The sequence below is a fragment of the Desulfuromonas sp. TF genome, assembly GCF_000472285.1.
Lineage (GTDB): Bacteria > Desulfobacterota > Desulfuromonadia > Desulfuromonadales > ATBO01 > ATBO01.
Map to the genome: position 1 here is coordinate 238838 of NZ_KI421413.1, position 107004 is coordinate 345841.

99 protein-coding genes, 1 tRNA gene and 1 pseudogene (1 of these 101 running past the window's edge) are annotated in these 107004 nt (G+C 56.0%); 40 read left to right on the plus strand and 61 right to left on the minus strand.

The features are described 5' to 3' along the window. The 10 genes from glyA to DTF_RS0103700 form a co-directional block, all read right to left on the minus strand. On the minus strand, positions 1 to 379 hold the start of the coding sequence (gene glyA, locus DTF_RS0103655) for a serine hydroxymethyltransferase (RefSeq protein ID WP_027714215.1). Its footprint begins 872 nt before the window's first position; only the first 379 of its 1251 coding nucleotides appear in the window; the start codon lies at positions 377 to 379; its stop codon lies off the left edge, out of view. A 99-nt stretch (positions 380 to 478) separates the two neighbouring features. Then, complete coding sequence (gene rpiB / locus DTF_RS0103660; RefSeq protein ID WP_027714216.1) at positions 479 to 934, minus strand: ribose 5-phosphate isomerase B; 456 nt, start codon at positions 932 to 934, stop codon at positions 479 to 481. A gap of 4 nt (positions 935 to 938) precedes the next feature. Beyond that, positions 939 to 2171, minus strand: a complete 1233-nt coding sequence (gene fabF, locus DTF_RS0103665) for a beta-ketoacyl-ACP synthase II (RefSeq protein WP_027714217.1) — start codon at positions 2169 to 2171, stop codon at positions 939 to 941. Positions 2172 to 2330: 159 nt separating this feature from the next. Further along, positions 2331 to 2564: an acyl carrier protein gene (gene acpP, locus DTF_RS0103670; protein ID WP_027714218.1), complete on the minus strand. Its 234-nt coding sequence runs from the start codon at positions 2562 to 2564 to the stop codon at positions 2331 to 2333. 57 nt (positions 2565 to 2621) lie between these two features. After that, positions 2622 to 3356 (minus strand): 3-oxoacyl-[acyl-carrier-protein] reductase, encoded by a 735-nt coding sequence (fabG, locus tag DTF_RS0103675; RefSeq protein ID WP_027714219.1) that lies wholly within the window; start codon positions 3354 to 3356, stop codon positions 2622 to 2624. 47 nt (positions 3357 to 3403) lie between these two features. Beyond that, the gene (fabD, locus tag DTF_RS0103680) at positions 3404 to 4324 is read right to left on the minus strand and encodes an ACP S-malonyltransferase (RefSeq protein WP_027714220.1); all 921 of its coding nucleotides are present in this window, start codon (positions 4322 to 4324) and stop codon (positions 3404 to 3406) included. A gap of 27 nt (positions 4325 to 4351) precedes the next feature. Beyond that, positions 4352 to 5332, minus strand: a complete 981-nt coding sequence (locus DTF_RS0103685) for a beta-ketoacyl-ACP synthase III (RefSeq protein WP_027714221.1) — start codon at positions 5330 to 5332, stop codon at positions 4352 to 4354. 10 nt (positions 5333 to 5342) lie between these two features. Next, positions 5343 to 6401: a phosphate acyltransferase PlsX gene (plsX, locus tag DTF_RS0103690; RefSeq protein ID WP_027714222.1), complete on the minus strand. Its 1059-nt coding sequence runs from the start codon at positions 6399 to 6401 to the stop codon at positions 5343 to 5345. Positions 6402 to 6425: 24 nt separating this feature from the next. Further along, positions 6426 to 6605 carry a 50S ribosomal protein L32 gene (gene rpmF, locus DTF_RS0103695; RefSeq protein ID WP_027714223.1) on the minus strand — a complete coding sequence of 60 codons (180 nt, stop codon included), beginning with the start codon at positions 6603 to 6605 and terminating at the stop codon, positions 6426 to 6428. An 83-nt stretch (positions 6606 to 6688) separates the two neighbouring features. Further along, on the minus strand, positions 6689 to 7246 hold the full coding sequence (locus DTF_RS0103700) for a DUF177 domain-containing protein (protein WP_027714224.1): 558 nt from the start codon (positions 7244 to 7246) through the stop codon (positions 6689 to 6691). Between the two features lie 215 nt (positions 7247 to 7461). Between DTF_RS0103700 and mazG the strand changes: the two genes are divergently transcribed. Together mazG and DTF_RS0103710 are read left to right on the plus strand one after the other, a co-directional pair. After that, positions 7462 to 8145, plus strand: coding sequence for a nucleoside triphosphate pyrophosphohydrolase (gene mazG, locus DTF_RS21735; protein ID WP_051360840.1), 684 nt, complete (start codon positions 7462 to 7464; stop codon positions 8143 to 8145). 310 nt (positions 8146 to 8455) lie between these two features. Then, positions 8456 to 8848, plus strand: coding sequence for an FxsA family protein (locus DTF_RS0103710; RefSeq protein WP_027714225.1), 393 nt, complete (start codon positions 8456 to 8458; stop codon positions 8846 to 8848). 754 nt (positions 8849 to 9602) lie between these two features. Here DTF_RS0103710 and lnt read toward each other — a convergent pair. The 6 genes from lnt to DTF_RS21745 all read right to left on the minus strand — a co-directional run bounded on the left by lnt (position 9603) and on the right by DTF_RS21745 (position 16572). Continuing rightward, positions 9603 to 11129 (minus strand): apolipoprotein N-acyltransferase, encoded by a 1527-nt coding sequence (gene lnt / locus DTF_RS0103725; RefSeq protein WP_027714227.1) that lies wholly within the window; start codon positions 11127 to 11129, stop codon positions 9603 to 9605. Positions 11130 to 11133: 4 nt separating this feature from the next. Further along, a complete protein-coding gene (locus tag DTF_RS0103730) occupies positions 11134 to 12018 on the minus strand; it encodes a hemolysin family protein (RefSeq protein WP_051360842.1) in 885 nt (294 codons plus the stop codon). A gap of 104 nt (positions 12019 to 12122) precedes the next feature. After that, the gene (locus DTF_RS0103735) at positions 12123 to 12836 is read right to left on the minus strand and encodes a diacylglycerol kinase (protein WP_226989147.1); all 714 of its coding nucleotides are present in this window, start codon (positions 12834 to 12836) and stop codon (positions 12123 to 12125) included. Further along, positions 12833 to 13288: an rRNA maturation RNase YbeY gene (gene ybeY / locus DTF_RS0103740; protein WP_027714230.1), complete on the minus strand. Its 456-nt coding sequence runs from the start codon at positions 13286 to 13288 to the stop codon at positions 12833 to 12835. Before ybeY ends, DTF_RS0103735 begins: the two co-directional genes overlap by 4 nt. Beyond that, a complete protein-coding gene (locus tag DTF_RS21740; protein ID WP_051360844.1) occupies positions 13188 to 15569 on the minus strand; it encodes an HD family phosphohydrolase in 2382 nt (793 codons plus the stop codon). The genes ybeY and DTF_RS21740 overlap by 101 nt, the downstream gene beginning before the upstream one ends. Before the next feature lie 4 nt (positions 15570 to 15573). Continuing rightward, complete coding sequence (locus tag DTF_RS21745) at positions 15574 to 16572, minus strand: PhoH family protein (RefSeq protein ID WP_226989149.1); 999 nt, start codon at positions 16570 to 16572, stop codon at positions 15574 to 15576. A 294-nt stretch (positions 16573 to 16866) separates the two neighbouring features. Between DTF_RS21745 and eno the strand changes: the two genes are divergently transcribed. Then, positions 16867 to 18159, plus strand: coding sequence for a phosphopyruvate hydratase (gene eno, locus DTF_RS0103755; RefSeq protein WP_027714231.1), 1293 nt, complete (start codon positions 16867 to 16869; stop codon positions 18157 to 18159). Between the two features lie 198 nt (positions 18160 to 18357). On the opposite strand, the gene ftsH is transcribed toward eno, so the two are convergent. The 6 genes from ftsH to DTF_RS0103785 form a co-directional block, all read right to left on the minus strand. Then, positions 18358 to 20259, minus strand: a complete 1902-nt coding sequence (ftsH, locus tag DTF_RS21750; RefSeq protein ID WP_035055592.1) for an ATP-dependent zinc metalloprotease FtsH — start codon at positions 20257 to 20259, stop codon at positions 18358 to 18360. Between the two features lie 179 nt (positions 20260 to 20438). Next, on the minus strand, positions 20439 to 20738 hold the full coding sequence (locus tag DTF_RS0103765) for a zf-TFIIB domain-containing protein (protein ID WP_027714232.1): 300 nt from the start codon (positions 20736 to 20738) through the stop codon (positions 20439 to 20441). Between the two features lie 115 nt (positions 20739 to 20853). Further along, the gene (cas6, locus tag DTF_RS0103770; protein WP_027714233.1) at positions 20854 to 21813 is read right to left on the minus strand and encodes a CRISPR system precrRNA processing endoribonuclease RAMP protein Cas6; all 960 of its coding nucleotides are present in this window, start codon (positions 21811 to 21813) and stop codon (positions 20854 to 20856) included. Between the two features lie 146 nt (positions 21814 to 21959). Continuing rightward, positions 21960 to 22703, minus strand: coding sequence for a succinate dehydrogenase/fumarate reductase iron-sulfur subunit (locus tag DTF_RS0103775; protein WP_027714234.1), 744 nt, complete (start codon positions 22701 to 22703; stop codon positions 21960 to 21962). Further along, positions 22703 to 24619: a fumarate reductase/succinate dehydrogenase flavoprotein subunit gene (locus DTF_RS0103780; RefSeq protein WP_027714235.1), complete on the minus strand. Its 1917-nt coding sequence runs from the start codon at positions 24617 to 24619 to the stop codon at positions 22703 to 22705. The genes DTF_RS0103775 and DTF_RS0103780 overlap by 1 nt, the downstream gene beginning before the upstream one ends. A 4-nt stretch (positions 24620 to 24623) precedes the next feature. Continuing rightward, entirely contained in the window at positions 24624 to 25292 is a 669-nt protein-coding gene (locus DTF_RS0103785; RefSeq protein ID WP_027714236.1) for a succinate dehydrogenase cytochrome b subunit, read from the minus strand. A 482-nt stretch (positions 25293 to 25774) separates the two neighbouring features. On the opposite strand from DTF_RS0103785, the gene tgt reads away from it, so the two are divergent. The 3 genes from tgt to DTF_RS0103805 all read left to right on the plus strand — a co-directional run bounded on the left by tgt (position 25775) and on the right by DTF_RS0103805 (position 28369). After that, complete coding sequence (tgt, locus tag DTF_RS0103795) at positions 25775 to 26884, plus strand: tRNA guanosine(34) transglycosylase Tgt (protein ID WP_027714238.1); 1110 nt, start codon at positions 25775 to 25777, stop codon at positions 26882 to 26884. A 153-nt stretch (positions 26885 to 27037) separates the two neighbouring features. After that, on the plus strand, positions 27038 to 27826 hold the full coding sequence (locus DTF_RS0103800) for a hypothetical protein (protein WP_027714239.1): 789 nt from the start codon (positions 27038 to 27040) through the stop codon (positions 27824 to 27826). 147 nt (positions 27827 to 27973) lie between these two features. Then, a complete protein-coding gene (locus tag DTF_RS0103805) occupies positions 27974 to 28369 on the plus strand; it encodes a response regulator (protein WP_027714240.1) in 396 nt (131 codons plus the stop codon). Positions 28370 to 28479: 110 nt separating this feature from the next. Here the strand turns inward: DTF_RS0103805 and DTF_RS0103810 are convergent, their stop codons facing one another. The 6 genes from DTF_RS0103810 to DTF_RS27725 form a co-directional block, all read right to left on the minus strand. Further along, entirely contained in the window at positions 28480 to 29463 is a 984-nt protein-coding gene (locus DTF_RS0103810) for an ROK family protein (RefSeq protein WP_027714241.1), read from the minus strand. After that, positions 29460 to 29873: a biopolymer transporter ExbD gene (locus tag DTF_RS0103815; RefSeq protein ID WP_027714242.1), complete on the minus strand. Its 414-nt coding sequence runs from the start codon at positions 29871 to 29873 to the stop codon at positions 29460 to 29462. The genes DTF_RS0103810 and DTF_RS0103815 overlap by 4 nt, the downstream gene beginning before the upstream one ends. Positions 29874 to 29876: 3 nt before the next feature. Continuing rightward, positions 29877 to 30476 (minus strand): MotA/TolQ/ExbB proton channel family protein, encoded by a 600-nt coding sequence (locus tag DTF_RS0103820; protein WP_027714243.1) that lies wholly within the window; start codon positions 30474 to 30476, stop codon positions 29877 to 29879. A 77-nt stretch (positions 30477 to 30553) separates the two neighbouring features. Then, positions 30554 to 30844 carry a lipopolysaccharide assembly protein LapA domain-containing protein gene (locus tag DTF_RS0103825; protein WP_027714244.1) on the minus strand — a complete coding sequence of 97 codons (291 nt, stop codon included), beginning with the start codon at positions 30842 to 30844 and terminating at the stop codon, positions 30554 to 30556. Further along, positions 30841 to 31338: an HIT domain-containing protein gene (locus tag DTF_RS0103830; RefSeq protein WP_027714245.1), complete on the minus strand. Its 498-nt coding sequence runs from the start codon at positions 31336 to 31338 to the stop codon at positions 30841 to 30843. Before DTF_RS0103830 ends, DTF_RS0103825 begins: the two co-directional genes overlap by 4 nt. Before the next feature lie 68 nt (positions 31339 to 31406). Beyond that, the gene (locus DTF_RS27725; RefSeq protein ID WP_081702779.1) at positions 31407 to 32075 is read right to left on the minus strand and encodes a metallophosphoesterase; all 669 of its coding nucleotides are present in this window, start codon (positions 32073 to 32075) and stop codon (positions 31407 to 31409) included. A gap of 346 nt (positions 32076 to 32421) precedes the next feature. Between DTF_RS27725 and DTF_RS0103840 the strand changes: the two genes are divergently transcribed. Further along, positions 32422 to 34683 carry an NADP-dependent malic enzyme gene (locus DTF_RS0103840; protein ID WP_027714247.1) on the plus strand — a complete coding sequence of 754 codons (2262 nt, stop codon included), beginning with the start codon at positions 32422 to 32424 and terminating at the stop codon, positions 34681 to 34683. Positions 34684 to 34831: 148 nt separating this feature from the next. Beyond that, complete coding sequence (thrC, locus tag DTF_RS0103845; RefSeq protein ID WP_027714248.1) at positions 34832 to 36229, plus strand: threonine synthase; 1398 nt, start codon at positions 34832 to 34834, stop codon at positions 36227 to 36229. A 111-nt stretch (positions 36230 to 36340) separates the two neighbouring features. Here the strand turns inward: thrC and glnA are convergent, their stop codons facing one another. Both glnA and DTF_RS0103855 read right to left on the minus strand, forming a co-directional pair. After that, entirely contained in the window at positions 36341 to 37750 is a 1410-nt protein-coding gene (glnA, locus tag DTF_RS0103850) for a type I glutamate--ammonia ligase (RefSeq protein WP_027714249.1), read from the minus strand. 81 nt (positions 37751 to 37831) lie between these two features. Then, complete coding sequence (locus DTF_RS0103855; RefSeq protein WP_027714250.1) at positions 37832 to 38170, minus strand: P-II family nitrogen regulator; 339 nt, start codon at positions 38168 to 38170, stop codon at positions 37832 to 37834. Positions 38171 to 38559: 389 nt separating this feature from the next. Between DTF_RS0103855 and DTF_RS25135 the strand changes: the two genes are divergently transcribed. After that, complete coding sequence (locus DTF_RS25135; protein ID WP_027714251.1) at positions 38560 to 40227, plus strand: hybrid sensor histidine kinase/response regulator; 1668 nt, start codon at positions 38560 to 38562, stop codon at positions 40225 to 40227. Positions 40228 to 40236: 9 nt separating this feature from the next. On the opposite strand, the gene arcC is transcribed toward DTF_RS25135, so the two are convergent. From arcC to DTF_RS0103875, 3 genes are all read right to left on the minus strand, one after another. Then, positions 40237 to 41196 carry a carbamate kinase gene (gene arcC, locus DTF_RS0103865; protein ID WP_027714252.1) on the minus strand — a complete coding sequence of 320 codons (960 nt, stop codon included), beginning with the start codon at positions 41194 to 41196 and terminating at the stop codon, positions 40237 to 40239. Next, positions 41189 to 42544 carry a GTPase gene (locus DTF_RS0103870; protein WP_027714253.1) on the minus strand — a complete coding sequence of 452 codons (1356 nt, stop codon included), beginning with the start codon at positions 42542 to 42544 and terminating at the stop codon, positions 41189 to 41191. Before DTF_RS0103870 ends, arcC begins: the two co-directional genes overlap by 8 nt. Positions 42545 to 42821: 277 nt before the next feature. Then, positions 42822 to 44315, minus strand: coding sequence for an aldehyde dehydrogenase family protein (locus DTF_RS0103875; RefSeq protein ID WP_027714254.1), 1494 nt, complete (start codon positions 44313 to 44315; stop codon positions 42822 to 42824). Between the two features lie 277 nt (positions 44316 to 44592). Here DTF_RS0103875 and lpxA point away from each other — a divergent pair, with 277 nt between their 5' ends. Then, positions 44593 to 45384 (plus strand): acyl-ACP--UDP-N-acetylglucosamine O-acyltransferase, encoded by a 792-nt coding sequence (gene lpxA, locus DTF_RS0103880; protein ID WP_027714255.1) that lies wholly within the window; start codon positions 44593 to 44595, stop codon positions 45382 to 45384. A gap of 98 nt (positions 45385 to 45482) precedes the next feature. On the opposite strand, the gene DTF_RS0103885 is transcribed toward lpxA, so the two are convergent. After that, complete coding sequence (locus tag DTF_RS0103885) at positions 45483 to 46025, minus strand: GtrA family protein (RefSeq protein WP_155890702.1); 543 nt, start codon at positions 46023 to 46025, stop codon at positions 45483 to 45485. Between the two features lie 473 nt (positions 46026 to 46498). On the opposite strand from DTF_RS0103885, the gene DTF_RS0103890 reads away from it, so the two are divergent. The 14 genes from DTF_RS0103890 (at position 46499) to DTF_RS0103955 (ending at position 60472) form a co-directional block, all read left to right on the plus strand. After that, complete coding sequence (locus DTF_RS0103890) at positions 46499 to 46684, plus strand: Flp family type IVb pilin (RefSeq protein ID WP_027714257.1); 186 nt, start codon at positions 46499 to 46501, stop codon at positions 46682 to 46684. Between the two features lie 61 nt (positions 46685 to 46745). Beyond that, a complete protein-coding gene (locus DTF_RS25140; RefSeq protein WP_051360847.1) occupies positions 46746 to 47354 on the plus strand; it encodes a prepilin peptidase in 609 nt (202 codons plus the stop codon). Further along, positions 47351 to 47836 (plus strand): TadE family protein, encoded by a 486-nt coding sequence (locus tag DTF_RS21765; RefSeq protein ID WP_035055597.1) that lies wholly within the window; start codon positions 47351 to 47353, stop codon positions 47834 to 47836. Before DTF_RS25140 ends, DTF_RS21765 begins: the two co-directional genes overlap by 4 nt. 59 nt (positions 47837 to 47895) lie before the next feature. Next, entirely contained in the window at positions 47896 to 48405 is a 510-nt protein-coding gene (locus DTF_RS25145; protein ID WP_027714258.1) for a TadE family protein, read from the plus strand. 70 nt (positions 48406 to 48475) lie between these two features. Beyond that, entirely contained in the window at positions 48476 to 49315 is an 840-nt protein-coding gene (gene cpaB, locus DTF_RS21775; RefSeq protein WP_081702780.1) for a Flp pilus assembly protein CpaB, read from the plus strand. 18 nt (positions 49316 to 49333) lie between these two features. Next, the gene (locus DTF_RS21780) at positions 49334 to 50899 is read left to right on the plus strand and encodes a type II and III secretion system protein family protein (protein WP_051360851.1); all 1566 of its coding nucleotides are present in this window, start codon (positions 49334 to 49336) and stop codon (positions 50897 to 50899) included. Between the two features lie 13 nt (positions 50900 to 50912). Next, positions 50913 to 51182 (plus strand): hypothetical protein, encoded by a 270-nt coding sequence (locus DTF_RS0103920; protein ID WP_027714259.1) that lies wholly within the window; start codon positions 50913 to 50915, stop codon positions 51180 to 51182. Between the two features lie 80 nt (positions 51183 to 51262). Next, complete coding sequence (locus tag DTF_RS0103925) at positions 51263 to 53098, plus strand: TadG family pilus assembly protein (protein WP_027714260.1); 1836 nt, start codon at positions 51263 to 51265, stop codon at positions 53096 to 53098. Positions 53099 to 53275: 177 nt separating this feature from the next. Beyond that, positions 53276 to 54385, plus strand: coding sequence for an AAA family ATPase (locus DTF_RS0103930; RefSeq protein WP_162148586.1), 1110 nt, complete (start codon positions 53276 to 53278; stop codon positions 54383 to 54385). A gap of 57 nt (positions 54386 to 54442) precedes the next feature. Further along, entirely contained in the window at positions 54443 to 55765 is a 1323-nt protein-coding gene (locus tag DTF_RS0103935; RefSeq protein ID WP_035055748.1) for an ATPase, T2SS/T4P/T4SS family, read from the plus strand. 10 nt (positions 55766 to 55775) lie between these two features. Next, entirely contained in the window at positions 55776 to 56753 is a 978-nt protein-coding gene (locus DTF_RS25150) for a type II secretion system F family protein (protein WP_051360853.1), read from the plus strand. A gap of 404 nt (positions 56754 to 57157) precedes the next feature. Continuing rightward, positions 57158 to 57751, plus strand: coding sequence for a type II secretion system F family protein (locus tag DTF_RS26820; RefSeq protein ID WP_162148587.1), 594 nt, complete (start codon positions 57158 to 57160; stop codon positions 57749 to 57751). A 247-nt stretch (positions 57752 to 57998) separates the two neighbouring features. Next, positions 57999 to 58802 carry a lipopolysaccharide assembly protein LapB gene (locus DTF_RS0103950; RefSeq protein ID WP_162148588.1) on the plus strand — a complete coding sequence of 268 codons (804 nt, stop codon included), beginning with the start codon at positions 57999 to 58001 and terminating at the stop codon, positions 58800 to 58802. 194 nt (positions 58803 to 58996) lie between these two features. Then, positions 58997 to 60472: a hypothetical protein gene (locus DTF_RS0103955; protein ID WP_155890706.1), complete on the plus strand. Its 1476-nt coding sequence runs from the start codon at positions 58997 to 58999 to the stop codon at positions 60470 to 60472. Here DTF_RS0103955 and DTF_RS0103960 read toward each other — a convergent pair. Further along, positions 60430 to 61200, minus strand: coding sequence for a dolichyl-phosphate beta-glucosyltransferase (locus DTF_RS0103960; protein ID WP_027714266.1), 771 nt, complete (start codon positions 61198 to 61200; stop codon positions 60430 to 60432). The two genes, DTF_RS0103955 and DTF_RS0103960, sit on opposite strands and share 43 nt — an antisense overlap. An 88-nt stretch (positions 61201 to 61288) precedes the next feature. On the opposite strand from DTF_RS0103960, the gene DTF_RS25955 reads away from it, so the two are divergent. After that, positions 61289 to 61726 carry an SH3 domain-containing protein gene (locus DTF_RS25955; protein WP_081702783.1) on the plus strand — a complete coding sequence of 146 codons (438 nt, stop codon included), beginning with the start codon at positions 61289 to 61291 and terminating at the stop codon, positions 61724 to 61726. A gap of 12 nt (positions 61727 to 61738) precedes the next feature. On the opposite strand, the gene DTF_RS0103970 is transcribed toward DTF_RS25955, so the two are convergent. Beyond that, entirely contained in the window at positions 61739 to 62479 is a 741-nt protein-coding gene (locus DTF_RS0103970; RefSeq protein WP_027714267.1) for a bifunctional 2-polyprenyl-6-hydroxyphenol methylase/3-demethylubiquinol 3-O-methyltransferase UbiG, read from the minus strand. 74 nt (positions 62480 to 62553) lie between these two features. Between DTF_RS0103970 and DTF_RS0103975 the strand changes: the two genes are divergently transcribed. Genes DTF_RS0103975 through DTF_RS0103995 form a run of 5 tightly spaced genes read left to right on the plus strand, consistent with a single transcriptional unit; the run spans position 62554 to position 68885 of the window. Next, positions 62554 to 64260 carry a 6-pyruvoyl-tetrahydropterin synthase-related protein gene (locus DTF_RS0103975; protein ID WP_027714268.1) on the plus strand — a complete coding sequence of 569 codons (1707 nt, stop codon included), beginning with the start codon at positions 62554 to 62556 and terminating at the stop codon, positions 64258 to 64260. Then, complete coding sequence (locus DTF_RS25155) at positions 64250 to 65407, plus strand: mannosyltransferase family protein (protein ID WP_162148589.1); 1158 nt, start codon at positions 64250 to 64252, stop codon at positions 65405 to 65407. Before DTF_RS0103975 ends, DTF_RS25155 begins: the two co-directional genes overlap by 11 nt. A gap of 3 nt (positions 65408 to 65410) precedes the next feature. After that, a complete protein-coding gene (locus tag DTF_RS21800) occupies positions 65411 to 66301 on the plus strand; it encodes a prenyltransferase/squalene oxidase repeat-containing protein (protein WP_051360860.1) in 891 nt (296 codons plus the stop codon). Continuing rightward, positions 66298 to 67299, plus strand: coding sequence for a DUF362 domain-containing protein (locus DTF_RS0103990; RefSeq protein WP_027714270.1), 1002 nt, complete (start codon positions 66298 to 66300; stop codon positions 67297 to 67299). Before DTF_RS21800 ends, DTF_RS0103990 begins: the two co-directional genes overlap by 4 nt. A 59-nt stretch (positions 67300 to 67358) precedes the next feature. Then, on the plus strand, positions 67359 to 68885 hold the full coding sequence (locus DTF_RS0103995) for a hypothetical protein (protein ID WP_027714271.1): 1527 nt from the start codon (positions 67359 to 67361) through the stop codon (positions 68883 to 68885). Between the two features lie 183 nt (positions 68886 to 69068). On the opposite strand, the gene DTF_RS26385 is transcribed toward DTF_RS0103995, so the two are convergent. The 16 genes from DTF_RS26385 to DTF_RS0104075 all read right to left on the minus strand — a co-directional run bounded on the left by DTF_RS26385 (position 69069) and on the right by DTF_RS0104075 (position 83212). Then, a complete protein-coding gene (locus DTF_RS26385; RefSeq protein WP_155890710.1) occupies positions 69069 to 69236 on the minus strand; it encodes a hypothetical protein in 168 nt (55 codons plus the stop codon). 74 nt (positions 69237 to 69310) lie between these two features. Continuing rightward, positions 69311 to 71503: a bifunctional diguanylate cyclase/phosphodiesterase gene (locus tag DTF_RS21805; protein WP_051360862.1), complete on the minus strand. Its 2193-nt coding sequence runs from the start codon at positions 71501 to 71503 to the stop codon at positions 69311 to 69313. 91 nt (positions 71504 to 71594) lie between these two features. After that, entirely contained in the window at positions 71595 to 74210 is a 2616-nt protein-coding gene (locus DTF_RS27730) for a thrombospondin type 3 repeat-containing protein (RefSeq protein ID WP_081702784.1), read from the minus strand. Positions 74211 to 74539: 329 nt separating this feature from the next. Beyond that, a complete protein-coding gene (locus DTF_RS0104015) occupies positions 74540 to 75178 on the minus strand; it encodes a response regulator transcription factor (RefSeq protein ID WP_027714272.1) in 639 nt (212 codons plus the stop codon). A 218-nt stretch (positions 75179 to 75396) separates the two neighbouring features. Next, positions 75397 to 75471 (minus strand) — tRNA-Val (locus DTF_RS0104020). A gap of 96 nt (positions 75472 to 75567) precedes the next feature. Then, positions 75568 to 76086: an HD domain-containing protein gene (locus tag DTF_RS0104025; protein WP_051360866.1), complete on the minus strand. Its 519-nt coding sequence runs from the start codon at positions 76084 to 76086 to the stop codon at positions 75568 to 75570. 7 nt (positions 76087 to 76093) lie between these two features. Then, the gene (locus DTF_RS0104030; protein ID WP_027714274.1) at positions 76094 to 77887 is read right to left on the minus strand and encodes a chloride channel protein; all 1794 of its coding nucleotides are present in this window, start codon (positions 77885 to 77887) and stop codon (positions 76094 to 76096) included. Between the two features lie 188 nt (positions 77888 to 78075). Beyond that, the gene (locus DTF_RS0104035; RefSeq protein ID WP_027714275.1) at positions 78076 to 78411 is read right to left on the minus strand and encodes a type II toxin-antitoxin system RelE/ParE family toxin; all 336 of its coding nucleotides are present in this window, start codon (positions 78409 to 78411) and stop codon (positions 78076 to 78078) included. A gap of 8 nt (positions 78412 to 78419) precedes the next feature. Continuing rightward, entirely contained in the window at positions 78420 to 78635 is a 216-nt protein-coding gene (locus DTF_RS0104040; RefSeq protein ID WP_027714276.1) for a hypothetical protein, read from the minus strand. Positions 78636 to 78649: 14 nt separating this feature from the next. Further along, on the minus strand, positions 78650 to 79327 hold the full coding sequence (locus tag DTF_RS0104045) for a hemolysin III family protein (RefSeq protein ID WP_081702786.1): 678 nt from the start codon (positions 79325 to 79327) through the stop codon (positions 78650 to 78652). Next, positions 79324 to 79863: a nitroreductase family protein gene (locus DTF_RS0104050; protein ID WP_027714278.1), complete on the minus strand. Its 540-nt coding sequence runs from the start codon at positions 79861 to 79863 to the stop codon at positions 79324 to 79326. The genes DTF_RS0104045 and DTF_RS0104050 overlap by 4 nt, the downstream gene beginning before the upstream one ends. Positions 79864 to 79887: 24 nt before the next feature. Then, positions 79888 to 80112, minus strand: coding sequence for a hypothetical protein (locus tag DTF_RS0104055; protein WP_027714279.1), 225 nt, complete (start codon positions 80110 to 80112; stop codon positions 79888 to 79890). A gap of 122 nt (positions 80113 to 80234) precedes the next feature. Continuing rightward, on the minus strand, positions 80235 to 80807 hold the full coding sequence (locus DTF_RS0104060; protein ID WP_027714280.1) for an isochorismatase family protein: 573 nt from the start codon (positions 80805 to 80807) through the stop codon (positions 80235 to 80237). A gap of 158 nt (positions 80808 to 80965) precedes the next feature. Then, positions 80966 to 82060 (minus strand): AAA family ATPase, encoded by a 1095-nt coding sequence (locus DTF_RS0104065; RefSeq protein WP_027714281.1) that lies wholly within the window; start codon positions 82058 to 82060, stop codon positions 80966 to 80968. Between the two features lie 103 nt (positions 82061 to 82163). Further along, positions 82164 to 82697 carry a glycine cleavage system protein R gene (locus DTF_RS0104070; RefSeq protein ID WP_027714282.1) on the minus strand — a complete coding sequence of 178 codons (534 nt, stop codon included), beginning with the start codon at positions 82695 to 82697 and terminating at the stop codon, positions 82164 to 82166. 116 nt (positions 82698 to 82813) lie between these two features. After that, the gene (locus tag DTF_RS0104075) at positions 82814 to 83212 is read right to left on the minus strand and encodes a regulatory protein GemA (RefSeq protein ID WP_027714283.1); all 399 of its coding nucleotides are present in this window, start codon (positions 83210 to 83212) and stop codon (positions 82814 to 82816) included. A 172-nt stretch (positions 83213 to 83384) separates the two neighbouring features. On the opposite strand from DTF_RS0104075, the gene DTF_RS25165 reads away from it, so the two are divergent. Then, positions 83385 to 83897, plus strand: coding sequence for a cytochrome c5 family protein (locus tag DTF_RS25165; RefSeq protein WP_051360868.1), 513 nt, complete (start codon positions 83385 to 83387; stop codon positions 83895 to 83897). 23 nt (positions 83898 to 83920) lie between these two features. Further along, positions 83921 to 84244, plus strand: coding sequence for an outer membrane protein assembly factor BamE (bamE, locus tag DTF_RS0104085; protein ID WP_027714284.1), 324 nt, complete (start codon positions 83921 to 83923; stop codon positions 84242 to 84244). A 41-nt stretch (positions 84245 to 84285) separates the two neighbouring features. Here the strand turns inward: bamE and DTF_RS21820 are convergent, their stop codons facing one another. The 4 genes from DTF_RS21820 to DTF_RS0104110 form a co-directional block, all read right to left on the minus strand. After that, on the minus strand, positions 84286 to 85416 hold the full coding sequence (locus DTF_RS21820; protein ID WP_051360870.1) for an aminopeptidase: 1131 nt from the start codon (positions 85414 to 85416) through the stop codon (positions 84286 to 84288). Positions 85417 to 85733: 317 nt separating this feature from the next. Beyond that, positions 85734 to 86456, minus strand: a complete 723-nt coding sequence (locus DTF_RS0104095; RefSeq protein ID WP_027714285.1) for an ATP-binding protein — start codon at positions 86454 to 86456, stop codon at positions 85734 to 85736. Positions 86457 to 86729: 273 nt separating this feature from the next. Beyond that, complete coding sequence (locus DTF_RS25960) at positions 86730 to 87113, minus strand: nitrous oxide-stimulated promoter family protein (RefSeq protein WP_081702787.1); 384 nt, start codon at positions 87111 to 87113, stop codon at positions 86730 to 86732. A gap of 135 nt (positions 87114 to 87248) precedes the next feature. Next, complete coding sequence (locus DTF_RS0104110; protein WP_162148590.1) at positions 87249 to 87863, minus strand: Crp/Fnr family transcriptional regulator; 615 nt, start codon at positions 87861 to 87863, stop codon at positions 87249 to 87251. Between the two features lie 242 nt (positions 87864 to 88105). Here DTF_RS0104110 and DTF_RS0104115 point away from each other — a divergent pair, with 242 nt between their 5' ends. Continuing rightward, positions 88106 to 88738 (plus strand): dienelactone hydrolase family protein, encoded by a 633-nt coding sequence (locus DTF_RS0104115; protein WP_027714288.1) that lies wholly within the window; start codon positions 88106 to 88108, stop codon positions 88736 to 88738. 115 nt (positions 88739 to 88853) lie between these two features. On the opposite strand, the gene DTF_RS0104120 is transcribed toward DTF_RS0104115, so the two are convergent. The 3 genes from DTF_RS0104120 to DTF_RS0104130 form a co-directional block, all read right to left on the minus strand. Then, positions 88854 to 89330 (minus strand): rhodanese-like domain-containing protein, encoded by a 477-nt coding sequence (locus DTF_RS0104120; RefSeq protein WP_027714289.1) that lies wholly within the window; start codon positions 89328 to 89330, stop codon positions 88854 to 88856. A gap of 330 nt (positions 89331 to 89660) precedes the next feature. Next, entirely contained in the window at positions 89661 to 91316 is a 1656-nt protein-coding gene (locus DTF_RS0104125) for a sodium:solute symporter (protein ID WP_027714290.1), read from the minus strand. Between the two features lie 95 nt (positions 91317 to 91411). Beyond that, on the minus strand, positions 91412 to 93442 hold the full coding sequence (locus DTF_RS0104130; RefSeq protein WP_162148591.1) for a PAS domain-containing protein: 2031 nt from the start codon (positions 93440 to 93442) through the stop codon (positions 91412 to 91414). A gap of 327 nt (positions 93443 to 93769) precedes the next feature. On the opposite strand from DTF_RS0104130, the gene DTF_RS0104135 reads away from it, so the two are divergent. Next, the gene (locus DTF_RS0104135) at positions 93770 to 94591 is read left to right on the plus strand and encodes an epoxyqueuosine reductase (protein ID WP_027714292.1); all 822 of its coding nucleotides are present in this window, start codon (positions 93770 to 93772) and stop codon (positions 94589 to 94591) included. A 44-nt stretch (positions 94592 to 94635) separates the two neighbouring features. Here DTF_RS0104135 and DTF_RS25170 read toward each other — a convergent pair whose 3' ends face one another. After that, entirely contained in the window at positions 94636 to 98385 is a 3750-nt protein-coding gene (locus DTF_RS25170) for a PAS domain S-box protein (RefSeq protein WP_051360872.1), read from the minus strand. Between the two features lie 502 nt (positions 98386 to 98887). Between DTF_RS25170 and DTF_RS21830 the strand changes: the two genes are divergently transcribed. Next, positions 98888 to 101521 (plus strand): glycosyltransferase, encoded by a 2634-nt coding sequence (locus tag DTF_RS21830; protein ID WP_051360874.1) that lies wholly within the window; start codon positions 98888 to 98890, stop codon positions 101519 to 101521. Between the two features lie 81 nt (positions 101522 to 101602). Next, positions 101603 to 102130 (plus strand): acyloxyacyl hydrolase, encoded by a 528-nt coding sequence (locus DTF_RS0104155; protein ID WP_027714294.1) that lies wholly within the window; start codon positions 101603 to 101605, stop codon positions 102128 to 102130. A gap of 218 nt (positions 102131 to 102348) precedes the next feature. On the opposite strand, the gene DTF_RS0104160 is transcribed toward DTF_RS0104155, so the two are convergent. After that, positions 102349 to 102711: a hypothetical protein gene (locus tag DTF_RS0104160; RefSeq protein ID WP_027714295.1), complete on the minus strand. Its 363-nt coding sequence runs from the start codon at positions 102709 to 102711 to the stop codon at positions 102349 to 102351. A 489-nt stretch (positions 102712 to 103200) separates the two neighbouring features. On the opposite strand from DTF_RS0104160, the gene DTF_RS0104165 reads away from it, so the two are divergent. From DTF_RS0104165 to DTF_RS27040, 4 genes and pseudogenes are all read left to right on the plus strand, one after another. Continuing rightward, positions 103201 to 103698: a cytochrome P460 family protein gene (locus DTF_RS0104165; RefSeq protein ID WP_027714296.1), complete on the plus strand. Its 498-nt coding sequence runs from the start codon at positions 103201 to 103203 to the stop codon at positions 103696 to 103698. A gap of 133 nt (positions 103699 to 103831) precedes the next feature. Next, positions 103832 to 104446 carry a TetR/AcrR family transcriptional regulator gene (locus DTF_RS0104170; RefSeq protein WP_027714297.1) on the plus strand — a complete coding sequence of 205 codons (615 nt, stop codon included), beginning with the start codon at positions 103832 to 103834 and terminating at the stop codon, positions 104444 to 104446. A gap of 144 nt (positions 104447 to 104590) precedes the next feature. Then, positions 104591 to 106732 carry a dihydrolipoyl dehydrogenase gene (lpdA, locus tag DTF_RS0104175; RefSeq protein ID WP_027714298.1) on the plus strand — a complete coding sequence of 714 codons (2142 nt, stop codon included), beginning with the start codon at positions 104591 to 104593 and terminating at the stop codon, positions 106730 to 106732. Between the two features lie 74 nt (positions 106733 to 106806). Next, a pseudogene (locus DTF_RS27040) lies at positions 106807 to 107004 on the plus strand (serine/threonine-protein phosphatase); the annotation flags it as partial.

Consider the following 107004-nt stretch of genomic DNA (forward strand, 5'->3'; position numbering starts at 1 on the left):
CATGGGTGAGATGGCCGCCATGGGCCAGATTCATCCCGAGCACCGTATCACCGGGCTGACAGACGGAAAAATAGACCGCCATATTCGCCTGTGACCCGGAATGAGGCTGCACATTGACGTGTTCGGCGCCGAAGAGCTCTTTGGCACGATCAATGGCCAGCTGTTCGGCCACATCGACGAATTCACAGCCGCCGTAATAGCGTTTGCCGGGATACCCTTCGGCATACTTGTTGGTCAGTACCGACCCCTGCGCCTCGAGCACCCGTTCGCTGACAAAGTTTTCCGAAGCGATGAATTCCAGACTGTATTCCTGGCGTTCCGTCTCCCGACGGATAGCGGCGGCGATTTCAGGATCGAACTGCTTGAGGGTCTCGGACATCTTGTTCAAACCTCCTCAGGGAACGGGTCAGGTAATGGTATACGATTCTTTGGAAAAAGGAAAGGCAGGCACGAGGCCTGCCCTTCCGGAGCGGGAGGATCAGAGCTCTCCGTCCCGGATCTTCTGTTCGATCTGGGAGATCTTATCCAGTCGCCCCTGGTGTCGTCCCCCTTCAAAGGCCGTCTCCAGCCAGGTTTGAACCATGGCGCAGGCCTGTTCCGGTTTCAGCACCCTGCCGCCCATGACGATGACATTGGCGTTGTTGTGTTCCTTGGACATGCGGGCGGTGAACTCGTCGGTGATCAGGGCGGCGCGAATTCCGGGAAACTTGTTGGCGGCAATGGACATGCCGATGCCGGTGCCGCAGATCAGTATTCCATTTTCGGCTTCTCCCCGAGTCAGGGCGACAGCCAGCTTTTCGGCAAAATCGGGGTAGTCCACGGAATTACTGTTCATGGTCCCCAGATCACGGACTTCGATGCGTCTGTCTTCGAGAAAAGACTTGATCGCGTCCTTCAGTTCCAGGCCGCCGTGGTCACTGGCAATAATGAACATCGGATCAGACTTTCCTGAAGAGCAGGGTGGCGTTGGTGCCGCCAAAACCGAGCGAATTGGACATGGCCACCCGCACCTCGGTCTGGCGCGCCTCGTTGGGCACATAGTCGAGATCGCAGTCGGGATCCGGATCGACATAGTTGATGGTCGGCGGAACCGCGCCGCGATCCATCGCCAGGAGGCAGTAAACCGCCTCGAACCCACCAGCGGCCCCAAGCCCGTGCCCGGTCATGCCCTTGGTGGAGCTGACCATGACCTTCTTTGCGTGATTGCCCAGAACGGTCTTGATGGCCATCGTCTCGAACCGGTCGTTGAAAGGCGTGGAGGTGCCGTGGGCGTTGATATAGTCGACTTCGGCGGCGTCGATCCCCGCACCCGCGAGAGCCATCTTCATGCACCGGGCGGCGCCCTCCCCTTCGGGCGCAGGGGCCGTAAGGTGATAGGCATCTCCGGTCAGGCCGTATCCGACAACTTCGCCGTAGATTTTGGCGCCTCGCTTTTTGGCCGACTCGTATTCCTCGAGAATGACGATGCCAGCCCCCTCGGCCATGACGAATCCGTCCCGTCCCATATCGAAGGGGCGGCTGGCTGCGGTGGGGTCATCATTTCGGGTGGAGAGTGCCTTCATGACGTTGAAGCCGCCGATGGCCAGGGGCGTTATGGTCGATTCGGCGCCGCCGGCAATCATCGCATCGGCGTCGCCGCGCTGGATCATGCGGTAGGCGTCCCCGATGGAGTGCGTCCCGGTGGCACAGGCGGAGACGGATGATAGATTGGGGCCCTTGGCGCCGTGTTTGATCGAGATCTGGCCCGGCGCGAGATTGATGATCAGCATCGGAATGAAGAAAGGGGAGATTTTCTTGTATCCGCCTTCGAGCATCGCCTTATGATATTTCTCGATGGTCGGCAAACCGCCAAGCCCCGATCCGACCAGAACGCCTACCCGTTCGGCATTCTCATCAGTGATCTGCAGACCGGAATCCTTCATAGCCAGATCGGCCGCTCCCATGGCGTACTGAATAAAGAGGTCCATCTTCTTGAGCTCTTTTTTCTCGATGAACTCTTCCGCGTTGAAATCCTTGACCTCGGCGGCAATCTGAGTCGGCAGTTCCGAAGCATCAAAACGAGTAATCGGGCCAATACCCGATTGGCCTCGCATCAAGGCATCCCAGTTCTTTTGCACGCCGGTTCCAAGAGGTGAAACCACGCCGACGCCAGTTACGACGACTCTACGCATATATTTCCTCCGCAAGGGATCTGATCCGTTTCCAGCTATCTATGTCTAACTGTCGAGGCCGGTGAATCACTTCCGCCCGCCGGACATTGAGTTTGCAAATTCGGTAGTAAGACAAAATACGGGAGGAGGAAATAATTTCCTCCTCCCCATGGAAAAACTTCAGGAATTTTCAGTGATGTAGGTGATGGCGTCCTGAACGGTCTGGATCTTTTCCGCGTCTTCGTCGGAGATCTCGATATCGAACTCCTCTTCGAGCGCCATTACGAGTTCGACGGTGTCGAGAGAATCGGCGCCGAGATCGTCCATGAAAGCCGCCTCATTGGTCACCTGACCTTCGTCAACGCCAAGTTGTTCCGCCACAATCTGCTTAACTCTTTCTTCAATCGAAGCCATTTGCTTCACCTCCTGTGTATGATGTTACGGCCGATCGGAGATCGGACAGTGAGAAACCTACATGTACATGCCGCCGTTGACTGCCAGCACCTGCCCGGTGATGTAACCGGAGGCCTCGGTGGCAAGGAAAATGACGGCATTAGCGATATCTTCGGGTCCACCCAGGCGCTCCATGGGGATCTGGGAGGAGAGTTCCTGGCGGGCCTTCTCCGGAAGAGCGTCAGTCATGGCCGTGGCGATGAATCCGGGAGCCACGGCATTGACGGTCACGTTTCGGCGGGCCAGTTCACGGGCGTTCGATTTGGTCAGACCGATAAGGCCGGCCTTGCTGGCGCAGTAGTTTGCCTGCCCGGCGTTCCCCATCTGCCCGACGATGGAGGCGATATTGATAATCCGGCCGTAACGCTGCTTGCTCATGATCTTGGCAGCGGAACGGGTGCAGAGGAAGGCGCCTTTGAGATTGACGTTCAGAACCGCATCCCATTGCTCATCCTTCATCCGCAGCAGAAGGGCATCCTGGGTGATGCCGGCGTTGTTGACCAGAATGTCCACCTGAGAAAAGGCTTTGAGAGCTTCTTCGAAAATCCGCTCTACATCGGCGGAGTCCGTGACGTTCCCCTGGACGGCGATCGCCTCCGTGCCGCTGGCCTTGAGTTCGGCGACAAATTGCTCCGTGGCCTGCATATCGAGATCCACCGCAACGATTCGGGCTCCCCGGGCAGCCAGAGCTTCGGTGATGCTTCGACCGATGCCGCGGGAAGCCCCGGTTACAATAGCCACTCTATTTTCCATAGCAGACATCTCCTTTGATTCAGAAATCACGAGAAAAGTATAACGAACTACGCCTTAAGAGACCTCAGGCCGGCCACATCTGAAAAGCTCTGCGCCTCAACTTCTTTGTCGATGCGCTTGACGAGTCCAGCCAGGACTTTTCCGGGCCCGATTTCGATGAACCGCTTAACCCCCAACCCGACCATGGCACGAACCGATTCATCCCAGCGGACCGGCGAACTCACCTGAGTGACGAGAAGATCCTTGACCCTGGAGGCATCGGCGTTGGGAACGGCCTCGACATTGCTGATTACGGGGATGTTCAAGGGGTTTACCGCAATACTCTCGAGCACTTCCTTGAGCCGTTCTCCGGCCGGAACCATGAGGGAACAATGAAAGGGCGCGCTTACCGGGAGCGGAAGAGCCCTTTTGGCCCCCTTGGCCTTGGCCAGATCAATGGCCCTTTCGACGGCATCGGCATGGCCGGCGATCACCACCTGACCGGGGCTGTTGAAATTGGCGGGTGAAACCACCTTCCCCTGTGCGGCTTCTCGGCAGACATCCTCGAGAGGTGCACCGTCGAGACCGATAATAGCCGCCATGGCTCCCTCCCCGACCGGCACCGCCTCCTGCATGAAGGCGCCCCGCTTACGGACGACGCGCACGGCATCGGCAAAGGAGAGCGCGCCGGCTCCGACCAGGGCCGAGTATTCCCCGAGGGAATGACCGGCGGCAAAGGCGGGAGCAAAACCGGTTTCCTGCTCGATCACCCTGAGAGCGGCGATGCTGACCGTCAGTATCGCCGGTTGGGTGTTCGTGGTCAGTTTGAGATCCTCTTCGGGGCCATCGAAGCAGAGAGAAGCCAGATCGAAGCCCAGGCTGTCGTTCGCCTCTTCGAAGAGCTGTTTCGCCACGGAAAAGTTGTCCGCCAGATCCTTGCCCATGCCGGCATACTGAGAACCCTGGCCGGGAAAAACAAAACCGATCATGAAATCAAAAGCTCCTCAAAGTAATGATTACCAGCGAATAAGGGCTGAAGCCCAGGTGAAACCACCGCCAAAGGCATCAAAGAGAATGATGTCCCCTTCCTTGATCATGCCCTTGCGGTTGGCTTCGTCAAGAGCTATGGGGATGGAGGCTCCGGAAGTGTTCCCGAAACGGTCGACATTGATGTAGACCTGCTCATCGGAGAAACCCAGCCTTTTAGCCGTGGCCTCCAGTATGCGCCGGTTGGCCTGATGGGGAATGAACAGGTCGATGTCAGAAGTAGACATGCCGTTGGCTTCGATGGCTTCAACCGCCACTTCATGCAAGGAGCGAACCGCCACCTTGAAAACTTCGTTGCCCTGCATTTTCAGAAAGGGAAGACGATCCTTTATGCCTCCATCGGAAGCGGGAAATCGCGAGCCGAATCCAGGCTGGTGGAGAAGCTCCCAAAAGGAACCGTCGGCATGCAGATGTGTGGAAAGAACGCCGCTATCCCCCTCCTGCCCTTCCAGAACCACCGCCCCGGCTCCGTCGCCGAAAAGAACACAGGTGTTGCGATCCTGCCAGTCGACGATCCGCGAGAGAATCTCGGCGCCGATAACCAGGGCCTTCTTGCTCGCCCCCGTCTCGATACGCTTGACGGCGCAGTCGAGGGCATAGACGAACCCGCTGCAGGCAGCCGAAACGTCGAAAGCCGCACACCCTCTGATACCAAGGTTATTCTGAACAAGGCAGGCTGTGGCAGGCCAGGGGAAATCTCCGGTGATCGTCCCGACGACGATGAGATCGATTTCCTGCGGGTCGACGCCGGCCATGGCTAAAGCCTGGCGCGCCGCCGCGGTGGCCAGATCCGAGGTGAACTCGCCTTCGGCTGCCAGGTGACGCTCGCGAATGCCGGTCCGGGTGACTATCCATTCATCGGACGTATCGACCATCTCTTCCAGATCGGAATTGGTGAGGATTCTTTCAGGTATGCAGGATCCGGTCCCTATGATGCGTGCTCTTTTCAAAAGTACTCCTCTAAACGGGCATTTCGCCCTGCCGATTTCCGTCAGGCTTCTCGGGTAACGACTTCAAGGTCGGTTCACCGGTATCCTCCTGGAGCAGAACGGCAAGTTTTTCATTCACCTTTTTGGCAACGTTCTCGTGAGCCTGATGCACGGCATTCATAATGGCGCGAGAGTTGGAGCCACCGTGACAGATCATAGCGGTGCCTGCAATGCCGAGCAACGGAGCGCCGCCATATTCGGCGTAATCGACCTTTTTCTTGAAGGCTCGAAAGGCGGAACGAGCCAGGAAATACCCTAATTTGGCCATGAACCGTTGGCTGATCTCCCTGCGCAGCATGGTTCCAATACCATCTGCGAGACCTTCGGCGACCTTGAGAACGACATTACCGACAAAACCGTCACAGACCACCACGTCGGCAGATCCATTAAATACGTCCCGACCTTCGATGTACCCGACGTAATTGAAAGACGAGCCCTTGAGGAGACGGTGGGCTTCCCGGGTCAGATCGTTCCCCTTGCTTTCTTCCTCGCCATTGGACAGAAGTCCGACCCTGGGGCTCTTCTTGCCGAGGACATGACGGGCATAGACTGAGCCCATGAGTGCGAACTGAGCCAGATGGGAGGGTTTGCAATCCACATTGCCTCCCACATCGAGAACCAGCGTCTGATCCTTGAGGTTGGGCATGATGGTAGCAATTGCCGGACGGTCGATCCCCCGTATACGCTTCAGAACCACCATGCCCGCAGCCATGGTCGCTCCGGAGTTTCCGGCACTGACTACTGCCTGGGCCTCCCCTTTTGCGGCCAGTTCGAAAGCCACCCGAATCGAGGAGTCTTTTTTCTTCCGAACGGCATCGGATGGCGAATCGTGCATCCCCACCACTTCACTGGCGTGATGAATGGTGATCACCAATCCGTCGGTGCGGTGTTTGCAAAGCTCTTCTTCGATCCGTTTGCGGTCGCCGACCAGAATGACAGCAATGCCCCAACGCCGGGCTGCGGCCACCGCACCTTCTACTTCGACGGAAGGAGCATTATCTCCGCCCATAGCGTCGACGGCAACAGTAATGTACTGCTTCAACCGAGCGCCCTCTTATTCTTCAGTTCCGACGACTTCCTTGCCCTTGTAGGTGCCGCAGCTGGCACAAACGCGGTGAGGCTGCTTGGGCTCCTGGCACTGGGGACAGACGGAAATGCCGGGCGTCGCCAGGGCGTCATGGGACCGGCGCATATCACGTTTGGATTTGGAAGTCTTTTTCTTGGGTACTGCCATGGTCTGGTTCTCCTTGGATCCGGCTGAGGGCCGGTTTTTTAGTGAAAAGCGGGCCGCATCCGGAGCCTCCCGGACGCCAGCCGTTACTTGTTTTTCTCCTTGTCCACCTTGAAACCTTTGAGTGCTGCAAATTTGATACTGAAGTCGGGAGGCCCGCAACCACATTCACTCTCATTGAGATTGGCTCCGCACTGGGGGCATAGTCCTTTGCACTCCGGGCCGCACAGCGGCTGCAGCGGCAGGGCCATGATGACCTGCTCCTGAACCGCTTCCCTTAAATCGATCTCTTCCCCCTCAAAAAGGATAAGACCCATCTCTTCGGCGCTGATCTCGACCTCATCCCCGGAGTCTTCCTCCACCTCGGGCAACTCCCTGGTGTAGGTCAGCGCAAAAGACGCACTCAGAGTCTCTTCGTATTCCTCCAGGCAGCGGCCGCAGGACTGGCGAAGGGTGGTTTCCACCTGCCCCTCCACCTCGACCATGCCTCTAACCTGAAAGGCGCGCAGCCGCGTCTTCACGGGGGCGGGGAACTCACAGTCTCCAGCGGCAGAGACCTCGGCCAACTCCGGGAATGCCGTGGCGTCTTCGGCAAAATCCAGAGTCAGTCCTTCGTCCTTTATATCGTCGATGCGAATGCGCATGGGCGTCTCTGTGCCATCGGAAAGCGGTTAGTATAAAGACTGGCCCTTGTTTGTCAAGGGAAAACAACCCCGGGTTTCGGGACCGGCATAACAGTTTTTATTAGCCCATCCTAGGTGAATTTGCAAGCCCTTAATTACCATGGGGGTGAGCAATCCTTGCAATCAGGAGTGTCATAAGATAAAAAGGAGCAACTCATTTTCTTTTTGGGGAAGAGATGCCTGAAACCAGCAAAACGATCCAAGCCGTCGGCCGGCTCCTGGAAACGATGGCTCGATTGCGCTCTCCCGGCGGTTGTCCATGGGATGCCGAACAAACACCGCAGACCCTCAAGCCCTACCTTCTGGAGGAGGTCTACGAGGTGCTGGAAGCGATCGACCACGGTATTCCTGAGGCTATCCTTGACGAACTCGGGGACCTCCTGCTTCAGGTGGTTTTTCAGGCGCGCATCTTTGAGGAGCGAGGAGCATTCGACTTCGGTGATGTCGCCGCCGCCATAGCCGACAAGTTGGTGCGACGCCATCCGCACGTTTTTGGAGATCTGGAAAACGGCGACCGCGCGTCGCGGGATCTCCTCTGGAATCAGATCAAGGACCGGGAGAAAGCGGCGAAAGGGGAGAGAACTCCGGATATGGGCGATATCCCCCGGAATATGCCTTCCCTTATTCGCGCCCGTAAACTCGCAGAGAAAACGAATCGGAAGGGAGAGGAAACGATCCTGCCGACAGTGCGCGAGGCGCTTAACGTTTTCGAAAATGCGATGGAGAAAGAGGACCGGAACAGTCTGGAAGATTCATTCGGTAATCTTCTTTTCGCGCTGGTCAACATGGGATGGGTGATGGACCTCGATGCCGAAGAGGCTCTTCGTATGACCCTCAACCGCTTCAAGGACTCTGAATAATGTGCATCCGGCGGTCCAATAGTTCGGTCCGGTGGATCAGAAATCCCATGGTGTTCGGATCAAACAAAAACCCTGAGCAATCAACCGCCTCGGCGTTTTTTCCACATGACCTGTGAGCAAGGTGTGGAAAACCTTGTGTATAGCCGATCCGGCCACGGCGCATTTCACCGCCACACCAAATTGCCTATTTTTTATTCACATCTATTTGTTGTTGTTTTTCAATATGTTACACACGGCTTAGCCCCTATCGGTCTTTTTGAAACGTCAACAAGGTTTTATTCCTTAACCCCTACCAATTAATGAGCGGAATGTGTTTATAAGACTCCTTGCACTCTTCACCATCATCCCCCTGGTCGAACTCTATGTCCTCCTGAAGGTCGGAGGCCTCATCGGTATCGGACCCACGATAGCACTCATTCTCCTGACCGGTATCGCCGGTGCTTATCTGGCCCGCACCCAGGGTTTCGACCTGTTGCGCCGCATTCAGGCGGAGATGGCGGAGGGACGCCTTCCCGCTTCCGAACTGCTGGATGGCGCGATGGTCCTGGCGGGTGGTGTGCTGCTGCTGACCCCGGGTTTCTGTACCGACCTTCTGGGATTCTCCCTCCTGGCCCCCTTCACCCGCGTGCACATCAAGCAGTTCGCCAGGTACTGGCTGCAGAGGATGATCGAGAGCGGACGCATCGATATCCGTCGATTCTGATTCGGCCGCACCATTTCAGCAGACGGAGTAATCCTCCCTTGCCAGCAGCCTGCAGAAATCATCCATTTCGGCGCGGGCATGCCTGAAGATGTCCTGAATCGGCCCATTGATCGGCGACGGCGATATCTTCCAAGCCTCGTATGCGGTTTCTGTTCGTCGGGCCGGGATTTTGCCTGCGGCTTCCTTCGGATTCCACCTCGCGATGGACACCCTCGCCGTCCGGCTAGCGGTTCCCGTCATCAGGGTCCCGAGGGGACTTGCACCCCCAAGTCACCAATCAGGCACCATACCTGATTGGATGGCGCTTGCGCGCCACGCGCCATGCCTGGCGCACAATAAAAGGCCCCGGCTATACAACCGGGGCCTTATTCGTTATACGGATGCCGGTTCGACCTACATGAGGATGCCGGTCTGGGTATAGGCGAGGATGCCGGCTACAATGATCGCGAGGATCAGCAAGGCTATTGCGACGGGTTTGGACAACGTTCCTCCTTCGCTGGGATAAACTTTTGCTGTCAGGAAACTGGCCTCGCATGGTGCCTGCCCACAGGTTGTTTACGCCAGCATTTTTCCCCACCGAACTTTTTTCCTAGAATCAGGACTACAAAAGCAAAATTCGGCCATTCCTGGGTTCAGGGTTTATCTTATTTCAGTTTATTCATCGGCTATTTAAACGCGAAATATAAAAAAGGGAAGCCCGACCATTTACGGTCAGCACTTCCCTTCTGTGGAGCAAGCGGGTTTTTCCTTGAGCCTATCCTTTCCCCAGCCTCCGCCGGGTCTGAACCAGCCACCAGGTTCCGAGGAAGAGAAAGATGATGGGAACCGCATCGCCGATGCGGGTGTACAGGGTGGTGTGCGCCCCCAGACCCACCTCACCTCTCAGGAAGAGGGTCTCGAAAATAGGGCTCTGTTCGGTAACGCGGCCGGAGGGTGCGATGAAGGCGCTGATACCGGTATTGGCGGCGCGGGCGATCCAGATGCGGTTTTCTACGGCGCGGAAACGGGTCATCCCGAGATGCTGCCAGGGGGCGGAGGAGCGGCCGAACCAGGCGTCGTTGGTGATGTTCACCAGCAGATCGCTCCCCCGCCGGACCCATTCCCGGGCCAACTCGGGAAAGATGGCTTCGTAGCAGACCAGCACGCCGATCTCCGCCCCGTTCAGGGGGAGCGGGCTCACGGTTCCGGGGGTGAAGTCGCCGATGCCGGTCACCAGTTTATCAACGAAAGGGAGAAAGGGACCCAGCGGTACGTATTCGCCGAAGGGGACCAGGTGAATCTTGTCGCTGCGACCGAGCACCCGGCTCTGACCGGAGAGGAGAAAGGCGCTGTTCAGATAGCTGTAGCGCTTGTTCGCCAGTTCGTAGGCCGGGCTGCCGAAAAGCAGATGAGCTCCGGTTCTGCGGGGGATGGCCTCCACCAGCTCGCTCAAGGGACCGCCATCCTGGAAGTAGAAGGGGGTGGCGCTTTCCGGCCATATGATCAGATCGACAGGACCCTGGCGCGCGGCCTTGAAGGAAAGATCAAGGTAGGTGTCGATGGTGGTGCGCTGATGGGCGGGATCCCATTTCACAGCCTGGTCGATATTGCCCTGGACCAGAACCGTCCGCAGGGTTTTTTCCCGCACATCGATCTCCGGGGAGAGCCGGAGGAATCCGTAACCCAGATTGGCGGCAAAGAGAACGAGAGCGACGGTCAGTGCCCATCGGGGAAGGGCATCGAAATCCCGGCGCCACAAGATCCGACAGGAGACAGCGAGAACGGCGTTGACGAGGATGAGCAGGAAGCTGAGGCCGTAGACGCCGAGAAGATCGGCGGACTGAATGAAGATCAGGAGACTCTGCTGAGAATAGCCGAGGCTGGCCCAGGGAAAGCCGGAAAGCAGAAAAGAGCGGAGAAACTCCAGGGCGACCCAGAGAACCGGCAGGGTCAGCAGGACGGAACGTCCCGATTTTTCCCGCAGGCGGCAGGCCGCCCAAGTCGCCGCCCCGAAGAAGAGGGCCAGGTAGCAGACAAGCATGAGATAGGCGGCCAGGGAGAAGAACGGATGCATCCTCCCATAGGTGGTCATGACGATGTTCAGCCAGTACAGAACCGGCGCGAAGAATCCAACACCGGCTGCGAAACCGCTGCGGAACGGGCGGCGGTGCATGACCAGGAAAAGGGGGATGAAGGCGAACCAGGCCGCGGCCGCCAAATCTAGCGGGTGAAAGGACAGCGACAGCAGCAGCCCAGAAAGCAGGGACCAGAGCGTGGTTCTTTGTGAAAGAAAGCGCCCCATGGAATCAGCCCCGCTCCTCCTGCGGCGCCTCGGACGGGTCGACACGGCGAACCCGCACCCGGCGGATCTTGCGTTCGTCGCATTCCACCACTGTCATGACCAGATCCCTGTCGCGGATCTCCTCCCCCTCCAGGGGAACATGGCCCATCAAATGAAAGAGATAGCCCCCCACGGTATCGAATTTATCCCGGGGAATGACCATCTTGAAATGCTCCTCCAGCTCCTCGATATTGAGACGGCCGTCCACCAGCACGCTGCCCCCCACCTCTTCCAGGAGCCAGACCTCCTCAAGATCGTATTCATCCTGGATGTCGCCGACGATCTCTTCGATCAGATCCTCGATGGTGATCAGGCCGGACGTGCCGCCGTATTCGTCAATGGAGATGGCCATGTGAACCCGTTTGGTCCGGAATTCCTGGAGAAGGTCCTCGATATTCTTGGTCTCGGGCACGAAATAGGGTGTGCGCATGACTCCCGTGACCTTCACTTCCTCCGTCTCGGCGCCCCAGAATTTGAGGAGGTCCTTGGCGTAAACCACACCGACGATCCGGTCGGTGGTCCCCTCATAGATGGGGATGCGGGAGTGCCCCGAATCGATGATGGCCTTCAACAATTCGCCAAGAGTGGCGGTGGTCGAGCAGCAGACCATATCGGTGCGCGGGACCATGACTTCCCGGACAATGGTCTCGCCGAATTCGAAGATGGACTGGAGCATTTCTCCTTCCTCTTCGTTGATGATTCCCTCTTCCTCCGACTCGGTAATAACATCCTGAAGCTCTCTTTCCGTCAGGACGCGGCGTTTGCCGAGAAAAAGACGCTGAAGAACTTCCAGCCATGAAGGGGATCTGCCATTGGCAACCTGCCTGCCGTTGGTAACGTCGTCTTCCAAAAACCTTCTCCTTGAGTTTGTCTGCCCCCGCGGCAAACGGGGGGCATCAGCAAGATAGTAGATACAGCCTTCGTCTTCTTTCATTCCTGCGAACGCATTTCCATTCAGGCGAAAAGCATGAACAGCAACAGGGTGGTCCCCACTCCCAGCAGCGCTCCTGCCACCACCTCCCAGCAAGAATGAATTCCCAGCAGCAGACGACTGTGACTCACCATGGCCGCCATGGCCAGGGCCAGAACGGAAAAAAGCGGTCCGGCCGACGAAATGGCGATCGAGGTTGCAATGGAGAAGGCAATGGCGGAGTGGCCGCTCGGCATGCCGCCGTGCAGCGGGGAGCCTTTTCCAAAGCGGGCTTTGAGGAGGACAACCAAAATGATAATAACCAGTATTGAAATGACCGCCAGTTCAACGGGAGGCTGACCGACACCGGCGGCCGCCGCGCCGGAGGGAGAAGAAATGTAGCGGCAAAGAGCGAGATAGCCGATGAGGATCGCACCGCAGCTGGTCACCAGAACGGCTCCGGCCGCCACATCCTTGGCCCGTTGCGCCAGGGGATGGTACTCGGGAGAGACCAGATCCACAAGCACTTCCAGCGCCGTGTTGACGAGTTCGGCGAAAAGGACCAGGGTCGCGGCGAGAGAAAGCAGGATCAGTTCAACAATGGAGACCTGGTAGAAGAGGGCAACCAAGAGGACGGCAATAGCTGCCGTAAAATGATAACGCATGTGGCGCTGTGTTTTTGCAGCCCACAAAACCCCTTCAACGGCACAGTTGACTTTTCCCAGCCAGGTGCCTGGTCTCCAGTCTTCCCTGTTCACGTCGCCAGAAACTCCCGTTGAAGCACGGCAAAGATTTCCCGCTCCTTCGCCTCCATGTGGAGAGCCTCGGCCTCTGTCCCCCGCTCGTGGTCGTATCCGCACAGATGCAGGATGCCGTGAAGAAGCAGGAAATAGAGTTCGCTCTCAAAGGGCAGTCCCGCCTCCTGCGCATCCCGGGCCGCCGTATCGGCGGAGATCACCACATCCCCAAGCACCGCCGGCTGAATCCCCGTCCCCTCTCCTTCCTGCATCGGAAAGGAGATGACATTGGTGGAACGGTCGCGCTGGAGGTAATCCCGGTTCAGTGTCCGGATTTCCCCATCGTCGACAATGACCACGGAGAGCTCGCCGTCAGGACATCCCAAGGCGCTTAAGATCCTCTGTGCTACCTTTCTCAGGGTCGGCGTCTTTACCTTTTGACTCTTTTGCCGATTCTCGATGTGTATCTTCACCGTTTTTCCTTCTGGCAGGCTCCTTTTCCCGCTCCTTATGAACCGGTTCAGGATAATCGATCCTGTGATGGAAGATACCGGCCAGGATGCGATTGAAGCTCTTCGCTATGTTATGGAGGTCCTTGAGGGTCAGCTCGCATTCATCGAGCTGACCGTCAATAAAGATATTATTGATGATTTTCTGGACCATGCCCTGGATCCTGGCCGCCGTGGGATCGGTCAGTGTCCGGCTGGCCGCCTCGACGGCATCGGCGAGCATGATCAGGGCCGCCTCACGGGTCTGCGGCTTGGGACCGGGATAGCGGTAGTCGCGCTCGTCCACCGGGGACATGCCGGGGTCCTCCTTGGTTTTGGCCTTGTCGTAAAAAAACTTGATCAGGGCCGTGCCGTGGTGCTGGCGAAGGATATCCACCAGGGTCTCCCCCAGCTTGTTCTCCCGGGCAATTTCCACGCCGTCCTTGACGTGAGCCATGAGAATCAGCGCGCTCATCGAGGGAGCCAGTTTTTCGTGCCGATTATCCTGATTACCGAGGTTTTCAACGAAATAAAGGGGTTTGCGGATTTTTCCGATGTCGTGGTAATAGGCCGCCACCCGGGTCAGCAGGGGGTTGGCGTTGATCGACTCGGCCGCCGCCTCCACCAGGTTGCCCACGATGATGGAATGATGATAGGTGCCCGGCGCCTGGATCATCAGCTCCCGCAGCACGGGGGTGTTCATGTTGGCCAGTTCCAGCAGTTTGATATCGGTGGTGTATTTGAAGGCGGCTTCCACCAGGGGGATGGTGCCGGTAACGATCACAGCGCAGACAAATCCCCCGCCAAGACCGAAGGCGAATTTGTACAGGAGTTGAAGGTCGAAGGGACGCCCCGCCATGAGGTGCATGCCGATGATCAGCAGAACATTCACCATGGAGAGGCGAAAACCCGCCCGGTAGAGGGTGGTGCGCTGCTTGCATTGCCGGACCCAGTGGGCTCCGGTGAGACTTCCGGCCAGGGCGTACAAGGCGATGAACAGGCTGTTGCCGAACAGAATACCGAGCAGGAGTGAAGAGAGAAGCGCAAAGACGAAGGCGATTTCGGAATTCAGAACGATGCGGACCAACATCGCTCCGACGGCAAAGGGGAAGATGTAATAATAACTGGCAGAGTCGATGTAGGGGAAAGCGCTTTCCAGTGCGGTGGATATGAAAATGGCCAGTTTGACCAGGGCCAATAGTCCGACGAAAGTGGTGGTCAGAAAGATCAGATCCCGGTTCTGGATGCGGTATTTACGGATGTTTCGATTGGCGTAGCGATGCGTCGCCAGCAGAAGCAGGAGAATGACGATGAGCATCCCGGTAGCGGTGCGCAGGGTGCTGTAATCGTTTCTCAGGTCGCTCATGGCTTTGAGTTTTTTGACCTGATCCTCGGTGACCCGCTCCCCGACCCGGACAATCATCTCCCCCTTCTTGACCTGAAAAAGAACGGGTTTTACCGCCTCCCTGGCCTGCTGCTTCCGTGCCTCCGTCTCATTCGTGTTGAAGGTGAGGTTCGGCCGCACCAGCTTCTCGATGATGCCCAGCAGGATCTTTCTGGAATTCGGCGGAATTTCCTCCAGTTGTTTGAGCTGGTCTGCGACCCGCTTCTGTGCCGCCTCCAGACCGATTACATCTGCCGGCTCCTTGACCTCGACTTCCTGCTGCGTGGCCAGATCACGGATGATGATTCCCCGCTCTCGGTCCGTCTTGAAAAGCGACAGATTACCGACAATTTTTCCGTTCAGAGCCTGGAGAAGAGCGGCGCGCAGGACTCCGGGAAATGGATCGGCGGCCGGCAATCCGGCGAGGGCGGTCAAGTCTTCGTCAGAAACCGCGAAACCGAGCAGGCTTTCGACTTTCTCGCGCAAGTCCTTTGGAGAAGCTCCTTTCTTGCCTTCGGCGTCGAGCAGCTTGATCGCCTGCACCAGGCGCTCCGCAAGGTCCTGACCGGCACGAGGTGCGAAATCATAGAGAGGAAGAATCGCCTCTTCTGCTTCCACCCGCTTCTTTTCGGTGAGGGGGAGGTCGGGAACCAGCAGATCCCTCGGGGCCTTGACATCTCCGGCGGCTATATCTCCGGGAGCATAGTAGTCGGGGACGAATCCACCTTTAGGAATGATGATCAGGGTCAGAAGAAGGGCCAACAGAAGGAGAATCAAGGGCCTGAAATACCGGTCGTCGGTCAGCACACGAGGCTGCATGGCGGTGGCCGGCCGTTTGTTTTTCTGGCTTCCGGCTTCTTGTTTGCGGTCGATTTTGGTCATGGATTCAGGGTATCTCGTAAGGGGGAGGCTTGTGCGCGGAAAGGTCCCGTGACCGCTGATAGGCTTGAACGATCGCCTGAACGATGGGATGGCGCACCACGTCGCGATCGGTAAAGGTGGTGAAATGAATGCTCTCGACTCCCTTGAGCACCTCGGAAGCCTGGACAAGTCCGGAAAGCCGGCCGGCAGGAAGATCGACCTGCGTCACGTCGCCGGTGACCACGGCGCGGCTGCCGAAGCCGAGGCGGGTCAGGAACATTTTCATCTGTTCGACCGTGGTGTTCTGGGCCTCATCGAGGATGACGAAGGCGTCGTTCAAGGTGCGGCCGCGCATGAAAGCCAGAGGCGCCACTTCGACCACCCCCTTCTCGATCAGGGCCTGTCCCTTCTCGAAATCCATCATGTCGAAGAGGGCGTCATACAGGGGCCTCAGATAAGGATTGACCTTCTCGGCGATATCCCCGGGCAGGAATCCGAGTTTCTCCCCAGCCTCAACCGCGGGACGCACCAGAACGATGCGGCTCACCTCTTTTTTCATCAGAAAGGAAACCGCCATGGCCATGGCCAGATAAGTCTTCCCGGTGCCGGCTGGACCTATGCCGAAAACGACGTCATTTCTCCGGATCGCATCGATATAGGTTTTCTGGGCCAGGCTCTTGGGGGAGATCACCTTCTTGCGGGCGGAGATGAAGATCGTGTCGAGGAAAATGTCTTTGAGGTGAGCCCGGGAGTCGGCGCTCAGAATGCGGACGGCATAATCGATATCAGTGGGATAAAGAGGATACCCCGCCTGAAGCAGGGTATAGAGTTCCTCCAACAGCCGATGGACAAGCGCCGCCTGAAGAGGGTCCCCTTCAATGGAAAGCTCAAGTCCCTTGGAGCCGATCCGTACCTTCAGGGTCCGCTCTATCTGCTTCAGGTTTTTATTCTGCTGGCCGAAAAGGAGATTTGCCAGCTGCTGGTCATCGGCGGCGAACCGCCTCCGAGCGCTGCTCTCGTTCAAATATAATAACCCTTTGATTCCCCAAGGTTTGAACGCCCACATTACCACCGTCGAGAGGCAAAATCAAGAGCTTTCAGAGAATCACGTGAGGAGTGAGGTGTGAGGAGCAAGGCCGTAATTCCAAAACGAGTACACAACCTCACGCCTCCCGCCTCACGCCTTAAAAACCTCGAACCTCAAGCGGACACAAGCGGACACAAAGGGGTTTCAATTCGAAATCGTTATGATATATTTATACGCCGATGCCGGGAGAGCCGGCACGACCATCATTCTTTTATTGCAAGGGGGCTAAGCATGAGTGAAATCAACGATATCTATGCCAGGGAGATCCTCGATTCGCGGGGCAATCCCACCGTCGAGGTCGAGGTATACCTGGAAAGCGGCGCCATGGGGCGAGCCGCGGTGCCGAGCGGGGCATCCACCGGTGAGCGGGAGGCGCTAGAGCTCAGGGACGGCGACAAATCCCGATACCTGGGCAAAGGGGTGCAGAAGGCGGTGGAGAACGTCAACGAAATCATCACCGAAGCCCTTGTGGGGTGGGAAGCTTCCGACCAGGCAGGCATCGATCGCAAGCTGCTCGAACTCGACGGCACCGACTTCAAGAGCAACCTGGGAGCCAACGCCCTGCTCGGCGTTTCCATGGCCTGCGCCAAGGCGGCGGCCGAGGAAGCCGGCCTCCCCCTCTATCAGTACATCGGAGGCTCCAATGCCAAGGAGCTGCCGCTGCCGATGATGAACATCATCAACGGTGGCGCGCACGCCGACAACAATGTGGATATCCAGGAATTCATGATCATGCCTGCCGGCGCCACCTCCTTCAAGGAGGCCCTGCGCATGGGGGCCGAAATTTTCCACGCCCTGAAGAAGGTCCTCAAGAGCAAGGGGTACAACACGGCGGTCGGCGATGAGGGTGGATTCGCTCCCGACCTGGGAAGCAACGAAGAGGCGCTGCAGGTCATCATGGAAGCGATCAGTGAAGCCGGCTACAAACCGGGCGAGGACGTGCTGCTGGCACTGGACGTCGCCTCCTCCGAGCTGTACAAGAACGGCAAATACCTTCTGGAGAACGAGGCGCAGCCCGAGAAGAGCGCAGCCGAGCTGGTCGACTTCTACGAAGACCTGGTCAACCGCTATCCGATCATTTCCATCGAGGACGGCATGGCCGAGAACGACTGGGACGGTTGGAAGCTTCTCACTGAGCGTCTCGGAAAACGCATCCAGATCGTCGGCGACGACCTTTTCGTCACCAACACAAAAATCCTCAAGGAAGGGATCGAGAAGGGGATCGCCAACTCCATCCTGATTAAGGTCAACCAGATCGGCACATTGACCGAGACTCTCGAAGCCATCGAGATGGCGAAACGGGCAGGCTACACCGCCGTCGTCTCCCATCGCAGCGGCGAAACCGAGGACACCACCATCGCCGACCTCGCCGTCGCCACCAATGCCGGCCAAATCAAGACCGGCTCCCTGTGCCGCACCGACCGCATCTGCAAGTACAACCAGCTCCTGCGTATCGAGGACGAACTGGACGAAGTCGCCGTCTTCGCCGGCAGGGACGTCTTCTACAATCTGCGCCGGAAATAATCTCAGTGTGATTAGTTAGGCAAAAAGCCCCGCTTCGCATTGAAGCGGGGCTTTTTGCATGGTCAGAAAACCGCGGGCGCTGCGCCCCGCACCCCGCCTTACTTACTTTTTATCCCGCCGAAAAGAAAGTAACCCGGCTGCCGGCCGGGACCGGCGAATTTGATTTAATATTCCTCTTACATATTCGGCAGTTGCAATTCAGCCCCCCGGCTGAGGAGCGGCTTTCGGGATTTTTTCGACCTCGATCCCGGCTTTCCGCAAAATTTCATTGACACGATCCTTCTCCAGAACCTCTTCCTCAAGCAGAGCGCGGGCCAGACTTTCAAGGGCTTCAGGATGCTCGGCAATGAGCTTATCAGCAACCTCCTCCCCCTTTTTGACGATCTTTTCGATTTCCTGATCGATCAGCCAGGCCATCTCTTCGCTGAAGGTTTTCTCCGTCGCAAGCCGGCGTCCCAGAAAGGGGTGCTCTTCGCCGCGGTTGAACGCGATGGGCCCGATCTTCTCGCTCATTCCCCACTGGCAGACCATTTTCTCAGCCAGATCGCTCACCTGCTTGAGGTCGTTCTGAGCTCCCGTCGAAACTTCTCCGAACACGGCCTTTTCAGCAGCCCGGCCTCCCAGGCTTACGGCAATCCTGGACATCAGATAGTTCCGGCCGTAATGATAGCGGTCGGTTTCCGGAAGCTGCTGGGTGGCGCCCAGAGCCTGCCCCCGGGGAATAATGGTCACCTTGTGGATGGGATCGGCTCCCGGTGTAAGTTTGGCCACCAGGGTATGTCCCGATTCATGTATAGCGGTAATGCGCTTCTCTTCCTCGGAAAGAAAAAGCTTGCGCTCCGCCCCCATCAGGATCTTGTCTTTTGCTTTTTCCAGATGGGCCATGGCGACCTTGTCCAGATCTTCACGAGCCGCGATAAGGGCTGCCTCGTTGACCAGGTTTTCCAGGTCGGCTCCGCACATTCCCGGAGTGCCTCTGGCGATGACTTCCAGTTGGACATCGTCGGCCAGGGGGACCTTGCGGGTATGAACCTGGAGGATTCCCAGGCGAGCCCTCCAGTCCGGGCGATCCAGAACGACCTGCCGGTCAAACCGGCCAGGGCGCAGAAGTGCAGAATCCAGGACATCCGGCCTATTGGTCGCCGACATGACCACGACTTCCGCGTGCGGATCGAATCCGTCGAGCTCGGCCAGCAGCTGGTTCAGGGTCTGCTCACGCTCGTCATTGCCGCCGCCCAGGCCCGTTCCCCGGGCCCTGCCCACCGAATCGAGTTCGTCGATGAATATGATGCTGGGGGCGTTTTTCTTGGCATTTTCGAAGAGATCCCGGACCCGGCTCGCCCCGACACCGACGAACATCTCGATGAACTGGGATGCAGAGATGGAAAAGAAGGGAACCCCGGCCTCTCCGGCTACGGCCCGGGCCATGAGAGTCTTCCCCGTCCCCGGCGGACCCACCAGCAGGACCCCCCGCGGCACCTTTCCTCCGATTTTGGTGAATTTTTTGGGATTGCGCAGGAAATCGACGATTTCCATGAGCTCCTGCTTGGCCTCATCGAGCCCGGCGACTTCCTCGAAGGTGACCTGTGAATTTTCCCTTGAGTACAGGCGCGCCCCGGACTTGGAAAAACTGCCCATGAGCCCGCCCCCACCTCCGGACTTACCGCGCATCCCTTTCAGAATGAACCACCAGACCCCTATGATCAGCACCCATGGCAGCAGGTAGATCAGGGCGGTGGTCCAGGCGGAAGGCTCCTTCTCGGGCTCCACGTTCACTTCGACCTTGGCGACCTCGAGTTCCTCCATGAGTCTGGCATCCTCGAAAGGGGGCAGGTTGGTCCTGAACTGTTCGAAGTCGGCTCCAGACGGGAAATCCTCATTCTGGGCGAGTTCAATGCCTTCCTTGAACCTTCCCCGGATTTCCGTACCCTGGAAGGTGACTTCATTAATATTTCCCCGGCTCAGCTCCGCTTTAAAGCGGCTGTAGCTGAGGGGGGCGACGACAACCTGCTCCTTGGGCGAGATGGCCACATAAAAATAGTTGAATAGAATAATCAGCAGAATAATGAAAAACACCTGTTTCCACGCGCTTTTTGACATATTGGCTCCGCAGGCAGGTTCTCGATGGAAATTCTAACTAACAGATTAGCATAGATTAGCAGGAGGAAGTCGAGGGGCAACCCCTTCCCTTAGGGAAGGAATGAATTTAGTCCGCGGAGAAAGGATAAGATGGTGCATGCGGCTCAGTGAAGGAAGTTTTTTATCACCGCCGGCAGAAATCAGTCTTCTTCACCCTTGAACCACTTGTCAAACCAAGTGCGATGATCTTTCTCAGCAAGAATATGCAAATCATTCGGCCCGAGCCAGACCCCTCCGCAGGCGGGACATCTGTCCAATGGGACACCCCGAAAAGTCAAAGGCTCGATTGGCTCGCCGCACTTGGGACAGCGATTACGGCAACTTTCACGGATTACCTGTTCCCGAGCGGCCGTCTTCATCTTCTCAAGTTTTTCCTTTTCCTGCTTGTAGATAAATTCATTCTCCAGGGCCTTCTTGCGTTTTTCCCAGATATCCGCCATGTAACACCTCCTTGAAATCACTACCCTTTTTTAGTATAGCAATGGTCGGAGGCTTGGCAAGGAATTACCGTGACGGGTTATCGGTAATCAGTTATCAGCTGCAAGCCGGACCTCATCATCCCTCATCAGGGCATCGCAGCCGGTAACGCCCGGCCCCGAAGGCCGCGTTTTTCCCTATATTCAGCAGCGATCCCATTTTCAGGATCCAGAATATTTCAGCCAGAGCGTCACCCTCAAGGCGAAGGAGGCCGCAGACTCCGCCCAGATCCTGATCCATTTTCTCTCCGGTCAAGGTTTTCCAGTCCTCCCAGCGCAGGTGATTCACCCGTGTTTCCACCTGTGCCGCGCTCCGCAACAGGGACTGCGCTTCCATGGTCATTTCCAGACCGCAATGGTTATGCATCATGGACGTCACCCGCCGTAGAATGAACGGGAAAAGCTTGCCGAAGGAGGGACGGAAAAGCGGTTTCCCCTGGCTGAGAAGACGGGCAGGAGTAATGAATTCAAGGTCGATGCTGCTACCGCCCGGCTGATCTGATTCTGCCCACCAGCGGGCATTGCAGACAGACGGCGCCATATCTTTCAGGTTCTCGCCTTCACTCCAGATGCGGCTGCGGTTGCCGGCGGCATCTTCAGAGAAGACGGCCGCCAACTCGAACTGTCCTTCGCCGCGATGAAGCCCCAGACGCCCGAGGGCCCGAAGAGTCCGGGCAAAATCCCCGAGGGATTGGATCCCGGTGCCCCAGAAAGCAACTTGAAGTTCGAGGAGGTCCCCGGCCTCATACTCACCTGCGCCATCAGTTTCCGGCAATAGGGTGAAAGGCGCGCCGGGGCGCTGATGTCGGCGCAAGGCCACCGGATCTTCGGGAAGCGGAGGATCGAACAGGGAGGAAAAACGGCCGTAACCCTCTGCGGAGGTATTCGGGGACAGGACGAGGTGGGCGGCCTGCAGCAGGTCCCGCCGCAGACACAGCAGTACTTCCCTAGAGACCCGAAAGGAGTCCTGAAATTCCAGTTGGAATCGGGTGAGGGCAAAGTCCACGCCCTGCAGTTCACGGGGAATGTCGGCGATCATACAAGGACCGAGTTATCAGTTATCAGTTATCAGCTGAAAACTGTAAGCTATAAGCTGAAAGCTGAAAGCTGCAAAAGGGCAGAGGATTGCTCCTCTGCCCTTTGCTGTTGCGCATCATCCGTCGGCGATCGCCGCCGACTCTTGCCTTAGCCCTGGGGAAGGGCCTTGGCGAGCTCCCGATTCATCCGGGAGATGAAGGTGACCTTGATCCCTTTCGGGCAGGCGGCTTCGCACTCGTAGTGATTGGTGCAGTTGCCGAAGCCTTCCTTGTCCATCTGCTCAACCATGGCCTTGACACGGCGGGCCGCTTCGACTTCCCCCTGGGGGAGCAGGCCCAGGTGGGCAACCTTGGCTGCGGTAAAGAGCATCGCCGAAGCATTGGGACAGGCGGCGACACAGGCGCCGCAGCCGATGCAGGCGGCCGCATCCATGGACTTATCGGCCTTCACCTTGGAGACAGGGATGGCGTTGCCGTCGGGCACCCCGCCCGTATGGGCGGAGGTGAAGCCGTAGGTCTGAATGAGGCGGTCGAAGGCGCTGCGGTCGACCATCAGGTCCTTGATCAGCGGGAAAGCCTTGGCCCTCCAGGGCTCGATGAAAATGCTGTCGCCGTCTTTGAAGCGCCGCATGTGCAGCTGACAGACAGTGATCTCCTCCTCGGGGCCGTGAGCGACGCCGTTGATCATCTGCGAACACATCCCGCAGATCCCCTCGCGGCAGTCGTGGTCGAAGACGATCGGCTCCTTGCCGCTCTTGATCAGATTTTCATTGACCTCGTCGAGCATTTCAAGGAAGGACATGTCGGGGCTGACATTCTTCGCCTCGTACTGCTCCATCCTGCCCTTGTCCTTCGGGCTCTTTTGACGCCATACGTGTAATGTCAGGTTCATTATTTATAACTCCTCACGGCCAGGTGTACATTCTCAAATTTCAGGGGCTCCTTGTGCAGCTCGGGCTCCTTATCGTTCCCTTTGAACTCCCAGGCGCCGACGTAGGTGAAGTTCTCGTCGTCACGCATCGCTTCGCCGTCGTCCGTCTGATGCTCGACCCGGAAGTGGCCTCCGCAGGACTCCTCACGGTGCAGGGCGTCCTTGGCGAGGATCTCGCCGAACTCGAGGAAGTCGGCCAGACGGCCGGCATTCTCGATCTGCTGGTTGGTCTCGCCGGGGCCGCCGGTAACGTTGACATTCTGCCAGAACTCTTCGCGCAGTTCCGGAATGCGCTTGAGAGCCTCGGTGAGGCTCTCCTTGCTGCGGGCCATCCCGACGTTTTCCCACATGATCTTGCCGAGCTCGCGGTGCATCTCGCTGACCGTCTTCTTCCCTTTGATGGAGAGGAGCTTCTGGATCTGTCCTTCCACCTCCTCCCGGGACTTCTTGAACTCGGGGTGGTCGGCGGTGACCGTGGCCGGCTTCACCGTGGCCAGGTAGCCGGCGATAGTGTTGGGGATGACGAAGTAGCCGTCGGCCAGGCCCTGCATGAGGGCGGAGGCGCCGAGGCGGTTCGCGCCGTGGACGGAGAAGTTGGCCTCGCCCAGGACGAAGAGGCCGGGAACGTTGCTCATGCAGTTGTAATCGACCCACAGACCACCCATGGAGTAATGGGGAGCCGGGTAGATGCGCATCGGCTGCTTGTAGGCGTTCTCGTCGGTGATCTTCTCGTACATCTGGAAGAGATTGCCGTAGCGCTCGCGGATGGTGTCCTCGCCGACGCGGCCGATGGACGAAGCGAAATCGAGGTAGACGCCGCGCTTGCCGGGGCCGACGCCGCGCTCATCGTCGCACTGCTCCTTGGCAGCGCGCGACGCGATGTCGCGGGGGGCCAGGTTGCCGAAGGAGGGGTACTTGCGCTCGAGGTAGTAGTCGCGGTCGTCTTCCGCGATCGCCGAGGCGGGCTTGTCGCAGTCTTCCTTGCTCTTCGGCACCCAGCAGCGGCCGTCGTTGCGCAGAGACTCGGACATCAGGGTCAGCTTCGACTGGTGCTCGCCGGTCTGCGGGATGCAGGTCGGATGGATCTGCGTGTAACAGGGGTTGGCCATGTAGGCGCCTTTTTTGGCGGCCTTCCAGGCGGCGGTGACGCTGCAGCCCATAGCGTTGGTGGAGAGATAGAAGACGTTGACGTAGCCGCCGGTGGCCAGCACTACGGCATCGCCCCAGTATGACTCGATCTCGCCGGTGACCAGGTTGCGGCAGGTGATCCCTTTGGCGACGCCGTCAACCACCACGAGGTCGAGCATCTCGCGGCGCTCGAAGAGCTTGACGGAGCCGGCCTTGACCTGGCGGGAGAGGGCCTGATAGGCGCCGATCAGCAGCTGCTGTCCGGTCTGGCCGCGGGCGTAGAAGGTACGGGAAACCTGGGCGCCGCCGAAGGAGCGGTTGTCCAGGTAGCCTGCGTAGTCGCGAGCGAAGGGAACTCCCTGGGCGACGCACTGGTCGATGATGTTGTTGGAAACCTGGGCCAGACGCCAGACGTCAGCTTCACGAGCCCGGAAGTCGCCCCCTTTGATGGTGTCGTAGAAAAGGCGGAAGATGCTGTCGCCGTCGCTGGGGTAGTTCTTGGCGGCGTTGATTCCGCCCTGGGCGGCGATGGAGTGGGCGCGGCGGGCGCTGTCCTGGTAGCAGAAGGCTTCGACGTTGTAGCCGAGCTCCCCCAGGGTGGCGGCAGCGGCGCCGCCGGCGAGGCCGGTGCCGACCACGAGGACTTTATACTTGCGCTTATTGGAAGGATTGACCAGTTTGAGATCAAACTGGTGACGATCCCAAGATGTCTGAATAGGTCCGGTAGGACATTTGCCGTCGAGTATCACAGTATTAACCCCCTATGACGTTGAAAAAGATTAAGATGGGTGTGAAGAGGAACCCGATAGCCACCAAACCGGCGACCCAGCGGCCGCCCGTGGTCAGTTTGGGGAGGGTGGCGTCATTAGTCAGACCCAGGGACTGGAAGAAGCTCTGAATGCCATGGCGCAGATGAAGCAGCAGCACGATCATGGCGGCCACGTACACGACGGTGACGACAAGGCCGTCAAAGCTCGTAGTCATCATCCGGAACACGTCGAAGCGGCCGATCTCGTCAGCCATCTGATTGAACTCGGGGTTAAAGGCGTGAATCGTGAAATGCAGGAGGTGATATATGACAAAGACCCCCAGAATGACACCGGTCCAGATCATCGTCTCGGCCGAGAAGGTTGTGCGCTCGTTCTTCTTCATGGCGTACTGCTCGGGCCGTGCCGACTTGTTTTCCAGGTAAAGAGTGATCCCCATCCAGATGTGCAGAATGAAAAACACCAGCATCGCTCCGCGGAAGGCCCACAGCAGCGGCGGGAAAGCCCGCAGATGCTCCGCATAGCTGTTTATCCCTTCGGCGCCGCCGAAGATCGACAGATTGCCCAGCATGTGAGCAACGACAAAGCCGACCATTGCCAGCCCCGTGAGCCCCATGATGTACTTTTTACCTAATGACGTCTTGTACCATCGCATGGCAACATCCCATCCCTGTGAAAGATTTATTGCCTACCGGCAAAGGAACCGCAGGAAGTTTTAGCCTCCCTGTCCGAACGGACACCATCTCCCGTCAAGGAAAATGGCGGTCCGCGCCAACTGCTGAAAATATCCATGCCAATCAACCTCCCGTTGAAGACTGCGAAATCTGCGACAATCTTCCTCTCATCCCCGGTCAAAAACCGTAACATGAATTCATGCAAATCCTGATTTAAGTAACATTCGATGCGTATACATGTCAACCGAAAACTGCACACTGTATACACATTTGAAACACCGTTACAGGATGAATTTATCCTTCCAGGACCTCCGGATTCATCTTAAAATATAGCCCTCCCCTTATAGTTTCAATAAAAAATCCCCTCAGTTGCTTTCAACGCCATTTTCTGTTAGTTTTGCGGCTGATTAACTCTTGTGAGAATCACCCATTTATTCTTCCGGTCCGGGAAAGTATACGAAATATGTTCACATTCGATTTGCTCGCCGTCGATCCATGCTCCGCCGCCCGTCGCGGACGCGTAACCACGCCGCACGGGGTGATCGAGACCCCCATCTTCATGCCGGTCGGAACCCACGCTGCCCTCAAGGCCATGACTCCTGCCCAGGTGGAGGAAACGGGGGCCCAGATCATCCTCTCCAACACCTACCACCTGCACCTCAAGCCCGGAGAGGGGCTGGTTCAGAAGGCCGGGGGGCTGCACCGGTTCATGAACTGGTCGAAGCCCATCCTGACCGACAGCGGCGGCTTCCAGGTCTTCTCCCTTCCCAAAAAGAAGATCACCGAGACGGGGGTCTACTTTCGCCATGAGGTCACCGGCGAAGAGATTTTTCTCGGCCCCAAGGAAGCCACCGGTATCCAGAACGCACTAGGCGCAGACATCATCATGGCCTTTGATGAGTGCATCCCCTATCCGGCCACCCATGAATACGCCGCGGCTTCCATCAAAAAGACTCTGCGCTGGGCCGAGCTCTGCCTGGCGAGCCAAAACCGGCCGGAGCAGGCCCTCTTCGGCATCGTTCAGGGGAGCGTCTATGAAGATCTGCGCAGGGAGTGCGCCCGGGAGCTGACCGCCATGGGCTTTCCCGGTTACGCCATCGGCGGGGTGAGCGTCGGCGAGGGGCTCGATCTGCTCAAGAAGGTGGTCGATTATACCGCCCCCTTTCTGCCGGAGGATAAACCGCGCTACCTCATGGGGGTGGGGCTGCCCGAGGACATTCTGGAGAGCGTCCAGCGGGGAATGGACATGTTCGACTGCGTCATTCCCACCCGCTATGCCCGGAGCGCCACCCTGTTCACCAGTCGCGGCAAGATCCGCCTCACCCACCGCCGCTACCGCCGCGACTTCTTCCCTGTCGACGCCGCCTGCGACTGCTACTGCTGCCGGAACTTCACCCGCGCCTACCTGCACCACCTGTACAACGCCAACGAGATCCTCTCGGCGACCCTGGCCGCCATTCACAACGTCCATTTCTATCTGGAGATGATGCAGGGCGCCCGGAAAGCCATCGAGCAGGGCGTGTTCGTGGATTTCAAGGAAGATTTTCTGGGACGGTACGGGAGCGAAACGTAGCTATCAGCTGCAAGCTGCAAGCTGCAAGCTGCAAGCTGTCAGCTGTCAGCTGTAAGCTGTAAGCTGAACCTTTCGTGATTTTGGACTTTGGATTTACTTACAGCTTATAGCTTATAGCTGAACTTCTAGCTTGAAGCTGATAACTGACAGCTAATGAGCGAAGCGAATTCTACAGAGCGGCTTGATCCGGGTCTGGCCCGGCGGCTGCACGGGGCTCTTACCGCCGGCCCGGATGAGCTCTTTCAGCTGGTTCAGGACCCGTCTCACGAGGTCCTGCGGGCTCTGCTGAAGAATCCCCGGCTGGGGGAAGATCACCTTCTGTCCCTGCTCAAACGCCGCGATTTGTCCGAGGACCTGCTCAAAGCCGTCTTCCGCCTGGAAAAGGTCGACGCCAGCCACCGTCTCAAGGTCGCCCTGGTCTTCAATCCCGGCACCCCCGGAGCGGTGGTCCAGACCCTCCTCCCCCAGCTCTACCTCTTCGAGCTGGCCAATCTCTGCCATCTCCCCGGAGTCACCCCCGATCAGAAGGTCGCCGCCGAGCGGGTGATCATTCAGCGCCTCCCCACCACTGCTCTGGGGAACAAGCTCACCCTGGCGCGGCGGGGAACGGGCGCCGTGGTCGCTGAACTGTTCAAGGAAGGAGATGCGCGGCTGATCGAGGCGTGCCTGCTCAATTCCAGACTCAAGGAGGCCGCCATTCTTCAGTTTCTAGGCAGCAGCCGAGCCACGGCGGAAACCATTTCCGCCGTCGCCCGCCACCCGAGATGGAAAAGCCGCCCCAATATCAGGCTCGCCATCCTCAAGACCCCCCACACTCCAGCGGTCTGGTTCACCCTCTTCCTCCCCGCTCTCCGGATCCCCGAGCTCAACAACCTTCTAACCTCCCGAAGGCTCACCCCCAGACAGAAGATGCTGGTGGAGGAGGAGCTGAAAAAGCGGTGAGGGACGCCCCGTCCCCCTTCCCTTAGATATCTTCCTAACTGGAGCAGAAGGTGTTGGGATGAAACTCTCTGATACATTGAAATTTCCCGACAATCATGTTTAATAAGTCAAAGCCTGCAATCCCATCCCCTTAACCGGAGTACCTTAATGACGAAAGAGACGGAACGCAAGGTCCTGATTGTTGAGGATGATCCCGTCGTTTGCAGGCTGACGGCAAATCTGCTCGAAAAAGAGAGGAACCTTAAAGCCCAATGCGCGACCAGCGGTGAAGATGCCGTCCGGGCATGGCGAGATGGAAAATTTGATGTGATCCTGATGGACATCCGGATGGAAGGGATGGACGGCATTGAAACGGCAAAACTGATCCGGGAACTGGAGAGGACATACGGCAGAAAGCGGGCTAAAATAATCGCTTACAGTGCCATCGCGGATCAGAACACCATCGAAAGCAGCTTCGAAGCAGAATTCGACGATTTCATATCCAAGCCAAGCACCCTGGCCAAAATCATGGACAAAATAGACCACTCCCTCTCCACCCATTAGCGACCCCTCGCCTCCTACGCCATTGGGGCAGGCTCCCCTTGAACCGACGAGCTCGATCCCGAATCATTCCGCCATTGTCGTAATTAAGCCTTTGTGAGCGGATGCGGGTATTATATCGTACACCCGCTCTGAGTTGCTACGGGTCCGATCCCAAGAGTCAGTGCCGCCGCCCCGAGGATCCCGGCGTCATCACCCAATTCTCCGTTGACGACCTTCATGCGCTGAGCGGGGATCTCAAACGCCCGCCGTGAAAGCTCCCCTTCCAGAGCCGGGCGAAAGAGATCGAGGCTTTCACTGGCTCCGCCGCTGATCACGGCGCCTTCCAGGTTGAGCAGATTCGCGATCCCTGCCAGGACCTGTCCCAATCGGCGTCCCGCCTCATCCAGCGCAGCCAGGGCCACTCGATCACCCCGGAGGGCCGCTACGGCAACCTGGTGGCTGGTAAGCTCTTCCCGGGCTAGACCCCTCAAACTGCTCATTCCGCCGGCATTGAGGAATTCCTGAACGGATCTGACAATCCCTGTTGCCGAGGCATACTGTTCGAGACAGCCGCGGGAGCCGCAGACGCAGAGGCGCCCCTCCGGCTCGACGGTCATGTGACCCACTTCTCCCGCCGCACCGTCCGCCCCTTCCCATAGCCGCCTTTCGAGTACAAGTCCTCCACCCACGCCGGTCCCCAGGGTGAGGGTGATGAACGATCTGAAATTTCTTCCTGCCCCGAACAGCGCCTCACCAAGCGCGATGATATTGGCATCGTTACCGAGGGTGATGGGAAGACCCAGCCGCTCCTGCAGAAGTGCCGCGAGAGGCGCATTGTTCAGGGAGGGCAGATTGGGGCTGACTCGGACGATGCCTTCAGGGGCTATGATTCCCGGCACTCCCATCCCCAGGGCTTCCGCCTTGAGACCCTGCTTTTCGGCAACGACGCAGAGTTCGCGGCAGAAAGCAATCAGACGATCCAGAAATTGCTCCAGACCTTCCTCCATCCGGGTGGGCATACGAAAAACGGAGGACAGCACTCCCTCGGAGGTGACCAGCGCGCCGCGGCAATTGGTTCCGCCCAAATCAATGCCGATCACCGCCTTTTGACTCATGGCTTCTCCCCCCGACTTTCGGTGGCAATGGCAAGTTTTCCGAAACCGGCCTCGCGAGCTGCATCCATCAACTGCACCACCTTTCCATGCCTCGCCTCTTCGTCTGCCAGAAGGAGGAAGGTCATGGTCCGTGCCTTTTCACCGTAGCCACTGAGGCGGCGGCGCAGTTCTTCCAGCTCAACGCGTTCTTCATTAAAGGTAATCTCGCCACTCCTGGAGAAATATACCTTGATTTCCTCCTGTGGCTTTTCAGCCATTTGAGAGGAGGATTCGGGAAGCTTGATTGAAATCCCAGGGGTTTCCACAAAGGTGGTGGATATCATGAAGAAGATGAGCAGGAGAAAGACCACGTCCACCATAGGGGTCAGTTCGACCCTGGGATCTTCTCGCCTCTTGCGAATAAAGGCCATTCGTCACTCCCCCAGCAGATCGACCATGTGCAGGGAATATTCCTCCATCTCCAGAACCATTCGATCCACCCGGCTGGTGAGATATTTATGAAGCAGAATGGTGGGAATCGCCACGGTGAGGCCGGCGGCCGTGGTAATGAGGGCCTTGGAAATTCCACCGCCCAGAGTAGCCGGAGTGCCTCCCCCCTGAGCGGAGATTATCGTGAAAGCCTCGATCATGCCCAGCACGGTCCCCAGCAATCCGAGCAGAGGAGAAATGGTTGCGATTGTCCCGAGAAGGCCCAGATAGCGTTCCAGGGGAGCGGCTTCCCGTCCGCCAACTTCTTCCACAATCGTCTTGATCTGCTCCCGGGGCCGCCCCGCACTGCGAAGGGCTGAAACCAGAATGCGGGCCAGGGGAGTGCCGGTCCTCTGACAGACGATAACCGCCTCCTCGATCCGGTTCTTCCTTACCAAACTTTCCACCTCCCTGACCATCGCTATGGTCCCCCTGCCCAGGCGGAACAACGTCCATACCCTCTCGAAAAAAATGGCCAAGGCCAAAACGGAGCAGAGCAGGATGGGATACATGAGTGGCCCGCCCTTTTGGAATATCTCCAGCATGTTACGAATCCGCCTTTCTTAAAGCATCACTGAATCGCCATAGAGTAACATAAAACCGATTGGAACAAAAAGATGAACTATTTAGAGGGATGGAGGGTTTCGACAGGTCTCTTGGAATCATCCTTCGTGGCCTCCATCTCTCGGCGCAGCCTGTTGAGCTGGCGATTCAACTGGGTAATCTTCATGGCGCTGAACAGGGCTGCCAAGATGAACCCGAGAAAAAAGATAAAGATGAGGATCAAAAAAAGAGGCATTGGAGGCGTTCGATAGCTGAAGAAGATGATCTGCACAGATTGGGCATTGTTGATGCTGAAAATAAAGAGCACCAGAAGAATAACAGAGGCAAGAAGGATACGAAGAGTTTTCATGGGCGTCTCTCGTCAAAGGCGTGTGCAAGAAGTTCGTAGGTTGCCTCGATGTGCTGGGGAATGACCCGTACATCGGAAAAGACCGGCATGAAGTTGGTGTCGCCGCTCCAGCGCGGCACAATGTGCATGTGGAGATGATCAGCCACCCCCGCTCCGGACTCCCGACCAAGATTCATACCGACATTAAACCCGTGGGGCGCAACTTTCTCTTGCAGCACGTTGCGGCAGAGAACCAGAAAACGGTGCATCTCCAACGCTTCATTCTCGGTGAGGTCATTAAGATCGGCGATGTGCCGATAGGGAGCGATCAGGAGATGGCCGTTAGAATACGGATACTTGTTCATGATGATGAAGGCATGCTCTCCGCGTCGAAGGACATGGCGCTTCCGATCCTCACCCCGGATCTCCCGAATGCAGAAGATGCAGCCTTCTTCCGGCGAGTTTTCGTCTCCGGCGATATAAGCCATCCGCCAAGGGGCCCAAAGCTGTTTCATGGTTTGTCTCCCTGGGAACTTCAAGAGATCCCTGGCTCCCGATTACGGTGCTCTGCATATTAAATGAATTATTCCAATGGAATAATCCGTCCCTCTATCCGATCGTTCACCTCAAGGATGCCGACGGAATGGTATGGCGCCCGTCTGCAGTCAGTGGGGCTTCCGGGATTGAAGAAGAGTATTCCATCCCTGCGATGACAAACGGGCTGGTGACTGTGGCCATAAACAATACAATCGAGGCGCTCCCCATGAAACTCCCTGAGAATGCGATCCTCAATTCTGTCGGGGCAGCCCCAACCGTGGATCAGTCCAATGCGAAAAGTGCCTGCCTCAATGATCTTGCTGATGGGGAGGCCTCGAACCGGAGGATCCATGTTACCCCGCACGACATGAACGGTTCGGCCGGTAAAAGCGGCCAGCACATCCGGATTAATTATATCGCCGGCATGAAGGATCATATCGACTTCCCGGAAACAGCCGTTCAGCAGGTCCTGAAGAAAGGAAATACCCTGACCGGGATCCTGGATATGCGTATCGGAAAGTACGCCGATTTTAAACATGAAAACTCCAATTGTGAAATTTCGATAGAGCATCCAAGTATAACAAAAGATGTCCGGGAAAAAAATGCTGTATTCCTGGATCAGTTCAGGTGTTTCCCTGCTTCCTGATTCACTATGGCTAAAAACAGCCAACAAGACGGGCATCTGCCACCCTCTCAGAGCCTCATTTGATTTCATTTATCAGAAGTTTGCCTTGACGGCCCTGAATCTAAAGGTATCCTCAGAAGGGTTATGCAATAATCCACTCTTGGCACCTACGTTGCTTAAGCAAGTAATCTGTTCCCGGCGGGTATACCAAACAGAGTTTCTTCCAGATGCGGTTCTCGAGAGATTCTGCTTGACAGGCCATCACAGGTGCGAGTATTTTTATATTTAATATTACTAAATTTTTTTCTAGACATACTTCAGAACTTTTCCCAAGCACACAATGAAAATAACGTTGTATCTGATGTGGAACCATTTCGCACATAGGGTATCCTTTAAGGCAAATTAAAAAATCAATTACAAGGGAGGATGTTGAATCATGTCCAAACGTCAAGACGCCCTGGATTATCACAGCTCAGGCCGTAAAGGAAAAATCGAAGTCGTTACCACAAAGCCCTGCGCCACCAGCCGGGACCTGTCCCTCGCCTACAGCCCCGGAGTCGCCGAGCCTTGTCTGGAGATCGAAAAAAACCCCAATACCGCCTACGAGTATACCGCCAAGGGAAACCTCGTGGCCGTCGTCTCCAACGGAACCGCGGTTCTCGGGTTGGGAGATATAGGCGCCTTGGCTGGGAAACCGGTCATGGAAGGCAAAGGAGTCCTGTTCAAGCGTTTCGCCGATGTCGACGTTTTCGATATCGAACTCGACACCAAGGATTCCGACGAGATCATCCGCACCGTCAAACTCCTCGAGCCGACCTTCGGCGGCATCAACCTGGAAGATATCAAGGGTCCCGAGTGCTTCTACATCGAGGAAGAGCTCAAAAAGATCATGAACATCCCCGTCTTCCACGATGACCAGCACGGCACGGCCATTATCGCCGCCGCCGGGATGCTCAATGCCCTCGAGATCGTCGGCAAGAAGATCGAGGACGTTAAAATGGTGGTCAACGGGGCTGGTGCCGCCGGAATCGCCTGCGCCAACCTCGCTATATCCCTCGGCATCAAGAAAGACAATGTCATCCTCTGTGATACCAAAGGGGTTATCTACAAGGGACGCACCGCCGGGATGAACGACTACAAGGAGCGCCTGGCCGCCGAAACCGACGCCCGCACCCTGGAGGAGGCGATGGTCGGCGCCGACATATTCTTCGGCGTTTCGGCCAAAGGAGCCGTCACCACCGAGATGTTGCGCTCCATGGCCAAGGACCCGGTCGTCTTCGCCATGGCCAATCCGGACCCTGAAATCACTCCGCCCGAGGCCAAGGAAGTGCGCGACGACGTCATCATCGGCACCGGACGCAGCGACTACAACAACCAGGTCAATAACGTCCTGTGTTTCCCCTTCCTCTTCCGCGGAGCCCTGGACACCCATGCCAGCGCCATCAATGAGGAAATGAAGCTGGCGGCGGTCAAGGCCCTGGCCGACCTCGCCAAGGAGGACGTCCCCGATTCGGTGCGCAAGGCCTACGGCAACGTCGAGATCAGCTTCGGTCGTGAATATCTCATTCCCAAACCCTTCGATCCACGCGTCCTTCTCCATGTCGCCCCAGCCGTTGCCCAGGCGGCCATGGACAGCGGAGTTGCCCGCCGTCCGATTTCCGATATGGAAAAGTACGTGGAGCAGCTCGAAGCTCTGCAGGGCCGCTCCAAGGAGATTATGCGGACGCTGATCAACAAGGCCAAGTCCGACCCCAAGCGGGTGGTCCTTCCTGAGGGGGAAGAAGACAAAATCCTTCGTGCCGCCCAGATCCTCATCGACGAGAAGATCGCCATTCCTATCCTGCTCGGCGACAAGGAGGAAATCTACAACCGGATCGAGGAACTCGGTCTCGACCTCAACGGCGTCCAGATCATCGACCCGATGACCGATTCCAGACGGGGCGAATACATCGACGCTTTTTTCGAGCTTCGCCAGCGCAAAGGGGTAACCCGTGCCGAAGCCAAGCGCCTTATCAAGAAGAACCGCAACTTTTACGGGGCGATGATGGTCGAGAAGGGCGATGCGGATGCCCTCCTCTCGGGAATCGCGCACCATTACCCCGATACCATTCGTCCGGCCCTTGAAATCATCGGAAAACAGGATGGTCTCTCCAAGGTTCACGGGATGTACATGCTGGTCTTCAAAAAGGATGTCGTCTTCTGCGCCGATGCCACGGTGACCATAGAGCCGACCGCCGAGGAGTTGGCCGAAACCGCCATTCTCTCGGCACAGAAAGCCAGGCATTTCGAGGTTGAGCCTAAAGTGGCCATGCTCTCCTTCTCAAACTTCGGCAGCACCGAGCACCCCTTGACCCTTAAGGTCAAGCGTGCCACTGCCCTGGTCAAGGAGCAGGCCCCCGACCTCATCGTGGACGGCGAGATGCAGGCTAACGTTGCTCTCGACCCGGAACTGGTAGCCAACCAGTATCCCTTCTCCGCGCTCAAGGGAGACGCCAACGTTCTGGTCTTCCCCGACCTGCAGTCGGGCAACATCTGCTACAAGCTGCTCATCAAGCTCGGCGGCGCCGAATCGGTGGGGCCGATCCTTATGGGGATGAAGAAGCCGGTGCACGTCCTGCAGCGGGGGGACGACGTGGCCGACATCATCAATATGGCCGCGGTCGCCGTGGTCGACGCCCAGGAAGCGGCCAGGGCATAAATTACCGAACAGCAGCAGAGAAAAAGAGGGGGGGAGCCGGCGGCTCCCCCCTTTTCCATCTTTTCCTTTCCATGTCCGTTCAATCCTGCTAAACTTCCGCGACAAAAAATCCAGTTTTTATATTTTCGCAAAATATCAGAGGTTTTCCATGCGCTACATGAGTACCCGCGGCCAGGTCCGTGGCATACCTTTCAAGGACGCTGTCATGATGGGCCTTGCCGACGACGGCGGACTTCTGCTGCCGGAATCGATTCCTGCCCTATCTCCCGGCGACATCGAGGCGCTGGAGAAGCTGGCCTACCCGGAACTGGCCTTTCAGATCATTTCCCTTTTCGCCTCCGACATTCCCTCTGCGGACCTCAAAGGTCTCATCGAGCGTTCCTACAGCACCTTCACCCATCCCGAGGTCACTCCCGTCAGCCATCAGGACGGAGTGTACATCCTCGAACTCTTCCACGGCCCCACCCTGGCTTTCAAAGACGTTGCGCTGCAGTTTCTCGGGAATCTTTTCGAATATCTTCTCAATGAGCGCGGCGAGAAGATGAATATCGTCGGAGCCACCTCAGGGGATACGGGCAGCGCCGCCATCTACGGTGTCCGGGGAAAAGAGAACATCAACATCTTCATTCTACATCCTCACCAACGGGTTTCACCGGTTCAGGAAATGCAGATGACCACGGTTCTCGACCCCAATGTCCATAATCTGGCAATTCAAGGATCCTTTGATGATGGCCAACGCATCGTCAAGGAAATCTTTGGCGATCTCGAGTTCAAGTCACGCCTTTCGCTTGGCGCGGTCAATTCCATCAATTGGGCCCGCGTTCTTGCGCAGATCGTCTATTATTTCTACGCTTGGGGCCGGGTGCGTCGCCAGACCGGCTGCAACAGTCTCTATTTTTCCGTTCCGACCGGCAATTTCGGTGACATATTCGCCGGCTACATCGCCAAGCGCATGGGGCTGCCGATCCGCCGTCTGGTGCTGGCCACCAACGAGAACAATATCCTGTCCCGATTCGTCCGCAACGGCGATTATTCCACCGGCAATGTTGTGGAGACTCTCTCCCCATCCATGGATATCCAGGTAGCCAGCAATTTCGAACGCTATCTCTTCTATCTCTACGGCGGCAACTCCGAAAGAGTTGCGGCGGCAATGGAATCCTTCAGCCGCGACGGAAGACTGAGCTTTTCTAAAGAGGAAATGGCCGAAGTGGGGAACGATTTTCTTTCCCAGACGGTGGACAGGGACCAGACCATCGATACCATCCGGAGTTTCCACGCCCTCACCGGCTATATCCTCGACCCCCATACCGCAGTCGGAATCAAGGCTGGTCGGGATCTTTCGGGTGGCGAAGCTCCGGTGGTCTGCCTGGCCACTGCGCATCCGGCCAAATTCGGAGAAGCCGTACGCTCGGCCATCGGCCGTGAGCCTGAAATCCCACCTTCGCTGGCAGGCATCGAGGCGCTGGAGAGGCGCTGCGAGATCATCGACGCCGATACCGAGGCAGTCAAAAAGTATGTGGAAAGGAAAACCGTCATTGGTCATTAGTTAAACCGTCATTGGTCAATGGTTGTAACAAATGACAAATTACAAATGACGCCATAAACGAAAAAGCCCCCGATTTCTCGGGGGCTTTTTCGTTTATGGCTTGACGATTATTTAGCAGTCGAAGTAAAGAGCGAATTCCTCGGGACAGGGGCGCATCCGAACGGGATTGACCTCGGCTTCCGTCTTGTAGTCGATCCACATGTCGATGACATCTTCGGTGAATACGTCCCCCTTGAGCAGGAAGGCGTGGTCTTCGCGAAGCGCCTGAAGGGCCTCCTGCAGAGTGCCGGCGACGTTCGGGATGTCTTTGAGCTCTTCAGGGGACAGACCGTAGATGTCCTTGTCCAGAGGCTCGCCCGGATCGATCTTGTTCTCGATGCCGTCGAGGCCGGCCATCAACATGGCGGCGAAGGCGAGATAGCCGTTGCAGGAGGGATCGGGGGTGCGGTACTCGACGCGCTTCGACTTGGGATTATTGGTCACCGGAATCCGCAGAGAGGCGGAGCGGTTGCGGTTGGAGTAAGCCAGGTTTACCGGCGCCTCATACCCAGGAACCAGACGCTTGTAGGAGTTGGTGCTGGGGTTGGTGAAGGCGCACAGGGCTTTGGCGTGCTTCATGATGCCGCCGATGTAGTACATGGCCATTTTGGAAAGGCCGCCGTAGCCATCGCCTGCAAAGAGATTCTGTCCTTCCTTCCACAGGGACTGATGGCAATGCATTCCGGAGCCGTTGTCGCCAAAAAGGGGTTTGGGCATGAAGGTGACGGTCTTGCCGTTGCGCACCGCGACGTTCTTGATGATGTATTTGAACCACTGCAGGGTGTCGCCCATGCTCAGCAGGGAATCGAAACGCATGTCTATTTCGCATTGACCGCCGGTGGCTACCTCGTGGTGGGAAGCTTCGATGCGCATGCCGACGCTCTGCAGCACCTGCACCATCTCATTGCGCAGATCGACGAGCGAGTCGGTGGGAGCGCAGGGGAAGTATCCTTCCTTGTGGCGAGGCTTGTAGCCGAGGTTGGGATACTCTTCGCGGCCGGAGTTCCAGATTCCTTCGTTGGAATCAAGTGAATAGAAAGACTCGTTGGCGCTGGAGCCGTAGCGGACTTCGTCGAAGACGAAGAATTCGGGCTCGGGACCGAAATAGGCGGTATCGGCAATTCCGGTCGACTTGAGGTAGGCTTCGGCCTTCTTGGCGATGAACCGGGGATCGCGGGAGTAGCCTTCGCGGGTGATCGGATCGATGATGTTGCAGATCAGGCTCAGAGTCGGCACGGCGATAAAAGGATCGATTTTAGCCGAGGTGGGATCGGGCATGAGCAGCATATCGCTGTTGTGAATGGGCTGCCAGCCGCGAATCGAGGAGCCGTCGAAACCGATTCCTTCTTCAAAGGTTTCTTCGCTGAATTCGCTGGTGGGGGTGGAAAAGTGCTGCCATATTCCTACGAAATCGAGGAACTTGTAATCGACCATCTGAACGTTGTTTTCGGCAGCAAAAGCTAGGACTTCTCTGGGTGTCATTGCGATCTCCTTTGACAAATTGTATGAAACGGCTCCTTGAAAGGCGCCGGGTTAGGGTTATAAATCAATCGGGATTTAATCCTACAAGGCATCATCGCCGCGTTCACCGGTACGGATGCGGACCACCTCGTCCACGGGCGTGACGAATATCTTGCCGTCTCCAATGCGTCCGGTGCGAGCCGCCTCAGCGATGGTGTCGACGACTTTGGCCACCATGTCGTCGCGGACAATGATCTTCATCATGATCTTGGGAATGAAGTCCACGACATATTCCGCGCCGCGATAAAGCTCGGTATGACCCTTTTGACGGCCGAACCCTTTTACCTCACTGACGGTGATCCCCTGAATCCCGATTTCATTCAAGGCTTCCTTGACCTCGTCTAGCTTGAAGGGTTTGATGATGGCCTCAACTTTTCTCATTTCGGATACCTCCCGGCGAAGTTTTGGTTCTGGAAAAATATGGGCGTCAGTATATATGTCCGTTTCCGGGCAATCAAGTTGATTCTCGACCGGAATTCTCAGGACAAACTAGCAATTTCTTTGCCCAAAAACCAGACTGACATTCGATATCACCCAACTGATTATATTTTAAGGATTTTACCTCAAGGACCCACCCAAGCGGAACCTCAAGGCCATCCGGCTTGCCTACGCATTGAGCACCTTGAATCGGAATCTGCCTACTATTTGTTCAATATCCGGATAAAGCATTTTAATTTCCCCCTGGAGGGTGATTATGTTTGACCAGAAAGGACTTCAGATTGTATAAAAAGACTTCACGAAAAAAAATCCTCCTTCGGAAGTCCTGCTGAATGGGTAGCAGTAAATTCACCATCCTTGTCGTAGACGACAGCCCGACCCAACTGGCCATGGTGCAGGATACCCTGGAAAAAGAGGGGTTCAATGTCGAAACGGCGCAGGATGGCGTCGAGGCCATCAACAAGGTTTATCACTCTCCCCCCAGCCTGATCCTCTCGGATGTCATGATGCCCGAGCTTAACGGGTATCACCTCTGCCGCCTGCTGAAGAACGACCCGCGTACAGCCCATATCCCGATCATTCTCCTCACAAACCTGACCGAACGCCACGACCGGTTCTGGGGAGAGAACGCCGGGGCAGACCTTTACCTGGAAAAAAGCGGTGATCTGACTCCCATTCTGGAAGCAATGGACTCCATGCTGCCGGCGAGGCATCCGAGGACGGACGATGTTACCGCTTCCGGACAGGATGTTAACGGCGCCGACATCCGCTCCCGGATTACAGACATCCTGGACCGCCTGCTCTATGAATCGACCATCTCCAATGAGATCCTAAAACTCACGGGTCTGGCGCATGATACCGATCTTCTGGCCGCGGAATTTCTCACTTTCCTCTCCGTCATCAGTCCTCACAGCACCGCCGGGCTTCTTCTAAAAGACGGACGCGACAAATTCGTTCTGTGCATAAGGACCAATGATCCGATTCCGGAGGCGTTAATTGCCCAGGCCAAGGCTCAGATCCTCAGACAGGCCGGGTTGGAGGAGAACGGTCCCCACTTGATCCGCTACCTGCTGCCGGAACATCTTGAGACGCCCCGCCAGGAAGAACCGGGTCATGAATTTCATACTCTCAGGGTCCTTCCGATCGTGGACGGTGGTGAATTTCTTGCCTCGATAACACTTTTCGACCGAAGAAAAAAACATCTTTCCAGCGGCACCCTGCACGCGCTGAACGTCGCCGCCGACCGTTTTCTCATCGTCTGCCGATATCTACGTAAATTCAAGGAGACAGAGGACGTCAAGGCGGATTTCGTATCGATGCTGGTCCATGACATGCGCTCCCCTCTCACCAGCATCAGAGGATATAACGACGTCCTTGCCGAGGGAATTCTCGGCAGCATCACCGAAGAGCAGAGAGGCGCCTTTAAAAATATCAAAAACGGATGCGATCAATTGCTGTTTCTGATCGAGGATATTCTCGATCTTTCAAAACTGGAAGCGGGGAAAATGCAGCTGCACCCGTGTCCTCTCTCCATCCTCCCAATAGTGGAACGGGCGGCCGCGGGCCTGTCCATGCAACTCAAGGATAAAAATCTCTTCGTCTGCCTCGATATCCCCAGAGATCTTCCCTATGTCATGGCCGACGGAAAACAGCTCTCACGTGTTCTGACCAATCTGCTGACCAACGCAGTCAAATTTTCTCCTCAGGCCGGAAGGATTACCCTGAGCGCCCGCCATGAAACCAACTGCAGGGGGCAGAAGGACTGCCTCGTGATCAGCGTCTCCGACGAGGGTCCCGGCATTCCCCTCAATCAGCAGAAAAAGCTCTTTATCCGATATCAGCAGATCAACACCGGCAACATATTCCGCAAAGGTACCGGCCTGGGGCTCGCCATCTGCAAAGAAATCATCCACCTGCACGGCGGAGATGTCTGGGTGGAAAGCCCGATCAAGAATAACAAAGGCAGCCGATTTTCCTTCTCCCTTCCTCTCGCTCCCTGACCCTGCTCCTCACTCCTCACTCCTCACGATCCTCGTTCCCGTCTTCCCTTCCAGGGCCTCGCCGAGGCGCTCGGGAAGCGTGATCAGCACCTCTTCCCCGCCCGCTTCAAGAAATTCGATGGCAGCCTCAATCTTGGGGCCCATGCTGCCGGGAGGAAATTCGCCGGCGGTCAGCAGTTCCCGGGCGGTCGCAACTCTCATGAATGACAGAGGCTTTTCGTCCGGTTGTCGGAAATCGGCATATACGTATTCCACGGCCGTCAGGATGATCAACCGGCGGGCCCCTAGAGTTTTCGCCAGCAGGGCGGAGGCAAGATCCTTATCGATGACCGCCTCGATCCCGCGCGTGGCGCCATTCTCCTGCCGAATCACAGGTATTCCTCCGCCGCCCGCAGCAATCACCACGACTCCATGTTCCAACAGAATGCGGATCGCTTCCAATTCCATCACTTCCACCGGTCGGGGTGAAGCCACGACCCGCCGATAGCCGCGACCGGCATCCTCGATCAAGAACCATTCCTTTTCCCGGCGCAATTTTTCCGCTTCAGCGCCTGAATAAAAGGGCCCGATTGGTTTGGAGGGTGTAATGAAACCCGGATCTTCGGGATCGACCAGGACCTGAGTCACCAGGCTCACGACCTGGCGGTTCACCCCATGACGGCGCAGTTCATTGGCAAGAGTCTGCTGGATAAGATATCCGACGCCCCCTTCCGAATCGGCGTCACAGACATCCAGCGGCATGGGAGGGACCATGTCTCCCGCCGCCTCGTTCTGCAGCAGCAGATGACCGACGATCGGACCGTTGCCGTGGGTGATCAGCAGAGACCAGCCCTGATTCAGCAGGAGAGGAAGGAAAGCGACCGATTCGCGGATGTGTCGCTGCTGTTCCCCGACATCTCCTCGTTCCCCTTGGCGGATCAGAGAATTCCCCCCCAGTGCCACCACGGCAATCGGTGCTTTTTCAGCCATCCACCCTCCTTGGCTTTTCCCATCGGGAGAGGAATTTTCGAACCGCCTCCTTAATGGGCTCACCCTCCTTCTCCCGGAATTCATAGGTTACCCTTACGACGGGCCGGGAGAGTTTCAGGATGGATGCCAGATCCACGGGACTGGCCGAAAGGACAAGATCGCAGGGCACGGCCTCCAGAGTCTTGCGCAGATCTTCCAGCTGGGCTTCGCTGTACCCCATGGCCGGAACCACCAGCTTGAGATGAGGATATTCCTCATAGGTTTCCAGCAGGCTCCCTGCGGCAAAGGGTCGCGGTTCGATTATCTTCGCAGAAAACCGGCGCGCCGCGACAATCCCGGCGCCAAATTCCATTCCGCCGTGGGTAAGAGTCGGGCCATCCTCGACCACGACTACTTTTTTTCCCTTGATGAGCGGCGGATCGTCCACATCTATGTCTAGATCCCCCTGCACGATCAGGGCTTCGGGGTTGAATCGGGCAACGTTTTCCCGCACCGCGTACAGATCCTTTTCGTCCGCTTCACCGGTCTTGGAGAGGACGATGATCCCGGCCCGCAGAAGATTGACAAGGCCGGGGTAGTACGAAGATTCGTGCCCGGAACGACAGGGGTCGACCAGAACGAATTCCAGGCCGGGCCGGATGAAGGGCAAATCGTTGTTGCCCCCGTCCCAGATGAGAACATCTCCTTCTTCTTCGGCCATGGCCAGGATCCGCTGATAATCGATTCCTGAAAAAAGGGGTACACCCATGCGGATGAGGGACTCGAATTCCTCTCTCTCTTCGATGGTGGACTCGTATCTGTCCAGGTCGTCGAGGTCGAGAAACCGCTGAGCGCTCCGGATGTCGAGACGGCCATATGCCATGGGATGCCTGATGACCGCGGGGCGTCGGCCCATCTTCTGCAGGGTCCGGCAGAGATATCGCGTAAGCGGACTTTTACCGCAGCCGGTCCGGACCGCGCAGACGGAGATGACCGGAAGCGATGAATCGAGCATCGTCAGGGCGGAGCCCACGAGCCGAAAGTCCGGTCCGAGGGCGAGAACGAGGGACGCGGTCTCCATAACCCTTTGATGAGAAAGGTCGCTGTAGGCGAGGATCACTTCGTCCACTGCGCCCCGGCGGATCAGCTCAGGCATCTCCTTTTCGGGAACGATCGGAATACCACCGGGGTAAAGGGGGCCCGCCAGCGATTCTGGATAGCGGCGCCCGTTCTGAAAGGGAATCTGCGCCACGGTGAAGGCAATCACCCGGGTTCCTGGTTCGTCGCGGAACAGGACGTTGAAATTATGGAAATCCCGTCCCCCGGCGCCCATGATGATGATCCGCTTGCGGTGTTCCGTTTTGCTCATGACGGGGCTGTCGAAACCTTAAATTCGCCGGTCCCGGCCGGCAGCCGGGATACTTTCTTTACCGGTCTAAAGAAAGTATCCAAAGAAAGGACACTGCGCTGCGCTGGGCATTACTGTCGCCGTCGGCTGTGACTCTTTTCACTTATTGTAATCGGATAAATCATAGAACACTACGTCTCCGTTGATCCTCCATCTGCCAACGAGGGGTGTTACATAACCGTTTTCCTGGCTATTGCAAAAGAAGGCTGTTCTTGATTTGAACCTTGAACCTTGAACCTCACGGAACCTCAATCTGCGCCTTCTGCAACCGCCCGCTGTAGTCGCGGTAGATGGTTTTGATTCGGGAAAAGAAATCGATCGCCCCCATACGGCCGCCGACCTCCGGATGTCCGGACCCGGAATGCTTGAAACCTCCGAAGGGGAGCTGGATCTCGGCGCCGATGGTGCTGGCGTTAATGTAGACCAGCCCTGTTTCGATCTCCCGCTCGGCTTTCGCCGCCAGATTCGCGTTGCCCGTGTAGATGGAAGCGGACAGTCCGAAACGGGTTCCGTTGACGAGACGGACCCCCTCCTCGAAAGAGCAGCAGCGGATGACCGACACCACCGGGCCGAAAATCTCCTCCTGGGCGATGCGCATCTCCGGAGAAACCCGAGAGAAGATCGTCGGCTCGACAAAGTACCCTTCCGCGAGCGTCCCTTCGGCCGCCCTGCCGCCTCCGATCTGCAGATAAGCTCCTTCCTCCCGGCCGATGCGGATATAGTCGAGAACCTTCTTCAGACCCCGTTCGTTGATCAGCGGTCCGACATCGGTCTCTTTTTTCAGCCCGTCGCCGAGGCTGAGCCGCCTCGCAGCATTGACCAGCATCTCCAGGAAACGATCGTGGACCCCTTCGTGGACAACGATCCGGCTCGCAGCCGTGCAGCGTTGCCCTGCGGTGCCGAATCCTCCCCAGAGCACACCTTCGAGGGCCAGATCGAGGTCGGCGTCGTCCATGATCATAATAGCATTCTTGCCTCCCATCTCGACAGCTATGGGCCGGTGCCGCCGCGCCGCCAGGGATTCCAGCTTCTCACCCACAGCGCAGGAACCGGTGAAGGAGATGCCGTCGATCCCGTCATGCTGCACCAGTGACTCTCCGACCAGTTCCCCCTCCCCGGCCACCAGATTGAGAACCCCGGGGGGCAGTCCGGCCTCCTCCAGGATTTCCACCAAGCGAACGGCGCACAGGGGCGCATCGGACGAAGGCTTGAATACGGCGGTGTTGCCACAGATCAGGGCTGAAAAGATCTTCCAGGAAGGGATGGCGATGGGAAAATTCCACGGGGTGATCAGGGCGAAGACCCCATGAGGAACGCGGATCGATTTGCAGTCCTTGTCAGGCAGCTCCGAAGGGGTCGTCTCTCCGATCAGGCGCCTCCCCTCTCCGGCCATGTAATAGGCCAGATCCACCGCCTCCTGCACATCCCCCAGCCCTTCGGGAAGCACTTTCCCCATCTCCCGGGTCACCAGTTTCCCGAGTTCATCCTTGCGTCCAAGAAGCATTTCAGCAGCCCGGAAGAGAATCTCACCGCGCCGGGGAGCCGGTGTCAGGCGCCATCCGGCATAGGCCTTCCTCGACGCCTCCACCGCCCGGTCGACATCCTCCCGCCCGGAAAGGGGATAGCGGGCAACAACGTCGGTCGTACAGGCAGGGTTGAGGCTTTCCCCGTATTTCCCGGAAGCAGGCTTGACCCACTTTCCGCCGATAAAATTACCGATTTCCACCGTCATGGCTACCTCCTCGGAAAACCCTGATTTACTACAGAGCCAGAGATAACATAGAGATAAGATGTTGATTCCAAATCTTTTCTCTGTGACTCTGTATCTCTGTGGTGAGAATGGCTTTTTGCGATTCCATTTCCTTCAGGATATCAAATGGGGAAGCTGTTTCAACGGGTTGAGCCCTTGCAGAAAACCTTGCAGAAAACCCTTGAACGGAGATTGAGGATGAGGCAATATGTGCGGGCCCTGATGATCCTGATCTGCGTGCATCCGCCAAGGAGAACCCATGCCCGAGATTCATCCCACCGCTTTCGTTCACCCCACGGCTCAACTTGCCGAAGGAGTAGAGGTCGGACCCCAAGCCTTTATCGACGCCGATGTCGTCATCGGGCCAGGAAGCCGCATTCAGCACGGCGCCCATATCGCCCGCTGGACCACCTTGGGCGCCGATAATGTCGTCTATCCCGGCGCCGTCATCGGCCACGACCCCCAGGACATAGGGTACCATGGTGAAAAGGCCTATACCGTCATCGGCGACGGGAATGTCATGCGAGAGGGGTTTACCGTCAACCGCGGCAATCGCGAAGGAACCTCAACCGTCATCGGCAGCCGCAACTACTTCATGATCAACAGCCATGTCGCGCACAACTGCATCATCGGCGACAATGTCATCCTGGTCAACGGGGCCCTTCTAGCCGGTCATGTCGAGGTGGGAGACCGGGCCATCATCTCGGGCAACTGTCAGGTTCACCAGTTCGTGCGCATCGGATCCTTCGCCATGATGCGCGGCGGCTCCGGCGCGGTCAAGGACATCCCTCCCTTCTGCGTCAACGACGGGCTCAGCTGGATTCGCGCCATCAATGCCATCGGTCTGAAACGCAACGGTTTCGACCATCAGCGGATCCGCGCCGTCAAGGAGGCCTTCAAGGTGATTTTCCGCTCTGAACTGGGTCTGGAAAAAGCTCTGGAAAAAGTGGAGAGAGATCTGGAAGTGACAGCTGACGTGCGCCGGATGATCGAATTCATCCGCTCCAGCAAAAGAGGGATCGGCAGCGGACGGGGTTCGAGCCGGGAGTGATGGGGCAAGGTTAAAGGTTAAAGGTTCAAGGTTTTAAAATCAAGAGAAGCTTTCGTTCGCAATAGCCGGCCTGGACAGGCGAATTTAAAGATCCCGGTTCAAGGTGTTTGACGGGATGTAACAATTCGGCATAGTACCGCGCTACTCCCCTCCCCTTCCTTCCCCTCATCCCCTGCAAAAACAAACCGCCGATAAGTCAAAAAATTCCAGACCATGCTGACGGCCGTCGCACCGGCCTTGGCCCCATTGGCCCAGAGGACCGGAGAAGACATACCTTCAAGAGGAAATGCCGTCAGCAGGTAGAGAACCCCGCTGTTGATTGCCAGACCGCCCGTTGAAAATGCGAGAAAAAGAGCATACTGGCCGGGCGAGCCCTTCGATTCATCCTCGAATGTCCACCCCTTATTCATGAGATAACTGTTCAGGCTGGCGAGTACGAAGGCGCCGGCATTGAAAAGTACCAGACCAATGCCGCCTGTGATGCCCGTTATCCACATCAGCAGATTCAGTATTCCGAAATCGAGCAGGGTATTGACCCCGCCGACCGCACCAAAACGAATTGCCTTCATGACGATATCCTTTAGTTTCAGTTTTATAGCTAAAGGATACCATCTTTGGACGGATATGCACCGGTCGCACACTACTTCTCCCAGCTTAGGAAAATTTTCATGGAACCCTTGACACACCCTAAACGAGGTCTAAAGTAAAGACATATAGAATGAATTTTTGAAGTTTCAAACAGATTTGCAAGGCGCGCCGACGGGAAATGCAATGGCGGAATCCAGATCATACTTAAGGATAGGAGGCCTCTCCTTAAAACATCGCGACACCTCGCCTTCGATCTTACTCACCTCCTCCGTCCATCCTTTCCTGTCCGCACTGAGAGTTAACTATCGGAAAGTCTTTTCAGAATCCTCTTTATTCGGACTTCCCCCTCCCAGTCAGTTCATGACGAGGTAGTAATCGATTTGATCGGGGTCCCTATTTATTATTTCAACAACTTAGAAACAAATAAAAAAAACAATTTAAGTCATATTCTTGACAGTGTCCAAAAAGGGGTTAGCTTTTAAACAAATAGATCAAGCAACACCCATCAAAACAAGGAGGTAACATCATGCAAGAACTGTGGACCGGAATTAAAAGGTTTTTAGTGGAAGAAGAGGGAGCGACCGCCACCGAATATGCCGTCATGCTCGCGCTGATCATCCTTATCGCTCTCGGGGCAATCGTTTTCCTGGGCCAAAGGGTCACCAGCGGTTTCAGCACCGTCGCAAGTGCCATCAGCACCGCGGGATCGTGATTCAGAGGATGGTTCTGTAAACCCCCTGTATTGAAGCAGAATATGCACATGAGGCGGCAAGATGGCGATGTTCAACCTGAAAAATTTACCCCGGTACACATCCGGCGCTCTTGCAGTGATTCTTTCTCTCCATTTCATCTATGAAAAAGGAGAGGATATCGCCATTCTTGCTGCCTCGATTTTTTTTCTTCTGATCTGCATTACCGACACTCTCGTTTCGCGGATACCCAACCTCGCCATCCTTGCGGCCGCGTCGGCCGGGCTGGGATACCACACATGGACGACAGGGGCATCGGGGCTCCTGTTTTCCTTTCTGGGACTATTGACCGGATTGGCACTTCTCCTCATTCCCTACCTTATGGGGGGGATGGGAGCGGGCGACGTTAAGGCGCTGGCCGCTCTTGGCTCTCTGCTTGGCTCCGGAGCCGTATTACAAGTCTTCCTCTATGCCGCCCTGGCCGGAGGATTACTGGCGATATTCCATTACGCACTCGCTCATAATCTGAAAGAAAAATGCCTGAATGGAGCAAAAACTCTTCGTGCATTCGCATATACGCATGACGTGAACCTTTTCAGACCTCCCGCCACTACAGAGCGGCTGAGGTTCCCTTATGCCGCCGCAATCGCATTCGGCTTCTATGCCTTCGTAAACTGGGGAGACCTTGTATGAAGATAAGGAATTCCCAAGAGGGCGCCGCCGTCGTTGAATTCACACTCCTGGCTCTGCTTCTCTTGATATTCGTATTCGGCATTATAGAGTTCGGGTTTATCTGGCTTCAGTCCCATTATATTGCCAATGCCTCACGCGAAGGGGCCAGGGTGGCTTCGAAACTCGAAGATCCCACGAGCGGCGATGATTTGCTGACCGTTCAGAACGCTGTCAAGGATTACCTTCGGGGCTCCATCCTATACAGCGACGACATGATAAATGATCCGGGAAAATGTTGCGAAGAGGGAAAGTTCATTTACATCGAGACTCCGATCCTTGAAACAATCTCCGACACCCCGGCAGTGAGAATCAACCTTACAGTGCAAACGGCCGATATCTGGGAGCCGGTGCTTTGGGATCTGTTGAACCTCGTACCCGGTGCGGATCTGGGCGAAGTCAGGCAGATAAGGGAGACGGCTGTCTTCCCAGTGCTGAATAACTGATGGTTTGCGTTGAATGTGCATGCTGACTGTAATTGAATCGATTGGATGATTGACATCGTATGCTGAATTCATTCAAAAAAACAAAATATCCGACCCTTAATCAATACGGCGCAGCGGCCGTGGAATTCGCCGTCATCGCCTCTATTCTGTTCATCATTCTCTTCGCCATCCTCGAATTCGGCCTTCTTTTTCTTCAGGAGCACTTCGTCGCCAATGCAGCCCGGGAGGGAGTGAGAATCGGCGTTCGGGCAAACAACTATAACTGCTTCGACAATGAAGGGGGCTGTCCTCCACCCGCTGTCCGAGTGAACAGAAAGGCCGTCGTTGACCAGGAGGTCAGAAATTACCTGAGTTCTTTTTACAACACGTCGCCAGCCGACATTGTAAATATTCCTGCCCCAGTCGTATCGGGCGATTCAAAAACATTGTCCGTGGAAGTCTCGGTACCCAACTTCTATCCGCCAATCCTTTCCGCCCTGATGAATCTTCTTCCCGGGTCCGGCTTCACCCTGCCGACGACCATTTCTCAAACAGCGACAGGAGAATATGAAGATCCTGAAGAACCATAGAAATTACTAAATAAGAAGTTCACAAGTCAAACGCCGGCGAACCGGCGCTATACAGACAGGCTAAAGGAGGATGATGATGAAAAAGTACGGCACTGTGATCGCACTCGGACTAGCCGTGGTATTCGGAGCTTTAGCCGTTTGGCTCACCAATCAATGGCTGACGACCAGAACGACGGAAGAACAGGTCGTCGTTAAGGAAACGGTCCCCATGACCAAAATCGTTGTTGCCGGGCGGGATCTCGGCATCGGAACGCCGCTGTCCGCGGACAATCTCATTCTGGCCCAGTGGCCCAAGGCGAACGCACCCAAAGGCGCCTTCGAAAACGTCAATGAAGTCGAGGGCCGGGTGGCAATTACACGGCTGAGAGCCGGATCACCGGTGCTGGCCGCCGAACTGGCGGCGCCCGGATCCGGGGCAGGCCTGGTTGCCGTCATCCCCGATGGCAAGCGGGCCATGTCCATCCGCGTCGATGAAGTCATCGGGGTTTCGGGCTTCATCCTTCCCAACACCTATGTCGATGTGATCGCCGTCGGAAATCCCGAGCAGAATCGTCCGCGCGAGGTCAAAACCATTCTGAAGAAGATACAGGTTCTCGCCATCGCCCAGGAAACCACCACCGAAGAAGGCCAGGCCAAGGTGGTGCGCACGGTAACGATGGAAGTGGACCCGGCCGAGGCCGAAAAACTTGCCCTGCAGACCCATCAGGGAAGCATTCACCTGATTTTGCGAAATCCGCTGGAGGAGGAGAAACCGGAGCCGGTCGTGAAAAAGGTCGCCCGGAAGGTCGTCCCCCAGATTAAGCCGAGAGTCTACACTCCCAAGCCGGTCCCTTACGATATTGAAGTCATCCGGGGAACGAACAGGGAAAACGTTCAGTTCAAGACGGCTGAATCAGAGGAAAGACTATAAATTGAAATGGAGGCTTCAATGAAAAACTTCCTGGCAGCATCCTGGGTCGGCAAGGCAACACTGCTGCTGACGCTGTTCTGGCTCTTCTGTAATCTCTCCTTCGCGGCCGAGGCCGAGCGCCGTACCCTGGAGCTCAAGCTGGGAGGTTCCGAGCTGATCAAGACCAGCCACCCCTTCCGAAGGGTCTCTCTCGCGGATCCGACCATTGCCGACGTGGTGGTTCTTTCACCCACGGAAATTTACATCTTCGGCAAAAAGGTCGGATATACGAGCATGATCCTGTGGGAGGCGGATAAGGGGAAAACCCTCCTCGACGTCACCGTCTCTCTCGATCTGACCGCACTGAAAGGGAAACTGCATGATCTTTACCCCGATCAGCAGATTCAGGTCTACGGCACCGAAACGGGAGTCGTCCTCTCCGGAACGGTCTCCGGTCCCGAAGTGGTCGAGCAGGTACTGCGCCTGACGCAGACCTATCTCCCCAAGGAGTCGACGGGCAAAAAGGGCGGTGAGGGAACCGGACGCTCCGGAACCGGAATCACCAATCTGCTCAAAGTCGGCAGCATCCAGCAGGTGATGCTGGAGGTCAAGTTCGCCGAGGTGCGGCGCGACTCCAACCGGGACTGGCAGGCTGCCCTGGGCCTCGGCGGGCTTGGGAGCGATTTCACCGGCGCGGCCGGGGTCGGCAGCGTACTTCAACCCTTCGACATCATCAGCGGTCCCGGCCTGCTGCCGGGCGGCTTTCCAGTTACCGTGCAGAACGGAGTCATAGACGGCCTTGCGCAGAACACGGGCTCTCTCCTGCTGAATTTTGCGGACAACCCCGCGAACATCTTTGTCAACATTGACAATTTCACCGCTGCCTTCCGTTTCCTCGAAGGCGAAGGGCTCGCGAGGCTTCTGGCCGAACCGCGGCTGGTGACGCAGAGCGGTCAGGAAGCCAGTTTTCTGGCCGGCGGGGAATTTCCCATCCCCGTTTCCCAGGATGAGGATACGATCACTATCGAATACAAGGAGTTCGGCGTTGGCCTGGTCTTCACACCGATCGTCCTAAGCGACGGGAAGATCAGCCTTCGAGTCGCTCCTAGCGTGAGCGCAATTACCAGCACCAGTGTCATACCAACGGGCATACAGGGTGCCGACTTCATCGTTCCCAGTCTCTCCACCCGCAAGCTCGAATCGACGGTACAGCTCTACGACGGGCAGACCCTGGCCCTGGCCGGTCTGCTGCAGGACAATATCAATGAAGCCGTCAGAAAGGTTCCAGGCCTTGGGGATATTCCCATCCTTGGCTCCCTCTTCCGCAGCTCCAGCTTCCAGCAGGAAAAAACGGATCTTCTTATCACCGTCACCCCTCACTTGATCAAACCCGACAGAGAGAACTCCATCAGTTATCCGGGTGAATATTTCCAGATCCCCAATCGTTTCGAATTCTATCTGGAAGGGCGTCTTGAGGGGAGAAGGTCGCCAAATGACCCCTCGGCCTTCGGAAGGCACAGCTTCGCCCAACAGATGGTGCCGGTGAGCGATCAGGGTGGTCTGGAAGGGGAATTCGGAAATCAACCGGTCACGGTAGAGCAATAAAGGAGGAGCAAACATGAAACGTCTAGTCCTGATTGTCGCATGCATGACCCTGCTGGGGGGATGCGCCTCCTTTAAGGAAGCCTATTATCTGGACCGGGAATACGGCATGGCCAGCCAGGCGGCCTGGGACAAGCAGGTCGCCTACCCCGATTACCGCTACGCGGCTAAAGTCCCTGAGACGACTGAAGGGATCACCGCCGAAGAAGTCATGGATGTTTACAATGGAACCTTCGGCGATGTACCGGAAGAGGTCAACATATTTCAAATGGGTATTGAACAGTAAACCTGATCTTTACCGTGCATAATCGTGGATCGTCAAGCAGGCCTGGCTTTCCCCAAGACCTGCCCCAAAAGGGGAAGAGCATGAAATCATACGGATACCTGAACAACGCGAAAGGCGCAGTGGCCCCCCTGGTGGCCATCATGCTGGTGGTTATCATCGTCTGCGTTGCGGTGGTGGTCGACCTGGGGCACATTCATAACGTCAAGATCCAGCTGCAGAGGGCCGTCGATGCGGCGGCCCTTGCCGGCGCCAACCAACTCGACGGATCGGCCGGAGCAGTCCAGGCGGCAAAAGATGAGGCTGAAGCGGTGGCTGCAGCCAACCAGGTTGACCAGGAAAGCGTCGCCATCGTGGCGGGCGATCTTGTGGACCCAAGCGACCCCGACAGCACACATTATGTGGAAGTGGGGCGCTGGGACAGTGAGGCTCTGGGATCGCTGGCTTCCGACCGCTTCGACCCTGCGGGAACGCCGCCGAACGCCGTGAAGGTAACCGCGACCCGCTCCGTCAGCCATGTCTTCTTCTTCTTCGTGCCGGCCACCGATGTCATCGCCGACGCCATTGCGGTGGCAAAACCCCAGGTACCTATTCTGCCCTTGGCTGTCGTCACCTGCGTTCCGGCTGAAAGAATGCTTGAAAACCCGGGCGGTCTCCCAGACCTAAACGTCTGCGGCATCACCAGCTACAAATTTACCAATGATCAGAACGATACGGCAGCCTGGACGTCGTTGACCTTCGGAGCAAATGCAAACGATATCATAGATTTCATGAGCACCGAGGATGGAGCAATCAAATTCAACAAAATAATCTTCGGCAAGGGACTTGAGAATGTAAACCAGTCCAAAGGAATCGAGAATGAGATTGTGGATTCCGGAGCCACTCTCCCTTTCAACTCCGGTTATCTGGGCTGTCCGGATAACACCGGCTCTTTCCCCAATGGTTTCAACATTACCTGCGGCCTTGGGCAGATCGAGGGTGAAGACCTCGCCGCACCGAGCGAATATGACATAAATCCCCCGCCACTGAATCCGGACGCCAACGGCATTTATGGGCCCGTGGCAGGATTCGACCCGCTGACTGACTACGGCAAATACGCCCTGCCCCGCTGGTACAACCTCCACAATGACGATCCGCCCACTTTCGAAAGTGCTGATCACTTCACACGCCTCTGGTCCCAGGACGGCATCCTGCTACCCGGAAGCGGTGAATCGGATCCAGATTATGTCGCACGCTTGGGCACCTACGCCACCTGCCCCGACTCCGATCCAAGCTGCAAGCCCTATGGCGACGACCGTTTCAGGATCATCGGCAACACTGAAAACTTCATCGTGGAACCCAGCGGCCAGTTTGCCCACAACCTGAACGCCGCGCTTGGCTTCACACCCGACTACTGGCCGGATTTCGGCAAAATCCTCAAACATGCCGGATACCCGAAAGTCGGCGTTATCAACGGCAACACTGTGAATGTCCTGAGTGCCTTCATAAATAATGAGAATGTTTCCGACGGGACAGACCTGAGATGCAGGGACAACGAACCATTTCCCGAGGGAGAAAAGACTCTCAGGGTCAACGCCCCCGTCATTTTTGCCGGTGCATGCGAGGACTGGCAGGCCGTCAGCAATGCCTCGAATCATGACCTCCGCTATATTGGGCTCTCCAAGCTCCTCCTGACCAGGGTCTGGACCAACCAGGGCGCATTCGACTGCGGAGAAGACAGTGAGGTCGTACAACTCCATGGCGGGGAAACCTGCAGCGCTACGGATTTCGACCCGACCCTGCGAAGCGGCACCTATTTCAGCGTGGATGGAGTCACTGTTCCCGCAAGTTTGCTTGCACTTGAAGGCCTGACTCTGGAACCGGTGGCTGATGATGAAGATGATCAAGGCAGCCTTCTAAAAGTATTTTTAGTTGAGTAATTCAGATAAAACAGGTTGAGATTTATTTTATTTCTATCTATTAAACTTGCTCATCAACATATGTGATATAGAATTTAAGTAAATCATGATCATACAAAGGACGGACTAATGGCAAAAGATCTCATACTATCTATCAAAATCGATGATGTCAGGATTAAGGAATCGATATCGGAAGAATTGAAGAGAATTTCTGACATCCAGGTGGTTCAATGGCACGATTCACCGGGTGAACGGGGCCTCACTTCCGTAAAATCGAATCCGAATATCATCATCGTGAATGATGTGCCGGAATCGACCGAGATTTTCGCCAGACTCTCCGACCTCTCCCAGGATTTCCCCCAAGCGGCCATTTTCGTCGTTTCCACGGACAAACGTCCCAAGCATATCGTCGAGGTCATGAAAGCGGGCGTATCCGAATATTTGCTTGCTCCTGTCGATCCGGAACTACTGACCAAAGCGATTGAAGAGGTCCGCACCAAGCTTGCAACCAACGGCAAGATGGCCAAAGGGAAGATCTACAGCTTCATCAGCAGCAAGGGGGGGCTCGGTTCCACGGTCATCGCCGTGAACGCCGCCGCGGCTCTCGTGAAGAGCAAGGGAGGTTCCGTGGCACTGTGCGACATGAGCTTCCAGTCCGGAGACAGTTCCGTGCTTCTGGACATGGTTCCTCCAACCTCCTTTATCGATATCTGCAAGAACTATCATCGCCTGGATGTCGCTCTGCTCAGAGGCTGCATGACCAGGCATAGAAGCGGCGTGGATTTTCTTGCCGCCCCTCCGAACCCCGAGCAAAGTGAAGATATTCGTGCCGATCACATTGAAAAGACGTTCGATCTGGTCAAAAAGCTCTACGATCATATCGTTGTGGATTGCACTTCCATGTACATCGACGAGTGTACGGTCGAAGCGTTCAACGCCTCGCACAAGGTTTTCATCGTCACGGACATGTCGGTGCCGGCGATTCGAAATGCCGCACGGCTTTTCCGTTCAATCCAAAAGCATGGCCTCAATCCGCAAAAAATGGAATTCGTCGTCAACCGATATACAAAAGGCGGCACCCTGTCTATCGAGGAGGTGGAAAAAACTCTGGGGAAAAAGATTTACTGGCTTTTCCCGAACGATTTTGACGATATCGTATCTTCGATCAACCGGGGAGCGCCACTTGTCGGATTCAATCCTCAGGCTCCTTTTTCAAAAAACGTTTTCGACTTTTCCAGACATCTGCTGAACCCTCAAGCATCTGAGGCTTATCGGGGAATCAGGGGAGCTTTCGGAAAAGCGATTTAGGAGGAAACCGTGGCACTTAAAGACCTTCTCGGCAGAAGCGGCAAAGGCGGCGAAGCTCTGAATATTCAACCTCTCGAAGAGACGGTACGGGCGATATCCGAAAGAGAAAACTTCTTTTATGAGGTAAAGCAGAAAATTCATAGCCGCCTTATCGAGGAAGCCAATCTTTCAGCTCTGGACACCCTGAATGCCTCCGAGATCAGACCCGAAATCGCCAGCCTGGTCGATTATTTCCTGAGCGAAGAGAAAGTTCTGCTTAATGAGGAGGAGCGAAACTCCCTGGTTCTCGAGATCCTCGATGAACTGATGGGGCTGGGGCCGATCGAGCCGTTTTTCAAAGACCCGACCGTTTCTGATATCCTCTGCAATACCTATAAAAACATCTACGTTGAACGTCATGGCCTGCTCGAAAAAACGAATGCCCGTTTCATCGATAACGGCCACCTGATGAACATCATCGACCGGATCATCTCCCGGGTCGGGCGCCGCATCGACGAATCTTCCCCGATGGTCGATGCCAGACTTCCGGACGGTTCCCGCGTCAATGCCATCATCCCTCCCCTGGCGATCGACGGCCCGACGCTCTCCATCCGCCGCTTTGCAGTCAAACCGCTGAAAATGGAAGATCTGATCAGGAACAAAACCCTCACTCCCGACGTGGCGATATTTTTTGCGGGCTGCATCAAGGCCAAACTCAACATCATGATCTCCGGCGGAACAGGCGCGGGTAAAACGACACTGCTCAACATCCTTTCGGCGTCTATCCCCGCCAACGAACGGATCGTCACCATCGAGGATTCCGCGGAACTCCAGCTGCAGCAGGAGCATGTTGTCCGCCTCGAAACCCGGCCGCCCAGCATTGAGGGGACCGGAACGGTCACTCAGCGGGACCTGGTGCGCAACAGCCTTCGGATGCGTCCCGACAGGATCATCATCGGCGAGGTCCGCGGCGCCGAATCATTTGACATGCTGCAGGCGATGAATACCGGTCACGAGGGCTCCCTGACCACTGTTCATGCCAATACTCCCCGGGATTCCCTGACGCGTCTCGAGTCGATGATCCTGATGTCCGGCGTCGATCTTCCCGAAAAAACCATGCGCTTCATGGCTTCTTCCGCCCTTGATTTGATTATTCAGGTTTCCCGCATGACCGACGGCACCAGGAAGATCACCTCCGTCAGCGAAGTGGTCGGGATGGAAGGCGAGGTGATCACCCTTCAGGAGATCTTCGTATTTGAGAAAAAGGGGATCGATAGGAACGGAAAGGTGCTCGGCCGCTTCACGGCGACGGGCATTCGCCCCAAGTTCGCCGAAAAACTTGAACTCGCCGGCATCGACATTCCCGACGATCTCTTCTCCACAAGCAAGTATTACGAGTAGCGGAGGCATTATGGATCTGCTGACAGTCTTTTTATTAGGTGCCGTCTTTCTATTTACATTTACCATCGTCGAATTGCTTTATCTCTTCTGGGCGGAAAGCAAATTTGCCGAAAAACGCACGGTAAAGAAACGTCTCCTTTACATATCGGCGGGCGGCAAGCATGGTCAGGAGAAATTGACGCTGTATCGGGACCGGGCACTGAAGGATGCCGGATTTTTCGAGAGGCTCGTCTTCAAGCTCCCGCGAATCCCCAGCCTGGACCGCATGCTGCTGAAGGCGAAAATCCCCCTCAATGCCACGACCTTTATCGTCGGCAGCATCGCCCTCGGGGGGATTGGTCTTCTCCTCGGTCTCAGATACTTCACCCAGACCCTGCCAGCCCTGGGGTTGGGTGTGCTGCTCCTGGCGCTTCCGTATTTCCTTCTAAAAATCGCGGAAAAAACTTATTACGCCAAGTTCCAGGAACAACTACCCGAAGCTCTCGACCTTCTGGCACGGGCGGTACGATCAGGATACGCCCTGACTGCGGGACTTGAGGTTATCGCCGAGGAAATGGCCGAACCGATCAAGTCGGAGTTTGCCGCGGTTGTCGACGAGGTAAATCTGGGACTCACTCTGAAGGAAGCACTTTACAATTTGTGCGAGCGGGTACCGGGAATGGACATGCGTTTCTTCACCATCGCCGTGCTGGTTCAGAAGGAGACTGGAGGCAACATCGCCGAGATTCTCGACAACATAAGTCGCCTTATAAGGGAAAGAGTTCAGTTCGCGCGTCAGGTAAAAGCACTGACCGCTGAAGGAAGATATTCGGCAGGCATTCTCATCGCCCTTCCCATTCTTATGTTCATCTACGTGTATTTCGTTAACTATGACTACATATCCTCCCTGTGGCAACACGAAGCCGGACTTTACATGATGTACGGTGCGGTGATTTTACAGATCACAGGAGCCTATTTCATCAAGAAGATTGTCTCGATCGAGATATAGAGGTATCTATGAATACGCTATTGAATTATTTTTACGTCCTCCTGGATAATCTCGATTACTATGGAATCCTGACATTGACCTTTCTGACGGTCGCTACTGCCATCCTAGCGATTTTTTTCATCTTCAACCGAAGGAGTGCCCTTAGTCAGAGACTTGCACGTCTTTCGCCTTCCGGCAGCAAAACCGCCATTTTGCAGAAACCAAAACTGTTGGAAGATGAGGGAAACGGACTGGTCGCCAAAATTTCCAGGCCCCTCCATGAAGTTGTCGCGCCCAGGAAAGGAGCCACAAAGAAAAAGCTTCGCCTTAAGCTGATTCGGGCCGGTTTCAGATCGGAAAAAGCGTTTAGAACCTTCCTGACTGCCAAAGTTGTGCTAGGAGTCCTTTTCCCTGCCGCATATCTGGTGACGAAGCTGTTTTACCGCTTTACCCCCGACATGTTCCTGATATGCATCGCTCTTGCGGGTCTCGGTTTTTTACTCCCGAATATCTACATCTGGCTGGTCGCCCGAGGGCGCCAAAGTGCCATGGAAAAAGCTCTTCCCGATGCTCTCGACCTGATGGTCGTGTGCGTCGAATCCGGTCTCGGTCTCGATATGACCTTCAAGCGGGTGGGTGATGAAATCCGCCCCATCGACTCCAACCTGAGTGATGAATTCCATCTGACCAACCTTGAAATCAGGGCGGGGAGACCCAGGGATGAAAGTTTCAAGGACCTTTCCGTCCGCACCGGCCTTTCCGAGGTTCACAACCTGATGACCATCCTCGTTCAGACCAGCCGCTTCGGCACCAGCGTTGCAAAAGCGCTTCGCGTTCATGCGGATGCCATGCGAGTTAAACGGCGGCAGATTGCCGAGGAGAAAGCGGCGAAATCGACAGTGAAGTTGATTTTCCCCCTGATCTTTTTCATTTTCCCGGCTATCTTTGTCGTCCTTGTCGGGCCGGCGGCCATTCAGATCGCCACGGTTCTTTTCCCGGTTCTTGGGGGAGGGAAATAGGTACGTTTTCAGGCGTGAGACGCTTGTCCGACTAGCCTCGGCGAAGGCGGATAAGGCGAATATTACAGGAGGTGTCATCTTGTTCAAATTCAATCTCCACTCTAATTCAGGGAACAGATTTTTCACCCCCGTCGCTCTCGTTAGAAAGACGACCTTACTCGTTCTCTTTTCTTTCCTTTGCGCCTGCAGCACCACGGTCCACCAGAAACCCGCGGATCCGATTTCCCTCAAGAATTTCGACGATCAAGTGGACAAGGAAAAGGCGCTCTCCAACCTCGGTGAGGAGGAATTGGTCCACAAAGGGAATGCTTACCTTAAGAAGGGAAATCTCCAACTGGCCACCCTGCACTTCTCCGTAGCCCTTGCAAAGAATCCGAAATCCGCACCGGCCTGCACGGGTATCGGTCAGGTTCTGCTTGCTAAAGGAGAATTCTCCAAAGCGCGGGATGCTTTCGCCAAAGGCTTGGAACATGATGAAAACTACCGTCCCGCCCTGCTTGGAATGGCCATGGCTTATCGAAAACAGGGTGACCCCGAAGCAGCTGTCGTGCACCTGGAAAAAGCGCGTGCAGCCGGGCCGGACGATATTGAAGTCCTGACCGAGATGGCCGTGACCTATGATGCTCTTGGTCAAGAGCTTTTGGCCGAACCTCTGTATACCAGGGTGATTGAACTGAAGCCTCACAAAGCATCCGGATACAACAACCTGGGCTTCAATTATCTACTCCAGGGCCGCTATTCGGAAGCGATTGCCACCTTCTCCAAGGCCATGAGTCTTGAGACACCGAGCATCATGATGCGGAATAATCTTGCCGCAGCCTATGTGTTGAATGGACAGGACGAAAATGCCCTCCGGCTCTTCGAGAAGACCGTAGGCAAGGCATCGGCCTACAACAACATCGGGTATATACACATGACTCAAGGGAACTGGGATCTGGCAGAGAAAGCTTTTATACAGGCCTTGGAACTGAATCCCACATATTATGCACGGGCCCAGGACAATCTGGATCGTCTGTACCGGTACCGGATGAGCATGAGGTCAGGGGAATAAAAGGCATATTTGGCCGCAGATGAATGCAGATGGCCACAGATCAGGGCAAAAGCAGAATTTCGGACCTGATTTCATCTGCGTTAATCTGCGTGTATCTGCGGTTAAAATAGATTTTTGAGATGAGGCACCGCTTTTAAATCCGCCTTTATCAGATTTGATCCGCGTCCAATGATTGAAGTCTCTGAGGTAATCTCTTGAAATTACGGTTTCTTCCAGATATCGGCGGAGCTTATTGCTTCGTCATTTTTATTATCATGGTGCTCTTCGCCGGCCAAAGAGCACTTCGTGACGGCGATACCTTATGGCACATCAAATTTGGCACTCTCATACTGGAACAGAAGGAACTGGTCACCAAGGACTTCTATTCTCATACGGTCTACGGGCAATCCTGGACATCGCATGAATGGCTTGCGGAAGTCATCATGGGAGCCATCCACAACGTCGGCGGTATTCCCGGAGTAGTCATTTTTTATTTTCTGATAGCGGCGCTGAGTTATTGGATGCTGTTCCAGATCGCAGCCCAGGTAGGCGCCAAAGAGTGGCTTTCCATTTTGGTCGTATCCATTGCCGTTACTCTCACCATATCCCACCTTCTGGCGCGACCTCATATATTCACCTGGCTGTTGGGGTTGATTACGCTCTACATCCTGCATAAAGGCGGGCGACGGCTTTTTCTTCTGCCGCTGTTGATGATTCCATGGGCCAATCTGCACGGAGGCTTTGCACTTGGCTTGACCCTTCAGGGACTCTTTATCGTCGGCAATATAGCGGAGGACCTTTCAGCGACCGGGATTTACGAATGGAGAAGAGCCATCGCCAGACAGAAAACACCGGCTATCGTTCTTTTCTTGAGCCTGGCTGCAGCATGCATCAATCCTTTCGGCTATAAACTGCTGTTATTTCCTTTCCAGGTATCCAGCGGTTCATTCAGTCATTTGATCAGTGAGTGGATGTCACCGAATCTTCAAGCTTTTTGGGAGTTTCGGCTCTATCTGCTTCTTATTGTTTTTCTTCTTTTTTTCGGAGCCTCGTCCGTAAGCTGGACCTATCGTTTTCTTCTTCTTTTTTTAATCAATGCTGCCCTGGTCCATTCAAGACATATGAGTATAGCTGGAATCTTTCTTACCCCTTTCCTGGTGCAGGCCCTTCTCCCTTTTCAACAAAGACTGGCCTCTTTCAGGAAGCATGAGATCATTAAACAACTGACGCTCTCCAAAGTTTCCGGCCCGCTATCAACAACACTTCTCTGTATTTTCCTGGTTCTGGGCATCAACCAATGGCCGGACTTGAAGAAGGCGGCCAATGCTCTCATCGCCCTTCCGGATAAATTCTCCAGAGAAGCAGTCGAGTACCTTTCGAAGGATACTCCCGCCGGCAATATGTTCAACTATGATGAAATGGGGGATTACCTGATTTATGCCATGGATCCGCCGCCGAAGCTATTTGCTGACGGGCGGCTCGATATGTATGGGCAAAAGATCGTGGAGGATTACGCAAAAATCGTAACCCTTGAGGAAGAAGCGGATGAACTGCTCGCGTCCTACGAAATCGATTGGGTGCTCTACCCTCCCGGTCCGCTCATCCGCTATCTGGAAGCCAGAGGATGGCGTGAAACCTATCGGGATGATCAAGCGGTCATTCTACTGCGGACCTCCGAGGTCGCACCATAGCTACCCGTCACGCCGAATAATCGGATGATAAAGAGATCCCGCAGCATCTGCATGGAATGAAACACGGGGTTTACCTTGCTTAGCGGATTATTCCGCCACAGAACGCCAATTTCCGCTATATCGAACCCCTTGTGTCGGGCGACAAAGAGCGCCTCCACATCGAAACTGAAACCGTCGATTCTACAGCAACCGAAAATCTCCCGTGCCGCATTTCTTTTGAAACATTTGAAGCCGCACTGGGTGTCGCTGATGCCGCTGACCGTAAAGAGTTGCACCAGTTTGTTGAAGGATTTCCCCAGCAGGACACGATAGAAAGGCTGATATTTGACGATTCGTGCTTCACGGGTTGCTCTTGAACCGATGGCAACGTCATATCCTTCGGATAATGCTTTCAGCAACTTCCTGATTTCTCTGACAGGAGTGGAAAGGTCGGCATCGCTGAACAGGACGTAAGAACCCGAAGCGGCAAGGACCCCTGTTCTGACCGCATAACCTTTTCCCCGGTTGTTTTCGTAGCGTATCAATCTAACTTCCGAATGTCCCTTGGAAAATCTCTTGACAAGTTCCGAAGTTCCGTCTGTGCTGCCGTCATCGACAACAATTATTTCAAATTTATTAAATCTCCGCTTGAGAGATCGCCATAGATGAGGAAGAGTCGAATATAATCTTTCTTCTTCATTGTAAGCCGGAACAACAACGGATATTTCGATTTCATCAAATTTTCTCATTGGAATTCCTCCTGCGAATTGAAAAATTTCTGTCTTTAGTTATAGTTTAACCAAAGATCATCGGAATTCTAGTTTAGAGGGAGGAAAAATGATGAGATATCTGCTGGGCGCATTACTACCTTTCTTTATATGCGGAATATGTCATGCTGAAATTGTAACAGTCACCGCACATACATCAGAGATATTTAGCGATACTTCTCCGACAATATCACAAACCATACTGCAGGCTCCCCGCTACTATCCTTTGTCCGTTCAGGGAGAGAAAAACGGATATTTCCGTGTGAGGGATTACGAGGGACGAGTGGGTTGGATCCAAAAATCTCAGGTCGGGAATACCAAGGGGGTCGTTGTTGAAGTGGCAAGGGTGAATATCCGAAAGGGTCCGGGTACAAACCATCCCGTCGTATTCAAAGCCTACAGGGGTGTGACCTTTCAGGTCTTGGACGAGAAGGAAGGATGGCTGGAAGTCAAGCATGAAAGCGGACAACGGGGCTGGGTCTCAAAACCCCTTACCTGGGGCAGGTAAACGCAAATCCTGTTATAGGGTTTCGGTTGGACGCGCAACTGCGATCAGCGATACTCCGAATGGCACCTGAATTTTGCCGATCCAATTTTTTTCAGAGGAAAACGTCTTGTACAGCACGTCGTTTAATCTTCTTGGTGGCACCTTCAGATCTATCGCATCTTCGATAGAGAACATCCTGTTCATTATCCTTTTGACGGCAATCGCTGGATATAGGAGCGAATTGAAATAGCTCAGGTATTCGACCTTCAGTCCTGCTCCTGTCAGGATTCCTTTCAATTGATCTTTCAAATAACGCCTTTTATGGTGGTGAGCGACATCATGACCACTCCAGAGATGGGGGAATGCAGGCACGGTAATCAGCATCATCCCGTCAGATTTCAACTTCTCTGCCAGGCAGAAAAGGGTTTCGGAATCGTTCTCAATGTGTTCAATCACATCGAATATTGTAATGATGTCGAAGGTTTTCTTTTTAAAAGGGATTTTATCGGGGAATTTTGCCCTGACCACGCATCCGGGCGCTTCTCCAACGGCGATGGAGGCCGCATATTCATCGAGTTCAAGACCGACAACATGCCCGAATTCGGAAAGCCACTTCAAGTTTCCTCCTGTACCGCATCCGGCATCAAGAATAAGCTTTCCCTCCCGTCTATCCACTTTTTGTCTCATAAGATTTTGCAGAATATCTCGTCTTCCCCTGAACCAGAAATGCTGAGATTCGATATCCGCCATCAGAGGATAAATAAATTTTTCCACGGGTTTTTCTCCTTTGCGGAGATGAATCCAGATTTTAATTCGTTTCAGATAGACAATTTCTATTGATGTAAAGTATGCCAGATAAATCTAAAAATGCTTATCGTCATTACATCCTCATAATAGTTGCCGGGGCTGTTTTTACGATTCCTGCTTTTCTTTCGGACTTCTATTCCGGTCACAATGTTTTGACCCATCTTCTTTGGTCCAGGCATTTTGCTGAACAGTTCTGGTCGGGAGACCCCTATCCGCGCTGGTTGATGAACATGAATTCCGGGTTGGGCAGTCCGGCATTTTTCTTTTACTTTCCTGTCCCTTACCTCTTTACAAACCTGTTTCATCTTCCCCTTCTCGGCCTTGACCATTCCGGTTGGCTTCAATTGGGGTTATCCTCTGCTTCGGCATTGGCTCTGTCCGGCATCGGAGCTTATCTCTGGCTGGAGAAACTGGTCGACAGAAATTCAGCTGCCATCGGGGCGGCCCTTTACATGATCATGCCGTACCATCTTCTCATAGATCTTTACCTGCGTTTTGCATTTACTGAATTCTGGGCTTTTGCCTGGATGCCTCTGATCCTGTACTGCTCTCATCTGGTTGTCGAAGGTAAGAGGTCGGCAATTCTGAGTTATGCCGTTGTTTACTCCCTTTTAATCATGACCCATCTACCAACGACTCTCCTGTTTTCTCCCGTTGCTATTTTATATAATTTATTCTTATGCAAAAGCAATTTTAACCTTAAATTAATTTCAAGAATTATTTTTGCAAATATTTTGTCTTTTGGTCTTTCTGCTTTTTATCTCATTCCTGCACTGACAACCCAATCAAATATAAGTATGAATATCATGAACAATGGTTTATACAATTATTCCAAAAACTTCTTATTTTCATCATTAAATGAACAACCTCCCGATTCACATTATTTTTTGAGCAGTTTAAATTTTGTCACTGTATCTGTATTTTTAATAGCTGTTCTCTGCTTTTATCTGATAGGCAATAATAATGAAAACAATTCCAAACAAAAAAGATTCTGGATGACCATAAGTATTTTTTCAGTCTTCATGATGTTGCAGGCTAGTTCTTTTGCATGGAAGGCTCTTCCCCTCTTACAACGAATTCAGTTTCCGTATAGAATGAATACCGTGCTGACAGTCGCGGTTACGGCCCTGGCAGCCATTGCCCTGTCAACCATTTTTGACTCCCGACCGAAAAAGAAGCTGACGCTGAATCAAAGATTTGCCCTCGTTCTCTTTTCTTCTTTTTTCCTGAGTCAGATGATTATGACTGCGGCAACGGTTTACGCCCGGGCGACGGGTGAGTGGGATCCGGAAAAACAGAGGGTGATCAAACAGGAGCTGTATACCAGTCCGGAAGTTCCCGAATACAGACCGCGCTGGGCAGCCCCCTCTCTGCTCTATGGCGAACAGCAAAAACGTCCGGCAGCCGTAATTGAGGGGGGAAATGCCAAGGTCACCCTCTGGCAACCGCGGCGGATCGTCGTCGCGACGGCTGCAGAGAAGCCTTCCGATCTGGAGATTCGGCACCTTTTTTATCCCGGATGGTCTGCAGCGCTTGATGGCCTTAAAGAAAGCGATCTCTCGGTCCGGCCTTCACCGGAAGGTCTCGTGAGCGTTTCCGTACCGCCGGGACATCATGAGATTGAGCTGACCCTTCAGCGACAATCTGGTGAAAAGGCCGGCATGTCAATAAGTGTGCTCAGTGCTTTTATCGGATTTCTGAGTCTTTCGAGACTCTTCAATGCGGGGAACAGGATTCATGACACCTGAGACATCACCCTCCGGAAACAGTCTAAAAGAAGCATGGAAAACAACTATTCTCGCCTTTCTCGCTTCGCGCGTTTTGAGCGGTCTTTTTGTTTATCTGGGCCATATTCATCGCAGTCGGATATCTGATCCCGGTGCCTGGGAAGGTGTTTCCCATCCATGGCTTAACCCCTGGACGACGTATGATTCTGTTTATTACCTTGTTATCGCCCGAAGCGGATACATTTTCGAGAATATCACGACAGCCTTCTTCCCCTTTTATCCCTGGCTTTTAAAGCTTGGAGGAAGTCAACAGACAGGCATGGCCGCGGCTGGAGTCATTATCTCGAATCTCAGCTTTCTTTTCGCCTTGTTCCTTCTCTATCGTCTTACAGAAATCGATTTCGGCCCAAGCGTTTCAAAAAAAACCGTCTGGCTCCTTGCTTTTTTCCCGACCACCTCCTTTTTCAGCGCCGTTTACGCCGAGTCGATCTTTCTGCTCCTGGTCCTCGGCAGCTTTTTCTCTGCAAGGAAGGGTAAATGGGAGTTTGCCGGCATCTGCGGACTGCTGGCGTCGCTGACCCGCAATCCCGGCGCGCTGATCTTCGTCGGTTTGGCTCTCGAATATTTCCGGTCGGTAGATTACGACTTTAGACGATTGCGCTTCCCTCCTCTTTTCTTTATTTCACAGCCCCTGATCGGTTTCATAGGGATGCAGTTCTATCTATGGCATAAGCTCGGGATTCCCATGGCCGGGGTGGCGAGCCAGCAATCCTTTTATCGCTCGCCCGGATGGCCATGGGAGGCCGTCTGGAAAGATTTCGTCGGATTTTTTACTTACCTTCACTTCGATCTGGTCACTTTCATCAACCTCCTGGTTATTTTTGCAACCGTCTTTCTCCTTGTCCGATTCGGCCGGATACTTCGCCCGTCGTATGGGGTATTCCTGATCGGCCTGATCTTGATGAATCTGATTTATTACATAAAGATCCCACCGCACACCACCGGAACTGCAAGATATATACTGACTGCTTTCCCTTTTTTTCAGCTGCTAGCCTTATTGGTCGAGAAGAATGGATTCAGGGCTCTTGCACGTCCGATGGCAGGGACGTACGCCTATACATGTTTTCTTTTCAGTTTCCTGTTCGGGCTGAAGTCTTTTTTAGGATAAACGATGGATCCTGCTATCCTGAAAATCCTGACCGAGTTGAACCAGCGCTCGCTTTCCGGGGGCGGATTCGAGGAGTTCCCGGGCAAAGGATACCGACCCGATTCGACGGCTTGGGCTGTCATGGCTTTTTCCGCGGTCGATTTAAACCATGCTTCGATAGCCCCGGCTCTTCGTTCCCTGACCCGGAGCCAGTCGGGTGACGGCGGGGTTGCCCTTTTGCCCGAATATCCCCAGGCCTGCTGGCCCACTCCACTCGCGATCCTTGCCTGGATGAACTTCCAGGAGTGCGCGGAGCCCCTCCAGCGAGCCATTTCATTTCTTCTGCATTTCACAGGTGTGCATGGAGACAATCCGGTGGGCAGTCCGCTTGCTCACAACACGGCCCTGAAGGGGTGGCCCTGGATTGCCGATACGCACTCGTGGGTCGAACCTACGGCCCTTTCCGTAATCGCCCTGCGGTCGGCGGGACATCGAGGCCACTCGCGAATTGCCGAAGCCGTCGAAATGCTCATGGACAGACAGCTGCACGACGGCGGTTGGAATTACGGCAACACCGAGGTTTACGGCCAGCAGCTCAGCCCCATGCCCGACTCTACAGGACTGGCCCTTTGCGCTCTTTCCGGTCTGATCACGGAAAAAGAGGTTATCGGAAGCATCGCCTATCTCAACGAAACGGTTCCGGAAATCAGGACCCCTTTTTCTCTATCCTGGGGACTGTTGGGACTGAATGCCTGGAATCGCCCTCATGAAACTGCCGGAGAGTTCATTGATCGGTGCATGAATCGTCGTTTTCTCTATGGCGGTTTTTCGACTACCCATCTCTGCCTTCTGCTGCTGGCGCATCCGGATATGGCCCAATCGTCGATTTTTCAGATGCAAGGGAGTAAAACTTGAATCACGAAAAGGACGGAATAACCCGTCGCGAATTCATCCTCGAGGCCGGAGTTCTGGTGGCAGGGGTTTCCGGTGTCTCCTGGATGTTCGGCCACGAGCGGCCGAAGGCGGAAACCTTCATCGCCAAAGTGGACTCCTACGGCGCGGATATCGCCTCGGTTGTCCGCCGGGGGCTTGCAGAGATCGGTGTGCATCCGGAGGAAGTCCGGGGGAAGAGGATTCTACTCAAGCCCAACATGGTGGAGGTCCGTCGCGGAGCGGAACACATCAATACCCATCCGGCGGTCATCCGGGGAGCGGCGGAAGCCTTTCTCTCCCTGGGCGCAAAAGGAGTCATGGTCGGCGAAGGAGCGGGACATTCAAGGGATTCCATCTACGTTCTCGAAGAATCGGGGCTGGCGGAAACGCTTCGGGAGGATCGCATCCCGTTCGTCGATCTGAACAATGATTCGTTATTCATACTGCCGAACAGAACCGGTCTGACCCGGCTGAAGTCGCTCATTCTTCCCGTTTCACTCAAGGAGGTGGACTGGATCGTCTCGGTCGCCAAGATGAAAACCCACCACTGGGCAGGGGTGACACTGAGCATGAAGAATCTCTTCGGAGTCATGCCGGGCGCCGTCTACGGATGGCCCAAGAATGTACTCCATCAGAATGGGATCGAACGCTCCATACTGGACATCAACGCCGCCGTCAAGCCGCATTTCGCCATCGTCGACGGGATCATCGGCATGGAAGGGGACGGGCCGATAATGGGTGATCCAAAACATGCTGGGGTACTGGTGATGGGACGAAATCTGCCGTCCGTGGACGCCACCAGTGCCCGAATCATGGGGATCGAACCTCAAAGGGTGCACTATCTTCATGTCGCATCAAAATGGCTGGGACCGGTTGCTGAGAACGCCATCATCCAAAAAGGAGAAAACATAGCCGCCGTGCGACAGAATTTCGCCCTCATGGATAATATCGCGGCGCAGAAGGGTCTGCGTATAACTTGAGACAATGAGTGCTGCAATCATTCTCTTGGGCATCGAATAGTGCGCTTGGAGAGTTCAACATGCCAAAATTCCTGCCGGATATTGCCGGCCTTTTCTGCCTCACCACTTTTCTCGTCAAATCATTTCTCCGCAATGACACCCTGCTGGAGGACGGCGATCCTTTTTGGCATATCAAGGCCGGTTCTGTGATGGTTGACAACAATGCTCTTTTGACCAGCGATATATTTTCCCATACCGCAAACGGAACCCGTTGGATTTCCCATGAATGGCTGTCGGAAGTCCTCATGGCCCTGCTGCACCGGGCCGCAGGTCTGGGAGGTGTGGTGTGCGGTGCTCTGCTGCTGGTTTCGCTCTCCTTCTGGATATTGTTCAGGGTCACCCGGCAATTTGCCGGTAAATGGGTCTCCCTCTTGTGCGTCTCGCTGGCTTATTACCTGTGCGGCACGCACCTTGCGGCGCGTCCTCACCTGTTCTCCTGGTTTTTCATCACGGTCACCCTGGCCATCCTCCTCAAGGGTGGACGCTGGCTTTATGGGCTCCCTTTCATCACGGTGATCTGGGCAAACATGCATGGCGGCTTCATTTTCGGGCTGCTGCTCCAGGCCTTCTTCATATCGGGATCCCTGCTCGATGGGCTGGCCGACAAAAAACTGCCATGGACATCCCGGTTCATTCATCTCAAATCCCCCCTCATTGTTCTGGCGATAAGCATTGCCGCAAGCGGCATCAATCCGTTCGGGTTCGAACTCCTGTTGTTCCCCCTCCAGGTGACGAAGGAGATTTTCGTAACGAGCATTCCCGAATGGCAATCCCCGGATCTTCGGCTTCTCTGGCAGTTCCGCTATTTCCTGATCTTTCTGTTTCTTGTAATGTCGTTCAGAGGATCTTCACTTTCATGGACCGAGCGCCTGCTTTTCGTTTTTTTTATCAATGCGGCTCTCATGCATGCACGCAACATCAGCGTGATGGTGATCATTCTCACTCCCTTCCTGGCCAGGGTATGCAACCAGATGGTCCAGAAAAGTTCAATAAAGCTGCGCACCAATTCAGCCGCCAAGCCCGTGCCGCTCTCAGCTGTAACAGGCCCATTGTTCACTCTGGCCGTGGGTGCTGCCTTTATCGGCATCTGCACCTTCGCTGAATCTTTTCATAACCCCTTCGAACCCCGTCACATCTTGAGCACTCAAAGAGATCGTATTGAGGAATTGAGCACCTTCATCGATGCAAACAGACCAGAGGGGAACCTTTTCAATGAATACAACCTTGGAGGGTATCTTCTTTATGCGATCGACCCCCCGCCCAGGGTGTTCATCGATGGCAGAGCCGACATGTATGGAGAACAGATATTTTCCGATTACAAGCGCATTGTGTTTTCTGAGGATCTGAGGGAATCTCTCCTCAACGCCTACGAGATCGACTGGATAGTTTTCAATAAGAATTCGAGCATCGTCGAGGATCTGCGCGCCAAAGACCAATGGGAGCCGGTTTTCCAGAATGACGATTTTGTGGTGCTGAACCGGATTGACGCCCCGACCCCACCCCTACACAAAAAAAAGCCTGCCATCACTGGCAGACCCTCGATTTAACATGCTAATACTGCCTCCATTATGCCCGTAGGCGGCAAATAAATCGGTTCCCGGCGCCCTCCGATTCCGTTTCCGCCATGCCGAAAGGAAGAAAGAGGCCATGCCCCCCGGTAGCAGGTCAGGGCTCGTCCTGCCGGTGGCCTTCGGATTGTCCGTCAGCCTTTCCTGCCGTGATCCAGGTTCTCATTCTCCCGCGGCATCAGGTGCCAGACGCCTTTGCAAATAGCCGGTTTCCGCTTCATCCGGAAGGGAAGGCCTGGTTTCCGGATCTCTTGCCATGGCCAGAAGGGACATGAATACCACGCCGACCAAAAACCCTCCTAAAAATACGCCACCAACGATCCAGATCATCTCTTCCTCCTTTCTTCCTTTTTCCCGTCAGAACAAAAATCCTTGTGCAGGCGCCGACCGAAAGCAGTGCCGACTCACCCGAAAGGAGATGAAGTTTGAAGATGCTGGCCGAGATATTGAAGGGCCAAGATCTGTTTCTCCTTCGGTCCGGGTGCAAAAATCTCCGACTCCGCCTCCAACCATCGGACCAGTTCCTCTGCTTTCATCGGGGCACCCAGAAAGAATCCCTGGCCTTCGCTGCAGCCGCTTTCCTGCAGGAACTCGAGTTGGGCGCGGGTCTCCACCCCCTCGGCCAGAACCTTGATCTTCAAGGTGTGGGCCAGGGCAATGACCGCCGTCACGATGGCGGTATCCCCCGGATCGCGCTCGATGCCGGCCACAAATGCCCGATCGATCTTGATCCGGTCGATCGGGAAATGCTTCAGGTAGCTCAGGGAAGAGTAACCGGTGCCGAAATCGTCGATGGAGAGCTGGATCCCCATTCCCTTGAGGATTTGCATTATGGTTGCCGTTTGTCCGGCGTGCTCCATGAGGACGCCCTCGGTGAACTCCAGCTCAAGTCTCGCGGGATCGAGCTTCGTCTCAGCCAGTACGCGCTCGATGAGATCGGTAAAGTCGGGCTGGCGCAATTGATGGCCCGAGATGTTGACGGCCACCCTCTCCACCGGACAACCCGCCTCGGCCCAGACCTTGGCCTGGGTACAGGCAGAGCGCAGGACCCACTCTCCCAGCCTGTAAATAAGGCCGCTGCTTTCGGCCAAAGGAATGAATCGCGCAGGCGATATATCACCTAACTCGGGGTGGCGCCAACGGGCAAGCACCTCTACCACGCAGCGGCTTCCGGTCTGCAGGTCCCATTGGGGTTGGTAACACAGAGTGAGTTCCTGCCGGTCAAGCGCCTGCCGAAGTGCGTATTCCAGGGCCACCTTCTCCATGATTTCCCTGTTCATCTCGGGCGAAAAGAACTGATAGTTTTGCCGGCCCCCTGCCTTGGCTCGGTACATGGCTGTATCGGCGCAGCGCAGCAGCACCTCCAGGTCGGGAGCGTCGTTGGGATAAAGGGCAATACCGATGCTGAAGCCGGCATAGGTCAGTCGCCCGTCGATCTCGAAGGGCGGACGGAAGGTTTCCTGAATGCGAAGAGCCATGCTGGCGGCGGTCTTCTCGTGCCTGACAGCCAACATGACCACGAACTCGTCCCCTCCCAACCGGGCCAGGGTGTCAGCCGCACGGATGCAGCTGGAGAGCCTTCGGGCCACCTCCTTGAGAAGCTTGTCGCCGAACTCGTGTCCCTGAGTGTCGTTGATGTCTTTGAAATTGTCGAGGTCGAGGAAAAGGACGGCGACCGCCTGCCTGGATCTGTCGGTCGATGCGAGTGCCTTTTGCAGGCGATCGAGAAAGAGGGCTCGATTGGGAAGACCGGTGAGAGGGTCATAATAGGCAAGCTGGTGGATTTTCTGCTCGTTCTTCTTGCGCTCGGTGATGTCCTCACAGATAGTGGCGGTGCCGAGAGATTCCTTCCGAGCGTTCCGGACAACGACTGAAGCGAGCTGGACCGGAAACTCTTCACCATCTTTGCGTCGGTTCACGCTCTCCCGCCGCCATATGCCGCATTTGTGGGTCTTTTCCAGAACCCGGGCGCCGTGCAGATGTTCCGGCGCCAGAACCCGGGCATCCTGGTGCAGGAGTTCTTCCACCTTGTAGCCGTGCATTGCCGCTTCAGCCGGATTGGTGTAAATGATCCTCCCTTCGGCATCGCTGAGAGTGATGCCGATCGGCAACGACTCCACACCCGCCCCCAGAAGTTCGAGGCGGGCCTCGCTTCTGTCCAGTTCTTCGAAGGCCCTGCCGGCCCGTACCAGGTAGCGGGCTCGGCAGGCGAGAAGCTCTCCGTTGACCGGCTTGGAAATGCAATCGCTCGCTCCGGCCTCGTAGGCTTTGAGTATTGAAGCGGTGTCCTGAAGCCCGGTGACCGCCAGGATCGGCGTGTGCCTCCCTTCCTTTAAGAGCCGCAGATAGGCGCAGGTTTCATATCCGTCCATCTCCGGCATCACCAGGTCAAGGATCACCAAGGCGGGGCGCAGCCGCAGAAAAAGGTCGAGCGCTTCCTGCCCCCTGCAGGCCTCCTCCACCTGGAAGCCGGCTTCCTCCAGGGCTGCACGGCAGGTCTGGCGCATGAAGACCTCATCGTCAACCACCAGAACCATCGGCCGCTCGACGTCGGGCCTGGCGACCGACTTCAAGGTTTTGTCCGACTGATGCTTCATATACTCATCTCCATCATGGCCTTCGGATGATGCCGGCGCCGCCCGAAAGCAGCGCCGGCTTTCCCCGACTTACTCGCTCCCCCGCCAGGAGCTAGAAGCCGCAGGTTCCGGCCGGGATGAACCGTATGCCCGTGCCTTCCTCTTCCGCCGTCATGACCCGGGGCACGTAGTTGACGGGCCCTATGTTGGTGTTGGCGGCCTCGAAATCGGCCTGTGTCGGGCCCTCGACCAGGAACGCCGCCAGGGCTTCGATGACCACCTTGAACCGCAAGCCGGCGTCGGCATCGGTATTGGCCATGTTCAGACACAGCACCGATTGCTTGATGTTGCTGCCGCCGGAGAGGGCGTCGACGGCAAAACTCTGGCCGCCGTCAATTGTGTTGTCGAGGACCAGGACCGACAACCGGCTGGTTTCGTTGGCCTCGAGATCGATCCCTTCCTGGGAAGTGTTCGAGACATGGTTCATCTTCAGGACAGTGCGGTGCTTTGCACTGCCGCTGGACAGGGATCTGATGCCGGGCCTTACCGTTCCGGTGACCGAGTTTCCGCTCAGAGTGCTGGTCACTTTTGAAGCCCCTCCGGCTTCCAGAACGATTCCCGCACCACCTGATTTTTCGACCTGGTTATTTGCAATCATCACCTTCCCGCCCGCGGCGCCCTGTCCGTAGATGACCTGGATTCCGTCATCGGCAACCCCCAGCGCAGCCGTACCCAGAGTATTGCCGGAGATATCAAGGTTGGCGGCGGACGCCGTAGAGGTGCTCACCTTGATTCCTACTCCCCTTGTGTCGTCGATGATATTGTTCGAAATGAATCCGTTGCCGGAAACGTTTGAGAGTAGAATTCCCTCTTTTCGTGTGCCGGTAATGCTGTTTTCATGGATATTGAACCCGCCGGAGCCGCTGCCGGAAATACCGGCGCTTCCCACCTGCCCCCCTTGGAGACGCAGCCCTGCCACCTCGTTGTTGGAAGCCACATTGACGATCGCGACCGGATCGGCGGTGTCGACGATGACCGGAGGACCTGCCGCCGCAACGATGGTGAAGCCGTTGAAGATGAAGTCCACCCCCTGGCCGAGCAGTTTCTGGTCCGCCTTCAGAATGAATCCCAGGCTCTGGTTGGCGGAGGTTCCGTCGCCTTCATAGACAAAGACGGTGTCTCCCACGTTCGAGACAACCTCGGCCGCCGTCAAGGCATTGAAGGGGCTATTGAAGTGTCCGTCCCCACCCGGAGCGGCAATGTTGTTCACGTACCAGGCCAGATGGTCCATCCCGATGGTGACAGTTACCGGAGTGCCGGAGCCCGACGGCGTATAGGTGAAGGTATCGTCGCCGGTAGTTCCGGTCACCGGTATATAAGTGAAGCTGCCGTCGGCATTGACCGTCACAGAACCGCCGAGAGCGGTTTCACTGTCAGAGGCTGCGATGGTGGTTCCGTCCGGATCGTTGGCCAGCAGACCCTGCTCGCTCGTTACAGTCAGCGGTGTATTGCCGATCCACTGGTAGAGGTCGGCCACAGGTGACGCGTCACAGGCGTCGCCGATACCGTCGCCGTCCGTGTCGGTCTGATCGGAATTGGCGGTGCCGGGACAGTTGTCGCAGGCGTCGCCGATGCCGTCGCCGTCTGTGTCGGTCTGCGCCGGGTTGTCGGTGTCCGGGCAATTGTCGAGGAAATCGATGACTCCGTCGCTGTCGGAATCGTCCTCGCAGGCATCGCCGACCCCGTTATCGTCGGAGTCGGTCTGGTCGGGGTTGGGCACCGTGGGGCAGTTATCAAGGAAATCATCGGTCCCGTCACCGTCGAGGTCCTCCGTGCAGGCATCTCCGATGCCATCATTATCGGTATCCGTCTGATCCGGATTGGAGATATTGGGACAATTGTCCTGGAAATCGGGCACCCCATCAGCATCCCGATCGCTCTCGCAGACGTCGCCGATTCCGTCTTCATCAGTATCGGTCTGGTCAGGGTTGAAGGTGCCGGGGCAATTGTCAATAAAATCAGGTACTCCGTCACCTTCCGTGTCTCCCTCGCAGGCGTCGCCGATACCATCGCCGTCCAGGTCGATCTGGTCGGGGTTAGGCACCGTTGGGCAATTATCGAGGAAATCGCTGAATCCGTCGCCATCGGTATCACCGCTGCAGGCGTCGCCGATGCCGTCATCGTTGGAATCAGCCTGGTCAGGGTTGGGTACATTGGGACAGTTGTCGGTGAAGTCGTCATCACCATCGCCGTCACGGTCGCCGGTACAGGCATCGCCGATGCCATCCCCGTCGGTGTCGGCCTGGCCGGGATTGGGAATATTCGGGCAGTTGTCCAGAGTGTCGTCGATGCCGTCTCCATCCTGATCTAAATCGCAGGCATCGCCGATGCCGTCTCCGTCGCTGTCGATCTGGTCGGAGTTCGGCACGGCAGGACAGTTATCCACGAAACTGTCGACTCCATCGCCGTCCGAATCCCCTTCACAGGCATCACCGATGCCATTGCCGTCGGTGTCGGCCTGGTCTGGATTGATCACCGTCGGACAGTTGTCCACCGCGTCTCCGATCCCGTCGCCGTCCAGGTCCCCATCTGTGCCGACAGGGTTTGTATCCGCTACCTTGGCGGATCTGGATTTGCTCCCTCCTTCGCAGGAGATCAGAGCGAGAGCGCCGAAGAGACCTGCCAAAACAAGCAGGAACACCAAAAACCTACTTCTTTTCTTAGCCATGGCCGCACTCCTTTAGGATGGATAACAACATAAGTTCAAATTCATAATCGAAAGTCTTATTCCAATAGGATCATACTTCCGTGAGGTGTCAACCGACTTTTGAATATTTTTTTTTCACACGAAAGATGGAGAAAAAAATTCGGCCCTTTCCCGGCATCCCTTATGTCGATTCAGTCCGCCTGCCCACACGCTTAAAATGTGGTCGCGCATCTGTAAAATCTGGTGTGGTTGAAAAGCTGAGCGGCCAGACCTGGAGGTGATATCGTGCTGAGTGGAGAACAAAGGACAGGGTATTGGAAGGTTAGCGGGAAGTGGATGAGCGCGTGAAACTATGCTTCTTTCAGTTCATCAGGATCGGACTTTATTTTGGCGGCGCAAATAGCCAGTTTAAGCCGGTTTGAGACACCGAATTTTTTAAAAAGATGGTTAACATGGGATTTCACGGTCGGTTCGCTGATGGAGAGCTTTTCTGACATCTCCTTGTTGGTAAAGCCGGAGCACAGATAATGCAGGATTTCCATCTCTTTTTTAGTCAGATGCATTTCCTTGTTCGCAACATCGGGGCGGTGAAGTGATTTGTTTATCGTCTTTCGATCTATCCACAATTCTCCGGAATGCACTGTCCTGATTGCCTTTTTGAGCAACTTGGAGTCAGACTTGTTAGAAACCAGACCGACCAAGCCCTTAGAGACCACCTCCTGCAAATCTTTATAGGGGAGGGAAAGGTTCGAACTGTTGCTTAAAAGCAAAACCTTTAAGGATTCTTCAGCGCGGAAATCACGGAAGATCGTGTTGCAACTGCCATGATCGGCAATAACAACATCGTGATCCAGTTTCAGCATCTCTTCCAGATCGCCATTGCTGCAGGAAATCCCGACGATGTCGATCTCCTCGTCGTCTTCAAGAAGCCTTTTCAGACCTTCAGCAAGGAGATAGGTTTTGCAACATATCAGAACATTTATCGGCATCTGGGTCCTCTTTTTGTTTACAGCCCATATTGGAAAGCACGCAATGAATAGTCGGTTAAGGGCAACCCTCCCAATAAAATTGAATTGTCCCTTCTTTTTAAGTGTAGCAGGTAGTTTGGATTTGCAAGTGACGCTTGGTTGAATACTTGGTCAACCGGAAGTAGAGCCGGAAGAAAAAAAAGGGACCAGCCGCTGTCGACTGATCCCTTTGATTTCTTTGGTGGGCGTTCACAGGATCGAACTGTGGACCCCTGCCGTGTGAAGGCAGTGCTCTCCCGCTGAGCTAAACGCCCTGATATGAGGCTGAATTTATAGCAACTCGCGGCCGGAGTGTCAATCTCTTTTTCGCGCTTTTAAGAATGATCCCGTATCCCAGGGCTAAATCAACATCATGGGAGAAAAAGAGTAATGGCGCGGCGGAAACCGGGTTCGGTGAGCATGCACTTTTCAAGAATGGCACGGATCTCATCATGGCTTTTTGCTGGGAGGACTTCGGCCAGGTTCACCAGGGCGTCGGCATCCCAGAGAATGCGAAACTCGGGGGAGTCGATCGCCGCCGGTGTGTGGTGCGAGCCGATCAGGGAACAGACGGCGGATACGAAGCGCTCGGGAGCGCCGAGCCCGCTCAGGATTTCCCGCGCGACAGGGGGACCCTCCTGCTCCTGGTAGGGTCCGGCGCACGAACCGTACTTGCGCTCGGCCTCCGGGATTCCGATATCGTGAAGATAGGCGGCGGCCATGGTCAGCATTTCGTCTGCATCAATATAGGCCAGCAGCTCTCTGGCATACCCGGCCACCTGAAGGGCATGCTCGATCCGACGTTTATCAGCTCCGAAATACGCCTCCATGGCGGCCCGGATTCTCCCGGGAAAATCGGTCACAAGTTCCTCCCTTGTATCCTCACCCATGTTCCCCTCATTCTCCCTTGTATTTTTCCAACTCAGCGGCATATCGGGAGAGAACCGCGCGCCGGGAGAGCATGAAGAGCACCTTTCCGGGCTCCTCCTCGTCGACCACGGGAATCTCCTCAAGACCTCGCCCAGACAGCTTCTGCAGAACCTTGGAGAGGGTATCCGAAGTTTGAATCTTCACCACTCGGGCAACAGCTATATCTCGAGCCAGAACAAGACCCGGCGGAATCTCCTCGTGGAGAATGCGGCGGATGTCATTGATTGAAAAAATTCCTGTCATCATCCCCTGATCGTTCACCACGGGATAGTAGGCCCCATCGGCGGTGGCAATCCTTTGCAGTATCTCATGCAGGCTCAAGTCTTCCGGAATGAATGTCGGGTTTCGACCCTGGTCCTTGAGGTCTGAAACCTTGAGTCCCTCAAGGACATCAATGACGAATTCCCCGAGATGGGCGGGTGAATCAATCCGGCTGGGAACCTGGTTTTCATAGATGGTGTTTCGGCGCAGAACGATCATCGGCACCACGCACACCAACATGAGAGGGGCCAGCAGGCCGTAGTTGCCGGTAAGCTCGCTGACCATGATCAGCGTGGCGACCGGAGTGTTGGCAACGCCGGCGAAAAAGCCGGCCATTCCGACAAGGACATAGGCGCGTGGATCTTGAACCACGGACGGAAAGAAGTGGACCGCCGCGGCGCCGAAGGCGCCTCCGAGCATGGCGCCGATGACCAGGCTGGGAGCGAAGACGCCGCCGGAGCCTCCAGAAGAGATGGTCAGGCTGGTAGCCAGGATTTTGGCCACGGCCACCACCACCATGACCCACAAGGCGATTTTCCCGTAAAGCGCCGCCTGAACCAGGCCGTAACCGGAACCGAGTACCTGGGGAACCACCATGGCCAGCAACCCGAGCAGCAATCCGCCCAGGGCCGGCTTGAGCATCGTGGGCATACGCAGGCGACGGAAAAAATCCCGCGTCCGGTAAAAGACCTGAACGTAAAACTTTCCCAGGAGAGCGCAGAGAATTCCCAGACCGAGATAAAGGATCAGTTCGCGCGGGTGATCGAAGCGAAAGCGCGGAGTGTCAAGAAGCGGCTGCCAACCGGTCACCGCGCCGAAAAGGGAATAGGCGATGATCGAAGAGATGATGCAGGGGACGAGGCCTTCGTGTTCAAACTCGGGATCGCGGTAAAGAACCTCAACGGCAAAGAGGGCGCCCCCCAGTGGAGAGCGAAAGGTGGCGCCGATCCCTCCGGCCATGCCGGCCAGCAGCAGGATGCGCCGGTCCGCGGCCGAGAGGCCGAGTCGGGTGGCGAGAAAAGAGCCAAAACCGGCGCCGATCTGGGCGATGGGACCTTCCCGTCCCGCCGAACCGCCGGTGCCGATGGTCGCTACTGAGGCGATTCCTTTGATCAGCGGCACCCGTCCGCGGATATAACCCCCTTTTTGATGGCAGGCGTCGATGACGGCATCGGTTCCGTGGCCCTCGGTTTCAGGGGCAAATTTGAAGACGAGAAAGCCGGAAACGAGGCCGCCGATAACCGGAATGAGAAAAAGGAACCAACGATGGTCCATGTGCAGGGAATCGATCGCCGTTTCCCCGAGGTGAGCGAGCGCCTTCGCCCCCTCTTCAGGGGGATGGTAGCCGGCGAGATGATGAAGGAAATATCCCTCCACGAAATTAGCGGCGAAGTAGAAGACCAGAGCACCCAACCCGGCTACCAGCCCCACGAGCACGGCGAGCATGGTCGGGCGGGCCATGGAGTGCACATCCAGAAGATTCTTAAGCGATTTTTCCATCTCCGGAAAGGTTTTCAGGGCCCACCGGCTTTCTGATCTGGATTTTTGGCTGGTCATGAATTCACGTATTGCGGAAATTGGGATGGGGGATTTATCCTCGTAAGGACTTTACATACCATGCCCGAATCGGGTTCGCAAAGAATATCTCCCTTAAAGGCAACGACTTCGCGCTGTGCACAACAACAGAATTACAATTTGTTGATTTCGTTCTTGTGATAAACATCGAAGAAAATGACACTGTGGTCTCCTACCTCGGAGCAGTGCCCGCACTTGTCTTCGAGGCGGCGGTTTTCCTTGCGGCACTCCTCGCACCAGTAATAGATCAGACGGTAATCCCGGCGCCCCACGTACTTCTTCATTCGCCCGTGATGCAGACCGTGCATTTTGCCGTCGGCATCGCCGGGATGGGCCAGAAGGCGGTGAATCACCTTCCAGATCCGTTCGTGCCCTGGGGGGTCGCTCTTCCTGATCCTCTCCAGTCGCTCGCTGAAATGAGAAGTGGGAAAATAACTGTAAATATGCATCGATAAATTCACCTGGTGCGATACTGAAGGAAAATTTTCTGGGAAACAGCGGCGAAGATGTCCTTGCGCCCGTTCATGTTCTTCAGGATGTAACCGACAATATCCTCGCCCCGGGCGCCCTCCGGGGATGGAATGAATTCCATCTCCTCTACACTCTCGGGATGGAGCTTCAATTCTTCATTCAAAAGAGTAATGTACTCTTCGGGGGAAACGCGCTGCTTCATAGCATCCTCCTTCTTCAGATGGGCGCCACATACCGGAAAATGGCGTAATAATGGCAGGCGCTGCCGGCCAGAACGAACCCATGCCAAACGGCATGATTGAAAGGAAGACGGTCCCAGGCGTAAAAGATCAGCCCCCCCGAGTAAAAAAGACCGCCGGCGATCAGCCAGTCGATCCCGGCCCCTGGCACCGCAGCCACCAGCGGTTCGTAGGCGATGACGATCAGCCAGCCCATGCCCAGGTAGAGCAGCGGGCCAAGGATGCGAAAACGGGCGGTCATCACCACCTTGAAACCCACTCCGGCAAATGCCAACCCCCAGACTGCGCCGAAAAGCGACCAGCCCCAAGCGCCCTGCAGGCTGACCAGCGTAAAGGGGGTATAAGTGCCGGCGATGATCAAAAAGATGCTGGCATGGTCGAGAATCCTGAAGACGTACCTGAGCCGCGGCCGCCGAACCGAGTGATACAAGGTGGAAATAATATAAAAGAGGACCAGGGTCACCCCATAGAGAGAGCAGCTCGCAACACGCCAGGGGTCGCCCTGCTGAGCGGTTATCCGAACCAGCGCGACAAGTCCGACAACGCTCATCAGGGCTCCCGCGCCGACCGTGATGCGGTTGGCCAGTTCCTCCCCGTCCGTATAGACGACGAGGCGCTCTCTTATGAATTTCTCTTCCTGGTCTTTGCTTGTCATTCCTCAGCGGAGCGGCGATAAGTGTTGATATGGATTTTATCGAACGGCAGGGATTCCTTCGGATGTCCCGGAGGGTTTTCGTCCGGATGCCCAATGCCGATAATCGAGGCGACCACATAGCGCTTCGGCAAGCCCAGAACCTCCCTCAGGTACTCTTCCGCGCTGCGCCCGTCGCCGTGGGGCCGCAGGCGAATCTGGGCCCAGCAGCTCCCCAGTCCCATCGATTCCGCGGTCAGCTGAACGATGATCGAGGCGATGGCGCAGTCCTCCACCCAAACATCGCAGCGCTCCGGATCGGCGCAAACCACCACCGCCAGAGGCGCCCCTTTCAGAAAGGCGGAACCGTGCTCCTTGGCGAGGGCGAGCTCATCCAGCATCACCTCATCGGTGACGACGATGAACTCCCAGGGATTGCGCCCCCGCGACGAAGGCGAACGCAAGAGCGCTTCTGCCAGAATGTCGATTTCATCCTTCCTCAACGGTTCAGGCTGAAACTTGCGGATACTGCGACGTTTTTCAAGTAATGGCAGAAGCATGCTACCCTCTCTTTTCATCTCGGCTCAACCGCAGAAAATCCGCACCAGTTTTCGGATCGGTCCCGTCCATGAACAGCCCGTACAGGCAATCTTGGAGAAATCGAGTCCCGAGAGATCGGCATGGGAGACTTCGGTCGGAAACGGCTTGCGGTCGGGATCGACATGAAAGTAGATTTCCTCGCCGGCGGCATTGTGCACATAGAAACGATGGCCGCCGCAGGCGGGACACAGCAGATATTTGATCGGCATATCACTCGCTTGCCCGCCATAGCCGAAGGCGACGGCGGGTCACTCGTCATTTGGCACTTACAGCTTATAACTTCTAGCTTCTAGCTTACAGCTTCTAGCTTACAGCTTACAGCTTGCATTTATCACTTGCTCTTGATCATTCCGGATACCGCCTTGAACTCAGGTGCGGAGGCCGTGTACAGGAGCTGAAACAGCACGGTCTCGGCGGTGGTAACCACCGCGCCGGCGCGGGCGGCGTTGTCAAGGGCGCTGAGATAATCGATCTTGCCCCGGGAAATGATGGCATCACGCACCAGGTGAACGTCGTAGCCGCCTTCGATCAGCCCCAGCACGGTCTGGTAGACGCATACATGCGCCTCCATGCCTGTCACGATCACCTGAGAGCGGCCGAGATCCCTGAGACGCTCGAGAAACTCAGGCTCACCGCAACATCCGAAGGTCATCTTCTCGACCACGATACTTTCACAAGCGGCAGAGAGTTCGGGTACGGTTTTGCCCAGCCCCTTTGAATACTGCTCGGTGGCCATAACCGGCATCTTCAGTTCGGCTGTTCCTTTGATCAGGAGATCGATATTCCTCAAGATGCTAGCATAGACCGCCGTGTCCATGCTGGGAATAAGTCTTTGCTGGACATCCACCACCAGCAGCACGGCCTTTTCCCGGTCGAGCCGGAATCTGTCGAGATTTTCGGACATGGATTTCTCCCTGGTTGCAGTTCGATGCGGAATCAGGTTTCAGGCTCTATATTCTGTCCCAGTGTAATTGATCACAACCCATTGTGAAAGATTTTCCCCAGGCGTTTAATTGCACAAAATTGTATCGTGATGGAAGAAAGGGTTCAATCCGCCTGTCATCAGGAGAAGAGGCGATCGATAAGGTCGAAATCGAACCTTTTTCGCGCCAGCTTTTGGATAAGACCTATCTTTTCGACATCCTCCGCAGTCAGTTTGGCGACGTCCTCATTGATGGCGAGAAAGACCTGGGCCGTTGTCTTGTTCGTGCGCAGGCAGGGAATGCCGCTTTTGTCGAGGATCTGCTGAGTGATCCGGGTTATCGGCGCCACCCCGGGGATGACCAGACCGGCTATTTTTGGGCGGAATTCCGGAAGGCAATAGAGATTGGCCAGGGTCACCAGCAGCTCGTCCCGGGAACTGGTGACGGTCAGGAGGGTGTCGTCCTGCAGCAGGTCGACTACCCGCTGGGTGGCGGCTGCACCGATCTGCACATGATGGACGATCCGCATCAGGTTCTCGCTGTTCCCGTTCACTTCTATTCCCAGGATATGGGCCACGTGCTTGAGGGTCGGATGGGCAAGTACCGGCTGAAAATTGAAGCCGCCAATCACTTCGAATTCGGCGTCCTGAAAAGCGAGCTGCAGCAGATGCACGGTTTTGTCCCGCTTTTGGGGAACTAGTTTGTTCGCCACCAGAAGCCTGACCTCCGCCCCCATCTTCTCGTACAGGGCCAGATTCATGCAGACCGCGTCAATTGAGCTTCCCACCCCACCACTGGTCACCATCATCACCGGCGCACCGACCATCGCTGCAACGCGGGCATTCGAGAGACCAAGCACCGAACCGACTCCGCTGTGCCCTGCCCCCTCGATAATGAGAAAGTCGCATTCTCTGTCCAGGCGTTCCACCGCCCGCATAATGCGTCCTCCGAATTCTGCCACCGGGATCTTCCCCTCGATCACCTCCTGCGTCATCCCCGGCTCGACCACCACCGGGCACATGTCGTCGATAAGATGCTCCAGGCCATAGACCTGGGCGATCATCGCCGGATCGGTATCGATCCGGCGTCCGAGAAAATCGATCGGCTTCGGTCCGATCGGCTTGATAAAACCGATCCGCTCGTAGCGCTTACGGGCATGATAGAGGAGGGAAAGGCTGATGGTGGTTTTGCCGCAGTCCTTGCTGGTGGCGGAGATGAATATCTTCTTGGCCATGGAGAAAACCTTGGTTCAGAGGGTCGGAGAGTTCGGAGAAGGCAATCGACAGAGGCATGAGAGGTGAGGTGTGAGGAGTAAAACCCGCCTCACGCCTCACCTCTCACGCGGCGGAGACAGTGATATCGACGTTCAGGTCGTCGGCAACCGCCGATAGACCCGATTCAAAATGCTCGGCCGCACCGCTGCCTGGAAGGTGAACGTGGATGTCCATCACGTAGATGGTCGTCCCGCTTCCCGGGGAGGCCTTGACCGTGGACTGAAGATTGAAGATGTTCACACCATGGTCGGCCAGAAACTGGCTGATCTTGTAGACAATGCCCGCCTGATCCTCCCCTTCGACGTGCAACACGCAGACGACGTCCTCCCGGTCGGCGCTTTCCCGGCGCTTCTGCAACGGGCGCAGGAAGGCGGATATCCCCTTGTCCCGCTCCAACCGGCGACACTCCCGAGCCAGAAGGTCCTCTATTCCCGGGTTCTGACTGGTGAACAGCAGGATCAAGGTGAATTCATCGGCCAGCAGGGTCATGGTGGTTTCTTGGAGATTGCAACCGTTATCGAACAGAAGTCTGGTCACATCGGCGACGATCCCCGGACGGTCCTGTCCGAAAGCGGTCATGATATAGCGATTATCCATCCCGTCCTCCTCGTTAAATGCACAGTGGGCGATCGATCCGACACATCCTCAGAGAGACACCGTAAACGATGTTAATATAGCAGGGAGAACCCCGAAGATTCAACCGGTATCGGAAATCAATGCCTCAGATCTCTCCCTCCCTCCACCCGCTCAAGCCATTTTTTCAGCATCTCGATGACCCGGCTCGCCTCGAAGACGGTAAGCTTGCGCAGGTCGTCCTTTCCTATGGCATGCTCGACGAAGCCGGCCAGAGATTCAGCGCCGGGATGGTCGACAGCACCGGCGTCAGCAAGTCTGCGCCAGAGGACATGCATCAGACCTGTCTGACGGAAGGTGGAGGGGCGCCACCCTTTCTGGCGGAAATGATCGATCAGGTCGGCAGCCTGGCGTTCGCTCAGGTCGGCGGCTGATTCCTTTCCGTAGCGGTCCCACAAGACCCCGCGATAGGTGTCGTCGTCAAGCTTCAACTCTTTTTTTGCAATGTGAATTTTAGCCAGTTCCCTGCGGTTCGGCATATAACCCCCTTCTTCTCATCCTCCTCTCTTTATATTTTAGCGTGTACATCTTCTCGAGAAAAGCCGCATGCTCCCTAACATGAAGTAAATATTTTTCCATCCCCCGCTGGCGGAATGTAGATTAACTGCTAAGCTGAACCCTGAATCTGGTAGTCGATAAAGGAGATGCGAGATGCTGAACAATCGAATAAAATGGATTATGGTGTTGCTGGTTTTGTTCCATATCACCCTTGCCTGCAGCAAGAAGGAAGATACGAAAACGGAAGGGGCCAAACAGGAGACGCCAAAACAGGAGACGCCGGCGGAGCAGAAGAGCGCCATGACCGGTCAGAGCCAGGAAGAGGCTCAAACGAAAACAGCAGGGCAGGAGAAAGAATCGAAAACCATGGCTGCCGGATCCCCGGGGACGGCGGAGCAGTCCGGAACCGGAGCAACGACATCCGGCGGTCAGGGGGAAGGGATCTATCAGCAGGCCTGTTCATCCTGCCACGCCACTGGCGTTGCGGGCGCGCCAAAGACAGGCGATGCACAGGCCTGGAGCAGCCGCATCGCAAAAGGAGAAGAGCAGATGGTGCAGAACGCCATCAACGGCATCGGCGCGATGCCACCAAAGGGAGGCAATCCCTCTCTCAGCGAGGAGGAGATCCGGGCCGCCGTCAATTACATGATAGAACAGAGCCGCTAGGGGCCCCGTTTGGTTAGTGAGGAATGATGAAAAAGAGACTTCTCGCCCTGCTTCTCGCCATAGCCATTCTCGGCGTCGGATGCGCCACGGTAGGTCGGGAATTCCCTGCCCACTCCGTCGACAACATCACCATCGGGGAGACGGACCGGTCGGAAATCCAGCGCATGTTCGGCAATCCCTGGCGCACCGGAATCGAGGACGGCAAAAAAACCTGGACCTACGCCCATTACCGCTACTCCCTTTTCGGACCGGAGCAGACCCGTGACCTGCTGATCCGCTTCGACGACGAGGGGAAAGTGGCCTCCTACTCCTTCAATACGACTTACGAGGAAGATCGCACGAAGTGAGGGGAAGGCCGAATACATGTATAGATATTGACTGAAATGCATTAATGGGTAGTAGCATCTGCACCCGGCTCGACCTGCGCCACCTGACCGGAAGTCTGCAGGCGCGTTATCCGTTCGGAGGGGGGAAGGCTGCCGAGTTTTGCTGCGGCACTGTAAAAATCAGCCAACTGTCCTTCCTTCTCATAAAGGAGGCGCTGAAAGGCCGGTACAAGATCATGATAGGTGCTCATTGAACTGAGTCGCGCGTTGTTCAGATCGGCCATGAGATTATCATATCCCTTGTAGCCTCCCCAGCTTTCCTTGAGTTCCTGGTAGCGCTCTCTGCCCTTCGCGATGATCGTCTCCTTTTCCCGGCGCATTTCCGCTTTCGGCTGGCTGCCTGCATATAGATAGGCCAGTTCAGACCGCACTTCGGCTAAAATCCGGCGCACGGCTTCATTGCGATCAAAATAATCCTGATAATCGGTCATGCCAGTGGAATTGCCGACATGCTCCAGCCACCTTCGCACCCCTTCCATTTCCACCGTGGTAGCGAAAGCCTCGTTGAAAGAACTGTCCCCCTTGACGTAAAGCTGCTGATGAGCCAGCTCGTGAAAGATCATTCCTGCAAGGTGGGATTCAGACCGACCGAGAAAGGTGTTTAGAACAGGATCGTCGAACCAGTTAAGAGTAGAGTAGGCGGGCACTCCGTAAAGATAAACTTCCTTCCCCTCCCGCCGCAGCCTGTCGGCGAACTTCTCCGCCTCCTCTCGCTCGAAGTATCCGCGATAAGAGACACAACCTGCCACGGGAAAACACCACTGAACAGGTTCCAGGGAGAATTCGGGGGCGGCGACCACGTTCCAGACCACATAGGGACGGCCGAGGTCGCCGTAGGAGCGGTAGCTGCCATTGTCCGGCAGTCCAAGCTCGCTGCTCGCGAAGTCACGGATAGCCAGCACTGTCTGAAGCTGCCCCTTGAGGGCAGTCGGGGTTTCCGGGTCCTGGAGAAGTTCCGGAATCGGCGTACACTTGTTCATGACCCCGAAATGACCGGTGGCGCACTGGACGTAATAACCCAGATCTGCGCAGGAACTGAGCAGCATGCAGCCGCCGAGAAGTAAGAACAGCAGGGCATACCTGAAGCTCCTGCCTTTTCTAGAATCCTTTTTCCCAGTCATTCGGTCATTCATGCAATCATCCTCATCCTATTTTTCCGGCCCAATGATTTCCGCCGGTGGTCATAAAGCTGTTCCCAGCATATCCTCACGGGCATAGTGTGTCAATTACCTGTTTTTGCGTATAAAAAAGCCGCCGAAATGATCACTCGGCGGCCGTTTCCATAACTGGGACTTAAATATTCAGAATCATTCAGCACGAATCACTCGGATCTGCTCTCGGAGGCCCACATAATCTGATAAAGACGAATTTAAAAGCAGTGTGAACCTACTTATTAACAAATCTAAACAAGTTCAGATTGAATTATAACCTGCATGAACGCCTCGGGCCCTTATTTGCGTTCTCCCTGAATCCCGATCCTGACCGTCTCCAAGGGAACACCCTTACCACTGGCGGCCACAGCCTGGCGAGCAATGGCGATGAGCCCGGAACAACAGGGAACCTCCATGTGCATGACGGTGAGGCTTTTAATATCGTTATTTTCGAGGATGGCCGTGAGTTTGTTCAGGTAGGCCTGGCCGTCGTCGAGTTTGGGGCAGCCGATGAGCAGAGCCTTGTCCCGGAGAAAATCGTGGTGAAAATCGGCATAGGCGAAGGGGACGCAGTCGGCCGCCAGAAGAAGATCGGCATCCTTGAGAAAGGGGGCGCTCGGCGGTACCAGGTGGATCTGCACCGGCCACTGGCGAAGTTGCGACTGACGGTTGCCGATCTCTTCTTTAGCCGGTGAGGATTCCTCTTTCCCGAAGGTCATCAGGCGAGCCGAAGGACAGCCTCCATGGTGGGAGGAATGAGCCGCCGGGGACGGCTTTTCCAGCTTCGCTGAAAGGTGTTCCTCCACCGCCTCTTCATCGAATTCATCGGCTTCCCGCTGCTCGATGGTAATGGCATCCAGGGGACAGTCTCCGAGGCAGGCGCCCAGGCCATCGCACAGGTTGTCGGCGATCAGCCGTGCCTTGCCGTCGACGATCCGGATCGCGCCTTCGGCACAGGCCGGAACGCAGAGGCCGCAGCCGTTACATTTTTCCTCATCTATTTTTACGATCTCTCTTTTCATCGGACTCTCCCCTGCAATCAAGTTCTGAACGGCAAGCCGCCGCCTATGTAAGAACTAATGTCCAAATATCGATCTTCATTATAATACCACAGGGGCCGGATTGCGGTCCAAAGCGCCCAAATGGGCCGCCCCTATTCATCCTCTTCGAGTTCTCGGCGCCGGCGGTAGGCGCGAAGGGGGCAGAAAGCGGTGAGGACGGTCGCCAACCAGGCAGATGCGAGAAAAGCGCAGAAAACAGTCAACAGCATCGTAGCCTCCTTTTGCGGAAAGAGGTTAAAAGAAGTAATGCCAGAGCAGATCGATTCTCCCACACCGAAGAAGGTGCCTGCCGGAAAAACGCATGACTTCCCGCACCCGCTCCCGGTGCCCGGGGCGGTAGCAATGAACAGGGCAATGCTTGCAGACCGGTTTCGGATTGAGGGGACAGCGCAACCGCCGGGACAAGGCGTAGGAAAGAAACCCACCACAGTCAGCACAAAGCCGGTACCGCTCCAGGCCAAGTCCCTGAAGTCCGGGCTCGTCCGGTTCGAAGTGGTCCCGCGAGCCTTGATCCGCATGATGGGCTCCGCAATACACAGAGGTGAAAAGGGCAAGCACCTTGAGATCCTTGCGTTCCCTGCGGGTCAGTGCGGAATTCCGATCGGCGTCAGCGTTCATGGTGATCAGTATAAGGGGGAAAAGACAGGGAGGGCCTTGACGGAAGTCAAGCTTCAATCAGATTTGTGTGTATTTAAATATATGCCTGGAATTTGATGCACTCGTAAAAACTCAGAGGATGGCTAAGCGCCATCATCATTCCTTGCACTTGAGCGAGAGGTCCTCAAGCCGGTCGTAATCGAGAATTTCGATCGTCTTGCCGTTCACGCGGACCACATCATCATCGGAGAGTTTTCGCAGGGTACGGGAAAGAGTCTCACTCACGGTCCCGAGGTTGGAAGCGAGCTGGCTCTTGGAGATGGGAAGTTCGACACGCGTCGCCTCGTCACCGGCCAGATCGAGCAAATAGCGGGCCAGGCGAGCCGGGACGTCCTTGAAGGTGAGTTCCTCGATCTGGGTGGCGAACTGCCGCAGAAAGCGCGAGAGCCCGCCGATCATGTTGATGGCGATCTGAGAATGGTCCCGGAGCAGGGCCAGGAATTCCCTTTTGGGAAAGAAGAGGAGTTGAGATTTTTCAAGAGGTTCAGCATAAGCCGGATAGAGGCCGTCGCCGAAGATGGCCGCCTCGGCGAAAGTGCCGCCGGGATGCACGATATGGAGGATGCGTTCTTTCCCCTCTGGGGAAAGTTTATAGATCTTCACCTTTCCCGAGGCGACGACGAAAAATCCCTGGGCCTTTTCCCCTTCGGAGAAGAGTACTTCACCTTTGGCATACTCCCGGTGCTTGCATACCTCGGTCAGGTGGCTCACGTCGGTTTCAGTGGCCCCAGAGAAAAGGGGGCATCTTTTAATGACGGCGTTGGTATTCATTCCGCGGAGTCTAGCAGAATTCAGTGAATCTGACAATATCGAACTGGTTCTAAACGACCGATATTCTTTCTCTTGCCTCCCGGCCCCCGACTGAGTGGAGCGCCTTGACGACAGGGGAGAGACTGCTAGCATGGTCTTAATAAAAGTAGCAGGAAGGCGCACAAAGAGATTAAGGAGGAAAGATGGAACAAGATGTCCGGATCGACCTCGATGGTGTCACTCTCGATGGGATTCTCGGGATATCGGCAGAGGGGAAGGGAGTGGTCATCTTCGCCCACGGGAGCGGCTCCAGCCGCCTGAGTCCCCGCAACACCTTCGTCGCCCGTTTTCTGCAGCAGGCCGGGCTCGGGACTTTGCTCTTCGACCTGCTGACCCGGGAAGAGGACGCCGATTCCGAAAGGCGTTTCGACATCGAACTGCTGGCGCGGCGTCTGCTGACGGTCACCCGCTGGCTGAGGGCCCGGCCGGAGGGGAGGGAAAGGAAGCTCGGCTATTTCGGCTCGAGCACCGGCGCGGCAGCGGCGCTGCTGGCAGCGGCGGAGATGAGCGGCGCCATCGATGCCGTGGTTTCCCGCGGAGGCCGACCCGACTTGGCCACCCCCTTTCTGCCCCAGGTAGCGGCCCCTACCCTGCTGATCGTCGGGGAGCGCGACTCCGCCGTCCTGCGCCTCAACCGACAGGCGCTGGAGTTCCTGACCGCTGAAAAAGAGCTGACTTTGATCCCTGGCGCGACTCACCTTTTCGAGGAGCCCGGAGCGCTGGACAGGGTGGCGGAGATAGCCAGGAACTGGTTCGTGAAACACCTATCGGAATGAGAGGAATGGCTCTTAGTGCTCCATTTGTATTGGGGTATACGAGGAGAGAAGGGAAAAGGGCGAAAAGAAGGGCCCGCTTCAACGGGCCCCCTTTGCACCTCAGAGCAGAAATTCCTTATTCGACTGGAAACCGGGCGGACTGCCAGCCGCTGAAGCCTTCGCGGAGCCACATGACATCCCGGTACCCCGTTCTAATCGCGAGTACGGCCGCCTTGTACGACTTCCATCCAGTCGGTCCGTTGCAGTAGAAGATCACGGTTTGCCCCTTATTTGGCGGGAGTTGCGCCAGGTCGAACTGATCGGCGGAAGAGTTGAAATCCGGGTCGCACTCACTGTTTTCCTGGTACGGAAGAGCTCTGGCTCCACGGATATGCGCCTCCCCGAAATCGTCCATGGAACGCACGTCGTAGAATTCAGCCTCCTTGTTGCTGAAAAAACTCTTTGCCGTGTCGGTGGAGATAACCTTTCCCCCTCTGATGAATGTCGGGGTCGCTGTTTGCTCCTTCTCCTCGGCTCCTACGCTCAGGGTAGAGAGAAGGAACAGAGCCGGGAAAAAAAGAATAGAACCGGAGAGAAACTTTGGAATAGACATACGGCACCTCCCATTCAGGTTTCTAACACCGTTCTATTCTCTCCCAAAAACAATAAAATGCAAAAAGAAATTCATCGAAATAATATTAGAATTAGGCGGTATTTGGTCATTTTTTCTCATTTTCATAATTCTGGACCTGTTTGATTATTTTTTCCCACACAGGAGACGCGCCGAGGCCTGCCGCCAGTGCGAGGAGGCCTGCATGGAGGCGATGGAGAAATTCCCGTCATTGGCCGGAATGGCTTAAGATTTTTCTCCGGGAAGCTTGAAAGGCGAGACAACAGCTGAGGACGGAGTCGGTCCGGCCGGCATAGTCCGTCCACGCCCGACTCACGCGTTTGCATCCTCCTCCCGAACTGGAGGTTTTTTCATGGCGGCACTGGCGGCCATGCCGATGAGGAGGATGGCCAGCGTGCCGATGACGGGGATAAGGTAAGCGTGAACCAGGCTCTCCCAGCCCGGAACCAGCTTCGGAAGAGAGAGCCAGAGGATCAGGGCGACGCCGATCATAACGCCGCTGATGGCGGCCGGATTGTTTGCCCTTTTGCTGACCATGCCGAGAAGGAAGAGTCCCGTCATTCCCCCGCCGAAAATACCGGAGAGGGTCCACCAGATGTTGAGAGCGCCCTGGGTTAATCTGACCAGGAGCAGGGCCAGACCGGTTCCAAGAACCCCCCAGACGATGGTGCCGGCATAAAGCACCAGCATCGATTGTTTTTCTGTGGCCTGCCGATTGACGAACCGGCGGTAGTAGTCGCTCATGATCAGCGTCGCAGAAGAGTTGAGGCTGGTTGAGACGGTACTCATGGCGGCAGCGAAGACCGCGGCGATCAGCAGCCCCGTCAACCCCGGCGGCAGGTGAGCCGCGATAAAGTGGGGAAAGACCCGGTCGCCGATGTCGGTCAACGCCAACCCCCGCGCCGTCGCCTCCTGCAATCGAGAAAAATCTGGATCTCCCGGAGATGCTCCCTGCTGCAGCAGCTTCTGACGGGCCACGATACCTTTCACCTGTTCCAGATCACTCAAGTTCCCCGACATCGACGAGGACTCCTCGGCGGCAATATGCGCCTCCTTCCCCATTCCCGGACGGGCGTCGTAATACACGAACAGCGTCGTCCCGATAAAGAAGAAAAGCGCGCTGACCGGCACATAGAGCAGCGCACCCAGCCAGAGCGCGCTCCTGGCCTCCTTGTCCGAACCGGAGGAGATATAGCGCTGTATGTAGCTTTGATCGATGCCGAAGTTCTGCAGGTTGATGGTCAGGCCGTAGACCAGCACGACCCAGAAAGTGGCTTCCGTCATCGACAAACCAAAGCTTCCCAGGGAAAACTTGTCATATTCGGCGGCCACGGAAAAGAGATCGCCGGCGCCGCCCGGCAGTTGAAGAAGCATCACGACCAGGCACACCACCGCACCGGTCATCAAAACAATCGCCTGGATGGCGTCGGCCCAGATGACTGCGACGATCCCGCCGACGAAGGCGTAAACGGTGACGCACACCCCGGTTACGATCAGAATCGTATAGATGTTCCACCCGAAAATGACCTGCATCGGCAGCGCCATCAGGTAAAGGACCACGGCGATGCGGGCAACCTGGGTAAGAAGATAGAAGATGCTTGCATAGATGCGCGCCCAGACGCCGAAGCGACGTTCCAGCAGGGCGTAGGCCGAAATTTCTCCGCTCCTTCGGTAGTAAGGCAGAAAGTATTTGACCGCGAACACCGCCACAACCGGAATGGAGAGGGAAAAGACGAAGGGATTCCAGTTGCCCGCGAAGGATGCTCCCGGGAGTGCCAGGTAACTGATGCTGCTCAAGTAGGTGGCGAAGATCGAGAGACCGCAAACCCATCCCGGCAGAGATCGGTTGCCGGCGGTGAAGCCTTCCGACGACCGGGTCTTTCGGTAGAAATAGAAACCGATACCCATGGTTCCTGCAAAATAGAGAATCAATACGATCCAGTCAGCGGCGTAGAAATGTGGCGTCATGTTTAATGCCTTCGCAAAATTAATGCCTTCGCAAAAACCCAGAGGAGGGCAAAGCAAATTTCGTCTTGTTTGATTTCTTCAAGAATTCGGGATTTTCAGGTAAGTTTGGACATCAGGCCGCAGGGGCAGTTTTCAATGAGGGAACGCAGTTCCGCCATGCGAATGGGTTTGGTCATGAAACCGTCCATGCCGGCTGCCATGCACTCTTCCCGGTCTTCTCTGCGGGCGTGGGCAGTCAGGGCGATAATGCACGTCTTTGATTCCTGCGCCCCTTCCAGCTCTCGAATCCGCCTGGTTGCCTCGATTCCATCCATTTCAGGCATCTGCATATCCATGAGGATGAGATCGACTCCGCCCGCTCGCCAGCAGTCCACCGCCTGCCGGCCGTTTTCGGCAATGGCTACGTCCACAGCAAGACGATCCAGCATCAGCTTCACCAGGTCTCTAACCATGGCGTCGTCTTCTGCCAGAAGAACCCGCAGCGGCCGATGAACCGCTTCCGACGGTGGCGCCCGATGAGGCTCCACAGGCGCCGGTTTCAGGGGGAGAGTGAAGGAGAAGGTGCTCCCCCTCCCTTCCGTGCTCGCAGCCCGAATAGCTCCACCCATAAGCGCCACCAATTCCCGGCAGATGGCCAGCCCCAGACCGGTCCCGCCAAAACGGCGTGTGCGGGAGCTGTCCACCTGAGTAAAAGGTTCGAAGATCAGGTTCATTTTTTCCGCGGGGATGCCGATGCCGGTGTCGCGCACAGAGATGGTCAGCCCTTCTTTGCCCATATCGACCCTCACCTCTATTTCCCCCCGTTCAGTAAATTTCACTGCGTTTCCGACCATGTTCACCAGAATCTGTTCTATACGCTGGGCATCTCCGATGATCTGCGGGGGAGTTTCAGGGGCAACATCACAGGTCAGCCGAACGCCTTTTTCCATAGCCTGGCGGGTGAAGATCTCCGTCGCTTGGCGAAGACATCGCCGCAGATCGAAAGAATTCTCCTCGATTTTGAGCTTTTTCGCCTCGATTCTGGAGATATCCAGCAAGTCTTCGATGATCGCAAGAAGGCGGTGCGAAGAACGATCCGCCATCTCCAGGAACTCGCGGGGACCGGGGCCGGGAGCCGATAGAAGCAGGTGCTGCACGGCACCCATGATGACCGTCATCGGGGTGCGCAGTTCATGGCTCATATTGGCGATGAATTCGTTCTTGGCGCAGTTTGCAGCTTCGGCGGCCTCCTTGGCCCTGCGCAGGGCCTTCTCGGCGCGCTTTCGTTCGGTGATATCCATGACCGTGCCCGTAAAGCGCACAGCGTGCCGGCTCGCCCCATCCCCGGCAAAGAACGCCTGTCCCCGGGCGTAAACCCAGTGCACCGCGCCATCCGGCCAGACGGTGCGGTATTCCGTCTTGTAACGACCGTCGGAAGAAGGTTTCATTGCCGACTGGGCCGCCCTGCGGACCCTCTTGCGGTCTTCGGGATGAATGACCTCCAGGACCTTCACGGCACTGAGCGACTCCGCCTTCGTGATCCCTAAAAGACGACGGCAGCGTTCATCGCCGCTGTAAACATTGGCCTTCAGGTCAAAATCCCAGGTGCCCAGTTCGGCCGCTTCCAGTGCCAAGCGGTAGGCATCGGCTACCTCTCCCAGGCTTTTTTCGGCCATCCGGTGCGCCGTCAGGTCCTGGTTGATGCCTATAAAGCGCACGGGCTGTCGATCTTCCCCTCTCCCGGAGTAGAAGACCGTGCCCTTGCATAAAACCCAGTGAATGGAGCCGTCCGGCCAGAGAACTCTAAATTCCCTTTCGTAGCGTCCTCCCGAGGCGGGGTCGAGGGCCTCCTTGATTGCTTTTTCAACCTCTGCCCGATCCTGCGGATGAATACAGGAAAACACCAGCGGATAGGTAACGAAAACATCCGCCGGGATTCCGAAAATTTCCCGGGAGCGCCGGTCCCAGATAACCTCTCCGCTGATCAGGTCGTAATCCCAGGTGCCGATCCGTGCCGATTCCATGGCCAGATGCAGGCGCTCCTCCACTTCCCTGAAATTATCCGTGGCGGCGTTGCCGTTGCAGCCGGGCACGGCGAGTCGGGCGGCGGCCAACTCCTTTTCCAGATTCCACACCTTCTCTTGCAACCGGCGCACCTCTGCCTGAGAATCTTCTTTTCGGAACGCAGAATTTTTTTCCCTGCTGTCGGATGTCATCGCAACCCCCGTCGGCTGTCGAAGAAGCCCTCAGCCCATAGCTAAGCACTATATCAAACTTCTCAGATTGAAAAAAGGCCGTAGTGGGGTTGGTTCGGGATGCTCTGGACCGGGAGATTTAATCTGTGAGATACTCTCTACGATCTCTGCGTGTTCTGGTGAGCGAAGTGAACGGGCGAGGGAAGGTTGTATGATTTGGCTACTTTCCGTTAAACTTGGATTCTGGTTATTAATCTGTTCAACAAAGGAGTTTCACCCATGGAAAAAGCAATCCGCGAGGAAATCGTCCGTTTTGTCATGACCTCGCCGGAGAACCTTCAGGAAGACGGGGCCACTCCCTATTTCGAGGAACCCCTGGTAGGATTCGCCGCGGCGGACGATCCCCTGTTCATCGAATACAAGAAGATCATCGGCGACTTTCACCTCACGCCAGGCGAGTTTCTTTCGGAGCCGGCCGGAGCGTCCTCGGCGGCGCAGGGTACCGTCATTTCCTGGGTGCTGCCATTGACGGCGGTCACCCGAAAAAGCAATCGCGTCGAAGACCTCTGGCCCTCGCGGGCCTGGGCCCGCACCCGCCATTTCGGCGAAGTGCTCAACTGCAGTCTACGGCGCCATGTGGTCGACTATCTCCAGCAGAGAGGATCCCGAGCCGTCGCTCCTCAGCTCTCCGAACGGTGGAAGCCCGTCGACGCTCCCGATGGTCCGACCTCCTCCTGGTCCGAGCGCCACGCCGCCTATGCGGCCGGACTGGGGACCTTCAGCCTCAATGACGCCCTGATCACCCCTAAGGGGATCGCCCATCGCCTGGGGAGCGTCATCACCGATCTGAAGCTTTCGCCGACGCCGGTGACCGCGGCTCATTACCGCTGGAACTGCCTGCGCTTCCGGGACGGCGGCTGCGGCGTCTGCATCAATCGTTGTCCGGTAGGAGCTCTGTCCGATGCCGGACATGACAAAGAGATCTGCCGCAACTACGTCTACGGCACCGTTCCCCGAACGGTCGGGGAGCAGTACGGCGTGACAGCGACAGGGTGCGGCCTCTGCCAGGTCAAGATCCCCTGCGAAGAGCAGATACCCTGAGGCAATCCCATAGGTCCCCTGAAGTGTCCAAGCTGTTTTTCGTTTCAGCCGATCTTCGACCGACCCTCACGCAGCAACTCGGCGAACTGTTCGGCGGGGACCGGTCTGCTGAAAAGAAATCCCTGGAATTTGTCGCAACCGCAGCGGCGCAGAAAGTCGAGCTGCTCTTCCGTTTCCACACCTTCGGCCACCGCTTCTATACCCAGATTGTGCGCGATGTCGATGATGCTGTTGGCCACCGATGCGCTGCCGGTATCGCTCTCCACGTCGGCGATGAAAGAGCTGTCGATCTTCAACGTATCGACCGGAAAACGACGGAGATAGTTGAGACTGGAGTAACCGGTACCGAAATCATCCAGACTAAGTGAGATGCCGGTTTCCTTGAGCCGACTCATCATCGCCGCCGCCCCTTCGGGATGATCCATGATCATGCTTTCGGTGAGTTCGAGGTCGAGCCAGCGCGGTTCAAGGCCGGTTTCATGAAGGACTTCCGCTATCATGTCGGCGAAACCTTCATTGCGAAACTGCCGCGCCGAGATGTTGACGGCCACCGTGATCGGAGACAGTCCTTCATCCTGGAAGCTCTTGTTGCGGCGGCAGGCCTCGCGCAGTACCCACTCTCCAATCGGCCCGATCAGCCCCGTCTCTTCGGCCACCGGGATAAAGGCGCCCGGAGACACCATGCCGCGGCGCGGATGCTGCCAGCGCACCAGGGCCTCGCTGCCGACAATCTCCCCGCTCACCACATCGATCTTCGGTTGAAAGTGCAGAATAAACTCCCCAAGTTCCAGGGCCTGACGCAGGTCGGCTTCCAGATCCATGGTTTCGATGATCCGGACGTCCATCTCCGGCGCAAAAACCTGGAACGTATCCCTCCCGGCTGACTTGGCATGGTACATGGCCAGATCGGCGTTGCGGAGAAGGATTTCTGCATCCTGGCCGTCGTCGGGGAAGAAAGTGAAACCGATGCTGGCGGTGACGCGCAGATGTCGCGAACCGATGACAAACGGCCGGGCGAGAACAGCCCGGAACTTTTCCAAGGCGGTGACCGCGCCCCTCATCGTTTCGATCTCCTGCAGCAGAATGACGAATTCATCGCCGCCGATCCGGGCCAGAGTATCCTGGGAACGCACCTCTGTTTCGAGTCTCTCGGCCACCCTTTTCAACAATTCGTTGCCGATGCTATGCCCAAGGCTGTCATTGATGATCTGAAAGCGGTCGAGGTCGAGCAGCAGGATCGCCATCTTCTTGCCCGTGCGCCGGGCGTGGGCAATCCCCTGGCGGATGCGGTCGGAGAGCAGGTTTCGGTTGGCCAGTCCGGTCAGATGATCAAAATTGGAGCGGCGCTCGAGCTCTTCCTCGTAGTTTTTGCGCTCGGTAACATCGTTGATGATGCTGACGAAATGGGTCAACTCGCCGGAGGGATCGCGGACCGGGGCCACAGAAAACTCGTTCCAGAAGAGCCGCCCATCCTTTCGATAGTTGCGCACCAGCGCCTTGGCGGCGTGCCCCTCCTCCAGAGCCGCTCGGATCTCGATCAATCCGGGCTGGCGATGATCGCTTCCGACGAACAGGTGCGGATTGCAGCCGAGTACCTCCTCGATGGAATAGCCCGTGATCTTTTCGACTGCCGGGTTTGCATAGGTGATCGGCATCTCGGGGGGGTTCGCTTCGCTGATCATAATGCCGTTGATGCTTGCCTCGATGGCCCGGTTGCGCAACCGCAGAATTTCCTGCGCCTGCTGGTGAGCGATCTCGGTGCGCAAGGAACCAACACCGAAGCCAAGATCATTCGCCAGTTCCTTGAGCAGTTGGACTTCTTCGATGAAAAAGCATTCCTCACTGGAAAAAATGATCAGACAGCCGAGTTGAACGTTCTTTGTTCCCAGGCAAAGGACAAAGGCGCTGCGAAGTTTCAGGGTTTTGCTGAGATGGCGACAGTGGGTGCATTGGCCGCACGCTAAAAGTTCATCTTCCAGCGAGATCTCGCGGCTGATTCTCTCCTTGCAGATGCGCTCGATGTGCGAGACAAACCGGCAACCGCCCTTCTCCATCCGGTCGAAGAATTCCCGAGCCAAGCCCGGTTGAATAGCAGGGGAAAAATCCTCTTCATCCAGTCCAAACAGCCAGACGAGAGCCATGGGATAGCCCGATTCCACGAGGATGCGCAGGATCCTCTCGACCAGTTCCCGCTCCGACTGAGCCCTCACCAGAATCTCGTTGCAGCGGCTGATCATCCGAAGAGTCCGGTTCAACCTGAGCAGCTCGACTTCCGATCGTTTCTGTTCGCTGATATCGCGAATGATGGTTGAAAGGTGACTGAGCTTTCCATCGGCCCGGCGGTGGGCGATGACGACTTGAGAGACCGGAACTTCCTCTCCGGAAGCAGTCAGCAGGGCTGTTTCGCCGCGCCAGGTCCCCTTTTTAACAGCTGAGGAAAGCACCTTGCGGGCGAGAAGTTCCATCGCCCAGGCCGGATGAAAATCGGAAAACCGCAGCCCCACCAGTTCGCCCTCGTCCGGCAAACCGATCAACCGACGCCCGGCGGGATTGATGTATTCGATCCGCCCCTCGGCATCGGCAACCCCGACGAAATCCGTAGTCGCTTCGATGAGCGCGGTCAACCTTTGCAGCATCTCCCCGGCTCGTTTGCGCTCGGTGATGTCGAAAACCACCGCCATGATGCCTCGAACCTGTTCGTTCTCGTCTCGCAAGGGCGCCGTGGAGATGCTGATGTCGATATTTTTCCCGTCCCTGGTCCTGCGCACCACCTCCTTCTGGAATACGCTCTGACCGGCAATCGTCTGGCGAATGATTTCTTGAAATTCTTTCAGGTTCTCCGGCGGGACGATCGGATTGGGATGACCGATGACTTCTTCCGTGGCCCAGCCGAAGACCCGCTCGGCCGAGCGGTTCCAGGCCATGATCGTGCCGTCGGCAGAGACGGCAAAAATCGCCGCCGGCGACGCTTCGACAATCGACTCGTAGGTGTGCAGCGCCTCCTGCAGCCGTCCCTGGAGATGCTCTTTTTCGGTATTGTCCTGAGCGATGGCCTTGAGGTGAAGCAACCTGCCTTCCTCGTCGTAATGGAGATTAATGGTCCAGGAGAGATAGTAGACGTCGCCTTTCCGACTGAGGATCCGGTTGCTGTAGCTGACGTGCCGCAATCGGCGGTCTACCCATTCGGCGAAGGCCCTGCGGGTTGCTTCCCGGTCCTCCGGATGCACGAATCCGAAAGCGGAGAGGCCAAGGCATTGATCGGGGAGCAGCCCGAAATATTTTTCCGCCATTCGGTTGACGAAGAGGTAACGGCCTTCGGTGTCGATCTGGACCACCAGATCCTCGGTACCCTCGACGAACTCACGGTACTTTTCCATCTCCTCGCGGAAATGCCGTTGCAGGGTCCGGTGACGTTCACGAAGCTCCTTCTCCGCCATCGCCCTTTCGACGGCAAACCTGAGCCGCTCCAGGTTGTCCTTGAACAGGTAGTCTGTGGCACCGAGAGCGATGGTCTCCAGGGCCAGTTCTTCGTCGATCATTCCTGAAATGATAATGAAGGGGATGTCGAGGTCTTGCTTGCGCAGGTGGGCGAGAGCTTCCAGGGCGCTATACCCGGGAAGATGATAATCGGCAAGAATCAGATCGGGCGGCGACGAGAGATCCTCGATGAACTCCTCTTCGGTGTCAACCCGCCGCCAGTCGAAAACCAATCCGCCGGCTTTCAACTCGGCTGCCATGAGCTCGGCATCAATCTGTTGGTCTTCGATGACGAGAATCCGCAGGGGGGAGTTCACCAAGACGTTCCTTTCCAGGCGTACTCAGCAGGAGGAGAAATCTTACTCCCGCCGGAGCAGAATGCTAACAAAGATGATGGGTTTAATCAGACATAGGCAGGTTTCTTGCCAGAAAGTCATCCCCCCTCTCCTTTTTTTTGAGAAATCACGAGCGGTATCGATCAGGTAAACTATAACAATCTTAGACGTTTTAGCAAAGGCGGAAAACATGACTAAACTGGAATTAATTTGGGGCAGGTGGAAGGTAGCTGGCGGCGCTAAGCGATCTAACTGACGGAGAGCATGATCATGCATGACAAGGCCGGTGCGCCGGCGGCAGACGCTCCGAGACTGACGCGAACAAAAACTGAAACCATGCGATCCTCTATCTAATTTCCTGTAAATCGGCTAAAATGCGCGATGGTCGCAACAATGTTACGGCGCTTTCAGACATTGAATCAAGAAGACCAATCGGTGCCGCCCTACACCCGTTGGGAGAATGTATAGACGCGAGGTATGCGCAATGCGCAAAGACAGTTTTATCATTGCTATCACTGTTGCCGTAATAACCATCGTATTTTGGGCCCTGATCAATCGCCCCGAAGCGGAACCGCCATGGCCATCGACGATTCAGGGCTTCTCCTTTGCCCCCTATCACGCCGGACAGTCGGCTATCTCCCGCATCTATCCCAGTCGGGAACAGATCGATGCGGATCTGGCGCTGCTTTCCGGTCATACCCACGCGGTGCGTACGTACAGTGTAGACGGCATCCTTGGGGATATCCCCCCGCTGGCCCGCACACATCGGATCAATGTTGCCCTAGGCGCCTGGCTCGATGAGGATCGGGACAGGAACGCGCAGGAAATCTCCAGCTTGTTGGAGGTCGTCTCCGGAGCGCGTAATGTGGTGCGCATCATTGTCGGTAACGAGGTACTGCTGCGCGGCAATCTATCCGTGGCGGAACTGGCCGATCATCTGGAGCGTGTACGCTCGGCGACCGATATCCCCGTGAGTACGGCGGAGCCCTGGCATGTTTGGATCGACCACCCGGAACTCGTCGATCATGTGGACTATATCGCCGTGCACATGCTGCCCTACTGGGAGGGCCTCTCAGTCGAGAGGGCAGTCGATTATGTGGTCGAGCGCATGGACGAACTCAAGGGCCATTTCCCCGACAAACGCATTGTGATCACCGAGGTTGGCTGGCCGAGCAACGGACGGACCATAAAGGAGGCCGTGGCTTCGGAGTCCAATCAGGCGACCTTTTTGCGCCGGTTCCTGGCGCGTGCCGCTGAGGAAGGCTACATCTATTACGTGATGGAGGCCTTTGACCAGCCATGGAAGCGGAAAACGGAAGGTTCGGTAGGGGCCTACTGGGGTGTGTACGATACCCGGCGACAGCCCAAATTCACCTTTGAAGATCCCATTGTCAAGGTCCCCGAGTGGCCAATGCTTGCGGCCATCTCCGTAATCGCGGCATTGATCACCTTTGCTCTGCTGCTTATCGACAGCCGGCGTCTTCGTAAACGCGGGCGCAGCTTTCTCGCCGTGATCGCCTACGTGGCCGCTACTGCAGTGGTTTGGATCGTCTACGATTACTCAAACCAATACCTGACTCTTGCCAATATCATGGTAGGCGTACTGTTGATTCTGGGCATGATCGGCGTCATCATCGTGTTGCTGGCCGAGGCTCATGAATGGGCCGAAGCCCTGTGGCTGCGTGAACATCGCCGCCAGTTCATGCCGCAAGAGGTTGCTGACGAAATGCTGCCCATGGTTTCCATCCATGTGCCGGCTTATAACGAACCGCCTGATATGATGATTGAGACCCTCGATGCCTTGGCGGCTCTCGATTATCCCCGCTATGAAGTTCTGGTGATTGACAACAACACTAAGGACCCTTCTGTATGGAAACCCGTCGAAGCCCATTGCGCCAGACTAGGTTCCCGGTTCCGATTTTTCCACAAATCCCCCCTGCCCGGATACAAGGCGGGCGCCCTTAATTTTGCCATACAGAAGACTGCGGCTGAGGCCGAGATCGTGGCAGTTATTGACAGCGACTACAAGGTCCATCCACGTTGGCTGCGTGACCTGTGTCCGCAATTCTTGAATCCAGAGATAGCCATCGTGCAAGCGCCGCAGGATTATCGCGATAGTCAGGAAAACGCCTTCAAAGCGATGGCCTATGCGGAATACCGAGGGTTTTTCTACATTGGCATGATCGTCCGTAACGAACGAAACGCCATTATCCAGCATGGCACCATGACCATGGTGCGGCGCACGGCGCTGGAGCAGGTGAATGGCTGGGCGGAGTGGTGCATTACCGAGGATGCGGAACTGGGCCTGCGGATTTTTGAGGCGGGGCTGAAGGCTTCCTATATTCCTCAAAGCTATGGCCGCGGCCTGATGCCCGATACCTTCATCGACTACAAAAAGCAGCGTTTTCGTTGGGCCTACGGCTCAGTGCAAATCATGCGCAGGCATAGCCGGACACTGCTGTTCGACACCCAGGGCGATCTGACTATTGGCCAGCGGTATCACTTTTTGGCCGGTTGGCTGCCGTGGCTTGCCGATGGCATCAACGTGATTTTTAACCTGGCAGCCTTGTCCTGGTCGGCCGCGATGGTGCTGGCGCCCACCAAGGTGGCGCCGCCATTGCTTATATTCGCCGTTTTGCCGCTGGTTCTATTCTTATTCAAGGTAGTTAAACTCATCTACCTGTACGAGACCCGCGTTGGCGCCAAAGGTATTCAGATTCTGGCCGCAGCCTTTGCAGGCCTGTCCCTGTCCCATACTATCGGTATCGCCGTACTGACCGGGCTTTTCAAAACCGGCCTGCCTTTCTTCCGCACTCCCAAACAGGCCAGCAAACAGGCGCTTGTCAAAGCTCTTCAGGCGGCCCGGGAAGAAACCCTGTTACTTATCGGTCTTTGTCTGGCGTCCGGCGCCATCATTGCCCGAATCGGCGTTGAGTCGCTGGATCTGCTCGTCTGGTGCATTATGCTGTTGATTCAGGGAATTCCGTATGCTTCAACCCTCGCGGTTTCCATCCTCAGTGCCTTGCCCCATCTGCCGGCAGGTTCTATCGGAGAAACCGGCAGTATGAGGAATACTGCTCAAACGGTTGTGGGACCCAAGGCAAGGCCACATGCCTGAAAAGGAGTCTGGGCCGAAAGCTGATAGAACCTGGCGAGGGTGAATGCCTTCCTGCCTGAAATCCTTTTGGGAGACATAACCATGAAAACGCGCTGCATGATTTTTGTCCTTGCTTTGGCTCTCATTCCGGCATTGCAGGCGGCCGCGGTCGAGACACCGTCAACCTACCATCGGCTGGGAAACTGGCAGGTCCACGGCGACAGCCCGCACTATCTGGCTTTCGGACTGGGAGCCTTCGATATCGATGAGGAACCGGTCGGCGCCGCCCGAGTCGAGCTTCGGTTCGGTAGAAAACTTTTCTTCGTCGGTCCGGCCATAGGCTTGCTGGCCAACACCGACGGCGGCTATTTCGGCTATGCCGGAATCTATGCCGACATCTCCTACAAAAATCTGGTGATCACTCCCATGGCCGCTGGCGGCGGGTACGAGGAAGGAGAAGGCATCGATCTCGGCGGCATTTTCCAGTTCCGGGCGACACTCACCCTGGCCTACCAGTTCGACAATCTCTCGCGGCTGGGAGTTCAGCTCGGTCATCTATCAAACGGGGGCACGCATGACAGCAATCCGAGCGAACAGGACGCTTTTGTTACGTTTGCGATTCCATTCTGATTGCAATCGGGCACATCACATTCCTTGCGCCCGGATACTGCCGTCGCATAGGGCTCTCATCCGAGCACCACAAAGCCCGAACAGTCGGCCAGCCACTACGCTCTTGGCTGCCACAGAAAAAGGGCCGCCCGCCGGACGGCCCGAGTGATCAGATAGGCAGGTGCAGTCTCTCGCAGGGATCGCCCCTTCTTTGACAACGGGGTTGAGATTGGTTCGATCTAGCGGAGGCCTCCACCCATTCCGTCACCGCCCATGCCTCCCCCTGGTCCCATGCCGCGCCCCATTCCGCGCTCGGGCGGTTCCTCCGGCAGAGTGATCCCTTGCTGTTTCGCCCGTTCTTTCATCTGTTCATGGTGTTCCCGGCGAATTCTCTCGCGCTCCTCCTCAGTTGTCGCCGCACGCATCCGGGCGCTGAAATCAGTCCTTTCTTCAGGGGTCATGAGTTGGCTGCCGTAGATCTGCTCTTGTGCCGTGACCTGAGCGCGTTCCTGGGTGGGCTGCGGGTCTGCCGCAACAGCCTGGCCAACTCCGGCAAACAGAACTCCTGCCACCATCAAACTCAGAACTGTACGCTGTAGCATGATGACCTCCTTTATTTATCCCTGAGTCGGTCCATAGGAAGAAACGCATACCTTCATTTTCCTTGAGGTCCCTCATCCCTCTTTTTTCTTCGGGACTGGACCGTTCAATGAGATTACTAACACCCAATTAGGGATTTTCAATTTACTTTTTTGATCATGTTTGCGCCCGAAGGTCAGACTGCTGGAATACTCCCTCTCTTTGCCAAGACCGAAGCACGTCCGCCGTTGCGAGGCTTGAGCCGGATGACTGCGGCAACATGTGATAAAAGTCCAGGACGGCCACGGCATGCTCCCCCTGTTGACCGATTCGCGCCTGGATTTTTTTTGCGCATCAAGGCGATTAACTTCGGCGTCGGTCTCCTGGTTGGGCTGGCGGGGTATTTTCCGGCTGGTAAAGAAATGCCTGCGGGTCCCGGGCTAATTGACTCCATGTCATACCATGATAATAGATGAAAAAACCATTTTCCCCTCGGCGAAAGGAGAAACCAGATGCAAAAGGTGATCGGCTTTGTATTGGCGCTTGGGATGCTCATTGCGGCCCCCGGACTTCTTCAGGCGATGTCCCACGACAAGGATCTGCCCGCTGCCGAGGGAAAGGCGGTTCATCAGTACATCACCCAGACCAGCCCTTACGGGCAATGGGCTCTCGGGCCCGGCAAAGACAAGCTTTACAAGGGAACGGAACCCCACGGCGCGCTTCTGACCACTTATGTCAATGAGCCAGCCCTTCAAGCCTTGGAAAAGAAGGCTCCCTTGCCGGTTGGTTCGATCATCGTCAAGGAGAACTACATGCCGGACAAAAAACTGGCGGCGGTCACCGTGATGTACAAAAAAGCCGGTTTCAACACTCAGGCCGGCGACTATTTCTGGCTCAAATACGCACCCGACGGGAAGATCGAGGCCGAAGGGAAGGCGCAGATGTGCATCGGCTGCCACAGCGCGGCGCAGGGTGGCGACTTCCTGTTCACAAACGATCAGGGAAGATGAAAAAAACAGTGTCAGGGGGAGGCAAATACCTCCCCCTGTTTGGCCTGAAGGGTCGTTTTGTGCCTTGACAATCATTTCTATCCTGAGAATATAAACCATACGGTTGGTTTTCTCAAAGAAAGGAGAAAAGGTCATGCCCGCAAAGGGGGAAAAGACAAAAGAGAAAATCACCCGGGCGGCGGCGGAGCTGTTTCGCCGACAGGGATTCGCCGCCACCAGCATCAGCGACCTGGTGGAAGCCGCCGGGGTGAAAAAAGGGAGCCTCTACTTTCATTTTCCGGGTAAGGACGACCTTGCTCTGGAGGTTCTGCGGCAGGCAGAGGAAGAGTTCATGGCTTTTCTCGATGCCGCCCTGACCGGCCCCACTCCGGCTGAGCGCCTTGATAACTTTTTCCTGAAGGCCCTGAAGTTCCACCGCGGCAGCGGCTTTGTCGGCGGCTGCCTGTTCGGCAACACCGCCCTGGAAGCAAGCGACTGCAACCCCCTTTACGCCTGCCGCGTTGCCGAAGTATTCGATCGGTGGACGGGAAAGATAGCGTCTGTGATCGCCGATGCCCAATATGCAGGGGAGATCCGGAGCGACCTGCCGGCGGACGTCCTCGCCCAATTCGCGGTCTCTTCCGTGGAAGGCGGAATCATGCTGGCGCGCCTGCGCAAGGAAGAGGAGCCTCTGAGCCGCTGCCTCGACTCCCTGCGCACCCTGCTGGAACTCAAACTCGAAAAGAAGAATGGACATGCCGCGAATTGACCTGCCTGAAGCGTATGCCGATTCCCCGGGCTTCTTTGCGGATGACCGATGAGCTGTTCCAGACGATGACAGTTCCTGTATCGTAAGCTCATCTATCATGCAATCAAAAGGTGGAAAGTTCCGCCTGAGGGGAGGATAAAAACAATGAAGGGGAAAGCAGCAAAGATCGTCCTGGTGAGCCTGATCATGGTCCTGGTGGGAGCTTTTTTCGCCTTCGACCTCGGCCAGTATCTGACTCTCGATTACCTCAAGGCGCGTCAGCACGATTTCCAGCAGTTCTACGCCTCCCATCGGGCGCTGACCCTCGGCGCTTACTTTCTCATCTATGTCGTCGTCACCGCCCTGTCGCTCCCCGGAGCCGCCATCATGACCCTTGCGGGGGGGGCGCTGTTCGGCTTTATCCCCGCCCTGATCGTCGTCTCCTTCGCTTCCACGATCGGGGCCACCCTCGCCTTTCTGATCAGCCGCTTTCTCCTGCGCGATTGGGTGCAGGCGCGCTTCGGCGAGCGGCTGCGGGCGATCAACGCGGGAGTGGAAAAGGAGGGAGCCTTCTACCTCTTCACCCTGCGCCTTGTGCCGATCTTCCCCTTTTTCGTCATCAACCTGGCCATGGGCCTAACGCCCCTGCGCACCCTCACCTTCTACTGGGTCAGCCAACTTGGGATGCTTCCGGGAACGGCGGTTTACGTCAATGCCGGCACCCAGCTCGGGCAGATCCGGAGCCTCTCGGGAATTCTTTCCCCCGGGCTGCTTCTCTCATTCGCCCTGCTCGGCGTCTTCCCCCTGATCGCCCGAAAAGGAGTCGACCTCGTGAAATCGCGCCGCGTCCTCAAGGACTTCGCCAAGCCGAAAAAGTTCGACTACAATGTGGTGGTGATCGGTGCCGGATCGGCCGGCCTGGTGGCTTCGTACATCGCCGCCGCGGTCAAGGCGAAGGTGGCATTGATCGAAAAGCACAAGATGGGGGGCGACTGCCTGAATACAGGCTGCGTGCCGAGCAAGGCGCTGATCCGCTCAGCACGAATGCTCTCCTATTTCCGCCGGGCGGGCGAGTTCGGAATCGGCCAGGCGAATGTCGACTTTAAATTCGCAGAGGTGATGGACCGGGTGCACCGGGTGATCGACAAGGTCGAGCCCCACGACTCGGCGGAGCGCTACACCTCCCTCGGCGTGGACTGCCTGCAGGGGGGAGCGAGGATCACCTCCCCCTGGACCGTGGAGGTGAACGGGCGCGCCCTGACCACCCGTGCCATCGTCGTCGCCACCGGCGCTTCCCCTTTCGTGCCGCTGATCAAGGGGCTGGACCGGATCGATTTTCTGACCTCGGACAACCTCTGGCAGGTGCGGGAGCTTCCAAGAAGGCTGGTGGTCCTCGGCGGAGGACCGATCGGCTGCGAGATGACCCAGGCCTTCGCGCGCTTCGGCTCGCAGGTCACGCAGGTGGAGATGGGGCCGCGGATCATGCCCCGCGAGGACGAGGACGTCTCCGAGTTCATCCGACGGCGCCTCGAGTCCGAGGGGGTGCGGGTGCTCACGGGACATGCGGCGAAGGAGGTCAAGGTTGAAGAGAGCCGGAAGGTGCTGATCTGCGAGAACGACGGATCGCCGGTGGAGGTCGAGTTCGACGCCATCCTGGTCGCCGTGGGGCGCAAGGCGAACACCGACGGATTCGGTCTGGAGGAGTTGGGCGTGCGCCTCGAGAAGCGGGGAACTGTCGAGACCGATCCCTTCCTGCGCACCAATTTCCCTAATATCTTCTGTGCCGGCGACGTGGCCGGGCCCTACCAGTTCACCCATACCGCCGCCCACCAGGCGTGGTACGCGGTGGTCAACGCCCTGTTCGGCCAGCTCAAAAAGTTCCGGGCGGATTACCGCGTCATCCCCTGGTGCACCTTCACCGATCCGGAGGTGGCCCGGGTGGGGCTGAGCGAGGCCGAAGCCAAAGAAAAGATTATAGATTATGAGGTCACCCGCTTCGAGCTGGCGGAACTCGACCGGGCCATCGCCGAAGGGGAGGAGCACGGCTGGGTCAAGGTCCTCACTCCGCCCGGCAAGGACAAGATCCTCGGGGCGGCCATCGTCGGCTCTCATGCCGGCGACCTGCTGGCCGAGTTCGTCCTGGCGATGAAGCACGGCATCGGCCTGAACAAGATCCTCGGCACCATCCACGCCTACCCGACCCTGGCCGAGGCGAACAAGATGGCGGCGGGTGCCTGGAAGAAGCAGCACGTTCCGGAGAAGCTCCTCGGCTGGGTGGAGTGCTATCATGCCTGGAGAAGAAGATAAAGTTTTTCCTGCGGGATGAGGATACGCTTTTTTCCATGGGAAGTTGAGTAAAGAGGAGAAGGAAAGATAAGGTCATGGTCAAACTTGATGGTCTGGATGCCCGTCTCGCCGGCAGGGTGCAGCAGTTGCTCCTTCCCAAGAGCCCTCCGGTCTGCGACTGGAGCTGCATCGGCGTGCGGAATGTCATGGCCGACGGTCTCGGAGGAGACTTCTTCGATTTTCTCCCCACCGTCGACAACTGCCAGGCGGTGATGATCGGAGATGTGACCGGT

Bases quoted from the DNA above. Each gene is read 5' to 3' on its own strand.
- rpiB (WP_027714216.1), bottom strand. From the start codon at position 934: ATGTTCATTATTGCCAGTGACCACGGCGGCCTGGAACTGAAGGACGCG.
- fabF (WP_027714217.1), bottom strand. From the start codon at position 2,171: ATGCGTAGAGTCGTCGTAACTGGCGTCGGCGTGGTTTCACCTCTTGGA.
- acpP (WP_027714218.1), bottom strand. From the start codon at position 2,564: ATGGCTTCGATTGAAGAAAGAGTTAAGCAGATTGTGGCGGAACAACTT.
- fabG (WP_027714219.1), bottom strand. From the start codon at position 3,356: ATGGAAAATAGAGTGGCTATTGTAACCGGGGCTTCCCGCGGCATCGGT.
- fabD (WP_027714220.1), bottom strand. From the start codon at position 4,324: ATGATCGGTTTTGTTTTTCCCGGCCAGGGTTCTCAGTATGCCGGCATG.
- rpmF (WP_027714223.1), bottom strand. From the start codon at position 6,605: ATGGCAGTACCCAAGAAAAAGACTTCCAAATCCAAACGTGATATGCGC.
- DTF_RS0103700 (WP_027714224.1), bottom strand. From the start codon at position 7,246: ATGCGCATTCGCATCGACGATATAAAGGACGAAGGACTGACTCTGGAT.
- mazG (WP_051360840.1), top strand. From the start codon at position 7,462: ATGCCTGAAACCAGCAAAACGATCCAAGCCGTCGGCCGGCTCCTGGAA.
- lnt (WP_027714227.1), bottom strand. From the start codon at position 11,129: ATGGGGCGCTTTCTTTCACAAAGAACCACGCTCTGGTCCCTGCTTTCT.
- DTF_RS21740 (WP_051360844.1), bottom strand. From the start codon at position 15,569: ATGACCAAAATCGACCGCAAACAAGAAGCCGGAAGCCAGAAAAACAAA.
- eno (WP_027714231.1), top strand. From the start codon at position 16,867: ATGAGTGAAATCAACGATATCTATGCCAGGGAGATCCTCGATTCGCGG.
- ftsH (WP_035055592.1), bottom strand. From the start codon at position 20,259: ATGTCAAAAAGCGCGTGGAAACAGGTGTTTTTCATTATTCTGCTGATT.
- DTF_RS0103765 (WP_027714232.1), bottom strand. From the start codon at position 20,738: ATGGCGGATATCTGGGAAAAACGCAAGAAGGCCCTGGAGAATGAATTT.
- cas6 (WP_027714233.1), bottom strand. From the start codon at position 21,813: ATGATCGCCGACATTCCCCGTGAACTGCAGGGCGTGGACTTTGCCCTC.
- DTF_RS0103775 (WP_027714234.1), bottom strand. From the start codon at position 22,703: ATGAACCTGACATTACACGTATGGCGTCAAAAGAGCCCGAAGGACAAG.
- DTF_RS0103785 (WP_027714236.1), bottom strand. From the start codon at position 25,292: ATGCGATGGTACAAGACGTCATTAGGTAAAAAGTACATCATGGGGCTC.
- tgt (WP_027714238.1), top strand. From the start codon at position 25,775: ATGTTCACATTCGATTTGCTCGCCGTCGATCCATGCTCCGCCGCCCGT.
- DTF_RS0103800 (WP_027714239.1), top strand. From the start codon at position 27,038: ATGAGCGAAGCGAATTCTACAGAGCGGCTTGATCCGGGTCTGGCCCGG.
- DTF_RS0103805 (WP_027714240.1), top strand. From the start codon at position 27,974: ATGACGAAAGAGACGGAACGCAAGGTCCTGATTGTTGAGGATGATCCC.
- DTF_RS0103810 (WP_027714241.1), bottom strand. From the start codon at position 29,463: ATGAGTCAAAAGGCGGTGATCGGCATTGATTTGGGCGGAACCAATTGC.
- DTF_RS0103815 (WP_027714242.1), bottom strand. From the start codon at position 29,873: ATGGCCTTTATTCGCAAGAGGCGAGAAGATCCCAGGGTCGAACTGACC.
- DTF_RS0103820 (WP_027714243.1), bottom strand. From the start codon at position 30,476: ATGCTGGAGATATTCCAAAAGGGCGGGCCACTCATGTATCCCATCCTG.
- DTF_RS0103825 (WP_027714244.1), bottom strand. From the start codon at position 30,844: ATGAAAACTCTTCGTATCCTTCTTGCCTCTGTTATTCTTCTGGTGCTC.
- DTF_RS0103830 (WP_027714245.1), bottom strand. From the start codon at position 31,338: ATGAAACAGCTTTGGGCCCCTTGGCGGATGGCTTATATCGCCGGAGAC.
- DTF_RS27725 (WP_081702779.1), bottom strand. From the start codon at position 32,075: ATGAAATCAAATGAGGCTCTGAGAGGGTGGCAGATGCCCGTCTTGTTG.
- DTF_RS0103840 (WP_027714247.1), top strand. From the start codon at position 32,422: ATGTCCAAACGTCAAGACGCCCTGGATTATCACAGCTCAGGCCGTAAA.
- thrC (WP_027714248.1), top strand. From the start codon at position 34,832: ATGCGCTACATGAGTACCCGCGGCCAGGTCCGTGGCATACCTTTCAAG.
- glnA (WP_027714249.1), bottom strand. From the start codon at position 37,750: ATGACACCCAGAGAAGTCCTAGCTTTTGCTGCCGAAAACAACGTTCAG.
- DTF_RS0103855 (WP_027714250.1), bottom strand. From the start codon at position 38,170: ATGAGAAAAGTTGAGGCCATCATCAAACCCTTCAAGCTAGACGAGGTC.
- DTF_RS25135 (WP_027714251.1), top strand. From the start codon at position 38,560: ATGGGTAGCAGTAAATTCACCATCCTTGTCGTAGACGACAGCCCGACC.
- arcC (WP_027714252.1), bottom strand. From the start codon at position 41,196: ATGGCTGAAAAAGCACCGATTGCCGTGGTGGCACTGGGGGGGAATTCT.
- DTF_RS0103870 (WP_027714253.1), bottom strand. From the start codon at position 42,544: ATGAGCAAAACGGAACACCGCAAGCGGATCATCATCATGGGCGCCGGG.
- DTF_RS0103875 (WP_027714254.1), bottom strand. From the start codon at position 44,315: ATGACGGTGGAAATCGGTAATTTTATCGGCGGAAAGTGGGTCAAGCCT.
- lpxA (WP_027714255.1), top strand. From the start codon at position 44,593: ATGCCCGAGATTCATCCCACCGCTTTCGTTCACCCCACGGCTCAACTT.
- DTF_RS0103890 (WP_027714257.1), top strand. From the start codon at position 46,499: ATGCAAGAACTGTGGACCGGAATTAAAAGGTTTTTAGTGGAAGAAGAG.
- DTF_RS25140 (WP_051360847.1), top strand. From the start codon at position 46,746: ATGGCGATGTTCAACCTGAAAAATTTACCCCGGTACACATCCGGCGCT.
- DTF_RS21765 (WP_035055597.1), top strand. From the start codon at position 47,351: ATGAAGATAAGGAATTCCCAAGAGGGCGCCGCCGTCGTTGAATTCACA.
- DTF_RS25145 (WP_027714258.1), top strand. From the start codon at position 47,896: ATGCTGAATTCATTCAAAAAAACAAAATATCCGACCCTTAATCAATAC.
- cpaB (WP_081702780.1), top strand. From the start codon at position 48,476: ATGATGATGAAAAAGTACGGCACTGTGATCGCACTCGGACTAGCCGTG.
- DTF_RS21780 (WP_051360851.1), top strand. From the start codon at position 49,334: ATGAAAAACTTCCTGGCAGCATCCTGGGTCGGCAAGGCAACACTGCTG.
- DTF_RS0103920 (WP_027714259.1), top strand. From the start codon at position 50,913: ATGAAACGTCTAGTCCTGATTGTCGCATGCATGACCCTGCTGGGGGGA.
- DTF_RS0103925 (WP_027714260.1), top strand. From the start codon at position 51,263: ATGAAATCATACGGATACCTGAACAACGCGAAAGGCGCAGTGGCCCCC.
- DTF_RS25150 (WP_051360853.1), top strand. From the start codon at position 55,776: ATGGATCTGCTGACAGTCTTTTTATTAGGTGCCGTCTTTCTATTTACA.
- DTF_RS0103960 (WP_027714266.1), bottom strand. From the start codon at position 61,200: ATGAGAAAATTTGATGAAATCGAAATATCCGTTGTTGTTCCGGCTTAC.
- DTF_RS25955 (WP_081702783.1), top strand. From the start codon at position 61,289: ATGATGAGATATCTGCTGGGCGCATTACTACCTTTCTTTATATGCGGA.
- DTF_RS0103975 (WP_027714268.1), top strand. From the start codon at position 62,554: ATGCCAGATAAATCTAAAAATGCTTATCGTCATTACATCCTCATAATA.
- DTF_RS25155 (WP_162148589.1), top strand. From the start codon at position 64,250: ATGACACCTGAGACATCACCCTCCGGAAACAGTCTAAAAGAAGCATGG.
- DTF_RS21800 (WP_051360860.1), top strand. From the start codon at position 65,411: ATGGATCCTGCTATCCTGAAAATCCTGACCGAGTTGAACCAGCGCTCG.
- DTF_RS0103995 (WP_027714271.1), top strand. From the start codon at position 67,359: ATGCCAAAATTCCTGCCGGATATTGCCGGCCTTTTCTGCCTCACCACT.
- DTF_RS26385 (WP_155890710.1), bottom strand. From the start codon at position 69,236: ATGATCTGGATCGTTGGTGGCGTATTTTTAGGAGGGTTTTTGGTCGGC.
- DTF_RS21805 (WP_051360862.1), bottom strand. From the start codon at position 71,503: ATGAAGCATCAGTCGGACAAAACCTTGAAGTCGGTCGCCAGGCCCGAC.
- DTF_RS27730 (WP_081702784.1), bottom strand. From the start codon at position 74,210: ATGGCTAAGAAAAGAAGTAGGTTTTTGGTGTTCCTGCTTGTTTTGGCA.
- DTF_RS0104015 (WP_027714272.1), bottom strand. From the start codon at position 75,178: ATGCCGATAAATGTTCTGATATGTTGCAAAACCTATCTCCTTGCTGAA.
- DTF_RS0104025 (WP_051360866.1), bottom strand. From the start codon at position 76,086: ATGGGTGAGGATACAAGGGAGGAACTTGTGACCGATTTTCCCGGGAGA.
- DTF_RS0104030 (WP_027714274.1), bottom strand. From the start codon at position 77,887: ATGGAAAAATCGCTTAAGAATCTTCTGGATGTGCACTCCATGGCCCGC.
- DTF_RS0104035 (WP_027714275.1), bottom strand. From the start codon at position 78,411: ATGCATATTTACAGTTATTTTCCCACTTCTCATTTCAGCGAGCGACTG.
- DTF_RS0104040 (WP_027714276.1), bottom strand. From the start codon at position 78,635: ATGAAGCAGCGCGTTTCCCCCGAAGAGTACATTACTCTTTTGAATGAA.
- DTF_RS0104045 (WP_081702786.1), bottom strand. From the start codon at position 79,327: ATGACAAGCAAAGACCAGGAAGAGAAATTCATAAGAGAGCGCCTCGTC.
- DTF_RS0104050 (WP_027714278.1), bottom strand. From the start codon at position 79,863: ATGCTTCTGCCATTACTTGAAAAACGTCGCAGTATCCGCAAGTTTCAG.
- DTF_RS0104055 (WP_027714279.1), bottom strand. From the start codon at position 80,112: ATGCCGATCAAATATCTGCTGTGTCCCGCCTGCGGCGGCCATCGTTTC.
- DTF_RS0104060 (WP_027714280.1), bottom strand. From the start codon at position 80,807: ATGTCCGAAAATCTCGACAGATTCCGGCTCGACCGGGAAAAGGCCGTG.
- DTF_RS0104065 (WP_027714281.1), bottom strand. From the start codon at position 82,060: ATGGCCAAGAAGATATTCATCTCCGCCACCAGCAAGGACTGCGGCAAA.
- DTF_RS0104070 (WP_027714282.1), bottom strand. From the start codon at position 82,697: ATGGATAATCGCTATATCATGACCGCTTTCGGACAGGACCGTCCGGGG.
- DTF_RS0104075 (WP_027714283.1), bottom strand. From the start codon at position 83,212: ATGCCGAACCGCAGGGAACTGGCTAAAATTCACATTGCAAAAAAAGAG.
- DTF_RS25165 (WP_051360868.1), top strand. From the start codon at position 83,385: ATGCTGAACAATCGAATAAAATGGATTATGGTGTTGCTGGTTTTGTTC.
- bamE (WP_027714284.1), top strand. From the start codon at position 83,921: ATGATGAAAAAGAGACTTCTCGCCCTGCTTCTCGCCATAGCCATTCTC.
- DTF_RS21820 (WP_051360870.1), bottom strand. From the start codon at position 85,416: ATGAATGACCGAATGACTGGGAAAAAGGATTCTAGAAAAGGCAGGAGC.
- DTF_RS0104095 (WP_027714285.1), bottom strand. From the start codon at position 86,456: ATGAAAAGAGAGATCGTAAAAATAGATGAGGAAAAATGTAACGGCTGC.
- DTF_RS25960 (WP_081702787.1), bottom strand. From the start codon at position 87,113: ATGAACGCTGACGCCGATCGGAATTCCGCACTGACCCGCAGGGAACGC.
- DTF_RS0104115 (WP_027714288.1), top strand. From the start codon at position 88,106: ATGGAACAAGATGTCCGGATCGACCTCGATGGTGTCACTCTCGATGGG.
- DTF_RS0104120 (WP_027714289.1), bottom strand. From the start codon at position 89,330: ATGTCTATTCCAAAGTTTCTCTCCGGTTCTATTCTTTTTTTCCCGGCT.
- DTF_RS0104125 (WP_027714290.1), bottom strand. From the start codon at position 91,316: ATGACGCCACATTTCTACGCCGCTGACTGGATCGTATTGATTCTCTAT.
- DTF_RS0104135 (WP_027714292.1), top strand. From the start codon at position 93,770: ATGGAAAAAGCAATCCGCGAGGAAATCGTCCGTTTTGTCATGACCTCG.
- DTF_RS21830 (WP_051360874.1), top strand. From the start codon at position 98,888: ATGCGCAAAGACAGTTTTATCATTGCTATCACTGTTGCCGTAATAACC.
- DTF_RS0104155 (WP_027714294.1), top strand. From the start codon at position 101,603: ATGAAAACGCGCTGCATGATTTTTGTCCTTGCTTTGGCTCTCATTCCG.
- DTF_RS0104160 (WP_027714295.1), bottom strand. From the start codon at position 102,711: ATGCTACAGCGTACAGTTCTGAGTTTGATGGTGGCAGGAGTTCTGTTT.
- DTF_RS0104165 (WP_027714296.1), top strand. From the start codon at position 103,201: ATGCAAAAGGTGATCGGCTTTGTATTGGCGCTTGGGATGCTCATTGCG.
- DTF_RS0104170 (WP_027714297.1), top strand. From the start codon at position 103,832: ATGCCCGCAAAGGGGGAAAAGACAAAAGAGAAAATCACCCGGGCGGCG.
- lpdA (WP_027714298.1), top strand. From the start codon at position 104,591: ATGAAGGGGAAAGCAGCAAAGATCGTCCTGGTGAGCCTGATCATGGTC.